This is a genomic window from Pseudarthrobacter sp. BRE9 (assembly GCF_031844305.1).
Classification (GTDB): Bacteria; Actinomycetota; Actinomycetes; order Actinomycetales; family Micrococcaceae; genus Arthrobacter.
Genome location: NZ_JAUZUY010000008.1, coordinates 1 through 115343, shown reverse-complemented (window position 1 = coordinate 115343; position 115343 = coordinate 1). Strand labels below are relative to the sequence as shown.

Annotated in this window: 101 protein-coding genes, 3 tRNA genes and 1 pseudogene (1 of these 105 running past the window's edge); 46 read left to right on the top strand and 59 right to left on the bottom strand. The window is 64.7% G+C overall.

What is annotated here, in order from left to right:
• Nucleotides 1–1635 carry the 3' portion of a heavy metal translocating P-type ATPase gene (locus Q9R31_RS15010; protein ID WP_311263506.1) on the top strand. The gene continues 798 nt to the left of window position 1, outside the view, so the window shows 1635 of its 2433 coding nt (coding positions 799–2433); its start codon lies beyond the left edge, outside the window; the stop codon is at nt 1633–1635.
• Nucleotides 1636–1692: 57 nt separating this feature from the next.
• Here Q9R31_RS15010 and Q9R31_RS15005 read toward each other — a convergent pair.
• Nucleotides 1693–1963 (bottom strand): annotated as a pseudogene (locus Q9R31_RS15005) (DUF2277 domain-containing protein).
• A 211-nt stretch (nt 1964–2174) separates the two neighbouring features.
• Between Q9R31_RS15005 and Q9R31_RS15000 the strand changes: the two are divergent.
• Entirely contained in the window at nt 2175–2438 is a 264-nt protein-coding gene (locus Q9R31_RS15000) for a WXG100 family type VII secretion target (RefSeq protein ID WP_311263505.1), read from the top strand.
• Nucleotides 2439–2537: 99 nt separating this feature from the next.
• On the opposite strand, the gene Q9R31_RS14995 is transcribed toward Q9R31_RS15000, so the two are convergent.
• Nucleotides 2538–3584, bottom strand: coding sequence for an EamA family transporter (locus Q9R31_RS14995; RefSeq protein ID WP_311263504.1), 1047 nt, complete (start codon nt 3582–3584; stop codon nt 2538–2540).
• Between the two features lie 71 nt (nt 3585–3655).
• On the opposite strand from Q9R31_RS14995, the gene Q9R31_RS14990 reads away from it, so the two are divergent.
• The gene (locus Q9R31_RS14990) at nt 3656–4201 is read left to right on the top strand and encodes a CGNR zinc finger domain-containing protein (RefSeq protein WP_311263503.1); all 546 of its coding nucleotides are present in this window, start codon (nt 3656–3658) and stop codon (nt 4199–4201) included.
• Between the two features lie 42 nt (nt 4202–4243).
• Here Q9R31_RS14990 and Q9R31_RS14985 read toward each other — a convergent pair whose 3' ends face one another.
• From Q9R31_RS14985 to Q9R31_RS14975, 3 genes are all read right to left on the bottom strand, one after another.
• Nucleotides 4244–4621 carry a hypothetical protein gene (locus tag Q9R31_RS14985; protein WP_311263502.1) on the bottom strand — a complete coding sequence of 126 codons (378 nt, stop codon included), beginning with the start codon at nt 4619–4621 and terminating at the stop codon, nt 4244–4246.
• 99 nt (nt 4622–4720) lie between these two features.
• Nucleotides 4721–5311, bottom strand: a complete 591-nt coding sequence (locus Q9R31_RS14980; protein WP_311263501.1) for a hypothetical protein — start codon at nt 5309–5311, stop codon at nt 4721–4723.
• Between the two features lie 95 nt (nt 5312–5406).
• On the bottom strand, nt 5407–6732 hold the full coding sequence (locus tag Q9R31_RS14975; protein ID WP_311263603.1) for an MATE family efflux transporter: 1326 nt from the start codon (nt 6730–6732) through the stop codon (nt 5407–5409).
• 135 nt (nt 6733–6867) lie between these two features.
• On the opposite strand from Q9R31_RS14975, the gene Q9R31_RS14970 reads away from it, so the two are divergent.
• The 3 genes from Q9R31_RS14970 (at nt 6868) to Q9R31_RS14960 (ending at nt 13119) form a co-directional block, all read left to right on the top strand.
• A complete protein-coding gene (locus Q9R31_RS14970; protein WP_311263500.1) occupies nt 6868–7299 on the top strand; it encodes a DoxX family protein in 432 nt (143 codons plus the stop codon).
• A 357-nt stretch (nt 7300–7656) separates the two neighbouring features.
• The gene (locus Q9R31_RS14965; RefSeq protein WP_311263498.1) at nt 7657–12048 is read left to right on the top strand and encodes a fibronectin type III domain-containing protein; all 4392 of its coding nucleotides are present in this window, start codon (nt 7657–7659) and stop codon (nt 12046–12048) included.
• 99 nt (nt 12049–12147) lie between these two features.
• Complete coding sequence (locus Q9R31_RS14960; protein WP_311263497.1) at nt 12148–13119, top strand: hotdog domain-containing protein; 972 nt, start codon at nt 12148–12150, stop codon at nt 13117–13119.
• A 1-nt stretch (nt 13120) separates the two neighbouring features.
• Here the strand turns inward: Q9R31_RS14960 and dnaB are convergent, their stop codons facing one another.
• Nucleotides 13121–14503, bottom strand: a complete 1383-nt coding sequence (gene dnaB, locus Q9R31_RS14955; RefSeq protein WP_142029535.1) for a replicative DNA helicase — start codon at nt 14501–14503, stop codon at nt 13121–13123.
• 642 nt (nt 14504–15145) lie between these two features.
• Between dnaB and Q9R31_RS14950 the strand changes: the two genes are divergently transcribed.
• Nucleotides 15146–15418 carry a hypothetical protein gene (locus Q9R31_RS14950; protein ID WP_311263496.1) on the top strand — a complete coding sequence of 91 codons (273 nt, stop codon included), beginning with the start codon at nt 15146–15148 and terminating at the stop codon, nt 15416–15418.
• Between the two features lie 2 nt (nt 15419–15420).
• Nucleotides 15421–15990, top strand: coding sequence for a hypothetical protein (locus Q9R31_RS14945; protein WP_311263495.1), 570 nt, complete (start codon nt 15421–15423; stop codon nt 15988–15990).
• Between the two features lie 141 nt (nt 15991–16131).
• On the opposite strand, the gene Q9R31_RS14940 is transcribed toward Q9R31_RS14945, so the two are convergent.
• The 7 genes from Q9R31_RS14940 to rpsF form a co-directional block, all read right to left on the bottom strand.
• A complete protein-coding gene (locus Q9R31_RS14940; protein ID WP_311263494.1) occupies nt 16132–17433 on the bottom strand; it encodes a hypothetical protein in 1302 nt (433 codons plus the stop codon).
• A 303-nt stretch (nt 17434–17736) separates the two neighbouring features.
• Nucleotides 17737–18363 carry an FMN reductase gene (locus Q9R31_RS14935; protein ID WP_311263493.1) on the bottom strand — a complete coding sequence of 209 codons (627 nt, stop codon included), beginning with the start codon at nt 18361–18363 and terminating at the stop codon, nt 17737–17739.
• A 106-nt stretch (nt 18364–18469) separates the two neighbouring features.
• Entirely contained in the window at nt 18470–19318 is an 849-nt protein-coding gene (locus Q9R31_RS14930; RefSeq protein ID WP_311263492.1) for a PhzF family phenazine biosynthesis protein, read from the bottom strand.
• A gap of 79 nt (nt 19319–19397) precedes the next feature.
• Nucleotides 19398–19850 (bottom strand): 50S ribosomal protein L9, encoded by a 453-nt coding sequence (gene rplI, locus Q9R31_RS14925; RefSeq protein ID WP_018769834.1) that lies wholly within the window; start codon nt 19848–19850, stop codon nt 19398–19400.
• Nucleotides 19851–19867: 17 nt separating this feature from the next.
• Complete coding sequence (rpsR, locus tag Q9R31_RS14920) at nt 19868–20107, bottom strand: 30S ribosomal protein S18 (RefSeq protein ID WP_003800144.1); 240 nt, start codon at nt 20105–20107, stop codon at nt 19868–19870.
• Between the two features lie 125 nt (nt 20108–20232).
• Nucleotides 20233–20808: a single-stranded DNA-binding protein gene (locus tag Q9R31_RS14915; protein WP_056335900.1), complete on the bottom strand. Its 576-nt coding sequence runs from the start codon at nt 20806–20808 to the stop codon at nt 20233–20235.
• A 73-nt stretch (nt 20809–20881) separates the two neighbouring features.
• Complete coding sequence (gene rpsF, locus Q9R31_RS14910) at nt 20882–21187, bottom strand: 30S ribosomal protein S6 (protein WP_015939036.1); 306 nt, start codon at nt 21185–21187, stop codon at nt 20882–20884.
• A gap of 312 nt (nt 21188–21499) precedes the next feature.
• On the opposite strand from rpsF, the gene Q9R31_RS14905 reads away from it, so the two are divergent.
• From Q9R31_RS14905 to Q9R31_RS14870, 8 genes are all read left to right on the top strand, one after another.
• Entirely contained in the window at nt 21500–22159 is a 660-nt protein-coding gene (locus Q9R31_RS14905; RefSeq protein WP_311263491.1) for a glycoside hydrolase family 16 protein, read from the top strand.
• A gap of 273 nt (nt 22160–22432) precedes the next feature.
• Nucleotides 22433–23524: a hypothetical protein gene (locus Q9R31_RS14900; RefSeq protein WP_311263490.1), complete on the top strand. Its 1092-nt coding sequence runs from the start codon at nt 22433–22435 to the stop codon at nt 23522–23524.
• 11 nt (nt 23525–23535) lie between these two features.
• On the top strand, nt 23536–24354 hold the full coding sequence (locus tag Q9R31_RS14895; RefSeq protein ID WP_311263489.1) for a glycosyltransferase: 819 nt from the start codon (nt 23536–23538) through the stop codon (nt 24352–24354).
• A complete protein-coding gene (locus Q9R31_RS14890; RefSeq protein ID WP_311263488.1) occupies nt 24344–25630 on the top strand; it encodes a polysaccharide biosynthesis protein in 1287 nt (428 codons plus the stop codon). Before Q9R31_RS14895 ends, Q9R31_RS14890 begins: the two co-directional genes overlap by 11 nt.
• Nucleotides 25627–27405 carry a glycosyltransferase gene (locus tag Q9R31_RS14885; protein WP_311263487.1) on the top strand — a complete coding sequence of 593 codons (1779 nt, stop codon included), beginning with the start codon at nt 25627–25629 and terminating at the stop codon, nt 27403–27405. Before Q9R31_RS14890 ends, Q9R31_RS14885 begins: the two co-directional genes overlap by 4 nt.
• Nucleotides 27402–27743: a hypothetical protein gene (locus Q9R31_RS14880; protein WP_311263486.1), complete on the top strand. Its 342-nt coding sequence runs from the start codon at nt 27402–27404 to the stop codon at nt 27741–27743. The genes Q9R31_RS14885 and Q9R31_RS14880 overlap by 4 nt, the downstream gene beginning before the upstream one ends.
• The gene (locus Q9R31_RS14875; RefSeq protein ID WP_311263485.1) at nt 27740–27982 is read left to right on the top strand and encodes a hypothetical protein; all 243 of its coding nucleotides are present in this window, start codon (nt 27740–27742) and stop codon (nt 27980–27982) included. Before Q9R31_RS14880 ends, Q9R31_RS14875 begins: the two co-directional genes overlap by 4 nt.
• The gene (locus Q9R31_RS14870; RefSeq protein WP_311263484.1) at nt 27979–29040 is read left to right on the top strand and encodes a hypothetical protein; all 1062 of its coding nucleotides are present in this window, start codon (nt 27979–27981) and stop codon (nt 29038–29040) included. Before Q9R31_RS14875 ends, Q9R31_RS14870 begins: the two co-directional genes overlap by 4 nt.
• A 165-nt stretch (nt 29041–29205) precedes the next feature.
• On the opposite strand, the gene Q9R31_RS14865 is transcribed toward Q9R31_RS14870, so the two are convergent.
• Both Q9R31_RS14865 and Q9R31_RS14860 read right to left on the bottom strand, forming a co-directional pair.
• Nucleotides 29206–30177 (bottom strand): glycosyltransferase family 2 protein, encoded by a 972-nt coding sequence (locus Q9R31_RS14865; RefSeq protein WP_311263483.1) that lies wholly within the window; start codon nt 30175–30177, stop codon nt 29206–29208.
• 29 nt (nt 30178–30206) lie between these two features.
• Nucleotides 30207–31058 carry a glycosyltransferase family 2 protein gene (locus Q9R31_RS14860; RefSeq protein ID WP_311263482.1) on the bottom strand — a complete coding sequence of 284 codons (852 nt, stop codon included), beginning with the start codon at nt 31056–31058 and terminating at the stop codon, nt 30207–30209.
• A gap of 580 nt (nt 31059–31638) precedes the next feature.
• Between Q9R31_RS14860 and Q9R31_RS14855 the strand changes: the two genes are divergently transcribed.
• Together Q9R31_RS14855 and Q9R31_RS14850 are read left to right on the top strand one after the other, a co-directional pair.
• Complete coding sequence (locus Q9R31_RS14855; RefSeq protein WP_311263481.1) at nt 31639–34326, top strand: LuxR C-terminal-related transcriptional regulator; 2688 nt, start codon at nt 31639–31641, stop codon at nt 34324–34326.
• A 189-nt stretch (nt 34327–34515) separates the two neighbouring features.
• Nucleotides 34516–35175, top strand: a complete 660-nt coding sequence (locus Q9R31_RS14850) for a NeuD/PglB/VioB family sugar acetyltransferase (RefSeq protein WP_311263480.1) — start codon at nt 34516–34518, stop codon at nt 35173–35175.
• Here the strand turns inward: Q9R31_RS14850 and Q9R31_RS14845 are convergent.
• The 15 genes from Q9R31_RS14845 to Q9R31_RS14775 form a co-directional block, all read right to left on the bottom strand.
• Nucleotides 35172–36479, bottom strand: a complete 1308-nt coding sequence (locus tag Q9R31_RS14845; protein WP_311263479.1) for a M18 family aminopeptidase — start codon at nt 36477–36479, stop codon at nt 35172–35174. The two genes, Q9R31_RS14850 and Q9R31_RS14845, sit on opposite strands and share 4 nt — an antisense overlap.
• A 22-nt stretch (nt 36480–36501) precedes the next feature.
• Nucleotides 36502–37908 carry an amino acid permease gene (locus Q9R31_RS14840; RefSeq protein ID WP_311263478.1) on the bottom strand — a complete coding sequence of 469 codons (1407 nt, stop codon included), beginning with the start codon at nt 37906–37908 and terminating at the stop codon, nt 36502–36504.
• 271 nt (nt 37909–38179) lie between these two features.
• On the bottom strand, nt 38180–39073 hold the full coding sequence (locus Q9R31_RS14835) for an ABC transporter permease (protein ID WP_311263477.1): 894 nt from the start codon (nt 39071–39073) through the stop codon (nt 38180–38182).
• Nucleotides 39073–39996: an ABC transporter ATP-binding protein gene (locus Q9R31_RS14830; protein WP_311263476.1), complete on the bottom strand. Its 924-nt coding sequence runs from the start codon at nt 39994–39996 to the stop codon at nt 39073–39075. The genes Q9R31_RS14835 and Q9R31_RS14830 overlap by 1 nt, the downstream gene beginning before the upstream one ends.
• A gap of 148 nt (nt 39997–40144) precedes the next feature.
• Nucleotides 40145–41641 (bottom strand): phosphatase PAP2 family protein, encoded by a 1497-nt coding sequence (locus Q9R31_RS14825; RefSeq protein ID WP_311263475.1) that lies wholly within the window; start codon nt 41639–41641, stop codon nt 40145–40147.
• Between the two features lie 22 nt (nt 41642–41663).
• Nucleotides 41664–42878 carry an MFS transporter gene (locus Q9R31_RS14820; protein ID WP_311263474.1) on the bottom strand — a complete coding sequence of 405 codons (1215 nt, stop codon included), beginning with the start codon at nt 42876–42878 and terminating at the stop codon, nt 41664–41666.
• Nucleotides 42875–43648: a DeoR/GlpR family DNA-binding transcription regulator gene (locus Q9R31_RS14815; RefSeq protein WP_311263473.1), complete on the bottom strand. Its 774-nt coding sequence runs from the start codon at nt 43646–43648 to the stop codon at nt 42875–42877. Before Q9R31_RS14815 ends, Q9R31_RS14820 begins: the two co-directional genes overlap by 4 nt.
• A 64-nt stretch (nt 43649–43712) precedes the next feature.
• Nucleotides 43713–45395, bottom strand: a complete 1683-nt coding sequence (locus tag Q9R31_RS14810; RefSeq protein ID WP_311263472.1) for an ATP-binding cassette domain-containing protein — start codon at nt 45393–45395, stop codon at nt 43713–43715.
• A gap of 25 nt (nt 45396–45420) precedes the next feature.
• Nucleotides 45421–47409, bottom strand: a complete 1989-nt coding sequence (locus tag Q9R31_RS14805; RefSeq protein WP_311263471.1) for a penicillin-binding transpeptidase domain-containing protein — start codon at nt 47407–47409, stop codon at nt 45421–45423.
• A gap of 69 nt (nt 47410–47478) precedes the next feature.
• The gene (locus Q9R31_RS14800) at nt 47479–48921 is read right to left on the bottom strand and encodes an NAD(P)/FAD-dependent oxidoreductase (RefSeq protein WP_311263470.1); all 1443 of its coding nucleotides are present in this window, start codon (nt 48919–48921) and stop codon (nt 47479–47481) included.
• Nucleotides 48914–50374, bottom strand: coding sequence for a glycosyltransferase 87 family protein (locus Q9R31_RS14795; RefSeq protein WP_311263469.1), 1461 nt, complete (start codon nt 50372–50374; stop codon nt 48914–48916). Before Q9R31_RS14795 ends, Q9R31_RS14800 begins: the two co-directional genes overlap by 8 nt.
• Before the next feature lie 48 nt (nt 50375–50422).
• Entirely contained in the window at nt 50423–50551 is a 129-nt protein-coding gene (locus tag Q9R31_RS14790) for a hypothetical protein (RefSeq protein WP_311263468.1), read from the bottom strand.
• 380 nt (nt 50552–50931) lie between these two features.
• Complete coding sequence (locus Q9R31_RS14785) at nt 50932–51066, bottom strand: hypothetical protein (protein WP_311263467.1); 135 nt, start codon at nt 51064–51066, stop codon at nt 50932–50934.
• A 156-nt stretch (nt 51067–51222) separates the two neighbouring features.
• Entirely contained in the window at nt 51223–51807 is a 585-nt protein-coding gene (locus Q9R31_RS14780) for a histidine phosphatase family protein (protein WP_311263466.1), read from the bottom strand.
• Entirely contained in the window at nt 51804–53312 is a 1509-nt protein-coding gene (locus Q9R31_RS14775; protein WP_311263465.1) for a CCA tRNA nucleotidyltransferase, read from the bottom strand. The genes Q9R31_RS14780 and Q9R31_RS14775 overlap by 4 nt, the downstream gene beginning before the upstream one ends.
• 208 nt (nt 53313–53520) lie before the next feature.
• Here Q9R31_RS14775 and Q9R31_RS14770 point away from each other — a divergent pair, with 208 nt between their 5' ends.
• The 5 genes from Q9R31_RS14770 (at nt 53521) to trxA (ending at nt 59653) form a co-directional block, all read left to right on the top strand.
• Nucleotides 53521–54021, top strand: a complete 501-nt coding sequence (locus Q9R31_RS14770; protein ID WP_311263602.1) for an NUDIX hydrolase — start codon at nt 53521–53523, stop codon at nt 54019–54021.
• A gap of 60 nt (nt 54022–54081) precedes the next feature.
• Entirely contained in the window at nt 54082–56223 is a 2142-nt protein-coding gene (gene murJ, locus Q9R31_RS14765; RefSeq protein ID WP_311263464.1) for a murein biosynthesis integral membrane protein MurJ, read from the top strand.
• Between the two features lie 161 nt (nt 56224–56384).
• Nucleotides 56385–58058 (top strand): ABC transporter substrate-binding protein, encoded by a 1674-nt coding sequence (locus Q9R31_RS14760; RefSeq protein WP_311263463.1) that lies wholly within the window; start codon nt 56385–56387, stop codon nt 58056–58058.
• A 274-nt stretch (nt 58059–58332) separates the two neighbouring features.
• Nucleotides 58333–59289: a thioredoxin-disulfide reductase gene (gene trxB / locus Q9R31_RS14755; RefSeq protein ID WP_311263462.1), complete on the top strand. Its 957-nt coding sequence runs from the start codon at nt 58333–58335 to the stop codon at nt 59287–59289.
• Nucleotides 59290–59326: 37 nt separating this feature from the next.
• Nucleotides 59327–59653 (top strand): thioredoxin, encoded by a 327-nt coding sequence (gene trxA / locus Q9R31_RS14750; RefSeq protein WP_311263461.1) that lies wholly within the window; start codon nt 59327–59329, stop codon nt 59651–59653.
• A gap of 4143 nt (nt 59654–63796) precedes the next feature.
• Here the strand turns inward: trxA and Q9R31_RS14745 are convergent.
• From Q9R31_RS14745 to rpmH, 8 genes are all read right to left on the bottom strand, one after another.
• Nucleotides 63797–65104: a ParB/RepB/Spo0J family partition protein gene (locus Q9R31_RS14745; RefSeq protein WP_311263460.1), complete on the bottom strand. Its 1308-nt coding sequence runs from the start codon at nt 65102–65104 to the stop codon at nt 63797–63799.
• A 66-nt stretch (nt 65105–65170) separates the two neighbouring features.
• On the bottom strand, nt 65171–66253 hold the full coding sequence (locus tag Q9R31_RS14740; RefSeq protein ID WP_311263459.1) for a ParA family protein: 1083 nt from the start codon (nt 66251–66253) through the stop codon (nt 65171–65173).
• 89 nt (nt 66254–66342) lie between these two features.
• Nucleotides 66343–66993: a 16S rRNA (guanine(527)-N(7))-methyltransferase RsmG gene (rsmG, locus tag Q9R31_RS14735; RefSeq protein ID WP_311263458.1), complete on the bottom strand. Its 651-nt coding sequence runs from the start codon at nt 66991–66993 to the stop codon at nt 66343–66345.
• A 20-nt stretch (nt 66994–67013) separates the two neighbouring features.
• The gene (locus tag Q9R31_RS14730; RefSeq protein ID WP_311263457.1) at nt 67014–67580 is read right to left on the bottom strand and encodes a R3H domain-containing nucleic acid-binding protein; all 567 of its coding nucleotides are present in this window, start codon (nt 67578–67580) and stop codon (nt 67014–67016) included.
• Complete coding sequence (gene yidC / locus Q9R31_RS14725; RefSeq protein ID WP_311263456.1) at nt 67580–68551, bottom strand: membrane protein insertase YidC; 972 nt, start codon at nt 68549–68551, stop codon at nt 67580–67582. Before yidC ends, Q9R31_RS14730 begins: the two co-directional genes overlap by 1 nt.
• Before the next feature lie 15 nt (nt 68552–68566).
• Complete coding sequence (gene yidD / locus Q9R31_RS14720) at nt 68567–68959, bottom strand: membrane protein insertion efficiency factor YidD (RefSeq protein WP_311263455.1); 393 nt, start codon at nt 68957–68959, stop codon at nt 68567–68569.
• On the bottom strand, nt 68952–69362 hold the full coding sequence (rnpA, locus tag Q9R31_RS14715; protein ID WP_311263454.1) for a ribonuclease P protein component: 411 nt from the start codon (nt 69360–69362) through the stop codon (nt 68952–68954). Before rnpA ends, yidD begins: the two co-directional genes overlap by 8 nt.
• Nucleotides 69363–69402: 40 nt before the next feature.
• Entirely contained in the window at nt 69403–69540 is a 138-nt protein-coding gene (gene rpmH / locus Q9R31_RS14710) for a 50S ribosomal protein L34 (protein ID WP_003800212.1), read from the bottom strand.
• Nucleotides 69541–70008: 468 nt separating this feature from the next.
• Between rpmH and dnaA the strand changes: the two genes are divergently transcribed.
• From dnaA to Q9R31_RS14650, 12 genes are all read left to right on the top strand, one after another.
• Nucleotides 70009–71430: a chromosomal replication initiator protein DnaA gene (gene dnaA / locus Q9R31_RS14705; protein ID WP_311263453.1), complete on the top strand. Its 1422-nt coding sequence runs from the start codon at nt 70009–70011 to the stop codon at nt 71428–71430.
• Nucleotides 71431–71968: 538 nt separating this feature from the next.
• Nucleotides 71969–73093, top strand: a complete 1125-nt coding sequence (gene dnaN, locus Q9R31_RS14700) for a DNA polymerase III subunit beta (RefSeq protein ID WP_311263452.1) — start codon at nt 71969–71971, stop codon at nt 73091–73093.
• Nucleotides 73094–73160: 67 nt separating this feature from the next.
• Complete coding sequence (gene gnd, locus Q9R31_RS14695) at nt 73161–74102, top strand: phosphogluconate dehydrogenase (NAD(+)-dependent, decarboxylating) (protein WP_397428254.1); 942 nt, start codon at nt 73161–73163, stop codon at nt 74100–74102.
• A 45-nt stretch (nt 74103–74147) separates the two neighbouring features.
• Complete coding sequence (recF, locus tag Q9R31_RS14690) at nt 74148–75353, top strand: DNA replication/repair protein RecF (protein ID WP_311263450.1); 1206 nt, start codon at nt 74148–74150, stop codon at nt 75351–75353.
• Nucleotides 75343–75897, top strand: a complete 555-nt coding sequence (locus Q9R31_RS14685; protein WP_311263449.1) for a DciA family protein — start codon at nt 75343–75345, stop codon at nt 75895–75897. The genes recF and Q9R31_RS14685 overlap by 11 nt, the downstream gene beginning before the upstream one ends.
• Before the next feature lie 379 nt (nt 75898–76276).
• The gene (gyrB, locus tag Q9R31_RS14680) at nt 76277–78361 is read left to right on the top strand and encodes a DNA topoisomerase (ATP-hydrolyzing) subunit B (RefSeq protein ID WP_311263448.1); all 2085 of its coding nucleotides are present in this window, start codon (nt 76277–76279) and stop codon (nt 78359–78361) included.
• Between the two features lie 54 nt (nt 78362–78415).
• Nucleotides 78416–81094 carry a DNA gyrase subunit A gene (gene gyrA, locus Q9R31_RS14675; RefSeq protein ID WP_311263447.1) on the top strand — a complete coding sequence of 893 codons (2679 nt, stop codon included), beginning with the start codon at nt 78416–78418 and terminating at the stop codon, nt 81092–81094.
• Nucleotides 81087–81824 (top strand): DUF3566 domain-containing protein, encoded by a 738-nt coding sequence (locus Q9R31_RS14670; protein WP_311263446.1) that lies wholly within the window; start codon nt 81087–81089, stop codon nt 81822–81824. The genes gyrA and Q9R31_RS14670 overlap by 8 nt, the downstream gene beginning before the upstream one ends.
• A gap of 97 nt (nt 81825–81921) precedes the next feature.
• Nucleotides 81922–81995 (top strand) — tRNA-Ile (locus Q9R31_RS14665).
• Nucleotides 81996–82003: 8 nt separating this feature from the next.
• The gene (locus Q9R31_RS14660) at nt 82004–82183 is read left to right on the top strand and encodes a DLW-39 family protein (RefSeq protein ID WP_397428253.1); all 180 of its coding nucleotides are present in this window, start codon (nt 82004–82006) and stop codon (nt 82181–82183) included.
• A 72-nt stretch (nt 82184–82255) separates the two neighbouring features.
• A tRNA-Ala gene (locus Q9R31_RS14655) sits at nt 82256–82331 on the top strand.
• Nucleotides 82332–82412: 81 nt separating this feature from the next.
• Nucleotides 82413–83345 carry a DMT family transporter gene (locus tag Q9R31_RS14650; RefSeq protein WP_311263445.1) on the top strand — a complete coding sequence of 311 codons (933 nt, stop codon included), beginning with the start codon at nt 82413–82415 and terminating at the stop codon, nt 83343–83345.
• Between the two features lie 2 nt (nt 83346–83347).
• On the opposite strand, the gene Q9R31_RS14645 is transcribed toward Q9R31_RS14650, so the two are convergent.
• Both Q9R31_RS14645 and Q9R31_RS14640 read right to left on the bottom strand, forming a co-directional pair.
• Entirely contained in the window at nt 83348–84223 is an 876-nt protein-coding gene (locus Q9R31_RS14645) for a glycosyltransferase family 2 protein (RefSeq protein WP_311263444.1), read from the bottom strand.
• 78 nt (nt 84224–84301) lie between these two features.
• Complete coding sequence (locus Q9R31_RS14640; RefSeq protein ID WP_311263443.1) at nt 84302–85264, bottom strand: hypothetical protein; 963 nt, start codon at nt 85262–85264, stop codon at nt 84302–84304.
• A gap of 155 nt (nt 85265–85419) precedes the next feature.
• On the opposite strand from Q9R31_RS14640, the gene Q9R31_RS14635 reads away from it, so the two are divergent.
• The 3 genes from Q9R31_RS14635 (at nt 85420) to Q9R31_RS14625 (ending at nt 87857) form a co-directional block, all read left to right on the top strand.
• Nucleotides 85420–85965, top strand: coding sequence for a peptidylprolyl isomerase (locus tag Q9R31_RS14635; protein WP_255173843.1), 546 nt, complete (start codon nt 85420–85422; stop codon nt 85963–85965).
• Between the two features lie 9 nt (nt 85966–85974).
• Complete coding sequence (locus Q9R31_RS14630; RefSeq protein WP_311263442.1) at nt 85975–86853, top strand: rhomboid family intramembrane serine protease; 879 nt, start codon at nt 85975–85977, stop codon at nt 86851–86853.
• A gap of 536 nt (nt 86854–87389) precedes the next feature.
• Nucleotides 87390–87857, top strand: coding sequence for a carboxymuconolactone decarboxylase family protein (locus Q9R31_RS14625; protein ID WP_311263441.1), 468 nt, complete (start codon nt 87390–87392; stop codon nt 87855–87857).
• A 200-nt stretch (nt 87858–88057) separates the two neighbouring features.
• Here the strand turns inward: Q9R31_RS14625 and Q9R31_RS14620 are convergent, their stop codons facing one another.
• Together Q9R31_RS14620 and Q9R31_RS14615 are read right to left on the bottom strand one after the other, a co-directional pair.
• A complete protein-coding gene (locus Q9R31_RS14620; protein ID WP_397428252.1) occupies nt 88058–88660 on the bottom strand; it encodes a DNA-3-methyladenine glycosylase I in 603 nt (200 codons plus the stop codon).
• A gap of 54 nt (nt 88661–88714) precedes the next feature.
• Nucleotides 88715–88966, bottom strand: coding sequence for a cell division protein CrgA (locus tag Q9R31_RS14615; RefSeq protein ID WP_306629321.1), 252 nt, complete (start codon nt 88964–88966; stop codon nt 88715–88717).
• Nucleotides 88967–89139: 173 nt separating this feature from the next.
• Here Q9R31_RS14615 and Q9R31_RS14610 point away from each other — a divergent pair, with 173 nt between their 5' ends.
• From Q9R31_RS14610 to Q9R31_RS14600, 3 genes are read left to right on the top strand one after another with little or no spacing between them, the layout of a single operon-like run.
• A complete protein-coding gene (locus tag Q9R31_RS14610) occupies nt 89140–89928 on the top strand; it encodes a class E sortase (RefSeq protein ID WP_311263440.1) in 789 nt (262 codons plus the stop codon).
• Nucleotides 89929–89930: 2 nt separating this feature from the next.
• Nucleotides 89931–90101, top strand: coding sequence for a hypothetical protein (locus Q9R31_RS14605; protein WP_311263439.1), 171 nt, complete (start codon nt 89931–89933; stop codon nt 90099–90101).
• On the top strand, nt 90098–90739 hold the full coding sequence (locus Q9R31_RS14600; RefSeq protein ID WP_056336041.1) for an aminodeoxychorismate/anthranilate synthase component II: 642 nt from the start codon (nt 90098–90100) through the stop codon (nt 90737–90739). Before Q9R31_RS14605 ends, Q9R31_RS14600 begins: the two co-directional genes overlap by 4 nt.
• Nucleotides 90740–90787: 48 nt before the next feature.
• Here Q9R31_RS14600 and pknB read toward each other — a convergent pair whose 3' ends face one another.
• The 7 genes from pknB to Q9R31_RS14565 are packed head-to-tail and all read right to left on the bottom strand — an operon-like array spanning nt 90788 to nt 100322.
• Entirely contained in the window at nt 90788–92782 is a 1995-nt protein-coding gene (gene pknB, locus Q9R31_RS14595) for a Stk1 family PASTA domain-containing Ser/Thr kinase (protein ID WP_397428251.1), read from the bottom strand.
• Nucleotides 92783–92800: 18 nt separating this feature from the next.
• A complete protein-coding gene (locus Q9R31_RS14590; RefSeq protein WP_311263437.1) occupies nt 92801–94534 on the bottom strand; it encodes a protein kinase domain-containing protein in 1734 nt (577 codons plus the stop codon).
• Nucleotides 94531–95991: a penicillin-binding transpeptidase domain-containing protein gene (locus tag Q9R31_RS14585; RefSeq protein WP_311263436.1), complete on the bottom strand. Its 1461-nt coding sequence runs from the start codon at nt 95989–95991 to the stop codon at nt 94531–94533. The genes Q9R31_RS14590 and Q9R31_RS14585 overlap by 4 nt, the downstream gene beginning before the upstream one ends.
• Entirely contained in the window at nt 95988–97376 is a 1389-nt protein-coding gene (locus Q9R31_RS14580; RefSeq protein WP_311263435.1) for an FtsW/RodA/SpoVE family cell cycle protein, read from the bottom strand. The genes Q9R31_RS14585 and Q9R31_RS14580 overlap by 4 nt, the downstream gene beginning before the upstream one ends.
• A complete protein-coding gene (locus Q9R31_RS14575) occupies nt 97373–99106 on the bottom strand; it encodes a PP2C family protein-serine/threonine phosphatase (protein ID WP_397428250.1) in 1734 nt (577 codons plus the stop codon). The genes Q9R31_RS14580 and Q9R31_RS14575 overlap by 4 nt, the downstream gene beginning before the upstream one ends.
• A 2-nt stretch (nt 99107–99108) precedes the next feature.
• The gene (locus Q9R31_RS14570; protein WP_311263434.1) at nt 99109–99588 is read right to left on the bottom strand and encodes an FHA domain-containing protein; all 480 of its coding nucleotides are present in this window, start codon (nt 99586–99588) and stop codon (nt 99109–99111) included.
• A complete protein-coding gene (locus Q9R31_RS14565; protein WP_311263433.1) occupies nt 99585–100322 on the bottom strand; it encodes a DUF3662 and FHA domain-containing protein in 738 nt (245 codons plus the stop codon). Before Q9R31_RS14565 ends, Q9R31_RS14570 begins: the two co-directional genes overlap by 4 nt.
• Nucleotides 100323–100718: 396 nt before the next feature.
• On the opposite strand from Q9R31_RS14565, the gene Q9R31_RS14560 reads away from it, so the two are divergent.
• Nucleotides 100719–100801, top strand: a tRNA-Leu gene (locus tag Q9R31_RS14560).
• A gap of 149 nt (nt 100802–100950) precedes the next feature.
• Here the strand turns inward: Q9R31_RS14560 and Q9R31_RS14555 are convergent.
• From Q9R31_RS14555 to Q9R31_RS14525, 7 genes are all read right to left on the bottom strand, one after another.
• Nucleotides 100951–101649, bottom strand: coding sequence for an FCD domain-containing protein (locus Q9R31_RS14555; protein ID WP_311263432.1), 699 nt, complete (start codon nt 101647–101649; stop codon nt 100951–100953).
• Between the two features lie 24 nt (nt 101650–101673).
• On the bottom strand, nt 101674–102801 hold the full coding sequence (locus Q9R31_RS14550) for an L-talarate/galactarate dehydratase (protein ID WP_311263431.1): 1128 nt from the start codon (nt 102799–102801) through the stop codon (nt 101674–101676).
• A 222-nt stretch (nt 102802–103023) separates the two neighbouring features.
• Nucleotides 103024–104397: an MFS transporter gene (locus Q9R31_RS14545; protein ID WP_311263430.1), complete on the bottom strand. Its 1374-nt coding sequence runs from the start codon at nt 104395–104397 to the stop codon at nt 103024–103026.
• 39 nt (nt 104398–104436) lie between these two features.
• Nucleotides 104437–105912 (bottom strand): NAD-dependent succinate-semialdehyde dehydrogenase, encoded by a 1476-nt coding sequence (locus Q9R31_RS14540; protein ID WP_311263429.1) that lies wholly within the window; start codon nt 105910–105912, stop codon nt 104437–104439.
• Nucleotides 105913–105931: 19 nt separating this feature from the next.
• On the bottom strand, nt 105932–107182 hold the full coding sequence (locus Q9R31_RS14535; protein WP_311263428.1) for an iron-containing alcohol dehydrogenase: 1251 nt from the start codon (nt 107180–107182) through the stop codon (nt 105932–105934).
• 169 nt (nt 107183–107351) lie between these two features.
• Nucleotides 107352–109247, bottom strand: a complete 1896-nt coding sequence (locus Q9R31_RS14530; RefSeq protein WP_311263427.1) for a GAF domain-containing protein — start codon at nt 109245–109247, stop codon at nt 107352–107354.
• Between the two features lie 101 nt (nt 109248–109348).
• Entirely contained in the window at nt 109349–110041 is a 693-nt protein-coding gene (locus Q9R31_RS14525) for a TetR/AcrR family transcriptional regulator (RefSeq protein ID WP_311263426.1), read from the bottom strand.
• Nucleotides 110042–110122: 81 nt separating this feature from the next.
• On the opposite strand from Q9R31_RS14525, the gene Q9R31_RS14520 reads away from it, so the two are divergent.
• Together Q9R31_RS14520 and Q9R31_RS14515 are read left to right on the top strand one after the other, a co-directional pair.
• Entirely contained in the window at nt 110123–111562 is a 1440-nt protein-coding gene (locus Q9R31_RS14520) for an NAD(P)/FAD-dependent oxidoreductase (protein WP_311263425.1), read from the top strand.
• A gap of 106 nt (nt 111563–111668) precedes the next feature.
• Entirely contained in the window at nt 111669–112151 is a 483-nt protein-coding gene (locus tag Q9R31_RS14515; protein ID WP_311263424.1) for a pyridoxamine 5'-phosphate oxidase family protein, read from the top strand.
• Between the two features lie 46 nt (nt 112152–112197).
• On the opposite strand, the gene Q9R31_RS14510 is transcribed toward Q9R31_RS14515, so the two are convergent.
• Together Q9R31_RS14510 and Q9R31_RS14505 are read right to left on the bottom strand one after the other, a co-directional pair.
• Complete coding sequence (locus Q9R31_RS14510; protein WP_311263423.1) at nt 112198–112806, bottom strand: DUF6919 domain-containing protein; 609 nt, start codon at nt 112804–112806, stop codon at nt 112198–112200.
• Between the two features lie 60 nt (nt 112807–112866).
• Entirely contained in the window at nt 112867–113493 is a 627-nt protein-coding gene (locus Q9R31_RS14505) for a hypothetical protein (protein ID WP_311263422.1), read from the bottom strand.
• Nucleotides 113494–113639: 146 nt separating this feature from the next.
• Here Q9R31_RS14505 and Q9R31_RS14500 point away from each other — a divergent pair, with 146 nt between their 5' ends.
• Complete coding sequence (locus tag Q9R31_RS14500) at nt 113640–114020, top strand: VOC family protein (protein ID WP_311263421.1); 381 nt, start codon at nt 113640–113642, stop codon at nt 114018–114020.
• A gap of 3 nt (nt 114021–114023) precedes the next feature.
• On the opposite strand, the gene Q9R31_RS14495 is transcribed toward Q9R31_RS14500, so the two are convergent.
• Entirely contained in the window at nt 114024–114428 is a 405-nt protein-coding gene (locus Q9R31_RS14495; protein ID WP_311263420.1) for a DUF5997 family protein, read from the bottom strand.
• Here Q9R31_RS14495 and Q9R31_RS14490 point away from each other — a divergent pair.
• Nucleotides 114391–115212, top strand: coding sequence for a LysR family substrate-binding domain-containing protein (locus tag Q9R31_RS14490; RefSeq protein ID WP_311263419.1), 822 nt, complete (start codon nt 114391–114393; stop codon nt 115210–115212). The two genes, Q9R31_RS14495 and Q9R31_RS14490, sit on opposite strands and share 38 nt — an antisense overlap.
• The last annotated feature ends 131 nt before the right edge of the window (nt 115213–115343 follow it).

Below are 115343 nucleotides of genomic sequence, written 5' to 3'. Positions count from 1 at the left end.
CTGAACCTGGGCGCCAAGGATGCCACCGTCCTGCGCGGCGGCCTGGAGGAGAAGATCCCTGCCGACCGGCTGCAGGTGGGCGACGTCCTGGTGGTCCGGCCGGGTGAGAAGATCGCCACCGACGGGGTGGTGGTGGACGGTGCCTCCGCCGTGGATGCCTCCCTGGTCACGGGTGAGTCCGTCCCGGTCGAGGTGGGGCCCGACAGCCGCGTCACGGGTGCAACCATCAATACCTCCGGCCGCCTGCTGGTCAGGGCAACCCGGGTTGGTGCCGAGACCACCCTGGCGCAGATGGCACGCTTGGTATCGCTGGCGCAGACCGGCAAGGCGCCCATCGCCCGGCTCGCCGACCGCATCAGCTCCGTTTTCGTCCCCGTGGTCCTGGCCATTGCCGCCCTGACGTTCGTGCTCTGGCTCCTCTTCGCCGGCCCCGGAACCGACGGCAGCGACCTGCGGCAGGCCTTCACCGCCGCCGTCGCGGTGCTGGTGATCGCCTGCCCGTGTGCGCTTGGCTTGGCCACCCCGGTTGGCCTGCTGACAGGCACCGGCCGCGGTGCCCAGCTGGGCATCCTGATCAAGGGCCCCCAGGTCCTGGAAGATACCCGCACCGTGGACACCATCCTGCTGGACAAGACCGGGACCGTCACCACCGGTGTCCTGTCAGTGGATGCCACGCAAGCGTTCCCCGGTTTCCAGGATGGGGACATCCTCCGCCTCGCCGGAGCCGTAGAGGCGGCCAGCGAGCACCCGGTGGCCCGCGCCATCGCGGCAGCAGCAGTTTCCGCTGCACGTTCGGCCCACGCAGTGCACGACGGCGGCGCCTTGCCGTCCGTGCATGGAACGCCAGTTCACTTGCTGCCAGGTCACTTGCCGCCAGTTCAGGGGTTCAATTCCGCCCCGGGCGGTGGAGTGTCGGGAACCGTCGAGGGCAGGCAAGTGATGGCTGGGCGGAGCGGCTGGCTGGAGCAGAACGGAATTGCGCTGGACGCCGGCCAGCGGGCGCAGCTGGCGGCTGCGGAGGAGGGCGGCGTCACCGCCATCTGCGTCGCAGTGGATGGCACGCCGGCCGGAATCATCAGCCTCAGGGACACCGTCAAGGACGGGTCCGCCGCCGCCGTCGCCCGGCTGAAGGCGCTGGGCCTGCGGCCCATCCTGCTGACTGGGGACAACGCCGCCGTCGCCGCCCGCGTGGCTGCCGCCGTCGGCATCGCTCCGGATGACGTCCATGCCGGCATCCTGCCGGAAGGGAAGGTCGAGGCAGTGCGGAAGCTGCAGGCGGCGGGTGCCACGGTGGCCATGGCCGGCGACGGCGTCAACGATGCCGCCGCACTGGCGCAGGCGGACCTCGGAATCGCGATGGGCTCGGGGACGGACGTGGCCATCGAAGCCGCGGACCTGACGGTAATGGGCAATGACCTCGCCCAGGTGGCCCAGGCCATTGAACTGTCGCGGAAGACCCTGGGCACCATCAAGACCAACCTGTTCTGGGCATTCTTCTACAACGCGGTGGGGATTCCGGTGGCGGCCCTGGGGCTGCTCAACCCAATGATCGCCGGCGCGGCCATGGCCGCCAGCTCCGTCCTGGTGGTGGCCAACTCGCTGCGGCTGCGCAGCTTCGGGAAGTCCCAGCGCTGAACTGCAGCGGGCTGCAGCGCTGGGCTGAAGCACTGGGCGCGGGGCCAGGGCGAGGGGTCAGGCGGCGCCGTAGCGGACCGCGGCGCGCCCTGGCCTTGGCCGCTTCGGCCTCCCGGTCCTTCGGCGCCGCCTGTGTCACCAGGGATTCCAGCAGGTGCTCCGTGATGTGGGCTATCTGGTGCACGGCCTCGTCAAAGGCCTCCTGGTTGGCCTTGGACGGCTTGGTGCTGCCGCTGACCTTGCGGACGTACTGCAGTGCAGCCGCATGCACCTCCTCGGACGTGGCGTGCGGCTCGAAGTTGTGAAGGGTTCGGATATTTCGGCACATAACGCCATGCTAGGCTCTTCCAACGCCTGGGATCGACCCCCTTTTCAGGGTCTCCTCCCGGCGTCCATGGGGAGCCCGGCATGGGCAGGGCTGCCCATCGACACTGTTTGGGGGCCGGGATAGGTTTTAGGCAATGGATCTTCCGGATGAGCCGGGGGGCCGCTGGGGATGCCGATCTGGTTCGGATCCACGACCTAACAAGGAGACACTGATGGCTATTTGGGGTGCAGACGTTGAGCAGCTTCGCCAGCTCGGCAGCAAGCTTCAGGCAGGGGCGTCCGAGATCGAGACGCAGAAGTCCACTCTCACCAAGGTCCTGAGCAGCACCAACTGGGAAGGCCCGGACGCCACCAAGTTCCGCAACGAGTGGTCCGGCACCCACACGGCCATGCTGACCAAGGTTGCCGAGGCACTGAAGGAAGCCGGCACGCAGGCCAAGCGCAACGCCGAGCAGCAGAGCCAGGCATCGAACTAGGCTTTATCGCCATATTGGCGGGGGCAGGGACACGGGATGGTGTCCCTGCCCCATTTTTTGGCGCCCGACGGCGGCGCCTGGCTTGGCGGACCTTCGAACCTACGGGACGGGCTCTACGTCGTTCGCGTGATCCAGCGGTGATGCCGACATGTGGGTGCCCCTTTTGCCACCCGGGGGATCAGTGGTGGCAGGCGAACGCAGCTCGTCGAGGCGGACCAGGACGACTCCGCCGACGATCAGTATGCCGCCCAGGAGTTGGATGGCACCGGGAAGCTCCCCGAGCAGCAGCCACGCCCAGACCACGGCGAACAGCACCTCGGTGAGCGACACGAAGGACGCCACTTTGGAACCGAGCGCCCGGGCCGCCATGACGCCGGAAACGTACGCCAGCACGGTGGCCAGCACCACCAGCCCGGCAAGCGAAACCCACCACGGCACGGTCCATGGGCCCAGGCTGGTGTCCGCAGCGCTGAAGGCCATGGGCAGCAGGCCTGTGGCGGCAGCGAGCCACATGACTGCGGCACCCACCATGAGGCCGCCGGAGGCCAGAACGATGGGCGGCAGGGTGTCATTTTCCTTCGCGGTAATGAAGAAGTAGATGGCCAGGCAGACCGCGGCCGCCATGCCCCACAGGACCCCCACCAGGTCAACCTTCACGGCTCCGGTAAGGTCCAGGACCAGAACCAGCCCGGCCAGGGACAGCAGCGTTCCGCCGGCCGTCAGCACGCGTGGGCGACGGCGGCTTGCGGCCCAGAGCCACAGGACGATGATCACCGGGGCCAGGTACTCCAGCAGGAGCGCGACGCCCACGGAGAGCCGGGCCACGGCGTTGAAGTAGAACAACTGGCATGCCGCCACCCCAATGAGCCCGAACAGCACGATGGTGAGCCAGTTGTCCTTCAACTGGTTCCAGCGGCCCTTAAGCGCCCATGCCGCGGGCAGGGCAAGGATCAGGGCAGCTGCAGTCAGTCGGGCGGTTACGGCCGCCCCGGGGGTCCAGCCGGTTTCCAGCAGCGACTTGGCGAAGGATCCGGACAAGCCAAAGACGGCGGAGGAGAACAGTGCGATGCCGAGCCCGGAGGCCTGGAAGCCGGCATGCCTGATAGGCACTTCCCGGGCGGGGTTGTGGTTTTGGGCGGCAGGCACCGGCGCCTCCTGTCAGGAGTAAAGTGGGGTAATGCTCATGACACTACGCTTGGGTGCTGTAAGGAGTCAACATGGTTTTCGCCCCTGACACTGAGGTGGCGCTGCGGACGGTGGTGAACCTCGTGAACACGGCCGCGAACGGCAGGGAAGGGTTGGCCTCCGTTGCGGACCTGGACAGCTTTCTGGCTGCGGAGCAGTTTTCCGGCTCCCGGAACCGGGACGCCGGGGAACTGGAAAGCGTGCGGCAGTTGCGCCGGGAACTGGCCGCAGTGTGGACAGCGGATGAAGACGCTGCCGTGGACACGGTCAACCGGTTGCTGCGGGACGCGAACGCGCTGCCGCAGCTGGTGAAGCACGATGGATGGGACTGGCATCTTCATGCCACGGCGCCCGAGGCACCCCTTGCCGACCGGATGAGCACCGAGGCGGCCATGGCCCTGGCCGATGTGATCCGCGGCAAGGAGATGGACAGGCTGCGGGTGTGCGAATCAGAGGACTGCGATGCCGCCGTGCTGGACCTGAGCCGCAACCGTTCCAAGCGGTACTGCGATACCGGCAACTGTGCCAACCGGGCGCATGTTGCGGCCTACCGGGCCCGGCAGGCCGCCGCGGGGTAGCGCTCTTGGTGCGGGTTGCGTAGTGGCATCCTGCAGCCGCAGCTAGCGCTGGGGAGTTCCGTCAGTGTCCTCGCCGGATGCCGGCGGGTTCTGGCTTCCGGAAGCACCAAAGCCGTGGCCTGGCCCTGCCTGGGATGCCCTTTTCGGTGCCGAACTCAGATTCACCCCTGATCCCTTGCCCAGGTGTTCGGCGTTCTCCTTGTAGCTCATGGACAGCATTGCGGCGATCACGAGGGTGGCGATGAAGGCGATGCCGGCGGCGGTGAAGGCGAGGTCAAAGCGGGGTGCGCGGGCGCTTCCCCCGGAGGCGAAGATCAACACCGCAACGAAGGCGACGACGGCCCAGAATGCCGAAAACATCAGCGGCCCCTTCACCGAGGTCCGCAGCTTGCGCGGTTTTCCTTGATGCTGGTCAGCCACAGTGGTTCCTCCCTGCAGGCGGCGTACGGCCGGCCTGGTGTATGAATTGCGGTGTCGCACCGGATTTTCTACAGAAAGTAGAAGGGCGCTCCTCCTAGTTTACGGCTTCCCCGCGCCGGCATGGGCATCATGCCGCAGCGTCAGGCCGGAAAGTACCCACAGGACACCGGAAATAATGGCGCCTCCGCCCGCCACGCCCAGCAGGGCATGGGCACCGAGGTTGATGAAGAAGGGCAACAGCAGTGCGGTTCCGATCCCGATGATCCCGGACGCAATCCAGTCGCGTGCAAGAACATGGCGGCCCCTGTGCTGCAGGCCGCAGGCAAGCTCGAGGATGCCGGCCACGCCCAGGCCAAGGGCTGCGATCACGCCGAACAGCAGGTCACTGTGCAGGAGGAGCACGGCAAAGCCGGCACCTGCCAGGACCGCTCCGCCGGCCGACAACAGCTTGCCCGGAGCCGAATTCTGCGCGAAGCCGGCCGCGGGGACGGTCCGCAGGGCGACCACACCGGCAGCCAGGAGATAGAGACCCCCGGCCCAGCCCATGACCTCCACGGACGGTGACGTCCAGAAGACCGTTACGGCGCCAAACACCAGGGCAGCGGCCGCACGGAGCAGGACGGGCTTCCAGAGGTCGTTACGGGCGGTGGTTCCGGGAGCAGCGCCCGCGGGGGTGGTTGGTTGCGTCACCGGTCCAGTTTAGTGGCGGCAGCTGGAAGATCTAACCGGTCTGCCCGCCCCGCCGGGATTGTCAGGCCGCCGTATTCCCAGGCAGAACTCAACTGTCAGACGGCGCCCAGCACCATCCAGCGGTCCGACCGGGCGCGCAGGCCGAGGGTCACGGCACGCGCCGCCATGTACCCCAGCGCGAAGGCCACCCAAAGCCAGCCAAGCCCGGAGGCGCCGGTGGCACGTGACAGCGCAACCGCTGCCAGCAGCGGCACGTAGACGGCAAGGTTCACCAGCCCCGCCAGGGCGAGGTACCGTGCGTCCCCCGCGCCGATCAGCACACCATCCAGGACAAACACGTAGCCGGCGATCGGCTGCCCGGCCGCCAGGACCCAGAGGGCAATGGTGAGCACCTGCTGCACCTGGGGATCCGCGGTGAACAGCAACCCCGCCCAGGGGGCGGCCGCGGCGAGCAGCAGACCCGTCACCACACCGAATCCGGCACCCCAGCGGATCATCGTTCGGGTCAGCAGCCGGGCCTTGGCCGCGTTGGACGCGCCGAGTTCCTTCCCAATGAGGGCCTGCGCCGCGATGGCCAGGGCATCCAGGGCGAACGCCAGGAAGGAAAAGATGGTCATGGCCAGCTGGTGGGCGGCAAGGTTGACCTCGCCCTGGGCCGTCACCACCAGCACCGTGGCCAGGATGGCGGCGCGCAGGCTGAGCGTGCGGAGCATCAGCCAGGATCCAACCCGCGTCATGCTGCGGACACCCTTCCAGCTGGGAAGCAGGCTGACGCCATGGCGTACGGCGCTGCGGCGTACCATCACCACATAGACAGCCGCCATGGCCCACTGGGCAAGGCTGGTGCCCACTGCGGAACCGACGACGGACATGCCCAGGCCGTACACAAGCCACAGGTTCAGGACAATGTTGACGCCGAATCCGGCCGTGGCCACTGCCAGCGGTGTGCGGGTATCCTGCAGTCCGCGGAGCACGCCGGTGCCGGCAAAGATCAACAGCATTGCCACCAGACCGGGCATGGACCACCGAAAGTAGTCGATGGCAAACGTCCGGACGCTTCCCGCGGCGCCCATCAGGTCGATCAGCGGCCCAGCCGCCGCGAAGCCTGCCACGGCAAGGAGCACGCCGAGAAGCAACGCCAGCCAGACGCCGTCGCGCCCTGCCGCGAGGGCCTTGCCCAACTGCCCGTCGCCAATGGCGCGGGCTACGGCGGGCGTCGTCGAATAGGCAAGGAAGACCATGAGTCCGACGGCGGTCTGCAGCACCGCCGATGCCAGCCCCACACCCGCCAGCTGCGCGACACCGAGATGCCCGACGATGGCGGAGTCCGCCAGCAGGAAGAGGGGTTCGGCCACGAGCGCGCCGAAAGCCGGGACTGCAAGGCGGAGGATCTCCCGGGCATGGCCCTGGGTGCCGGTCACGGCGGAAGGAGCGGGTTGTTGGGGCACGCTGCCAGCTTAACCGTGACCGCCGACAAGAAGAGCCCGGCATGAGAAAGCACACAGTACGTCACATTTAGTTGACTGTTCAACCAATCGTCCGGAAGAGTGGTACCCATGAACCAGTCACGACTCACCACCACCGCCCTCGCCGCCCTGCGCATCATCCTTGGCTTCCTCTTCGCAGCCCACGGGTGGCAGAAGTTCAACGAATGGACCATCGCCGGCACCCAGGCATCCTTCGCCAAAATGGGCGTTCCGGCAGCCGAGGTCATGGCACCCGCCATCGCCGTGCTGGAACTGGCGGGCGGCGTTGCCCTGGTCCTGGGGATCCTCACCCGCGTGGTGGCCGCCCTCCTTGCCCTGGATATGCTGGGTGCCCTCTTCCTGGTGCACGCTCCCGCCGGCATCTTTGCCGCAAACGGCGGCTACGAACTCGTCCTGCTCCTGGCCGCGGCGGCATTCGCACTGGCACTTACCGGAGCCGGCCGGCTTTCCCTGGACCGTGCCCTCTTCGGCGGCAACTCCCGGCTGGCCGTGCTGGCCTAGGAACACCTGCCCCAACCTCCCGGCGGCGGCTGGACACCCAGGGTGCCCGGCCGCCGTCGCGCGTTAAAGGCCGGTTCCCACGGCCGGCCGGCTTTCCGGCCCATCCTCGACAGCACAACGTCCTGCCCTGCTTCGGAAAGTTGGGAAAACGCTTGCCAAGGCGGCGTGGGGGCTGGTAGACCAGAAACTGTTGCAGTGAGAGCTGCATCACCCGCACCCAGGTCTCAGTTATCCACAACGGGTATTTCCCGGAACGTCATTCGCCGCGCCCTGATCCACACGGAATGCCGACGTGCTTTTGAATCGTTCCAATACCGCTCCTGGGAACCGCTTTGCCGCTCATCGAAGGAGATGTCAGTGAACAAACCCCCGCAAGCGATCCCCCGGCCCCCGGAAGGGCCGCCCTTCCGTAGGCGCCGCACCGCCTACACCGTGCGTGCGCTGACGGCGGCAGCCGCCGCCGCCGCCATGGCCTTCACAGGCCTTCCCGCCGTCCACGCGGAGACTGCGCTGCCCCCCGTGGGAAGCGGATTCAAGTTCGACTTTGGACCAGGCGCAACCGCCGATGGCTACACGGCCGTCGGTGCGGGCACGCAGTATTCGGCGGCAGCCAAATTCGGCTTTACCGACACCACCGTCACCTCCGGGGCTGACCGCGGCACGGGGGATGCCCTCCGGTCCGACTTCGTCCAGGCCCAGGGCAGCACCTTCCTGGTTGACCTGCCCAACGGCGACTACACGGTCAAGCTCATTGCCGGCGACGCAACGGAAGCGACCAACATCGCCATTACCGCCGAGAAGATGGCCAAAGTCCAGGCCACGGACAAGCCGGCGGGCCAATACCTGGAGATGGAATTCCCCATCTCTTTGGTGGACGGACAGCTGAACCTTGATTTCAGCGGCACCGCCGCCAAGATCAACTCGCTGGTCATCGCTGCACGGGCCCCCCGCACGGCCACCACTGACCCGGGCGTCTACCTTGCCGGAGATTCCACTGTCCAGACTTACGACGCCGGGTACGTTCCGCAGGCGGGCTGGGGACAGATGATTGACCGGTACTTCGACAGCTCGGTGACGTTCCGGAACCACGCCATTGGTGGCCGGAGCTCCAAGAACTTCATCAGCCAGGGCAGGCTGGACGAGATCCTTCGCGTCATCAACCCCGGGGACTACCTGATGGTGCAGTTCGGCCACAACGACGCCACCATCGGCGTGGACGACCGCTACGCGTCCCCCGCCGACTACAAGGAATACCTGCGGACCTACGTCCACGGGGCACGCCAGCGCGGCGCCGTTCCCATCCTCGTCACCCCTGTCGGCCGGCGTGATTACGACGAGGCCACGGGCAAGTTCAATGTCAGCTTTCCGGAGTACGTCGCCAAGATGCAGGAACTGGCAGCGGAAGAGAGCGTGGCCCTGGTGGACCTGTCCGCCTCAAGCCGCGCCTACTATGACGCCATTGGACCAGAGGACACAAAATCCGTGTTCCTTCACGTGGACGCCGGCATCTACCCCAACCGGCCCACCGGAACCGTGGACGACACGCACTTCCAGGAGTACGGCGCCATCCAGATCGCACGACTGGTGGCCAACGGGGTAAAGCAGCTCAATCTTCCTCTGGCCGCGCGTGCCAAGGAGATCGCGCCGCCGTCGTCCGTTCCCGCACAGCCGCAGGGCCTGGTGGCAGGCAGCATCTCCAACGCCGGGACGCTCCTCAAGTGGCAGCCGGTTGAGGGCGCAGACATCTACAAGGTGTACCGGAAGCTCGCCACCGAGCCGGACAGCGAATACAGACTCACCACCACGGCGACGGTGGCCACCGCCAACCTCGCAGGCCTTACGGAGGGCACGGCCTACAGCATCCGTGTGGCCGCCATGAACGGCAAAGGCCTCTCCGAGCCCAGCGCTCCGCTGGCAGTGACCACAAAGCTGGCCAAGTACAAGTTCGACTTCGGCCCGGCCGGAGCGCCCGTGGAGCCAGGCTACACCGAGGTCAACCGGACCATGCCCTACACGCCCGGCCGTGGATTCGGCTTCAAGGATGTCTCCGGCCTCAGCGACCGGGACCGGGGCGCCGTGACCAGCAACCTCCTGCGCGACTTCGTGCTCAGCGGGTCCAGCTTCGAATTCCAGCTTGACGTGCCCAACGGCACCTACGCGCTCAAGACCTACCACAGCGACTGGATCGGCTCCACCAGGACAGACGTGGCCGCCGAAGGCACCCCGTTCGGACAGGTGACCTCCAGCAAATCTTCCTCCGCAACGAAGATCATCAACCAGGTCCTGGTCACTGACGGCCAGCTGAACCTCACCATCAGCGGCTCGGGCCAGCGGTTGAACGGGCTGGAGGTGACCCCGCTGCTCGTAGGGCCCACCAACCTGCACACCACCGCTGTCAATGCGGCAGCTGAACCGCCGGCCGTGGACCTGGCATGGGACGCGGTGCCTGACGCGGCTTCCTACAAGGTCTTCCGGCAGGCATCCTTTGAGGCCGAACCCCAGCTCATCGCCTCCGACGTGAAGGGCGCAACGTATCAGGACACCACCGCATTCGCGGGGCTGAAATACAAGTACTTCGTTACCGCCGTCGACGGCACCGGCCTGGAATCGGTTCCCTCCAACACGCTGGAAGCCGCCCTGGTGGATCCTGCCACCCCGCCACCCGCAGCCCCGGGCAAGGTTGACGTCAAAGCCGTGGAAAAGACGAGCGTCACCCTGAAATGGCAAAGAGTCAAGGATGCGGCTGCCTACCAGGTGTACCGCTCCACTTCCCCGGACGGCCCCTTTGACTACGCAGGCCGCGCCACCGAGGTGAATTTCACGGACTTCACCGTCCTGACCACCATTCGCTACTACTACCGGGTCACGGCGGTGAATAAGGGCGGCGAGTCGGCGCCCTCCCCCGTCGCGGGCACGGAGAAGGTCACCGTGGTGAACCGCCAAATGGAGAACCTGGACCGTGCACCGGTAGCCCTGCTCACCAACGACGGGGTACGGCTGGGCTGGCGCATGCTGGGCCTGGACCCGGAGCAGGTGGGCTTCCACGTCATCCGGGACGGCGTCCAGCTCACCGACGAGCCAATCAGGAACAGCACCACGTTCCTGGACACGGCAGGAACAGCCTCCTCCAAGTACGTCATCAAAGCCGTGGGCAACGGCGGGGACCAGTTGACCGCCGAGTTCCAGCCGATGTCCCGGAACTACCTGGCCGTTCCACTCGATAAGCCGGCCGACGACTACACCAAGGACGGGCAGCCGTACACCTACTCCGCGGGGGACGCCAGCGTGGCGGACCTGGACGGCGACGGGGCATACGAGATACTCCAGATGTGGTCCCCGTCCAATTCCAAGGACAACTCACAGTCCGGTTACACCGGAACCGTGTACGTAGATGCCTACAAGATGGACGGCACCAAGCTCTGGCGCATCAACATGGGCCCGAACATCCGCGCGGGCGCCCACTACACGCAGCTGCTCGCCTACGACTTCGACGGCGACGGCAAGGCCGAGGTGGCCATGAAGACGGCCGACGGCACCCGGGACGCGGCCGGAACGGTGATCGGAAACGCCGGCGCTGACTACCGCAACAGCAGTGGCTACGTCCTCAGCGGACCCGAGTTCCTCACCGTATTCCACGGAGCCACCGGTACCATCATGGACACCGTGGCCTACGATCCTCCGCGCGGAGACGTCGGTGCATGGGGTGACACCTACGGGAACCGGGTGGACCGGTTCCTCGCGGCCGTTGCATACCTCGATGGCGAGCACCCGTCCATGATGTTCAGCCGCGGCTACTACACCCGGGCGGTGCTGGCTACCTACGACCTGGTGGGTGGCAAGATCAGCAAGCGCTGGACGTTCGATTCGGATGTCGCCGGTACCCAGTACCGTGGCCAGGGCAATCACAACATGTCCGTCCTCGACGTGGATGCTGACGGCAAGGACGAATTCGTCTTTGGTTCCATGACCATCGACGACAACGGCAAGCCCCTTTACAGCACGGGCCTGGGCCACGGCGACGCCATCCACACGAGCGACTTCGATCCATCAAGGCCGGGGCTGGAGACCTTCGCGGTGCACGAGGAAATGGGTGCAAGCGGGAACCTCGGAGCCACCTTCCGGGATTCGAGGACCGGCGAGGTGCTCTGGAGCATTCCCGCCGTCAAGGACACCGGCCGCGGAGCGATGGATGACATCGATCCCCGCTTCCCCGGCGCCGAAGGCTGGGCCATCGGCGGCGACGCTGCCTGGAATTCCCCCACGGGGCAGCTCCGCTCCGTCAAGGGTGAGCTGATTTCGGAAAAGATTCCGGCGGCCAACTTCCTGGCCTGGTGGGACGGTGACCTGCTGCGCGAAATCGTCGACCACGACTGGGACGCAGCAGCCAACAGCGGAACACCCAGCATCGCCAAGTGGAACTGGGAAACCCAGTCCAGTGACCGGCTGCTTACGGCCACCGGCGCCAAATCCAACAACGGCACCAAGGGAACGCCTGCCATCCAGGCCGATCTCCTTGGGGATTGGCGGGAGGAGATTGCCTGGCCCTCCGCGGACAGCACAGAACTCCGGATCTACACCACGGACGCCGCCACGGACACCCGCCTCCGGACCCTGATGCACGATCCGGTGTACCGGCAGTCGGTGGCCCGCGAAAACGTGGCCTACAACCAGCCGCCGCACCCGGGCTTCTATATCGGGGTGGGCATGGAGTTGCCGGCCCAACCGGATATCGTTTACACCCGCCGTTAGGGTAACGAACCACAACTGCCCCGTCCGCCGCCTGGCGGGCGGGGCAGTTTGTTTCAGGCCCGACCCGCCGGTAACCGGGGGCCTCAGTAAGATCGCAGCATGACTGAGACCGGCCGCCCCAACTCCGTGACCCTCCGATTCCTCGCCGCCCCCACCGACGTCGGGCACAGCGGCTCGGTAGATGCGGGCACGGTGCTTGAATGGGTGGACAAGGCCGCCTATGCCGCGGCGGTGGGCTGGGCCAAGTCCTACTGCGTTACCGCCTATGTGGGAAACATCCACTTCGCCAATCCCGTGAACAGTGGCGACATGGTGGAGGTGGAAGCAACCATCGTCTACACCGGCCGGTCCTCAATGCACATCCACACCGTGGTTTCGTCGGGAGACCCGAAAGGCGGCCCTGCCACCATGCGCAGCCAGTGCATGGTGATTTTCGTGGCCGTCGGCGAGGACGGCAAGCCCATCCCGGTCCAGCAGTTCGAACCGGGCACTCCTGCTGAGATCGAGCAGCGGAACCACGCGCTGGCCAGGATCAAGGTCCGGGAACAGATCGTGGAAGCCATGAACCGGCAGGAATATACCGGCGCCGGTACCGCCGAACGGGTGACGCTGAGGTTCATGGCCGCTCCAACGGACGTCAACTGGGGCGGCAAGGTCCACGGCGGCATTGTCATGAAGTGGATTGATGAGGCCGCGTATGTGTGCGCGTCACGCTACTGCGGCATGGATACCGTGGCGGTCTTCTCCGGTGGTGTGCGCTTCTACCGCCCGCTGCTCATTGGCCACGTGGTGGAGGTGGAGGCCCGGCTGGTTTACACCGGGACCAAGGGTATGCACATCGCCGTCCACGTCCGTTCGGGCGACCCGAAAGGCCGTGAACTGGCCCTCACCACGTACTGCCTTACCGTGATGGTGGCGCGGGACGACGAGGGCAACTCAGTACCTGTCCCGGCCTGGGTGCCGGTCACCGAGGAGGACAAGCGGCTTCACGCCCATGCGCGCGAACTCCTGGAGATCCGGGGTACCGCGCCGGGCAACCGCCTGCCGAACCACCTGCTCACGCAGGGCTGACCTAGAAGCCGCCGCCCCCGGTGTCACCGGCCATGTTGGCGAAGCGGGAGTAGTGGCCCTGGAAGGCCACCACAATGTCCTTGGTGGGACCGTTACGGTGCTTGGCCACCAGGATGTCCGCTTCCCCGGCACGGGGTGATTCCTTGTCATAGACGTCCTCGCGGTGAAGCAGGATGACCATGTCGGCGTCCTGCTCGATGGAGCCGGACTCGCGGAGGTCGGACACCATGGGCCGCTTGTCCTGCCGCTGTTCCGATCCACGGTTCAGCTGTGACAGGGCAATCACGGGGACCTGGAGTTCCTTGGCCAGCAGCTTGAGGGCACGCGAAAATTCGGAGACTTCCTGCTGGCGGGACTCCACTTTCTTTCCGGAGCTCATGAGCTGCAGGTAGTCCAGGATGACCAGCTTAAGATCGTGCTGCTGCTTCAGGCGGCGGCACTTGGCGCGGATTTCCATCAGTGACATGTTGGGGCTGTCGTCGATGAACAATGGGGCATCATTCATCCGGCCCATGGTGGTGGCGATCTTGGACCACTGTTCGTCCTTGATGGTTCCCTTGCGCAGGTCCTGGAGGCCAATGGTGGCTTCGGCGGACAGCAGGCGCATGGCGATCTCGTTGCGGCCCATTTCCAGGGAGAACATGACTGTGGAGAGGTTGTTCTTAATGGCGGCAGAGCGGGCGAAGTCCAGGGCGAACGTCGACTTACCAACGGCGGGGCGGGCCGCGATGACGATCATCTGGCCCGGGTGGAGCCCGTGGGTGAGCTCGTCGAGTTCGTAGAACCCGGTGGGGACACCCGTCATGCCCTCTCCGCGGTGGCCGGACGCCTCGATTTCGTCCACGGTGGACTCCATGACGTCCTTCAGCACCACGTAGTCCTCCGCGGTGCGGCGCTCCGCGACGGCGTAAACCTCCGCCTGCGCCTGGTTGACCAGGTCCTCCACCTCGCCGTCCGAGCCATAGCCCAGCTGGACGATCTTGGTTCCGGCATTCACCAGCCGGCGAAGTACCGCCCGTTCCGCCACGATCTCGGCGTAGTAGCCGGCGTTGGCTGCGGTGGGCACGGTCTGGATCAGTTCGTGCAGGTAGGCAGGGCCGCCGATCCTGTTGATCTCCGCGCGCTTGGTCAGCTCATCGGACACGGTGACGGCATCCGCGGGCTCACCGCGGCCGTAGAGGTCGATGATGGCCTCATAGATGGTCTCGTGCGCCGGCCGGTAGAAGTCCTGTCCGCGGAGAATCTCAACCACGTCCGCGATGGCGTCCTTGGACAGCATCATGCCGCCCAGAACCGACTGTTCGGCCGCGATGTCCTGGGGAGGCTTCCGGCTTGCGTCCGATCCACGGGTTGTCTCGACAGGGTCCAGATGCGCGATTGACAAAGCTGCCGTCCTCCATTTGTGCCGGGCCTGCCGGCCCGGCGATCCATCCTGTTCGCGGCAGCCGATAACCGGCTCCGCCACCTGTCCAGGTCTACCCGCAGGCCCTGACATTGAAGCTCCAGTGAAATCCACGCGCCGGCTCCAACCGGAGTTATCCCCACTGTCCACAGCTTTTCCACAGAGACACATGGGAGGCGGTTCACCGGGCTCCAAACCCCAGCAGGCACGCTCTGTTTGGGTCGTGGAGAACAGGTACCCCGCTACGCTAACTGCCGTGGCCCCAGCCGCAAAGCCAGCATGCCGCACCTGCTGTGGATAACCTGTGCAGTACGGGGCATACCTTGTGCACAGTCTGTGGGGAAGTCTGTGGATATCAAATTTTTTTGAGGGCTATACCGCCTGTGACCTGCGGAAACACTCCGACAAGCATGTGGAGTAAATATTTCTTCCGAGGAATTTCATCCACAGGTCCTGGGGGAGAGTACCGGCAGGAAGCAGGCTGACGGCGCAGCAGGGAAGGTCTGGACAAGGAAGTGGCGCTCCTCATATTCCTGGCGGGACGTCTGACCGGCGCCCGTCAGCACTGTATGCGAAGCAGTGAATATTGCTGTGGATAACCGCGATCTGGATTAGGCTCTATGTATGGGCGATCTACTGCTGGTGCTGTTGCCGGCGATAGTCTTGGTGGCGGTCATGTGGGGCATTGCCACTGCCCTGCGGCCGCGCGATGCGGGGACGTCGGAGGCCGAAAAGTACCAGCGGGAACTCGCCGAGCGCTCCGCCCGGCACTACGCAGCCCAGGTTGAGGCGGCCACGGCCGCACGCGCCCAGCTCGAGCGGAGCACCAGACCCAGCCAGAACGCCCAGGCATCATCGGACCTGGCTGCTGCCAGGAAGAATATAGAACGGCGTTAGACATGGAACCCCTTGTGGCCCCGGCCCTTATCCTCCTCGCAGTGGTAGCCGGAGTAACACTGGCCATCCGCGCCATCGGCAGGCGGAAGGCAGCCCGCATCGCCGAACCGGCCCGGCCCGCCCCCACTCCCGCGGAATTGGCTCGGACGGCCGCCGCCAAGCTTTCGGAAGAGGAACATCGCAGGCTTTATGCCTTGATTGCCCAGGGGCAGGCAATGGCTGCGATCAAGCTGTACTACGAGGTTTCGGGAGAAGGTCTGCGGGCGTCCCGTGATGCAGTGGGTGCGCTGGCGGCCCACCCCCAGCCCTACCGGACTCCGGCGGCCGACCCGGCGGCCCCTGATGATGACGACGACGAACCGCAGCGTTTCCCTTACCGCTACCGGGCGATCGCTAGCAAGGGCGATGTGACCCGGGAAGTCAGCAGCAACATGCTCAACGACGAAATCTACGGCAGGATCCGTACGCTGGCGCGCAGTGGGGACACGGAAGCCGCGGCCAATGCATTGACGAGGCACTCGGACATTACCCTGAAGCAGGCGCGGGAGTTCATCGAGCTGCTGGACGATTGATATCCGGCACTTGGCCCTGAGCGTGTCCGGTAAACATGAGGTACGGCCGGGACCATCCTTGCGGATGCAAGTCCCGGCCGTACCTGTCCTGTTCCTGCCGTAACCTGGGTCAGGGCAAAGACGGGCTGGGGGGGCGCTGCCCTACCCGGCACCGCCCGTGGAATCGTAATAGGACCAGTACCGGTTTGTGGTGTTCACATCAGCGAGCACCAGTAGACCGCTGTTGGCCGTGCCCCGCGCCGAGCTGTTGACATTTTGCTTCGTCGACGTCACGTTGTGGACATACTGGTCGGCGTCCACGATCCGGGCCGTCTTCGTCGTGGTGAATTTAATGTCGTTCAGCGGTGTGGATTTCTCGTAGATCGCACCCCCCGAACTGGTGCAGACACCCGCGTTCGTCGTGCCGCCCGGCTTCGGATAGGTCGCGAAGGTACGCACCTTTTGCGCGGCCTCGTCGATCATGACGATCACCCGGTTTGGGCACTCAGCCACGGTTGCGATCGTGCTCGCAGACCAGGTCGAAGTCGATGTGTTCAAGGACAGCAGCTGGATCAGCGGCTGGGATGGCGACGTGTACGAGGTTTTGATTGCAGCAAAAACCTTATCCGACGAAGCATCCAGCCACTTCAGGTTCATGTGGTCGTCACCGCTCCGCTGCCCCTTCACCGCCGCAACTGGAGTGGACCAGGTGGTTTTGGACGCTCCGTCCACATGGTAGCTCCAGTACATGCCGTCAGTGGAGTCCCCCACCTGCCTGCTCCACATCACGCCGATCTTGTTACCGCCATAGGCGATTACCGCCGAGTTATCGTCCACAGACACATTACTCAACGACGCCGGATGGGCGAACGGGGTTCCCCATGTGGCGCCATCCGTGCCAGTGACGTTCATGTAAATCCGGTTCCCCTGCTGCCACGTGGCCCAGACGCGGCCTGACGGCTCCTTATCTATGGAGATGGTCTCGATCTTTTGGTTGTTGATCTGGCTCGATCCCAGGCTTGTGTACGTCTTGGTGCTCGAGTTGTAGCTGTACCGCCGCATGGTGGTGGGGAAGTTCGGTTCGGCCGGCAGGCCGTCGTTGACGAATCGGAAGCTCGCGACATACAAGGTCTTCCCGTCCCACAGCACGTCATGATGGGTATTCGCCCGGGACTCCGTCACTACACCCGTGCTCGTCCACGACTTTGTCGAGGCATTGAACCGGAAAATGCGGAAACTGGAACTGCCCGCGTCCCACAGGTTCCCCCACCAGATCCCGTCGTTGAACCACAATGAATTCGTTTGCCGCTTGGTACCAGTCGGCGTCCCCGTCCCTGAGTGCGACGGGCCTTCCGTTCCCACGTCACCGGTAGCCGCGGAGGCGGCCACGGGCGCCACCAGCCCGGCAAGCACAACCAGCAGCGCCGTCAGCAGTGCGGGAAACCCCAGGCGCGACCGACGCATCCGGGGGCCCTCAGGGCAGGCAGGCCCCCATCTAAAAAAAGGCCAGGTACTCCTGGGACCCCGATCATGCACATCCATTTTGGATGTTGAATGGTCCATCAACTTCACTCCCCGGTGTTGAATTATCAGTCAACCCCCAGATTGCTCAGTGTTGGCGGTGGAGGCATCAAAAACAATCCCAGACCGCCCCCTAAACCCCGCGGCCGCGAGCCCCTAACCCCCGAAGCCACAGGGTCTGGCAGCACCTCCATGCCGCCCGCACCGCCGCCAGGGCGCCGGCCTGGACACGGCGTCGTCCGCCTGTCAGCGGTTCCCGGATATGCCTGCCAGCAGCTGCTCGAACGGAAGGGACTCCAGCGGGGCCGACTTCCGGCCCGGTTGTGGCCCCTCAAGCAGCCGGGTGAGCTCGCCGGCAGCGCGCTCGATGCGGTCAGCAAGTGACGTCCCGCCTTCTTCGGCGGTTCCCCAGTCCTGGGGTCCAGCGAAGACACCGGTTGCAGCGATACGGGTGCGCAGGTAGCTGAACAGCGGCCGCAGCGCGTAGTCCAGGACCATCTGGTGCCGGTCCGTGCCACCGGTGGCACCGAGCAGGACCGCCTTCCCATCCAGTGACTTGGGGTCCAGGACGTCGATGAAGGATTTGAAGAGCCCGCTGTACGAGGCGCTGAAGACCGGAGTCACGGCAATAATGCCGTCCGAGGCGTCTACGCCGGCTATGACCTCCGCCAGCCGTGGTCCGGCATATCCGGTGACGAAGTTGTTGGCGATATCCACGGCCAGGTCCCGGAGTTCGACGACGTCCACGGTCACCTCGTAGCCGCTTGCCCTGAGCTGCTGCTCGGCCGCTGCCGAGAGCTGGTCGGCCAGCAGGCGGCTGGATGAGGGTACGCCCAGCCCTGCGGATAGGACGGTGATACGGCGGCTTTCCATGGCATTCTCCTGGTGCTCGGTTCATCGGCATACATGCATTTGCATCTATACCTCTGAACTGCTGCCGGTCCGGAAGTATTCCCACACCCGGCTCCAGGCTGCTGGATCAGAGCAGGACGGTTCCCTGGATGCAGGTCGTGGAGTGACCGCCAACCCAGATGTCCCCGCCATCGGCACTGACGTGGATGCGCCCGTCCCGGCCCAGGACAATTCCCTGCGAGGCCACGTACTCCCCCGGCGCCCTGCCGCTTCCAATGAGCCACTGGGCGGCGCCGGCGTTGAAGCTGCCAGTGACCGGATCTTCCGCCATAGCATCGCCGGGCAGGAACGTGCGAACCTCGAAGTCCGAGCCAGCACCCGGCGCGTGGGGTCCGATGACGCCGATCTTCAGGTCACCCATCGCCTCCTGGTCCGGTTGGAGAGCCAGCACCTGCGCAGCCGATTCCAGCAGGACACCGATCCATTCAGGGCCGTTCACCAGCCAGGACGCATCAACAATGTCGGAAGCAGGCAACCGAAGCGCCGCGGCCAGTTGCCGGCGCACAGCCGGATCCACCGGGCCGAAGCGCGTCAGGGGCGGTGCGGCGAAAGCCAGCATCCCGCCGTCGCGCTTTACGCGGACCAGCCCCGCAGCGCACTCCTGCACCACCTGGCCGTCAGACTGGGGCACTCCCCCGGCCTGCAGCCAGGCATGGGCCGAGCCCAGCGTGGGATGGCCTGCGAACGGAAACTCCTCGATGCCGGTGAAGATTCGGACCCGGTAATCGGCGCGGGGATCCTCAGGGGGCAGGAGAAATGTGGTTTCGGAGAGGTTGGTCCAGTTGGCGAAGTGCTGCATCGTTGCCGTATCCAGTCCCTGGGCATCAAGCACGACGGCGAGCGGGTTCCCGCGGTAGGCCTGGCTGGCGAAAACATCCACTTGGTGGAAGGGGCGGCTGCGCGGTGTTGGGTTCACCGGAGCAGGCTACCACCGGACAACGAAAGACCCCCGCCGCCGGAATCCGGCAACGGGGGTCTCCTGATGCAGTTGAGGATTACTTACCTGCAACCACGTCGAGTTCGATCACGGCAGCAACGTCAGCGTGGAGGCGGACGTTGGCCTGGTAGGAACCAACCGACTTGATGTGGGCGGGCAGTTCAACCTTGCGCTTGTCGATCTTGCCAAGGCCGGCGGCCTCAACAGCGTCGGCAACGTCGCCCTGCTTGACGGTGCCGAACAGACGGCCGGACTCGCCGGCCTTCACGACCAGCTTGACCGGCTTGGCGGACAGTGCAGCGGCCTGCTTCTGAGCATCTTCCAGGGAAGCGTGCTCGCGGGCAGCGCGGGCAGCCTTGATGGACTCAACCTGCTTCTCGCCACCCTTCGACCAGGTCAGGGCGAAGTTGCGGGGGAGCAGGTAGTTACGTGCGTAACCGTCCTTGACCTCGACAACATCGCCAGCAGCACCGAGACCGGTTACTTCGTGGGTCAGAATGAGCTTTGCCATGTTAGTTAATCCCTTCCTTAGCCGCGGCCAGCGCCGGAGTAAGGCAGCAGAGCAACTTCGCGGGCGTTCTTGATTGCCTGGGCGATCTTGCGCTGTTCCTGCACCGTAACGCCAGTGACGCGACGGGCGCGGATCTTTCCGCGGTCGGAGATGAACTTGCGCAGCAATGCTACGTCCTTGTAGTCGATGACAGTGATGTCAGCGGCCTTCAAGGGGTTGGACTTTGGTTTGGGCTTACGGAGTTCAGCCTTAGCCATCGTGGAGCTCCTATTCTAGGGAGCCCGTGGATATTGATCCACGGGATGGTGGTGGTCCGACGGCGGCAGCACCTTGGGTGCCTTTCGGCACCCCGGCAGCACCGCGCCGGGCCGTTGTTTGGGTTTTAGAAGGGAGGTTCGGAATCGGGGCCATTGCCCCAGCCGCCTGCGTTGGACACGCCGGGCGTAGCCCAGGGATCGTCCTGTGCAGCCTGCTGGTTGCCGCCGCCCCAGCCTCCACCGGCGTTGCCGCCCTGGTTTCCACCAGAGTTGCCGCCGCCGAAGCCACCGCCGCTGTTGCCGCCGCCGAAGCCGCCGCCGCCCTGTCCGCCGGAGCGCTGGGTGCGGTTGACCTTGGCGTTGGCGTAGCGCAGGCTGGGGCCGATTTCGTCGACCTCAAGCTCGATAACGGTGCGCTTTTCGCCTTCTTTGGTTTCGTAGGAACGGCTCTTCAGGCGGCCGGTAACGATGACGCGCATACCCTTGGTCAGGGACTCGGCAACGTTTTCGGCTGCTTCACGCCAGACAGCGGCGCGGAGGAACAGGGTCTCCCCGTCCTTCCACTCGTTTGACTGGCGATCAAAGGTGCGGGGGGTGGAAGCGATGGTGAAGTTCGCTACTGCCGAACCGGACGGTGTGAACCGCAATTCCGGGTCATTGGTGAGGTTACCGATGACCGTAATGGTGGTCTCGCCTGCCATCTACTGCCTCCTTGTTCGATCCTGGGTGAAGAGTTCGTGTCCTGCGGGGTAAAGAATGAAGAGGGGTGCTGAATTACTCAGCAACAACCTTCTGCTCTTCGGGGCGGGTGATCTTGGTGCGCATGATGGTCTCGTTAAGAGACAGCTGGCGATCAAGTTCCTTGGCGGTTTCCGGCTTGGCGGTGAAGTTCACCACGGCGTAGATACCTTCGGACTTCTTCTTGATGTCGTAAGCCAGACGGCGACGGCCCCAGATGTCAACCTTTTCGATGGTTCCACCATCGTTGGTGATGACGTTCAGGAACTTCTGAAGCGACGGCTCAACGGTACGCTCTTCGACCTCGGGGTCGATGATTACCATCAATTCGTAAGGACGCATATGTGAACCCACCTCCTTTGGGCTAAGCGGTTACGGCATTTCCGTAACAGGAGGTTCATTTGCGATGCCATGCAATGCCCTTGCCCCGGAACGGAGGCAGGACGCAGCACAGACTTCAATATCCTAGTGCATTTGGACCCGATAGGCGATTCGCGCTTGACTCAAGGCTAGTGGCGTGGTGCAGCCCGGGCAGTCCATTCATGGGCTATGTGGAAAACCCGGCCTATCATCTGTCATATGCGTCGACCCTTGATGGCCTGCGGGATGGCGGCCCTGTTCTTGTCCGGCTGTTCGCCTACTTCAGCCCAGCCGATGACAGACTCTGCCGCGGCAAAGCTGAACTGGGGCACGCCGATCGCCGGCGACGAGTTCGACTATACGGGCGCACCGGACGCCGCCAAGTGGTCCGTGTATGACGGTGACGGGCACGCAGGAAATGGCATCCGCAGTCCCGGTCAAGTCATTGTGGATGGTTCCAAAATGGTCATCACCGGAACCTCGGACGGGACAACCGCCGGAATGAGCGCCAGGTTCGGGCTCCAGCAGTACGGCCGCTGGGAGGTCCGCGCAGCCGGTTCCGGGGACGATGAATACCACCTGGTATCCATCCTGTGGCCCGACAGTGGTGACTGGCCCTGTGATGGTGAGGTCGATTACGCGGAGACGAGCGGTGACTGGAACCGGGCCGGTTTCTTCCACCACTATGGCTGTTCGAACTCAAAGACGTCTGTATCCAAGCCCGTGGACGTTACGCAGTTCCACAACTATGCCGTTGACTGGTCTCCCCGCGGGATCGTCGGCTACATCGATGGGGTGCAGTGGTTTGAGGACAATGATCCCGCCCACCAGCCTCCGGGTTCAATGCACCAGACGCTGCAACTGGACTGGTTTCCGGACAGCAGTCCCAACGGCGCCGGCGAGATGCGGGTGGACTGGATTCGCGTCTATGCCCAAGGTACCCCCTCTACCTGACGGGCTGAACGCGATAAACCCCCAACGTACTTAACGCGGCACTCAGGTCTGCCCCTCCACCCCCAGCCCTGCCGAAAGCCCGTCATTCCCCACGTAGGAGGCGGTATAAAAGGCGAGTACTCACTACCGGTGTTTACCTGGCCGCCCTCACCTACGCTCGAATCTGCCGGCGGAGTTTCACGGCCGGGGGTTTCGAATCCGTCTACGGGCACTGGGTGGATTGGCCCGGGCCGGAGCTGTATTCGGCCGACACCAATCAGACAGGGGAGGACTATGAGCACCAGGCGGGCGAAGGCACTGCACTTCGACATTCACGGCCGCGTCACGATCAGCGTCGACGCGATGGCCCCCACAGCAAGGCAGCTTCAGAGCATGTTGGCCTGTTTCGCTTCCGACACTGAACGGCAGCCAGACATTATCGTCGATGACCGGCCGGAACCGATGCCGGATGCCGGTTTGGTCGAGCACGAGTTGGCGTACACCGACAACAGCGTGCGCTTCCAGGCTGACCGGGTCCAGGTTGTCCGGGATGCGGATCAGTGGCGCGTTCACGGGCCGGGAGAGCTGTTGACTTCCGTGGTACCGGTTCTGGATGCCGCGATGATCGGTAAGGGAGCGGCTATGATCCACGCCGCAACGATGGCCTACCGAGGCCACGCGATCGCTCTCCCGGCCGCCGGCGGGACCGGCAAGACGAGCACTGCCGCCAAGTTGATGCGGCGTGAAGGGTGGTCGTTCATGGGCGACGACTGGGCATTCCTCTCCGAGGATGCCACGCTGCTCGGTTACGCGAAGCCCATGTTCATCAAGCCGCACCACCGCGCAATCTACCCGCACCTGTTCGAAGGAGCACGCAAACCGCTTGTCCCTTCACGGTTCTCGGGGAGCATCGGACGCCTCACCACCGTGGTGCATCCATTCGTTATCCGCTATCCACGCTTGGCGGACTTCTCCCGCCGGTGGTCGCCGGAGCACCGGATGGTCACCCCGGAGGCCGCGTTCCCAGGGCGGAAAGTGACCACCTCGGCGCCGCTTGCCGCCTCCATCTACGTCGAACGCTACGAGGGCGCACGCTCCCGGGTTGTCGAGAAGTCGACCGACTGGATGGTCGACCGCATGATCGGCAACTTCCACATCGAGATGGCCGGCTTCTCGCAGCGGGTCGTGACCGGCCTGGCCGCCACGTCCGTCGTTCCCTGGCGTGAACACTTCGCAGCCAAGGGGCTGGTTCTGAGCAAAGCCCTTGACGGACGCCCCTGCCACTTGTTCCAAATCCCATCGGCCTATTCTGCAGACCAGGCCTCGGACGATATTGTCCGGCACCTGGACGAGCTGCTGCCGTCGATCCTCGACGAACAAGCCTGAAGGAGGACACCGTGGGCTACAGCACAGCAGACGTCACCGCGGTCGTTCCGGCCCGCAACGCGGAGCAACTGCTTCCGCGCTGCCTGGAAGCCCTGCGTCAGTCCGGTGTCGCCGAAATCATCCTGGTGGATGGGTTGTCCACCGACCGCACTGTCGAAATTGCCCGTGCGGCCGGCGCCCGGGTCCTCAGTGACGAGGGTCGCGGCCTGCCCTGGGCCCGCACGCTCGGTGTCCAAAGCAGCAGCACCCGTTGGGTACTGCTCGTGGATGCCGACGTGGTCTTCGGCGCCACGGGGGTCGCGGACCTTCTCATTGAGTTCGTGGAGGACGGGTACGATGCCCTCCAGGCAGGCCTGGAGAGCGTCGCCGGACCAGGGTACTGGGGGCAGGCTCTGGCGCATCACCATCGCACCGGCCGCAGCCGCAACTGGTTCGGACTCGTCGCGACGCTCGTCGACCGGGACCTGATGCTGGGCCTTGGCTTCGACGACGCATTCAAGTCCGGCGAGGACATCGAACTGCGTTGGCGGATGCGGCAGTCAGGGATGAAGACGGGAGTGTCGCAGCGGGTCATGGTCGAACACAGGTTCGCCGCAGACGACTTCGACTTCGCACTCGACCAGTTCCTCATGGACGGCACAGGACTGGGACGGATGGTCCGTAAGCACGGCTGGGGCGGTGCTCGGCTGGCACTCCTGCCCGCTGCCGCGGCAGTCCGCGGCAGCGCGTTGAGCATCGCTGCCGGCCAGCCTAAATGGCTGCGTTATTACATCGCCTTCTGCTGGTACAACTATGCGGGTATGGCGAGGGGTTTAGGTCGTGACGGCTGAACGTGAGCTCGCTCCAACGGAGGCCTCACCCGTCGTCCGGCACTCCCCCCTGCGCAGCTCGCTCGGACTCGTCCTGGCAAAAGCCGCCCAGACGGGCACGGGTTTCGCCTTTTGGGTCGTAGCCGCGCACGCGACGTTCGACCGTGAGGTCGGGCTCACCACTGCTGCAGTTTCGGCGGTGATGATCTGCACCCAACTGGCGGTACTGGGCACCGGGTCCGCGGTAATCGTCTCCGTGGGGCGGGGCGAGCCGCCCGCCCGCGTGCTGGACGCGGCATTCGGCATCGTTGGCGTGGCGGGGACCGTGCTGGCCTTGGGCTACCTCGTGCTGGAGCTGTTCGTCGCGCCGGACACGGCCTCGATGTCGGTCCTCTTTTGGCTGACGTTCGTGATAGCCGCCGTCACAGGAACGATGTGTACCGTCCTGGACCAGGCGCTCGTAGCCTTGGGACGCGGCAGCAGCGCGACACTGAGGTACACGCTGGGCGGTGTTGTCTCGCTTGGGGCCACAGCGTTGGTGGCGTGGCAGGCGCACGGCGCTTCGGCCGATGTGCTGATGGCCTGCTGGACCCTCGGCTCGGCCGTCACATGCATGACCGGCGGTATCCAATTGAGGAAACTGGTCGGCTACCGGCCCCGACCGTCCCTGCACCCTGCGCGCGGACGCCTATTGCTGAAGATGGGAATTCCAAACCAACTCCTCACCCTCACCGAACGCGCCCCCGGACTGGTCCTGCCACTCCTTCTTGCGCACATGGTGTCACCGGAGGTGGCGGCTTACTGGTACCCCGCATGGATGATGGCCTGGGCTGCCTACACCGCACCCATGCTGATAGGCATCGTCCAATTCTCCGAGGGTGTCCGTGAACCGGGCCGCCTGGCGGCAACTACCTGGGCGAGTTTCCGTTGGTCCCTCGTTTTCGGCGGCCTCGCTGCCATGGTCCTCATCGTCCTCGCCCACCCGCTGCTCCATCTGCTCGGCGACAGGTACGCCAATACCTCCACCAACACCCTGCGGTTGTTGGCCGCCGGAGTGGTGGCATATGCAGTGCTTCAGGCCTACAACTCGGTTTGCCGGGTCCTCGGCCGCTACACAGAATCGATTGCGGTCGGGGTGACCCTCGGAGCTGCCCTCTGTGTCTCAGCGCTCTTGGCCGCCGGCAATGGCTCCAGCGCCATGGCCCTTGCGTGGCTGGTGGTGCTGTCCCTCGGGGCCGTCATCATCGGACTCCGGCTTATAGCTATTCTCCGCCGCACCAAAAAGGAGGCATCATGACCAGCACGCTCAAGGAGACCATCCGCCCCCAGGCGCGCTGGAAGCCCCGCGACGTCTGGTGTGCCGTGGCAGGTGCCGCCTCGCTCGCTCTTGCAGCGTGGGCCGCCTCCACGGTGGCGCTGCCCGTGAACAGCGACGTGGGGCTCACCGGCGTGCTGCCCTTCCCGTTCTGGGCAGGGATTATCATTCTCAACGTCGCCTTCGTCATGGCGCTGAGGGGGGACGCCGCAGGCCCCGCACGCAGCCCGGTCATGGTGTGGCTCCTCGTGGTATTGGTGCTCGTTCTCTTCGGCGCCGCAGTCTTCGTGACGGACGTGCCACGCGGTGAAGTCGCATTCCGCCACCTCGGCATCGCGGACGCCATGTCCCGCAATGTGGCGATCGACCCCAACATCGACGCGTACTTCAACTGGCCGGGTTTCTTCGCCCTCCTGGCAACCGTGCTCGGGGCAGCCGGGCTTGACCCCGTAACCGTTGCACTCTGGGCACCCGTATTCAACGTGGGTCTGTGGCTCGTGGGCGTGGCCGTGGTGACCCGCTCCCTGACGAGCGATCCGCGGCGGCGCTGGCTGGTGCTTTGGCTTTTCTGCCTCGGCAACTGGCAGGACCAGGACTACCTGTCCCCCCAGGCCTTCGGCTTCTTCCTGTACCTGGTGGTGGTGGCGCTGGCCCTCGGCCCGTTGGCCGCGAACGCCCCTGCCTTCCGCGGATTCCGGCGCGCCGACCTGGCAACGTGGTGGCATGGCCGGTACCCCAGAGAGGCCCGGCCCGGCCACCGGGTGGGTGCCCTGGCGGTAACGGTCCTGCTCATCGTCGTCATTTCCGCGAGCCACCAGCTCACGCCGTTCATGGTACTTATCGCCCTGACCGCCCTGACCCTGAGCGGACGTCTCTGGCCCAGCAGGCTGCCCCTGATCGCCGGCGTCGTCCTTATGCTCTGGCTCGTCTTTCCGGCAAGCGCGTACCTCGCAGGCCATCCGCCCCTGGCGGACGCAGGATTGCAGACCGCCATCGAGACGAACGTCGTCGACCGCACGACCGGGTCCGCCGGACACGTATTCGTGGTGCAGGTCAGGATGGGCCTCACCTTCCTGCTATGGGCCCTCGCCGTTGTGGGAACGGTGCGTGACTGGCGCAGGCGGCGCCTTGACATCCGCGTGCTCCTCCTCGCCGTCACCCCGATACTGCTCTTCCCCGCGCAGTCCTATGGAGGCGAAATGCTCATCCGCATATCGCTGTTCGCGCTCCCCTTCGTTGCGCTGCAGGCGTCTTCGGTCCTGCTTCCCGCGAACACCGGATACCGGCCTTCTACCCGTGTTGCGGGAGGCCTTGTACTCACCTGCCTGGTGTTTGCCGGGATGACCGTGACAGGACGCTTTGGCAATGCGCAGTATGACGTCTTCACCGACGACGAGATAGCCGCCACCGCCACCGTGGACACCATGGCGCCCCCTGGTTCGGCCATCATCTCTGCTGCCCATCCAACGCCATGGCGCAACAAGGACTACCTCGAACACCGGTACCGGACCATTGAGGACCTCTGTCCATCCGACCTTTCCGCCGCAACCTGCGGCCCACTCGTCTACAACTACGCCAAGCACAATCCTGCCGGCAGCTACCTGCTTCTCATGAGTTCGGCGGAGTCGAGCCTGGTAGTCCAGGGCCAGATCACCACAGGCGGATTCGACGAGCTGGAGGACTGGCTCGATGCCCAGGACGGTGTGGAGCTCGCGTACAGCAACAACCACGCACGCGTATACCGGGTGGGGCCATGAACCGCCGAGATGTGAGCCGGCCTACGCTGGCACTGGGTATTGCGGCCGTGGCGCTGTCCGTGGTCACGTTGGTCGGGCTGCCGACACCGCTGCAGGCGGTCGCCGCGATCGGCGTCCTCATCCTGCTCCCGGGCCAGGCACTGGCCCGGCTCGTACCGATTACCGACGCCGCGCTTGGCGCGCTGCTCGTCCTCGGACTCGGCCTGGCCACACTCACCGCAGTGTCCACGGCCATGTTCTACCTCACCGTATGGTCGTGGCAGGCGTGCATTGTGACAATGGCCGTCATTACTGTCCTCGCATGCGCGGCGCGGGCACGGCAGGAGGTCGCATCATGATGGATCTGGCAGGAGTGCTTGCGGCCGCCGTGCTGCTCGTCACCCTCGTAACCCTCGAAGTCCGGCGGCTCGGACCAGACACCGGGCCAACCACGGGAACAACCACTGGTGTAAACACCGGCCAGCCCACGGGCCCCAGGCTCGAGAACCGGGCAAGGAACACCAGGATCGTCGTCGGCGTCATGTGGGCGGCTTTCCTGCTCCTCCTCCTGCCGCGCGTCCTCGGACTGCTTACGTGACATACGTGAGCGGCGCGGCGCGATGGTTGCTCGTCAGCGACCTCCATCTGGACGTGTCCGACGACGACCCCCGCCACCCAGGCAGGGTGCTGCCCGGGTTCATCCGCCGCGAGGTGCCCGCCGCCGCGGGTCCGCAGCAGCACGTCGTCTTCGTTGGGGACACCTTTGAACTAGCAGGGTTAACCGAGGGCGAAAGCCTGGCCCGGCTTGAAGCCGTCCTTGCGCGGCACCCCGAAACGTTCCAGGCGTTGAAGGCCTGCGCGACGCGCGGGGTGCAGCTGCACTTCGTATGCGGGAACCATGACGTGGAGTTGGCCCGGCCCTCTGTGGCCACGCGGCTATCGGCCCTGCTGGCGCCCGACGATCCCACGCGGGTCCAGGTGCACCCATGGCTCCTGTACGTCCCCTCCGTCCTCGTGGCCGAGCATGGGCACCTGCACCACGCCCTGCACCGGATACCCGAGGTGCTCCGCACCGCGGTCAACGGCACGGACGAGCTGGACCTGCCGCCCCTCGCCGCCTGGCATGCCCATCCGGCAAGGTCGCGCCTCAGCCGTGCCGGCGCCGTCGCCCGGGCGTGCCTGGCGTCGGAGCGGGCCGAACGCCGCGTCCGCAGGCCCGCCTATGACAAGTTGCTGCAGAGCGAGTCGCAGCGCCTCACGCTCAGCGGGACGGCAGTGCGGGAGCTTGCGCGCCTGTCCCGGTTCCGGACGGTGTCAGCGCTCCCGCTCACCGCGACCCGCATGGTGATTACGGCCACCGGACGCAGAGCCAGTGGCGGCCAAGCCCCTGCCGCAGCAGCCCGGGTCGCGGACATTCTTGAAACCCACGGCTCCACGGTTGCCTGGTACATCTCCGCACACACCCACCGGGCCCTCGAAGCTCCGCTGGAAGCGTCTGACACCCGGTACATCAACACTGGGACCTGGTCATCGGACATCCGCGGCCAGGGCCCGGACCAACTGGACCGCCTGGCCTTCCCCTATGCGTTGATCGATGTCGCCGACGACGGGGCCATCAGCGGTGGCCTGCGGTACTGGCACCCCGACGCCGGCTGAGCGCAACTCCTGCAACGCTTGGGCCAGCGCACGTACCCAGGCAGCGCATGTACGCAGCTGATGACACCTCCATACATAGGAAAGGGAAGGCCTCTTAGGTTGGTAGCCACCAACCTAAGAGGCCTTCCCTGTTGACGGGTGAAACACCTGGCTAGGCGTTTACCCTCATTGGACTTCCCGCCAGACTGCACCCAGCGGGGTTGTGCTGGTCAGCTGGGTTGTGGAGGAGTGGGCCAGCCGGCGGCCGCGCAGGTAGCCGGCTGAAGTGAAGGCCAATACCGCCAGGACCGATCCTGCACGCCCCAGCCCCAGGGGATTATCGCCCCGGCTCCAATCGCGGATTCCCGAGAACACGGCCCGCGGAAGGGTGCTGCGGACGTACCGCCGCTCGGGACCGAGGGCCCGCTTGTGCCCCACGATGTGGCTGACCTGTGCTTTGGAGAGGCCCTCAGACCAGGACCTCGAGAGCATGTAGCGCACCGTCCCCCGCTCCTCCGGCACATGATGCCGGACCAAGGCCGCGGGTTCATAAACGATTCTGGAGCCGGGCGAGCCCATTGTGGAGCGGATACAGATCTCGGTCTCCTCGCAGCCGAGAGGCAAATTGCCTTGCCGGCCAAGGGCAATGTTGAAACCGCCAACCTGTCGGAGGACGTCGAGCCGGAAGGACATGTTGGCCCCGATGAGGTTCCGGACTTCGGAGGCAACCGTCGGCATTCCCCGATGGCTGCATCCAACGATCCAGTCCAGTTCCTCGCCGAAGTAGCCCGGACGACCGCGGTCCCATACAGGCTCGACGCGGCCGCCAACAGCGAGCACATCCGGATCGTCATAGAGGACGAGCAGGCGTTCCAGCCAGTTGGGCATCGCCACGGCATCATCGTCGAGGAATGCCACGATGTCCCCCTCTGCCAGGCCGACCCCCGTATTGCGGGCGCCTGAAAGCCCTGGAGGGCCTCCGCTCTCCACCACTGTCACGTCGTCCACAATCTCGAGGAGCCGCTGGTAGAGGTCCTCATTGTGGTCAACGACCACCAGGATCTCCTGGGGGGCGACAGTCTGGGCGCGGACAGACTCGATGACGTCCAGTAAAAGGTCCCAACGGCGTTCGGTGTAGGCGCAAATCACAATCGACACGCTCGGACGGACAACTCGATCCAACATCGTTAAACCCCCTGAACCAAGGAAAGAATGCTCTGCGGGTCGGTTGGTGTCCGTGGAACGCTGACGTTGGCATAGGCGTACTTGACCCGGCGGAGGGCTTCGGGCCGGGCACCCGCCGTCGGCGCCTCCCACATGACGCATTCGTGGGCCAGCTTCCTCAGGACCCGCCATCCATCCCGGAATGTCTGCAGGTTGGAGGCTCCCGAGATCCGGTCCAGTTCGATGCTGGGAACTTCCGCAATCCGAAGGCCGGCCCGCGCTGCCCGGACGATCAGCTCAGTCTCAATCTCGAATCCATCTGATTCCAGCTGCAGGATCTCGAGGCATTCGCGTCGAAAGGCGATGTATCCGTAGCAAAGATCGGAGTAATTGCTGTGCAGCACGGCGTTGGCCAACGTGGTCAGCGCCTGGTTGCCCGCTTTCCGCAGCCGGGTGAGGTCTTCGGAGCCACCGCCGGTGACATGCCGCGAACCCTTGACGAAGTCGTAGTCATGTTGGAGCGGGGAAACGAACCAACCGATCTCTTGCGGGTCCATGCTGCCGTCGGCGTCAAGCATGACAATGATGTCACCTGAGGCTGCGGCAAACCCTGAGCGAAGGGCCACGCCTTTCCCCTTGCGTGGCTCATTGACGATGACAAGATTGTCCCGGATTGCCTGGGCTACTCCGACGGTGTTGTCCGTGGACCGGCCGTCCACGATGATTACCTCATCGACGTAGGACGGCATCCTGCGAAGGACCCACGGAATGTTCCTGGCTTCGTTCAAAGTTGGGATGACGACGCTGACGGAAGCCTTACCGGGCTCCGCGCCCTGCATCGCCAGAGTAATTGGGAGCTGGATGGAAATGGACAAATACCTCACCACTTCATGACGTGTGCGGATAGTTACAATGAACCCGCCCGCTTGGAAGCCGAGCGCGACTTTGACGCTTTATCCGGTCATGGGTCTGGTCTCGGGCCCCAGCTCTCGTTAGCCTTTGACTCTGGCCGTGACGAAAGCCTATTTGTCCCCCATTCGAGTGTCACCAGTAGCGAGTACTCAGTTTCTGCAATCAGATTCCCTGCAATAAGGCAAGTACAGGGTTTATGGGGGGATGCGGATATTAGGTATAGGGGTTATTACCTTCGCCGGGTTCCCAAGTAGGGGGTTGGTCATCCCGCGCTTGGGGATTCACCCTGAACAGGTGGTCGGATGCTGCTGCCGGCGCCGCAGTCCATGGGCGCCAGGACCCGTCTACAGCGGGCCGGGACCGGGTTTCGGGCAGGAACCGGAGCCTTGAGCAATTGTGCACCTAATCTTGATGCAATCCAGCGGCAATTTGCGTGGTGTCCGGTTTATATTCGCATGTATCGGCCTGCGCGTTGGGGTGCGTGCAGGAATTTAATCGGGCACTGCAGGAATTCGGTCTCCTTCTTCCAAGATTGGGGACGCTATGCCGCTTGTGGGCCGGAACAAAGAAATTGACCGGATCTTTTCCGCGATCCGAGGACCCAAGGAAACGGCCTTGGCCGTAGTTGGCGGCCGCGGCATGGGCAAGTCGGCCCTGCTGTGCGGGATACGCGCTCTCTCCGATTACCGCACCGTGTTCCTGTCCCCCGGTGCCGCTGAGTCGGGCTGGCCGCTGTCCGGGCTGACCGCTCTCCTGAACGAGATCGACGATCCGGTCCTCAACCGGACCGCCGACGAGCTCCGGCGGGACAAGGCGGCGGCCTTAACCGTGCCCGCCGTGTCCGGCATGCTGCTCAGCGGCCTGCACCAGCGCTCAGCAGCGCGGACCATCATCGTGATCGACGACGCCGACAAACTGGATACGGCCAGCCAGTCAGTCATCGGGTTCCTGGCAAAGCGGCTGGCCGGCACCGAGATCGTCCTGTTTGCCGGCGTGCAGGCGCAGGTTCCGGAAAGTCCGTTCGCCGGCCTTCCCGCGCTCCCCCTGCGGCCTCTGAGCCGCGGCGACACCGTGCGGATGCTGGAAGGCATCCAGACTGGCCGAACCATGACGGCGGCGGCACACACAGTTGCCGCCGCCACCGGCGGCAACCCGCTTGCCGCCGTCGAACTCCATACCCGGCTGCTGGAAAGCTGCGCCGACGGCAAGTACGCCCTCCCCGTCCCGCTGTCCATCCGCAGCAGCTTTGATGCAGACTATGCGTCAGTGATCGCCGCGCTGAGCCCCGGCGCACGCGGGGTGCTGGACCTGCTTGCCCTCGCCATCCGTTGCGACATCTCCACTATCGGGAAGATCCACCCTGAGGCATGGACCAGCGCTGATGAACTACTGGCTGCCGGCCTGGTGAAGAGATCGGGGCAGCACGTCTGGATCGCGGACCAGCTGCTGCGGGGCCATGTCTACGCGGCCATGCCGCATGACGTTCGGAGCGCCAACCACCATGCCATGGCGGAAGCCGCACGGGACACGGATCACCATGCCCGCAGCTGGCACTTGAGCTATACCGCTGTGCAACGCCAGACCCCGTTCCAGCTTCTCCGCCACGCGGTGGACCTGGTCCGGGGAGGCGAAGTGCCTTCCGCCGTGGAGTTCATAGAGCGGGCTCTCACCATCAGCCCCCGGGAAGCGGAAACGGCTGAACGCCTGGCCGGCCTGGCCCGACTGCTCTTCAGCCGTGGTGAGCTGGTGTATGCGCAGCGTTACGTGGAATGGGCGCAGGGGGTCACGCGCAACCCTGCCTTGATCCTGCGGCTGGCCGGCTTGTCCTTCGAAATCCAGTTCGTCCAGGGTGCTGCAGTGCGGTGCAGCATGGTGCAGCGGCTCGTGACGGAATTTGGCCGGCACGATCCGGGGTATTCAGCGGGCCTGCTGGCCATCGGCGCCCTTTACTATGCCGAGCGATGGGAATTGAAAGAAGCCGCTGAGCTTCTGCGCCAGGGCGGCTCGTTCCGGGGCTCGGCGTCCGCCCAGTGCCTGGTCATTGCCGACCATGCCAAACTGCTGGTCGAATCCATCAGCGGTGGAAGGTCGAACCCCATGCGCAGGCACGGGCAGCCCGGGAGCGCCCGGCCAGCCGGCTTCCTGCTGCGCGGCCGGGCCCTCACCTATGCAGAGCAGCACGAAAGCGCCCGTGAAGCCTTCGCGATGCTGCACGGCTCCACCACACCGGACCACGCCAATTGGCGGCAAACCGCGGCCATGATGGCAGTTGATAATGAGATCCGCGCCGGAAATGTCGGAGCGGCAGTCAAGTTGATCGACGACATTGAGCACCGCGAACCAGAGATGAAGTACCACCGCGGAACGCGTCACCTGTTCCGGGTTTGGCGTGCCTACTCCTTGGGGGATGACGAGCTGGCGCACGTACAGGCCGGCGAGGCCCAACGGTATGTGCGGTCGGGAAACCACCCTGCCCTCACGGCACAGCTGGCGGCTTGCCACGGCCTGTTCGCCCTCCTGCGCGGTGACCTGGCGGAGTCCGTTGCCCAGCTGTCCAGGGCGGCCGAGATTGGCATGGGATTGGGCAATCCCACCCTGCTTCGCTGTGAGGCCGACCTGGTGGAGGTACTGGTCCGCCTCGGCCGGCACCGCGAAGCCACCCAGGCCCTGCAACGACTGGAAAGCCGCTCGGCGGGGCTGCGCTCTCCGTGGGTGCTGATGGTTGTTGCAAGGAGCCGCGCCATGCTGGCGGACGGTGAGCAGTCCCTGCAGCTCTTCAACCACGCGCTTGAGGACAGGACCGGGCACAGGCTTGAGCGGGGCAGGACCCTGATGTGCTACGCGGAACGGCTGCATGCCTTCGGCCGGCTGCGCCACGCACGGGAGGCGTTGCTCCGCGCCAAGGTGATGTTTGACGAGGCCGGGGCCGACGCCTGGACCCAGCACGTGGACGCCCTCCTGCTGGATGAACGGTGGGAGCCCGCCCGCCCGCAGGGAAATTCTTCGATGTTGTTGCTCGCAGACCATGAGAGGTCGTTGGCGATGATGGTGGCACGGGGAATGCGCAACAAGGAGATTGCGGCCACGTTGTATGTTTCCGTCCGAACGGTCGAAGTACGCCTCACGGCGATCTACCGCAAGCTCGGGGTTGAATCCCGCGCACAGCTGACTGCCCTCGCTGCAGGCAAGGGAACCACGGCTACGGAGCCGTATGTCCTTCCTGTCCTGTAACGGCGCAGGTACCGCAGTTTCCACATGGTCCCGCGTCGAAGCCACAAACCTTCGCCGGCCGGGCGGAAAGTGTGGCGCGGGCGAATACCCTTGTGCCATGTTCTGGGGACGTAGGGCACAGCCGGAAAGGTACAGCATGGATCGGATCCCAGTAACGAAACCCCGGCAGGCTGCTGCCGGCGCGATCACGTGAGCGAACTGATCCTGATAAGTGCCAGCGGCCTGGCGCGTGAAGTGCTGGCCATGGTACGCGGCAGCGGCCAGTATGACGTGGTTGGACTGCTCGACGACGACAGGGAAATGGCCGGTGTCACCGTCGACGGCGCCCCCGTCCTCGGCAGCATTGACGACGCCGTGAACTACACGCACGCGTTCCTCCTGGTGTGCATCGCATCCAGCAGGGAACGCGAAGCGGTGGTGCTGCACCTGGCCTCCCTCGGGATCGGCGAGTCGAGGTACGCCACTGCCGTCGATCCTTCAGTCCAGTACCCGGAAGGCTGCCGTGTGGGCCGTGGCAGCATCCTCCTGCGAAACGTCACCCTCACTGCCGCGGTCAGTTTGGGTTCCCATGTGGTGGCCATGCCATCCGTCACGTTTTCCTACGACGTTGACGTGTCCGACTTTGCGACCTTCGCCGCCGGCGTTTCCCTGGGCGGCGGCGTCAGGATAGGAAAGGGTGCCTATCTCGGCTTGAATGCGAGCGTCCGGGAAAGAACGTCGGTGGGAGACTACGCGACGATCGGCGTGGGCGCGGGCGTCCTCAGCAACGTTCCCGACGGCGAAACGTGGGTGGGCGTGCCTGCCCGGGAAATTGACCACGGGACGTTCAGCTACGGCAGGAGCCGCTAGCCCTGTGCCGAGGTCCGGAAGAACAGCTCCGTCACGGCGGCGAGGCGGCGCGGATCCTCGACCCCGCACAGCTCGCGCGCGGAGTGCATGGACAGCAACGGTACCCCGACGTCCACGGTCCGGATTCCCAGCCGGGTAGCGGTGAGCGGCCCGATGGTGGAGCCGCAGGGCACCACGTTGTTGGACACGAATTCCTGGTACGGAACACCCGCTTCGCCGCAGAGCCGCGCCCAGAAGGCGGCTCCAAACGCGTCCGTGGCGTAGCGCTGGTTTGCGTTGATCTTCAGCAGCGGGCCGCCGTTCAGCACGGGGTGGTTTGCGGGGTCGTGGCGTTCCGGATAGTTGGGGTGGACTGCGTGCCCGGCATCGGCGGAGAGGCAGAACGACGCCGACAAGGCCTGCCGCCGCTGGCTCACCGTTGCGCCCAGGCCGTCGGAGATGCGGACCAGGACGTCCTCGAGGATGGGCCCGCACGCCCCCGAACGGGAGTTGGAGCCGATTTCCTCGTGGTCGAAGGCGGCAAGAACAGCAATCGGGCCGCCTTCAGCTGCGGTCCCGGCATGGGCGGTCAGCGCTGCCAGTCCGGCGTGTGTGGCTGACAGGTTGTCCAGCCGCCCTGAAGCGAAGAACTCCCCCTTGCCCCCGAAAACCGCAGGGACCTGTGTGTCCGCAATGACGACGTCGTACCCGCCAATCCGGCCCGGATCAACCGAGGCGCCCGCAACCGACGCCGCCAGCACACCCAGCAGGTCAGATTCCGTTGGATTCCCCAGCCCCCACACGGGGTTCATGTGGCGCTGTTTGTCCAGGGTCAGCCCCTCGTTCACGGCGCGGTCCAGGTGGATGGCCAGCTGTGGGAAGCGGAGCAGCGGCCCGGTGGCCGTCAGGTGTTCGGTGCCATCGAGCATCACCAGCCGGCCCGCGAGCCGCAGCTCGCGGTCCAGCCAGGAGTTCAGCAGGGGGCCGCCGTAGATCTCCACCCCGGCCTGGAGCCAGCCGTGGGCACCGGTGGTGGGCTTGGGTTTGAGCTTGAACGACGGCGAATCGGTGTGCGCGCCCAGGATGTTGAACCCCGTGGCTGGTCCCGCACCCTCGGGGACCACCCACGCAATCAGGGCTCCGTCCCGGATGATGAAGAAGGAACCGGGACCGCCCTCCCACGGCTGCAGCTCATCCAGGCGCGTGAACCCTGCTTCCTCCAGCCGCCGGCCCCCCTCATGCGCCGCGTGGAAGCTCGACGGCGATGCGCTGACATAGGCGCCAAGGTCCTGGATGTGGTCTGCGGCAGAGGAAGGCAAAGGCATGGTCCCGAGTCTAGCGCCGCGCCTACTCGGCAGGCGCTGCCGCAGCCTCGGCTGCCACGGCCGGCTGTGCGGCGGTGTCAGGCCCCTTCCGCCGGTAGCGCAGCACGCCCAGCGCAACCACTACGGCGGCCAGCGCAAGCGAGAGCAGCAGGGACTCCCGGGTGGACTCCACAATCACCATGCCGATCAGCAGGGCCACGATGCTGATGATCGCTGCCCAGGTGAGGTACGGGAAAAGCCACATCTTCAGCTGCAGGTCCTTCGCTGCCGCTCCCATGCGCCGGCGGAGGACCAGCTGGGAAGCGGAGATGACCAGCCACACGAACAGTGCGATGGCACCTGAGGTGTTGACCAGGAAGAGGAACACCGTGTCCGGGGCAATGTAGTTCAGCCCCACCGTAACGAAGCCCACCACGGTGGATGCCAGGACGGCGGCAGCGGGGACGCCGCGGCGGGAGATGCGGGTCCACGCGCGCGGCGCGTCACCGCGGGTGGAGAGGGAGAACAGCATGCGGCTTGCGGTGTAGAGGCCGGAGTTCAGGCAGGAGAGCACGGAGGTCAGCACCACGACGTCCATGATGGTTCCGGCGCCCGGGATGCCGAACAGTTCGATGACCGCTACGTAGGGGCTCTTGGCCACGGAGGCCGAGTTCCACGGAAGCAGGGTGACCACCACCGCGATGGAACCGATGTAGAAGACCAGGATGCGCCATACGGTGGACTTCACGGCCTTCTTCACGGCGTCCACGGGGTTTTCGGATTCGCCGGCGGCAATGGTGGCGATCTCGGCGCCGAAGAAGGAGAAGACCACCACGAGGATTCCGGCCAGGACAGCGCCCGGACCGTTGGGCATGAACCCGCCGTTGTTGATCAGATTGCTCAGGCCGGGGGCCGGGACGCCGGGGATGAGGCCCAGGATGGCGGCTGCGCCGAAGACCAGGAAGAGGACGATCGCCGCCACCTTGATGGACGCGAACCAAAACTCGAACTCGCCGTAGGACTTCACCGAACCAAGGTTGGTGAGGGTCAGCAGCACCATGAGCACCAACGCCCAGACCCACTGGTCGATGCCCGGAACCCACCGGTGCATGATGGCCGCGCCTGCGGTGGCCTCGATGCCCAGGACGATGATCCAGAACCACGCGTAGAGCCAGCCGATGCTGAACCCGGCCCAGCGGCCCAGTGCCTTGTCCGCGTAGGTGGAGAAGGAGCCGGTTTCCGGGTTTGCCGCGGCCATCTCGCCCAGCATGCGCATCACCAGGATGACCACCAGGCCGGCGGCAGCGTAGGCGACGAGGATGCCGGGGCCCGCCTGCTGGATGGCGGCGCCCGAGCCGACGAAGAGGCCCGCACCGATGACGCCGGCGATGGCGATCATTGACAGGTGCCTGGGTTTCAGGGACTTTGAGAGTTGCTGGTCAGCATGCATTGAAGCGCCGTCCTGTTGGGTAATAGCAGAGGTTGAGCGACGTGCCTTGGTGGACCACCGGGGACCGTGTGATGCACCACATCGTCGTCTCACCCTAGGTCCGCCATTATGCGCCCTGCTTTGTGCACTCCAACAGACCTCGCGCCACCCAACAGGACGTGCCTCCAAACAGGAACCATGTAGGGCAAACAATGTTTCCTCTCAGGCACTTTTGTAATGTGCCGGAAACCACGTACCGTCCGTCCCCACGGGCGGCACCAGACGTTGCGGCCTACACGTCCCGCCGTCTCAGCAGGACCGCAGCGAGCAGGACGGGGATGACCACCCAGGCGCCAAGGACCAGTGCCGCCTGCCAGGCCTCCAAGGTATCCGGAACGTGCTGGGCGGCCGTCAGCGGCTCAACGGTGTTGCCCGGCAGGTATTTACGGGCCTCCTCGAAGAAGTCCCCGGGGATGAGCTGGAAAGCGATGGGTGCCACGAAAAAGATGCCCACCAGGCTCATGATGCCGCCGGCGGAATTCCTGATGAGCGTCCCCAGGGCCATGCCGATGGCGGCGACAGCTGCCACGTAGATGCTGTTGACCAGCAGGAGCTTCACCGACTGGGAACTGCCGGTGTCCAGCTTGAGGCCGTAGTTGTCCAGGATGGGCACGGCCGCCAGTCCCGCCACCCACGTGGATACGGCGGTGACCACGAACGATGTCACCATGACCACCACGAGCTTTGCGGCGAACGCTGGAAGCCGCCTGGGCACGGCTGCGAAGGTGGACCGCGCCATCCCGGTGGTGAATTCCGAACTCATCAGGAGCACGCCCAGGGACCCCAGGATCAGCTGGGCGAAGGCGATGCCGGAGGTGGGCACACTGACGGCAAGGTCGCCGCCCTGGGATGCCATCCGGGCCGCCGCCTGCGGATCCCGCGTGGCGGCGTCGGCGAACTGGCCTGTCCCCCACGCGGACAGGGCGCCGAACCCGACCATGACCACGACGGTGGAAGCGAGCAGGATCAGTGTGGAAAGGAGGCTGCGGAACTTGATGACTTCAGAGTTGAGCACCCTGAGGAACGTAGGACCGGCCAGGGACGGGGCCCCGTGACGGATGTTGCGGCCTCCGGCGGATGCCGCAGGTTCAGGCGAGGACGTGGATTCAGTGGCCATTGCGCTCATTATTTGCTGACCTCCGCAGCGGGCAGGGAGTGGTATTCGACGTCGTCCTTGGTCAGTTCCATGTACGCCTCCTCAAGGCTGGCGACGAGCGGAGTGAGTTCGTAGATCATGACCTGGTTTTCCAGTGCCGCCGCCGCGATGGTTCTGGGCTCCAGGCCCGTCACTTCAAACAGTTCCCGCTCCGGGACGTCGATGGACGCTCCCCTTTCGGCAAGCAGCTGGTAGAGCCGGTCCGGTTCATTGCTGCGGACGCGGACCCGTGACTGGCCCTTGCCGGCGATGATGTCATGGATGGGTGCATCGGCAATCACGCGGCCGCGCCCAATGACGATCAGGTGGTCAGCGGTCTGCGCCATCTCACTCATCAGGTGGCTGGAAAGGAACACAGTGCGCCCCTGACCCGCGAGGTAGCGGACCAGGTTCCGCACCCACACCACACCTTCCGGGTCCAGGCCGTTGACGGGTTCATCCAAAATGAGGGTCTGCGGGTCCCCCAGCAAGGCCGCCGCAATGCCCAGCCGCTGGCCCATCCCCAGGGAGAAGCCTCCGGCCTTCTTGCGGGCCACCGCGTCCAGCCCCGTCATTTCAATGACTTCGTGCACCCGGGATTTGGGGATGCTGTGCGTGGCGGCCATGGCCAGCAGGTGGTTGTAGGCACTGCGGCTGGTGTGCACTGCCTTGGCGTCCAGCAGTGCACCCACTTCGCGCAGGGGTGCCTTGTGCCGGACATACGGCAGGCCGTTCACGGTGACTGATCCCGACGTCGGCCGGTCCAGTCCCATGATCATTCGCATGGTGGTGGACTTTCCTGCCCCGTTGGGGCCCAGGAAGCCGGTCACTTGCCCTGCCCTGACGGTAAAGCTGACACCGGCCACGGCGGTTTTGGCGCCATAGACCTTGGTCAGCCCGTTTGCCTCGATCATGGAGAATCCTTTGCACGGCAGCGTTGGGGCTGCGGACGACGTTGGGTGGGTGTTCATGCCCTACGCTACCGACGCCCGGGCAGCTTTTCGCCGGAATCAGGGATGATTCAGGGGAGAATCAGGGTCGGCCCCTGCCTGGTCCGTGTTTTCAGCGGCGGGGGGAGTAATACGTCAGCGCCCTCGGCTGGATTCTGTAGGCGACGCTGCGGACTCCGGCCAGCGCTTCGCCATCCACTGCCAGCGCCATGGGCGCACCCCCGGCGTCGATCCTCACCTCCGTGGCCTCCCGCAGGTGGGTGATGCTGGAGCTTGCCACCGTTCCCGTCAGCACGGACCACAGCAGCCGCACCCGCGCGAATGACTCATCGGCGGTAATCATCCGCACGTCCAACACCCCGTCATCCATGACCGGCCGGAACAGGGGCGCATGGTCCCGGGGGTAGTACCGGCCCCGGCCCAGATAGGCAATCCACACCTTATGCACTACGCCGTCCACGGCCAGGGTGGTGGGAGTCCCCGCCGCAAAGGTCCTGAACATCGCCACGACGCCGGCCAAGGGCTTTCCGAGCGCCGGTTGCAGGTGCTCGCGCCGGCGCACAAAGTTCGGGTAAAGGCCGACGCTCGATGTGTTCAGCATGACCATTTCGGAGATCTCCGGGCTCCCCGCCAGGCCCCGTTCGGCTGTCACCAGCCCGATGTCAGCCAAGGCGGCCTCACCTTTGCTTGCCGCTTCCACGGCATCCTTCAGGCTTCCCGTCCCCGCGTCGCGCGCAAAGTGGTTCAGCGTTCCCCCTGGCAGCACCAGCAGGGGAATGGAACGTACGACGGCGGCAGCAGCCGCCGCACCCACGGTTCCGTCCCCACCCCACACGCCCAGGGCGCGGGTACCAGGGAAATCCGCGGTGGCGGCGATCCGCTGCACCAGGTCCTCATCTGGCTGCACGGTATTTATATGCGCTTTGGGAAATACTTCTTTGAGCGCTGACGCGGTTTCCTCCTTAAAGGATCCGCCCAAGGTGTTAACCACGATGCTCAAACCCTCGCCGTCCGGCAATGTGGGCGCACTGGTCCATGCCCTCGTCGTCTGCGGGATCGGCGGGCGGACCGGCCACCAATGCCGGGTCACCAGGGCCGCGCCGGCACCCAGCGCTGAACCGAAGAGGACGTCCGAGGGCCAGTGGGCACCGGTGTGCACCCTGGAATACGCAACTCCCACGGCAGCTGGAGCCAGGGCGGCACCCACCGCGGGGCGAACAAGGCCGGCGCCGACCGCAAAAGCTATGGCCGAGGCTGAGTGCCCTGACGGCATGGAGGAGCTCGTGGGCTGAGGATGCACGAACCGGAAGACCGGCAGATGTTCGGGGAGCGGCCGGGTGCGGGGGAGCAGCGTCTTGAACACCACGTTGGTAACCGCGGAGGCAACCGCCTGGGCGATCAGGCCGTGCAGTGCCGCCCGCCGGGTCCTGCCGGGAAAGAGCGACAGGACTGCCGCCGCTCCCATCCAGAGCTTCCCCTGGTTGGCTGAGGCAGAAAGCCGACGGAAGAACACGTCGTGGTTACCACCCGGCAGGTTGGATACATGCTTCAAAAGGTATTTATCGAGGCGGCTGATCCAACTCCGCCCACGCGGCCTGGCGCTTTGCATGTGATCACCCTAACCCCAACAGCTAGTCCCGCTCGGCGGCTTCCTCCTCAACCTGCAGCGGCTTGGCGGCTCCCGCAAGAAGCAGGGCGACCAGGATGGGTGCCATAATCGCCAGCAGGGCGGTGTGGATGCCGGTGAGGTCACCAAGGTAGCCCAGCAGCGGCGGTCCCGCCAGGAACGATATATAACCCAAGGTGGATACAACGGAAACGCGGGCCGCTGAGTGCTGCGGATCGTCGGAGGCCGCGGACATGCCCATCGGGAAGGCCAGGGCGGCGCCAACGCCCCAAAGGGCCGCACCGATGCCGGCGAGCCAGATATTCGACGCCAGCACGAAGAGGCCCAGTCCCGCGGCTGCTGCGGCCATGCTGGCCCGCAGCACGGTAACGCGTCCGTATTTGTCGATGACCCGGCCGCCGACGAACCGCATTGCCGTCATGGCCAGGACGAAGAGGGCGAACATCAGGGCGCCGGTTGATTCGGAGGCCGCGAGTCCGTCCACGGAGGCCTTGGCGATCCAGTCGTTGCCGGCACCTTCGGTGAGGGTGGCACCCAGGACCACCACGCCGATCAGCAGCGTCCTGCTGTCCCGCCACGCGGACGGTCCCTTGGTGGGTTTCGGTTCCCCTTGGGCGGTGGCCGAAGAGACGTGGGGGAGGAAGTAGCGTGGAACGGCCAGGGCTACCAGCACCACAACGGCTGCAATCACCAGGAGGTGCAGCGGGAGGTCCACGCCCAGGGTGGAAAGCCCTGCACCCACGAGGGCCCCAACAAATGCGCCGCCACTGAAGGCCGCGTGGAACTGGGGCATGATGGTGCGGCGGAGCTTGTGCTCCACGTCCGCCCCTTCGATGTTTTGTGCCACGTCCCAGAGTCCGATGCCAATGCCAAAGAAGAACAGTGACACCGCGGTTCCGGGAATGGACGTGGCGGAGAGCGACATGGCGATACCCACGCCTGCCGCCGCTGCCAGCAGGCCGGCAAAGCGGACCGTGTTGGCGGTGCCAATCCTGCCAACCACCAGGCCGGCAGTGGGAAGTGCCAGCAGTGAGCCTACGGCCGTGCACAGCAGCAGCGTACCCATTTGGCCGGACGTGATGTTCAACGTTTGTGTGACGGCAGGAATCCTGGCCGCCCAGCTGGCGAAGACAAGCCCATTGATGCCGAAGACCACGAATGTGGCTGCGGCGGCGGCCCTCAGGCCGGCCTGCTGTTCGGTACCGGTGTTGGTGCTCATACGCTCACTACTTCCACAGAGTATTTTTCGAGTTCGGCATTGTCCTGGGCGTTGAATTGCCGGTCCGTCACGATGACATCCACCCGGTCCAGGCCGGCGACGAGCACCCGGGCATTGGCCTGCCACTTTGCTGCTGAGGCGGCTACCACCACGCGTGCAGCCGACTCCAGGCCGGCCTTTTTCACCGCTGCGTCGTCGAGGTCATGCGCCAGCAGGCCGTCTTGGAAGTCCACGGCGCAGGGCGTGACCACCGCGGTGTCAAAACGCAGGGACCTGATGTTGGACTCGGCCAGCGGCCCGCGGAAACAGAGTTCGCCGGGCAGCACGCTTCCGCCCGGCAGCAGCAGTGCCGGTCGGGATCCTGCGGCAGTGTCCCCGCCTGCTGCTGCGTTGAGGGCCTGCAGGGACATGGGCATCAGGGTCAGTTCCCGGCCGGCGGCTGCCCGCGCCACCTCAGTTGCTGTGCTGCCGCTGTCCAGCCAGACGTGTTCGCCTTCGGCGAGCAGGCCGGCCACGGCAGCTGCGATGCGTTTCTTGGCATCCCGGTCCTCCAGTTCACGCTGGCCGTAGCCCGGGTTCTGTCCGTGGCCTATGAGGCTCCTGGCGCCGCCGTGGACCCTGCGCAGGACGCCGTGGCCGGCCAGTACCTCAAGGTCCCGGCGAATGGTTGCACCGGAGGCGGCGCAGGCCTGCATCAGGTCTTCGACGCTCACCTCTGGCTGCCGCCGGAGGATTTCGGCAATGGTTCGATGCCGCTCGTCGGTTTTCATGAGCAAATGCTATCAACTTATGATCATTTGCTCATTAATTGGCCACGGTTGTACCGCGCGGTAGTTAGCGGACGCGTTCCACCCGCTGTTCATCCCACACCGGCTCCGCCGATTCGTACACTTTTCCATCGGAGCCGAACACCAGGAACCTGTCGAAGGTCCTCGCGAACCAGCGGTCATGGGTGACGGCCAGGACGGTTCCCTCGAAATGGTCAATGGCGCGTTCCAGCGCTTCAGCGGAGTGCAGGTCCAGGTTGTCCGTCGGCTCGTCCAGCAGGAGCAGGGTGGCGCCGCTGAGCTGCAGCAGGAGGATCTGGAACCTTGCCTGCTGCCCGCCGGAGAGGGATTCGTATTTCTGCTCCGACTGCCCGGCCAGGCCATACCCGTCCAGGGCACCGGCGGCCGCCTCCCGGCCCAGGCCGGAACGGTGTTCGTCGCCGCGGTGCAGTATTTCCAGGAGCGTCTTGCCCAGCAGGTCCGGCCGCACATGGGTCTGGGCAAAGAATCCAGGCCGGATCCTGGCACCAAGCTTCACGGTGCCCTCGTGCGGCACCTCGGCAATATCGACATCGGACACGGGCAGGTGCTCGCGTTCGGGGTCGGTGCCGCCGGTGGCCAGAAGCCGCAGGAAGTGGGATTTGCCGGAGCCGTTGGAGCCCAGCACACCCACACGGTCGCCGAACCAGACCTCGGTGGAGAATGGCTTCATCAAGCCGGTCAGCTCCAGCCGCTCCGCCACGATGGCACGTTTGGCGGTGCGCCCGCCCTTGAGCCGCATCTGCACGTTCTGCTCGATGGGCAGCGCCTCCGGCGGCCCAACTTCAAGGAACTTGGCCAGCCGGGTCTGGGCCGCGTGGTACCGGTTGGCCATGTCGGAGCGGAACGCTGCCTTGTTCTTGTACATGTTGACGAGTTCCTTGAGCTTGATGTGCTCCTCGTCCCAGCGCTTCCGTAATTCCTCGAACCGGGCGTTCCGGTCTGCGCGGGCCTCCACATAGGACCCGAACCCGCCGCCGTGGATCCACGCGGCGGCGCCGTTGATCCCGGGCTCCAGGGTGACAATGCGCCCGGCCGCGTTGTTCAGCAGTTCCCGGTCGTGGCTGATAAAGAAGACAGTCTTCTTTGAGTCATTCAGCTTCTCCTCGAGCCAGCGTTTGCCGGGCACGTCAAGGTAGTTGTCCGGCTCGTCGAGGAGGAGGAGGTCGTCCGGGCCGGCGAACAGGGCTTCCAGCACCAGCCGCTTCTGCTCGCCGCCGGAAAGGGTCGACGCCGGGCGGTGCTGTGCGCGGTCAAAGGGCAGTCCCAGCGCGGCCATGCAGACCTCGTCCCAGACGGTCTCGACGTCGTAGCCACCGGCATCCCCCCAGTCCACGATCGCCTGGGCGTAGCGCATCTGGGTGGGTTCGTCGTCGTGCTCCATCATGGCCAGTTCGGCATCATCAACCTCGCGGGCAGCGGCAGCCAGGGCCGGGGGAGCGGCGGAGACCAGGAGGTCCCGGACGGTGGAGCCGTCCCGCACCTGCCCCACGAACTGGCGCATGATGCCCATGTTCCCGGAGCGCCCGATCACTCCCTCATCCGGAACCAGGTCTCCGGCGATGATCCGGAACAGCGTGGTTTTACCCGTGCCGTTGGGCCCGATCAGGGCGGTCTTGGTGCCGTCCGGAACCTTGAAGGTCACCCCATTCAGGAGCTGGGTGCCGTCGGAGAGGAAGTAGTCGATGCCGGAAACGTCAATATGGGCCACACCGTCAATCCTCCCACGGCCGCCCCTAGCCGGCGGCGGTGAGGAACTGCTTCAGCAGCGGGCCGGAGGTGGTGGCGCCCAGGCCGCCGTCCTCCACGAACACGGCCACGGCCAGGTCGCCGTGGACGGCGACGATCCAGGCGTGGGTCTTTGGCGGATTCTCTGTGCCGAATTCGGCGGTGCCGGTCTTCGCCCCTACAGGTGCCCCGGGGACGCTGGAGAGGAAGCCTGCGTGACCGGAGGTGACCACGGCGCGCATCATGTCTGCCAGCGATGCCGCCTCCGCGGCCGTAATCGGCTTGTCAGAGGCGGTGGAGGGTGCCTCGGCTGTGGCAGTCGCGGACGGTTCGGCGGCAGGAGCGGTGGAGCCTGCCGTCGTTCCGGCAGCCGGCGCTCCGGCGTCGGGGTTGAGGACCAGCTGCGCGGAGACGGGGCCGCCCTTGGCAACGGACCCGGCCATGATCGCAGCGGCCAGCGGGGAGAGCAGTACCTTGCCCTGGCCAATCATGGAGGCCGCGTGCTCGGTGCCCTGCGCCTGCCCGGGAACAGAACCCAGGAATGCCTCGGCACCAAGTTTCGGCGCCTCGACCGCCACACCCATGGACGTGGCAGCGGCTTCAAGCTGGCCCTGCGATACGGAGTCACGCTGCGAAATGAAGGCTGTGTTGCAGGAGTGGGCAAAGGCATCCCGCAGCGTCACCGTACCCAAGGAGGTCTCGGGGTAGCCTTCGGAGTTTTTGAAGGTCCGCCCGTCCACGGTGAGCGTGGGGGTGCACTGGACGGTGGAGTCCGGCGTCATCCCGTTGCGGAACATGGCCAGGGAATCCACCATCTTGAAGATGGAGCCCGGTGCGTACTGTCCCAGCATTGCCGTGTTGTAGCCGTTGCTGCCCGGCCCGGAAGCCGCTGCCAGCACCGCGCCGCTTGAGGGTCGAAGGGCAACGATGGCTGACGCCGGCCCAACTGCCTCCAGGGTGCTCTCCGCCAGCGTCTGCAGCCGCGGATCGAGGGTGGTCTTCAGCGGCGTCCCGGGCTTGGGCTCCACCTGGAAGAGGACGCGGCGGGGGTCGGTGCCGGCGGATTGGATTTGTTCCCGGGTGAGGTCGGCCCGTTGCGCGCGGATGACGACGGCGTCCGATCCGCGGAGCTGTTCGTCGTACTGCTGCTGGAGCCCGCCGATGCCGGTCACGTCCCCGGCGGCCAGGGCGCCGTTCGACGCCTCGATCTGTTCGGCCGTGGCTGCACCCACCGAGCCCAGCACGGCACGGCCAAACGTCCTGCTTGGGGCCAGGGGGATCGATGCGGGGATGCCGCGGGCGCCCGGGATGGCCCGGATCTGCTCATCGGAGATGGTCCGGCCTTCCTCACGGAGGGTGATGGCGGGAACGAATGCCTGGGCGCCGGCTGCCTTGACCTGCTGTACGTAGGCGGCAGGGTCCACCCCTACCAGTGCAGCCAGTTTTCCGGCGGAATCGGCCGGGTCTGCGCCGCCCAGCTGGGGTTTGTCGATGCCCACATTCACCACGGGGCGGTAAGTCACCAGCGGGACGTCTCCGGCGCCAAGGATGTCGGCGCGCTGGGGGGACTGGGATCCCTTGGTCACGATTTCGCTCTCCCCGAGGCCGGGTGCCAGGATGGCCGGATCCCAGACGGTGAGCCATTTGTCGCCGGATTTTTTGAAGTTCGCTGCGATGGTGTACTTCCATTCCGCGTCGCCGAACTTCCACGAGTAGTTCAAGGGTGCCGAGGCCTTGTCGCCGTCCAGCGTGAGTCCTCCAGCCTGGACCTGGGGCTTTTGCGGATCCAGGGCCGCGAAGACCTGGTGCAGCTGGTCGTTGGCCGCGGCGGCGTCCTTGCCGTCGAAGGCCACGGACCCTACATCGAGCGCCGAGACTGCGCTGGCCAGCTGTTGTGCCGCGGCTTCGGCCCCGGACTTTCCGTCATCGCAGGCCACGAGCGAGGTTCCCAGGATGAGCGCAGTTATGGCAAGCGAAAGTTTTGTTGATTTCCCCATCGCGCCATTATCCCCCGGACCGGCTGCCATCAGCGCCACCCCTGTGCAATCGTGGCCGGCCTGCGAGCCCTATGAGAGGCCCAGATCCGGGACCGGCAGTTTGAAGACGTCCTTCAAGGCGTACTTTGCCGCGTGCATCCCGGGCATGCCGGTTACCCCGGGACCGGGCGGCGTCGACGACGAACACAGGTAGACCCCCAGCAGCGGCGTCCGCCACGGAACGGGGGACACCACCGGTTTCTGGACCAGGCCCCGGACGTCCATGATGCCGGCGCTGAAATCGCCCCCGATGTAGTTGCGGTTGTACTCAGCCAGCTCCGCTGCCGTGAAGGCGTGAGAGTCCACCACCAGGTCACGGAAGCCCGGGGCGAACCGTTCCAGCTGCGCCGCGATCCGGCTGGTCATGTCCACTGTCGAGCCGGAAGGAACATGGCAGTACGTCCAGAGTGTGTGCCGGCCTGCGGGAGCGCGGCCGGGATCGAAGCGGGACGGCTGGGCCACCAGCACGTAGGGCCGTTCGGGGTGGCGTCCGGCACTGACCTCGTTCTCCGAGCGCGCCAGCTCGGCCCGCGTGCCGCCTACGTGCACCGTGCCGGCGTCGGACAGTCCGCTGGCCTGCCACGGCACCGGCCCGGACAGGATGAAGTCCACCTTGCACGAGCCGTTGCCGTAGCGGAAACGCTCCAGGGCCCGCCGATAGTGCCCGGGCAGTGATTCCCCTGCCATGCCCAGCAATCCCCGCGGAGCCACGTCCAGCAGTGTGGCACGGGTGGCGGGCAGCTGCTCCAACCGGTCTATCGGGGTTCCGGTGTGGATGACGCCTCCGTGGGCGCGGATGTCGTCCGCGAGTGCTGCCGCGATGGCTGCGGAACCGCCGCGCGGGATGGGCCAGCCGCCGGCATGTCCCAGGGCACCAAGCATCAGCCCGGCTCCGGACGCTGCGAGGGAGGGCAAATGGGAGACGGCATGGGCGGCCACTCCGCTGAGGAGGGCCGGCGCCAGCTCCTCCCGGAATCGGAGGTTCCACAGCCCGGTCCCCTGCTCCAGGGTCCGCAGTCCGTAGACGCCGGCCACCAAGGGGTTCCGGGGGATCCGGAGGAGCTGGTTTTGGGTGAAGTCCATGACGTCGTGGATGCGGTGCACCAGCGGTTCCATGAGCCGCCGGTAGGCGGGGCCGTCCTGGCCCAGTCCTTCGACGGTTCGGTCCATCGATTTATAGGCCAGGGCTGCCCGGCCGCCTTCCAGCGGTGAACCGAAGGACACGTCCGGGGTGATGAGGTCCACCCGGCGGGGCAGCTCGAAAGCGCGGAAGAAAGGGGACGCCACAGCCATTGGATGCACTGCCGAGCAGACATCATGGAAGTGCCCGGGCTGCATGAGCTCCGTGGTCCGCGTTCCGCCGCCAATCGTTGCTGCTGCCTCGAAGACCTCCACTGACAGCCCGGCCCGCGCCATCACCGCTGCCGCCGAGAGTCCGTTGGGGCCGGAGCCCACTACCGCCACGTCAGGCATGGGACCCCTCCTTTGAAGGGCGGAACGAAGCCGGACGCATTGGCGTCAGCCGGATCCGGTCCGGCGCATTGGCGAACGGACCCGCGTGCGGATCGTCGACGTGGTGGCGGCGGATGGGGTCATACGTGGGGTCGTAGATGTCCCAGACGACGCGTGCCATCAGGTAGGCCACCGCGGCCATGTGCGCGGCAACAGCCAGGACGTAGTAGGGCATGTCCAGGTTGTGCTGGGAGGAACCTGCGCTGGTCACCTGTCCAAGGTACATCCAGATCGCAGCCCAATGCAGGGCTTCGATGCCCTGCCAAACCAGGAAGTCGCGCCACCGCGGCCTGGCCAGCGCCAGCAGCGGAATGAGCCACACCACGTATTGGGGCGAGTAGACCTTGCTGGTGAGGATGAAGGCCGCGACGATCAGGAATGCGAGCTGCGCCAGTCGGGGGCGGCGGGGGGCGGTTAAGGCAACAGCGGCGATGCCTGCACAGGCCACCGTAAAGAACCCGGCGGACAGGGTGCTGACGGCGCCGGGGCCAAGCCCGGACCAGCCCAGCCTGTCCGCCACCAGGTTGTAGGCGAACCATGCTGAACTGTAGCCGGCGCCCCGGTCGGCGCTGTACTGGAAGAAGTAGGCCCACCCCGAGGGGTTGGCGGCCGCGAATGGCAGGTTGATGGCTATCCAGGTGGCGGCCGCGCTGCCAGCGGTCACCAGCAGCGGGCGCCACCTTCCCGTGCGTACAGCAAGCAGCAGGATGGCGCCCAGCACCAGCAGCGGATACAGCTTGGTGGCAGTGGCGAGGCCAATCAGGACCCCGGCCGGAGCAAGCCGCTGCCGTGCAAAAAAGTACATTCCCAGAGCAAGCAGGCACGCAGCCCACAGGTCCCAGTTGATGGTTCCAGCCAGCACGATCCCCGGGGCCAGGGAGACCATGGCAGCATCCCAGGGCCGGCGGCCGGGCATGCGGGCAATTACCAGCACGGTGATCATGGCCACCGCCGCGAGCAGCACGGCGTTGATGTCAAAGTAGGCCAGGGCACGGGCGCTGGCATCTCCGCCGGGCACCAGCCAGGCCGTTACCCCCGCGATCAACCCGAGCAGCACCGGGTATTCGAACTGGCTGCCGCTGCCCAGGATGGGAAAGATTCCGGCGGACAGGCCGCGGTTCCGGAACAGTTCGGGGAAATCCGAGTAGCAGGTGGCATAGAACTGCGTGGGCGTCTCCCAGCCGTTAACCCTGCAGTAGCCTTTCAGCAGGATCCCCACCAAGGCTGCAAGCGCCGTGAGGACAACGAGGACCCGCTCCACGGAATAGATGCCGGGGGAGGCCACGCCGGGTTCTGACCTCTTCCCCAGCGGGCCGCCGACCACCTCGGTGAATTTCCGCAGCAGGGCGTCGCTGCGGCTGGGCACCACGATTCGGGGCCGTCGTCCACCGTCCGGCGCCTGGGTCTCGTGCATGGCATCGAGCTTACAGCCGGCCCCATCCCGCGGGATCGGGGCCAGCCGTCAGCGCAGGCCGCCCAGCTGCTGGTGCATGAGCACGAATACGTCGTTCTTATGCTGCTCCAGCAGTGCGGTGTTCAGGGAACTGCGGCGCTGCAGGGGGCGGGACAGGAGTCCCAATATTTTTTGCATCAAGGGAGCCACCTCCTTTCTTTGGCAATTGCGCACGGAAAATTGCACGATGCATTAATGGCTCTTTTCGGCGCCCAAATGGCCCGAAATTAGGGCGCGGGGAATCCACAGATGGGAATTAGCGGGAATTGTACAAAGTGCACAATTACGGGGCGGGACAGCCGGGAGCCAAGGGCGAAGCGCTGCCAGGCACGCGACGGAGCTTAGACGAATACGGGATTGCGCGGCTGCGAAGAGGGTGCCGGGGTAACAGCGGTTCCGCCGAAGTCAGCGCGGAAGCACAGCCGGCCAATTCGGACGCCCCGCCTCAACGGATGCCCGGCATCAACGGTGCCCGGACTAAGCCTTGGCGGCGCTGGCGCCCGGCAAGCTGGCGCCGGTTAGCGGCGTCGCAGCAGGCCCGGGAGGGCCGCCGCCCGGCGGTAACCGGAGTTGACCGAAGCAACGCATGCGCCATCAGCAAAGGCCGGGAATGCATTGATGGAGGCATTCCATTCGCCAGTCAAAGTCATCATTATCCCAACCTCCTTTTCTGCTGTCCGCTGCGTGGATTGCAATGCGGTCCATGACCCGGGCAGATCACCGTGGGGTCAGGAATAAAGGTACCCCAGGGATCCGGAGAAGACCAGCAATTTCCGGGGAAAAGAAGAAAACTTTTTGAATAAGGAGATTTAAAGGCCCCAGCGCACAATAGCGGGAGTCTTTTTATCCCAGCCAAGCGTGCAGACTTTCGCCGTGCCAAGAATGAAGTGCCGGCCTTCTGCGGGCGGCAATTCGAGCCAGCGCGCGGTGAGGATACGGGAGAAGTGTCCGTGCGCCACGATCAGCACGTTATCCATCCCGGACTCCAGGATCCGGCCGATGATCTTGTCCGCCCTCGCGGCAACCTCGTCGAGCGTCTCGCCGTTGGGCACGCCGTGCGTCCAAATCAGGTAGTCGGGGTTGTCCTTGCGGATCAGGTCCGAACTGATGCCCTCGTAGTCGCCGTAGTTCCATTCGACGGCGAGTGGTTCATGCCGGGCATCGGGGAATCCGGCGAGTTCGGCTGTCCGCCGCGCCCGCCGCAGCGGGGAGGTCAGCACCAGGTCGAAGTCGACGCCGTCCAATACCTTTCGGGCCTCCACGGCCTGCTGCTCGCCTTCCACCGTCAGGGGGAGGTCCGTGAGGCCGGTGTACTGTCCGCTTTTGGACCATTCGGTTTCGCCGTGGCGGAGGATCCAGAGCTGGGGGCGCGGGGCAAAGGCGGGGTTGGTCACTTGGACTCCTCAACGGGTGAAGGTTCGACGACGGCGGGAGGGGCTTCGGGGCCGGGTCCGGCAGGTGCTGATTCAGGCTGTTCGGCCCACCAATGCAGGAGCCGCGCCTCAGCATCTTCGGTGGGCAGTGGTCCGTGTTCCATCCGTTCATTCAGGAGGAACTTGTAGGCGCGCCCCACCACAGGCCCCGGCTTGAGCCCCAGCAGGGCCATGATCCGGGCACCGTCAAGGTCCGGGCGCACTGCGTCCAGGGACTCCTGTTCGCGGAGTGCGGCGATGCGGGATTCGAGGTCGTCGTAGGCGAAGGCCAGGCGCTCGGCCTTGCGCTGGTTCCGGGTGGTGACGTCGGAGCGGGTCAGGCGGTGCAGCCGCTCCAGCAGCGGACCGGCATCCGTCACATACCGGCGGACGGCCGAGTCGCTCCAGCCGGCGTCGCCGTAGCCATAGAAGCGCATGTGAAGCTCCACCAGCCGGGCAACGGCCTTGATGGACTCATTGTCGAACCGCAGTGCCTTCATCCTCTTGGTGGTGAGCTTGGCACCCACCATGTCGTGGTGGCGGAAGCTCACCGCGCCGCCCGGTTCGAAGCGGCGCGTCGCCGGCTTCCCGACGTCGTGCATCAATGCTGCGAAACGCAGCACGAAATCCGGGCCGGGCACGGGCCCCTCCGCGCCGGTTTCTAGCTCTGCTGCCTGTTCCAGGACCTGGAGGGAGTGCTGGTAGACGTCCTTGTGCCGGTGGTGCTCGTCGGATTCAAGGCGGAGGGCGGAGACCTCCGGCAGCACATGCTCGGCCAGCCCGGTGTCCACCAGCAGGTCAATGCCTGTCCTGGGCCGGGCTCCGCAGATCAGCTTGACCAGTTCGTCACGAACGCGCTCCGCCGAGATGATCCTGATCCGGTCCGCCATGCCCGTCATTGCTTCCCGCACGTCGTCGGAGACCGAGACGCCCAGCTGCGCGGCGAACCGGGCGGCGCGCATCATCCGGAGGGGGTCATCGGAGAATGACGCTTCCGGCGCGCCGGGGGTGGCCAGCACGGAGGCGTGGAGGTCGCGGACGCCACCGAAGGGGTCCACCAGCTCCATGGAGGGCAGCTTCAACGCCATGGCGTTGATGGTGAAGTCGCGGCGCAGCAGGTCATCGGTCAGGGACGAACCGAACGCCACCACGGGCTTGCGGGAATCCGGATCGTACGCCTCGGCCCGGTACGTGGTGACCTCGATCTGGAACCCCGCCTTGCGCATCCCGATGGTGCCGAAGGCCCGGCCGATCTCCCAGAAGTTGTCCGCCCACTTCTTGATCAGAGCCACGGTCTGGTCCGGGGTGGCGTCGGTGGTGAAGTCCAGGTCGGGGGAGGTCCGCCCAAGGAACAGGTCGCGCACCGGACCGCCCACCAGGGACAATTCGTGGCCGGCGTCCACGAAGCGCTGCCCGAGCTCCAGGACCACCGGGTCCACCTTGAAGTCGACAGTGTGGGAATCAATCTTGTGATGTGCGTGCGACATAGTTCCTTAAGCTTGGCAGAAACCAGCGCCGCGGCAGTCCAAAAAAGGGTCACGATCCGCGCCGATTGACGTCCCCTGCCGGAAAGTGCGTCATATCCCGTCCATGTTGGTGTCATGTTCCGGTCATCACGGGAGGGCAACAGTCGTTAGAGTGGACTCCATGGCCCATCCAGTACCGAGCGCTCCAGGCAGGAGGACGAACGCACCATTGCCGTCGGCAATCGGGGCGCACGTTGCCCCTGCCCAGCAATCGGCACCGGCGTCGCTGCCTACGGTGGAGGAAGTCTCCGCCGGCGGCGTTGTGGTGGATACGTCCGACGCCGAATTGAGGGTTGCGATCATCGCCCGCCTTAACCGGGGCGGACGCCTCGAGTGGTGCCTGCCCAAGGGGCATCCGGAGGGCAAGGAAAACAACGAAGAGGCAGCGGTCCGGGAAATTGCCGAGGAAACCGGCATCGAGGGACGCATCCTGGCCCCGCTTGGCAGCATCGACTACTGGTTCACCGTCAGCGGCCACCGGGTCCACAAGACGGTGCACCACTACCTCCTGCGCGCCACGGGCGGCGAACTCACCATCGAGAACGATCCGGACCAGGAAGCCGTGGATGTGGCATGGGTACCCATCCAGGAACTCGCCCGGAAGCTGTCGTTTCCCAACGAACGCCGCATCGCCGACCTCGCCCGCGAGGTCCTGCCCGGACACCTTTAGGCCCGGACGCCGCCGTCGCCATTGCGGTGTTAAGGGCCGGTGGGTGAGACGATGAAGTCGATGTCAGCTACCAACTTTCCTTCCGACCGGTCCGGCCGGCCCGATGACGCGGCACCCGACGGCGTGCCGCCGGAGCCGGCGGCTCCGGACATTGCCCAGCCCGCAGGGGCGGGCGCCAGCGAGACCCGCTCCAGCGCCATTATGGCTGCCGGGACACTGGTGTCGCGTTTCCTGGGCTTCGGCAAGACCTGGATGCTCGGTACTGCTTTGGGCCTGGGCTCAACGGTCAATGACACATTCATCAACGCCAACAACCTGCCCAACCTGATCTTCCTCCTGGTGGCCGGCGGTGTGTTCAACGCCGTACTGGTCCCGCAGATCATCAAGGCCAGCAAGGCCCCGGACAGGGGAGCAGACTACATCAGCCGGTTGCTGACCCTGGCTGTCCTGCTCCTGTTCGGCCTGACCGCCCTGGTCACCCTGGCGGCACCCGGCGTTATCGAGCTGACCACGCAGGGCTACTCTCCGCAGCAGAAGGCGCTGGCGGTGGCCTTTGCGTTCTGGTGCCTGCCGCAGATCTTCTTCTACGGCCTCTATGCCCTGCTCACCCAGGTCCTCAACGCCAACGGCGCGTTTGGCCCCGCCATGTGGGCCCCCATCCTCAACAATCTGGTGGCCATCGCCGGCCTGGGTATGTTCATCTGGATCTTCGGGACCAACGAGTTGAACCCGCACACGCTGGACAACTGGGGGGCCACGCAAACGCTCCTGGTAGCCGGCTTCTCCACCATCGGTGTGCTGTCCCAGACCGCCATCCTGCTGGTCCCGGTCTTCCGGCTGAAACTCGGCCTCCGTCCCCGGTTCGGGTGGCGGGGCGTGGGACTGGGCCACGCAGCCAGGCTGAGCGTATGGACGCTCCTGACGGCCGCCGTCGGGCAGCTCGCCTTCCTGTACGTTATGCGCATCGCCACCATTCCCGGCGCGGAGCGCATCCGGCTGCAGCAGGCGGGGGACCCTTCGGCATACACCCTTCCCGGCAACGCGGTCCTTGAGGTGGCCAGCCAGCTGTACCTGCTGCCGCACTCGATCATTGCCCTGTCCCTGGCTACCGTGCTCTTCAACCGCATGACCCGGGCGTCGCAGGACGGCAACCGCGCGGAACTGCGCGATGCCCTCTCGCATGGGCTCAGGACCATGGCCGTGGCCACCGTGTTCGGTGCCCTGGCGCTGTTTGCCCTGGCCGGGCCGCTGGGCATGTTCTTCTCCGGCGGACTGCGGCAGGACGGCGTCATGCTGGCCCAGACGCTCACCATCCTGGCCCTCAGCACCCCCTTCATGAGTGCCAACTTCATGATGTCCCGCGTGTTCTACGCGAACGAGGACGCCCGCACGCCGTTCTACGTGCAGCTGCTGCTGGCCGTGGTGTATGTGGCGGGGGCGTTTGCCATCCAGTTCCTGCCGGTCGGCCAGATCATCTACGCCATTGCCGTCCTCTACATGGTGGGCAACATCCTGTCAGTGGTGATCAGCGCGTTCTTCCTGCGGCGCATGCTGGGCCATCTGGACGGCGCACGGATCGCCAACTCGTACATCCGGATGGGCTACGCGGCCCTCGGTTCGGCAATCGCCGGTGCGGGCGCCCTCTGGCTTATGGGCAGCTACAACCCGGACGGTTTCGCGTGGCAGAACCGGCTCACTGCGCTGGTGACCGTCGTTGTGGTGGGCCCCGTCATGCTGGTGGTGTACTTCTTCCTGCTTAAGCTGTTCCGGGTCTCAGAGCTCAGCGACATGCTCCGGCCCCTGTTGGGCAGGCTGGGCCGTGGCGGCCGGGGCGCTGCTCCGGACGCCGGGGACACGCCGTCGTCCCCTCCTGCTGAAGGTGTGGACGGGGAACACAGCCACCGTCCCGAGCGGGCCACCACCTCCGTTGACACCGGCCTTATCCCCAGGATCTCGGGGGAATTCGACGCCGTCTCCTTCCGGGCCGGCCCGGATCCGGAACGCGGTGCGCACCGTCCGGACACGTACGACGGCGGCGCAGCGCAGGGTGCCGACCGCGCCTACCTGCCGGACGAGGACCAGCCCGGCACCGCCCGGGGAGGCCTGCTCCGGGAGCAGATCCCCCTTCCCGGCCGCCGTACCTACCAGGGGAAGGCCGGCGAGAACCCGTATTTCAAGACCCGGCGCAAGCGGAAAAAGTGAGTCCCGTCCGGTCTGGCGCACGTCTTCTCCGCGGCCGTTTGGGGCGGATCGGCTAGGATCGAACAGGTACAGGGGTAGTTGCATTCAGGGTTTGCCGTGCGCGGACCCGAACGGCGGTTGCGTCATGAGACCGGCAATCCCGGACAGTCTAGGAGGAACACGTGTCCAACCCGATCGATGTCGGATCAGTACTGGGCGGCCGCTACAAGGTCACCGCCACAGTGTTGGCCTCGCACGACCACGATCTGGTGCTGGACGGTGTGGACCAGGTCCTCAACCGCCCCGTCAGTATCCTGGTTGCCGGGCCGGAGAACACCGAACAGGTTGCGCAGAGTGCCCGTGAAGTCGCCACCGGCGAACGTCCCGGCACCGTTCAGGTCCTCGACCTTGGCGTCACCGAGGCTGCCACCTACCTCATCACCAACCACACGTCCGCCGCCGACCTGCTGGACCTGGTCGTGGCGTCCAACCCGCCCTATGTGGAACCGTTCTTCACGGACACGCTGGGCAGTGAAATCTTTGGCCAGCCGCGGTCGCACGAGCCCGAGCCGTACGACGAGGAAGACCACGTCGACGCCGGATACATCAACTACCCCGATTCGCACCCCAGCCAGGTTGATCCTTACCGTTCAGCTCCGGCAGTACCGCCCAGGCCTCCTGTCCGTCCCGCTGCCCAGCAGCCGGCCGCGCCTGGCCGCGCAGGTGCTGGTGCTGGCACTGGTGCCGCCGCGGCCGCTGGTGCCGGCGCTGGTGCGGCTGCCGGCGCGGCCGCTGGTGCCGGCGCTGGTGCGGCTGCTTGGAAGTCGGGAACCGGGGCTTCCCGGATCGATCCTGATGCTACGGCCGCGCAGCCCGTGGCACCTGGCGCCCAATCCCAGCCCGGCCGCGCAGGCTCTGCCGAGGCTGATACCGGCCCCAACGATACGACCGATCCAAACACCCGCCAGCCGCAGGTCCAGCCGCCGGCAGAGGACCGCACGCCGAAGGTTTCCCTGTGGTCCGATGACGACTACGCGCAGGCAGGGGACCAGGACCACTACGAGGAAACTCACGAAGAACCGCAGGAATCGCGTCCAGCCGCGGGCAAGTCGGCCCTCTTTGCGCGTGCGGCAGCACCCGCGGCCGCCGGTGTGGCGTTCGCCGACCGTGCCGATGACGCTGACGACGATGACCGTGATGAGTCCGAAACCCAGCCCCGTTCCATGCGTTGGTTGGTTGGCGGCCTCCTGGCCGTCGTGCTGATCGCGGGCCTGATCTTTGCCGTGACCAATCTGGGCAGCCTCTTTACGTCGGCCCCCCAGGCCAAGCCGACGGCGGCCCCAGCCACCACCAACTCCCAGGCCTCAGCACCTGCAACCCAGGCGGCACCATCCGCGCCGCCCGCTGTTCCGCCGGCCATTGAGAGCGTCAGCCGGCAGGGGAACTTCGACTTCGCCGCCACCTTCGATCGCGATCTGATCAAGGCCTATGACGGTAACGCTGCCAGCTACTGGTCTGACATGGAGTTCGCCACGGAAAACTGGGGTGGTTTGGCCCCGCAGGGTGTTCCCCTCGTCGTGAAACTGAAGAGCACTTCCACTGTCTCTTCCATCACGCTCTCCCAGCTCGGGGGATCGGGTGGCAACATCACTGTCTACACCAATGACCAGCCTTCCATCGACGGCGCCAAGGCCGTGGGAACCACCAGCTTCACGTCCACGGACCTGAACATGCCCCTCCCGGAACCGGTGCAGGCGCAGTACGTGATTGTCTCCATCAATTCACTCCCCAAGCTGGCAGCGCCCAAGACCCGTTACGGCTACGGTCTGCGACTGGCTGAAATCAAGGTCCAGTAGCAACCAGGGCCCAGTAGCTGGCAAGGTCCGGTAGCAAGCGAGTCCCGCAGGCGCCTTTTAGGCTGCGGATATTACTGTTCCTGTTACTGCTGCCGTCCGGGCAGCCGCAGCGGGAATGTACTCTGGAAAGAGCGCCCTGTGACGGCTGGTCTCCCGTCTTCCCCGATGGTTCACCTTGCCCGGGCGCTGGAATATTCAGCACGCGGACACAGTTGTGCCATGTGGCCGGCCTCCACCGGGAGGCGAGTCGAACAAGGAAGAGGTTCACGGTCCAGTGACCATCGAAGAGAAGACGGCGTCCGACGTTCGCGACGTCATCATTGTGGGCTCAGGCCCGGCGGGCTATACGGCAGCCGTCTACACAGCCAGGGCGAACCTCAAGCCTCTGTTGCTGGCTGGGTCTGTGACCGCCGGCGGCGAGTTGATGAACACCACCGATGTGGAAAACTACCCCGGTTTTCCCGACGGGATCATGGGGCCCGACCTGATGGAGAACTTCGAGAAACAGGCGGCACGCTTCGGGACCGAGATCCAGTTCGAGGACGTCACCGCCCTTGAGCTTGAAGGACCCGTCAAGACGGTAACCATCGGCACGGGGGAGACCTTCAAGGCAAAGGCAGTCATCCTATCCACCGGTTCCGCTTACAGGGAACTGGGTCTGCCCAATGAAAAGCGTCTATCCGGCCACGGTGTCAGCTGGTGTGCAACCTGTGATGGTTTCTTTTTCAAGGACCAGGACATTGCCGTTATCGGCGGAGGCGATTCAGCCATGGAAGAGGCTTTGTTCCTCACCAAGTTCGCGAAATCAGTAACGGTTGTCCACCGCCGCGATTCTCTGAAGGCCTCCAAGATCATGGCAGACCGCGCACTCGCCCACGACAAGATCACTTTTGTCTGGAACAGCACCGTGGATGATGTACTGGGCACCGATCAAGTGACCGGGCTCCGGCTAAAGAACCTGCAGGACGGCTCCCTGTCGGAGCTTGCAGTCACCGGCGTCTTTGTCGCTATCGGCAATGATCCCCGTACTGACCTCGTCAAGGACGTCCTCGCGCTGACGCCGGAGGGAACCATTGCCGTGGAGGGCCGCAGTTCAAGGACCAGCCTTCCCGGTGTTTTCGCGGCCGGCGACGTTGTTGACCCCACCTACCGCCAGGCCATCACGGCCTCCGGCTCCGGTTGCGTGGCAGCCATCGACGTCGAACACTACTTGGCCGACCTGCCGGCATAGTCCGCGCCCACTGTTATCCGAAGAGAAAGATAAGGTTATGAGCAACGCCAAAGAAGTAACTGACGCAAGTTTCGGCACCGATGTTCTGTCTGCCGAAAAGCCGGTAATCGTGGACTTCTGGGCCGAATGGTGCGGTCCCTGCCGCAAGCTTGGCCCCATCCTGGATGAAATCTCCGTGGAATACAGCGAAAAGGTGGACGTCGTCAAGGTCAACGTTGACGACAACCCCTCCATTGCCGCTGAATACGGCATCACCTCCATCCCCGCCGTATACCTTTTCCAGGGTGGCGAAGTGAAGAGCACTGTCATTGGCGCCAAGCCGAAGCAATTCTTCGAGAAGGAATTCGCTGACGTTCTCTCGTAGCTGCTGGCCCTGGTAACAAGCAGGGGAGACATTCACGCGAAAATGGCCACCGCCTTAGGCGGTGGCCATTTTCGTCTTCCTGCCTCAGGCGCAGGTGCCCGCTACGTTGTTTCACGTGAAACTTCCCGCGGTGCGCGGTCGGCGCAGGCTAGCCACTGCTTCCACAACCTTTGTCCGACGATGGCATGCATAGACCCACGGCTGGGCCGTGTCTAAGCAGAGGATATGCAATGAGGCTAATAAAACAGGCTCTCGGAATAGCGTCTACTCTTTGCGGCGCAAACCGCGAAGACTGAGGACGACCTCCCTGGATTTTGCGATCGGCCACTATTGCCGCTATGCGTCACTACAACCATTCCAGGGACTTGGCACTCCGCAACGCTGCACCCTAACTCCTCATCATGCTCAAGCAAGGATCACGCGCACCGCAATGTTTCACGTGAAACAACTGACCAGTAGGCCGACAGTGCCCATGGCCCTCTCTGAGCGATCAACTAGTACCGCTCAGTCCTTGCGAAAGTAGTCTAAGCCGTCCCAGGAGTGGCACTACGGACCAGCACGGGGCCCCTTGGGCAATTCATAAACGCGTGCCGTAGTTATCCTCCGGTGCGGAATAACCCAGATCATGATCTTTAGGCCGTACGGGCACTCATTTGCTTCCATAGCCAAAGTCACAGGGGCAAAGCCGACGATGCACGGCCTGCGCGCAGGCCGACGGGACTGGAAACTCCAACACACCGTGTCGATAGCACTTATACAACGGCCAACGCAGATACAGATGGCATAGCCAGAAGAACTAGTAGAACTTCCAGCTATTCCGCAGGCCAGCGTCAGTCAGGCATCTGCTGATATAGCCTTCCGACTCTCACGGGGCTGAGCATGGTAGCCCACGCCAGTACGAGTGCAACTAGCCTCACTGCAGCCCAGTAGCGATAACAAAACTGCTCGATCGCTGTGACCGCTGCAGAAATTTTGTTCGCCTATATCACGGACGACCGACACCGACAGATACGTACTCTCGCTCATGTTCAGAAGCGGGAGAACGACAGATGCACGATCAGCGGGACGCTCCAGGGGCGCATGCCGGCCGGGTGAAAGCGATGAGGAGCACCGCCAACAGTATTGCGGTAGCTCATTCGACTCGTCCCCCTCAAGGCCCCTCCTAGAGTCATGGCGAACGATAGGGTAGAGCGGACGTTTCACGTGAAACATCGCTGCGCTGTTGATGATAGTTCGTTTCACGTGAAACTAGAGGCGCCGGCACTACGGAGCAGTGTTGCTTCCGATATGCGGAGCGGCGCATCGTAAATCTACGCGATCCGAGCTCCTACCTGCTGATCCCCGTCAGCGGTGTGAGCGAAACAAGTCCTCCGTGCACGTCCTGGTTTGGCGGCGGAGACACTCGCAGCCGCAGTCACACTCGCACTCGCACTCGCACTCGCACTCGCACTCGCACTCGCCGCCGAATATACGGCGTGCGTCCCGACAGTGATGGACACTCGGGGGGCTGTAGCGGCCGGTCTGCCCCTCAGGCACAGGTGGAAGCAGTGCCTGCATCACCACGACCCGGAGCACCGGCCCAACCACTGGATCAACCGCGGCGGTGCCACTCACCACAATGAACCTACATAGGTCAGCCAGGTCCTCCGCGCTGGCCAAGTCCGGTGCGCTGCTCCTGGCAATCCTGAGCCTCACGCATGGTGGTCAGCGCCAGCACACGGACCTTGGCCACGACGAAAAGAGCCTACCCAATCACGTCCTCGGTCAGCGGCCCTTGTCTTGTCCACATGGTTATCCACAGCAAGGACACTACGATATCCCCATACTTATCCACAGGTCACAAGGATGGACACCGCGGTCTACGACGTCGGAGGCGGTTCTCCAAGGGGCTGACTTCTCAAGGCCTGATGTGGAAGGATGCCGGGGAAAAGGACAAGAGCAAGAGCGGACTGCCACTTGGCGCCTCCCTCAGAGGACTTAGCAGCCATTAGTGGTTGTTGCCGAGATCAGGGGCGCTGCTCGTATGCAGCCTAGAGGTGTTTCACGTGAAACAAGAGCAGCCACAGTCAAGGCAAGCAGCTGGTTCTGGTGAGCGCGCGTCCCCCTTGTAGAGCAGCAGCACTCACAGCGGAGACCAACGGCCGCTCAGCGGATCATCCTTTATCCACACACTTATCCACAGCAATATCCACCGTCCAACTGCTCACACCCCGCCCCCTCTCAAGGACCAACCGTCGGTGGTGCGGCAGGTCGCGAGGCCGGATAACTAACTCCCGCGGCAACTATTGAGGCATGCCTGTATGCGCATACTGACTCCGCTGGTCAGGAGCCCAGCCCGTACAGCGACAACCGGCTGCCGAGCCGGGCAGTGCTCGTTCTATTTCTCGACTGGCTGACCTCAGCACCTCGAGTATCCATTGGCCAGTGCTGTCTGGATGCTTACGCTGTGACGGCGTCAGCAGCACAGTGACCAACCACGGCTTTCAGTACTTGGCCTGAGATACAGGGAAGATCGCCTACTAATGCGCGTGGCCGTGAACGGGCACGATGGCAATTATCGTCGCTAGGATCATCGACCTACGGCTCTTCATGGGACTGGATACACTTTCCTCTGCATATTTATCGTCAGCGCATTAAGAATAGAACCTGGCACGAACTCATCTGCCGAGTAGCCGCCGAGACCGTCACGGCAAAAACGCAATCGGGGGAGGAGGGGTCAACGTACTGCGCGTATGAGAATCTGGTCGGCAAGCGATCAGACGCGAGGCCTAGAGTCGTCGGCCGAAGCAAACATCGGCGGTGAAACAACTGGAGGAGCGTGCTGTCTTGGTCCCTCCGACAACACAGGATGTCTGGCACAGGACCCCGAGTAGAACTGTTTCACGTGAAACAAAACGCACTGCTGCCTCAGCCCGCGGCTAGATATGGTGGGGGACTTGCACCCCGCCACAGCAAGACCTTCAGGTACAGGGGACCAGCAACAGCCACCGGGTCAGCTCAAGGCCTTCCTCGCTGAAAACGATGTTCCCTGTACGACTCGGCCAGCGGTTTCACGTGAAACAACGCCGAGCCCCTACGAAGCCTGGGGAGACGCGCGGCGCTTCAGAAGGAAGAAGCGGCGCGGATGCATTCAGAAGACAGGCCACCATAGCGTCGCAGACGCGACAAGATGGCATCGCTCCGGCATGCGCCAGCATGAGCGCACTGCCGTCGGGCGGCCCGCGGTAGCGCCAAGGACATCGGCTAAAAGAGCCGGAGTCTGGCCTAATCGTCGAGCACTAATGAACCAATCGAATACGGTGAAGGCAGGCAAGGCCTCGCCGGCGCGGGCAACACGAGTGTCGGACTTGCGCGCCTGAAAACAGCTCATGATTTCGCACCTAGGACCGAAGGGGCCTGTGCAGGTGCCAACGTGCTTGGTCGTGTCCCAGCGGCCGACCGGGAAAATCAGGTCTTGCTGCCGAAATGACACCGGCCCAACACGATGAAGACTTGTTTGAAGCTGAGAGGTGCATGGCGGCCAAGTCGTGGAGCCCCGATAATGCCTTTAGCGTTCCCGGTCGCCGTATGACTCGTCTGGAATCCCGACGGACCTCCCTCCTGCCCTGAGTGCATGTGCTCCAGAACAGCAGGCCGAAGACGGGCGACTAATCCGCAACCCGGTCCAACCGCCCAGCAGGACATCGTGTTCACGTTTCACGTGAAACCTAACCACCGCGTGAACAGGGCAGCATTGGTCACCCGCAACGAGCTGCCAGCAATGCATGGATCAACACCCTGACCCCCTGCTGCGGCCCGGCCGCTACGGTCCTCCTGAGGAACATAGGGGTGCGCTATGCTGATCCGCTGTTGCTTTGCCCCCGCCACGGCGTTCCGCCGCAGCTGGCGAAACTGAAGGCCACTACATGCCTTCCGGCCGCAGGTCCAATGCCGCGGGGCATAGTAGGTACGGCCGGGACTGCAAATGACACCCGCTAAGAAGGAAATCGGGGAAGAGGGGGGACTCGGGGTGTGAAAACTGGAGGTGCCGAGTCAGGGTATTACGAATATTGGATGCACATTTCGTGCAAGAGCAGAAAAATCGCAAGCCGCAGATAGAGAAAAAGACCCGATTCGCGATGAATCGGGCCTTTCGCTGCTGAATCAGTTGGTGGAACCAGGGGCCAGGACATCCATGATTCTGTTCAGATCCTCGACACTGGCAAACTCGATACTGACTTTGCCCTTCCTGACCCCAAGCGAGATCTTAACGTTGGTATCAAGGCGGTCAGAGAGCGACGACGCGAGGTAGTCCAGACGCTCATGCCGTGCTCCGGGGCGCGGAATGTTGTTCTTGGCAGGCTTTGCAGGATCCTGGTAAAGGGTAACTGCCTCTTCCGTGGCGCGGACAGACATTCCCTCGGCAACAATCCTCTGCGCCAGGCGCTCCATGGCGGCAGCATCAGGAAGGGAGAGAAGTGCCCGCGCATGGCCGGCGGACAGCACACCAGCAGCAACACGCCGCTGTACCAGCGGCGGGAGCTTCAACAGGCGAAGAGTGTTCGAGACCTGGGGACGGGAGCGCCCGATGCGGTCCGCCAGCTGCTCGTGGGTGGTACCGAAGTCCTCGAGGAGCTGCTGGTACGCAGCGGCCTCTTCCAGTGGGTTCAGCTGGCTGCGGTGGAGGTTCTCCAGCAGTGCATCCCGGAGGAGGTCGTCGTCGGTTGTATCCCGGATAATGGCGGGGATGGTGTCCAGACCCGCTGCCTGCACAGCGCGCCACCGACGTTCACCCATAACAAGCTCATACGGCTCGCTATCTTTTTCGGTTGAAGAACGCACCACAATGGGCTGGAGGACGCCAATCTCGCGCACGGAATGCACCAGCTCAGCCATGTCGTCTTCATCGAAGACATTGCGCGGCTGCTTGCGGTTCGGATGGATGTCGGAAACGGGGATTTCCGCAAAGCGTGCCCCGGGAACTTCCACCAACTCAACACCGGAATCCGCCCGGATATCGGCACTGGCAGCAGCAACCGGAGCCACGCTGTCTGCAGCCGGGCTCTCCGTAACCGCGGCAGCGGTCGTAGCTTCCGCAGCAGGTGAGGGTTCGGGCGCCGCCTTGGGACTGGCCGCCGGAGTCTTCCTGGCAGGAGCCTTCTTCGCCCGAGCCGGAGCCGCAGCGTCACCGGCAGGAGCCGACTTTCTGTCATCGCTGCCGTTATCGGAAGCCGACTTGGCAGCAGTTGCCCGAGCTGCAGATGGGAGTGGGTCAGGCACAGTGGCTTCTTGTGTCCTGGCTTCGGCATCCGCCGCAGGGTGTTCCACTGGTTCGGTCTTTTTCCGGCCTTCAGGAAAGAACAGATCCACAGGCCGGGATACCGCACTACCATTGCCGGACCCATTGGTTGCGGCGGAACTCGGAATCAGCGCGCCAAGACCGCGGCCTAGGCCCCGTCGCTTCTCGCTCATGGGTAAATCCCTCCAGTGGTAGAGCCGCGGACCAGCCTGGCTCCGTGCGTTGCGGTATTGAAGATTTTAGCGTTCCGCTATTTCGGCAGCGGCTTCCAGGTAGGACAATGCACCACTCGAAGACGGATCGTATGTCATGACCGTCTGCTGGTAGCTGGGAGCCTCGGAAATCCGCACCGACCGCGGAACGACGGCCGAGAGCACCTGCTCGGGGAAGTGCTGCCGCACCTCCGCGGCGACCTGCGCCGCGAGGTTGGTGCGGCCGTCATACATCGTCAGAAGGATGGTTGAAACAACGAGGTCCGCATTGAGGTGCTTCTGGATCATCTCGATGTTCTTGAGCAGCTGGCTCAGCCCTTCCAACGCGTAGTACTCGCACTGGATGGGGATCAGCACCTCGCTGGCAGCACAAAAGGCATTGACCGTCAGCAGACCCAGGCTGGGCGGGCAGTCAATGAACACGTAGTCCAGGCGCTCTTCGCCGTTCTTCTCGCGGGTCTTCGCGTAGACATCGATAGCGCGCCGCAACCGCTGTTCACGGGCAACGAGCGATACCAGTTCAATCTCGGCACCCGCAAGGTGGATGGTGGCCGGGGCACAAATCAGTTTTCCAATGTCCGGGCACGGGGCAACAACATCGGCCAGCGGGACGTCATTGATCAGTACGTCGTAGATGCTGTCCACATCGGCATGGTGTTCAATCCCCAGCGCGGTGGAGGCATTGCCCTGCGGGTCGATATCGATGACCAGGACGTTCAGTCCGGCCGCCGCCAGGGCCGCCGCAATGTTCACCGTGGTGGTCGTCTTGCCCACCCCGCCCTTTTGATTGGAAACGGTGAAGATGCGGGTCTTTTCGGGCCGCCGGAGCTGGCGTCCCATCAAACGCTCACGGCGCTTGGTTTCGTGGGCCAGTTCGCGTGCAATGGGGCTGGAATCATCAATGGCGTCAATGACGTTCGAACGACCGCCAGAGGTTGTTTCACGTGAAACTGCGGCACCAGCAGCGGCAACCCCAACCGATTTGGGGTGATTGCCACCCCTTCCGGGCGCCATGGCGATGCCCGCGGGCCCCGATCCAGCGACAGAACGTGCCGACCCCAAGGACACAAACGGCGGGATCCGTTGTGCGGAGGCTTCACTACTGGTCACTGGGGCACACTCACTCTCGTTCAGCCAATTTTGCTGCCGTTGTCTAGCCTAACTGCTCCAACCTGCTGACAGCCGTCAGCAGGTCCGCATTAGGACTTCTTTTGGGACTTGTTCACCACGATGCGGACCACGGTGGTGGGCTCCTCCAGGAGGTTGTCGCCGACGGTCAGCACGGAGGTCTTGACACCACCCAGTTTGCGTATGGTCTTAGCCGCCTTCTCGATCTCCTCGCCGGCGCTGCGGCCCTTGATGGCCACCACTTCACCGTGCCCACCAAGAAGCGGGATGGTGAGTCCGGCAAGGTTGGTAAGTGCGGATACTGCACGGGCCGTCACGACATCAGCCTCCACGTGCCCCACCGCGAGCTCGGCGCGTGTGCGCATCACAGTGACATTGTCCAGGCCGAGGTCATCGACCACTTCCTGGAGCCAGATCACGCGGCGTTCCAGCGGTTCTATGAGCGTCAGCTCAAGGTCCGGACGGGCAATGGCAAGGCAGAGGCCCGGCAGCCCGGCGCCGCTTCCGACGTCGGCAACGTGGCTTCCGTGGGCGATCTCGCTTTCGATGACAGCACAATTGAGCACGTGCCGGCTCCACAGTCTGGGAACCTCCCGCGGCCCAATCAAGCCCCTCTCCGTACCGGAAGTGGCAAGGTGCTCCACGTAGCGCTTTGCCAGTTCCAGGCGGTCGCCGAAGATCTTCTCAGCAGCGCGAAGCTCTGCTGCCGTGATGTCAACCATGGTTATCGGGCCAGCATTCTCTAGTCTGCGGAAACAACAATATGGCGTCCGGCGCCTTCACCCTCGGACTCGCTGACCAGGCCCAGATCGGCCACAGCGTCGTGCACGATCTTGCGTTCGTAGGCACTCATCGGTTCCAGCGCAACGGACTTGCCGGTCTCCTTGACGGAGGCTGCCGCGTCTTCGGCGATCTTCTGCAGATGGCCGGTGCGTTCCTGCCGGTAGCCGTTGATGTCCAGGACAAGCCGGGAACGGTTCTCGGTGGCGGACAAGACCGCCAGCCGGGTGAGCTCCTGGAGGGCTTCGAGGACCTCGCCGTCTTCCCCAACCAGGCCTTCAAGCCCTTCGGCTTCCTCTTCGGCAACGATGGAAATGTATGTCCGGCCGTTGCGGACCTCGATGTCGATGTCGCCGTCGATGTCGGCGATGTCCAGCAGTTCCTCGAGGTAATCGGCTGCGACGTCGCCTTCTTCCTCCAGGCGGCTCGCGGAAGAAGCCTTGGGGGAAGAACTGTCCTGGTCCACGGACTCGTCCTGCTCGTCAATCGTCTCTTCAGAAAGGGTCTGTTCGGTGCTCTCGGCTGACATTACTTCCTCTTCCTGTTCTTGCGCTGGGGCTGGACGCGCTGTCCCTTGATCTCAACTGCGGCAGCCGCGGCGGCGTCGGCTGCTTCATCCCGTTTGCCGGTGAGGACGGACAGGGCCGGCAGGCCCTTGGCGGCACGGCGTTCGGCGAGTGCCTTGGCTGCGGGGGATCCCGGCGTCGGCATGCGTCGGATGACGAAGAACTGCTGGCCCATGGTCCAAAGGTTGGTGGTGGTCCAGTAGATAAGGACACCGATGGGGAAGTTGATTCCGCCCACACCGAAGACGATGGGCAGGATGTAGAGCATCATCTTCTGCTGGCGCATAAAGGGGCTGGCCATGGCTTCTTCAGACATGTTCTTGGCCATGATCTGCTTCTGGGTGATGAACTGTGAGGCCGTCATGGCAAGGATCATCACGATAGAAAGGACCCATACAGCAACTTGGTTGCCGCCACCTCCGCCGTGCAGCAGCGAGGCCGACAATGGGGCACCGAAAATGCTTGACGCGTCGAATTCGACAACCTGCTCATGGCTCATGGCCCCGATGCCGGCGCCCTGGTCCTTGGCGGCGGAGATGCCGGAGAGGACCTGGAACAGTGCGAAGAAGAACGGCATCTGGATCAGCATGGGCAGGCAGGCCGAGAACGGGTTGGTCCCGTGCTTCTTGTACATGGCCATCTGTTCCTGGGCCATGGCCTGGCGGGACAGCTGGTCGGTCTTGCCCTTGTACTTGTCCTGGAGTTTCTTCAGGTCGGGCTGAAGCAGCTGCATGCCGCGCTGGGCCTTGATCTGCTTGACGAATACCGGAATCAGGGCGGCACGGATCACCAGCACGAGTCCGATGATGGACAAAGTCCAGGTCCAGCCATTCGCGGCAGGCATCCCGATGGCACTCAAGCCATCGTGGAATCCGATCATGATGATGGAAACCAGCCACTTGAACGGGGCCATGATTGTTCCAAAGAAGTCCATACTTATCCCTATTCGTCAGGCCGCACTGCGGCCTTCTTCATCAGTCCGAGCAACCAGGTACTTGTCCGGATTGTTCAGCACAACAATTGTGGGGGTCTGGCCTGCAGGCCATTCCCTGCGGCCGGCGGGGACGTGGTCCACTCCGCCGGCGTTCCATGGATGGCAGTGGCCAAGGCGCCGGAGCGCGAGCCAGCTCCCCTTGACGGCGCCATGGACGGTGACCGCTTCAAGGGCATAAGCCGAGCATGAAGGGAAGAATCGGCAGACCGGCCCGTACAAGGGAGAAACCACTTTGCGGTAGGCCATCAGCAGAAGGATGAGGATATTCCGGGGCAGGTTCCAGAGGAACTTCCCGACGGCGGCAGGCACGTTGCGGGAATGGGCGACGACGGCGGTGGCGTTAGGCACGCGTTGTCCCCTCCTGTGTTGTACCGGCCGAACCTGTCGCGGCAGCCCGTAAAGGGCGGCCAGCCAGCCGGTTCAGCGTAGATTCCAGTGCAGCGTTGTAGTCCGACAGCAGCTGGTCCCAGCTGGCGGACGCGGACGCCGGAAGCGCCCGCACCACGATAGCCAGTCCTGTACCGTGCTCGCGCAACGAGGCAGCAGCTGCTTCTCTCAGTCTCCTCTTAACGAGGTTCCTGACCACAGCGTTCCCTACACTCTTGGAAACAATGAACCCGATCCGGCTGGGTTCGTCGGCAGCAATGGCTGCCGCATATAACACTACGTTCCGGCGCCCATTGCGGACACCGGAACGTACAGTTGTTGAAAAATCGGTTGAGGTCCTCAAGCGGTTGCGGGCGGCCAGCACCTTAAACTCGCAAAGGGATGTCTACCGACGAGCCAGTTATTTAGGCCGACAGTTCGGTGCGGCCCTTGCCACGACGGGCTGCCAGGATGGCACGGCCGGCACGGGTACGCATACGAAGGCGGAAGCCGTGCTTCTTGGCTCGACGGCGGTTATTCGGCTGAAAAGTCCGCTTGCTCACGTTAGTTACTCCAGTGGATCAAAGGTGCGCCCACCCGATCAGTATGGGGAAGAACTGGCCGACGCTAAGTTTTGTATATGCACGCTTCCCCCGGCTGTCCGGACGCACTGCGTCTGGAGAGTTCAGATGGGGCCAAAAAGCGGACACAAAGGACTTCACAACGTTAGGGCAATCCGCGGCCCAGAGTCAAACCGGAAGGGGCCCCGCCGGCTGTCCCCAGCTGTGCCTAAGTATCCCCAACAGCCTGTGGATGAAGTGGCTCACAGGGGCGGTTTGAGAACCACAGCCGTGTAATTATCCACAGCCGGATAGCCAGCTATCTTCTAGGCTTTTCATCCCCTAGAGTGTCCCAGTAGCCGATTATCCACGGACTGTGCATAACCCTGTGGATTAAGTGGGGCCAGCACCCTGGTTCCGGACTTGGGCTGCAGGCAATGCAGGCAAAGCAAGTTTTGAGGGAACCGATTGATGACAGTAGACGAAGCCAACCACGCCAATACTGTCGGAAGTTCCTGGCGCCGGGTTGTCAGCCTGCTGGAACAGGACCACCGCGTATCACCGCGCCAGAGGGGCTTTGTCATCCTCGCCCAGGCGCAGGGCCTCATCGGTTCCACCCTCCTGGTGGCGGTACCCAACGAACTCACCAGGGAAGTGCTGCAGACCCAGGTCAAGGACGCCCTGGACGATGCCCTCCACAACGTCTTCTCCGAGGACATCCGGTGCGCCATCGACGTCGACACCGATCTGGTTCCCATCCATAAGGAGCCCGAGCCCGTCGTCGAACCCGCTTACGCACCCGACCAGCTGATCGAGCAGAAGCCGCAGCCCATGCTGCCCAGCACTTCGCATGAATTCGGCAGGCTGAATCCGAAGTACGTCTTCGATACCTTCGTGATCGGTTCCTCGAACCGCTTCGCCCACGCCGCCGCCGTCGCTGTCGCCGAAGCTCCGGCCAAGGCGTACAACCCGCTCTTCATCTACGGTGACTCCGGACTGGGCAAGACCCACCTCCTGCATGCCATCGGCCACTACGCCCGGCGGCTCTACAGCGGAATCCGTGTCCGCTACGTCAATTCCGAAGAGTTCACCAACGACTTCATCAACTCCATCCGTGACGATGAGGGCGCCAGCTTCAAGACCACGTACCGGAATGTGGACGTGCTGCTCATTGATGACATCCAGTTCCTGGCCGGCAAGGACCGGACACTGGAGGAGTTCTTCCACACGTTCAATTCGCTGCACAACAACAACAAGCAGGTGGTCATCACCTCGGACCAGCCGCCCAAGCTGCTGGCAGGGTTCGAGGACCGCATGAAGTCCCGGTTCGAGTGGGGCCTGCTGACGGACATCCAGCCGCCGGAACTCGAGACGCGTATCGCCATCCTCCGCAAAAAGGCACTCAGCGAGGGCCTGTCGGCGCCGGATGATGCCCTGGAATACATCGCTTCCAAGATTTCCAGCAACATCCGCGAGCTTGAAGGCGCACTGATCCGGGTAACGGCCTTCGCAAGCCTGAACCGCCAGCCCGTGGATGTCGCCCTTGCCGAAATGGTCCTCAAGGACCTGATCACCGACGACGGCGCGCAGGAGATCACATCCGCCCAGATCCTCCAGCAGACAGCGGACTACTTCAAGCTCAGCATGGAAGAACTGTGCAGCAAGTCCCGGACCCGGACCCTGGTCACCGCCCGTCAGATCGCCATGTACCTCTGCCGGGAGCTGACTGACATGTCGCTTCCCAAGATCGGGCAGGAACTTGGCGGCCGCGACCACACCACGGTGATCCATGCCGACCGGAAGATCCGTGAACTGATGGCCGAGCGCCGTGTGATCTACAACCAGGTGACCGAGCTGACCAACCGAATCAAGCAGCAACAGCGCGACTCCTGAATGCACACCGCCCCCGGTTCTCTATACCTTATTAACAGGGGCATGTGGATAAGCCTGTGGATACTTAAGGGGACAAGCGCGGTTAATGGGCTTAAAACCCTTAAGCCGCCTGTGGATCGTTAAAAACCGGCCTTCGCGTTGTCCCCATCCACACCCTGTTTAAAACCCAGTTAACGCACAGTCCGTGAACAGGGCTTAACCGCGGAACGGTGGGGCAGGACGGGGTTATCCACAGTTTCCACAGCAGTTATTAACACTACGAATCCCAAAAAATTGAAATCCCTCAAACAACAAGATCGATCCGGGCGTTCCAGCGGGCGGGCCAGCCGGCCCAAAATGGACGGGGCCGGACCACGGGGGATGGGTTAATCCAGGATCTTCCGGCTAAGCTGTCAGCAGCGCTCCCATCCCTGGGTTTTTGTGTGGTTTCGGTCTGGACGGACCATGCACCAGCCAGGGTGCGCCCAACTTCTTCCGGAGTTTCCCTGCGAAATTCCCGGGTTCACATGGCAGCAGCAATGAAAGGCGGCACCCTTCCGTGAAGTTCAGAGTCGATCGGGACGTCCTGGCAGAAGCCGTCACCTGGACAGCCCGGTCGTTGTCTCCGCGGCCTCCGGTACCTGTCCTCTCCGGGCTGCTGTTGAAGGCTGAAGCAGGAACCGTCAGCCTCTCCAGCTTCGACTACGAGACCTCCGCAAGGCTTGAAATCACGGCAGACATCAGGGACGAAGGAACCATCCTGGTTTCCGGCCGGCTGCTCGCCGACATCTGCCGCAGCCTGCCCTCCGCGCCGGTCGACGTCGAAACGGACGGCAACAAAGTCACGCTTACCTGCCGCCGAAGCAGCTTCCACCTGGCCACCATGCCGGAAGCTGAGTACCCCCCGCTGCCTGCCCTCCCGGCCATCAGCGGAACAGTCCCGGGCGATGCCTTTGCCCAGGCCGTTTCCCAGGTCATCATCGCCGCCAGCAAGGACGACACCCTCCCCATCCTCACCGGCGTGCGGATGGAGATCGAAGACGACCTGATCACCCTTCTGGCCACGGACCGCTACCGTCTCGCCATGCGTGAAGTACCGTGGAAGCCGGTTACTCCCGGTATCTCCACCAGTGCCCTGGTCAAGGCCAAAACCCTGAACGAAGTAGCCAAGACGCTCGGCAACAGCGGTGACATCAACCTGGCCCTGGCCGACGACGACAGCCGGCTGATCGGATTCGAAAGCGGAGGCCGCACCACCACGTCACTGCTCGTGGACGGCGACTACCCGAAGATCCGTTCCTTGTTTCCGGAGTCCACCCCCATCCATGCCACCGTCCAGACCCAGGAACTCGTGGAAGCTGTCCGGCGCGTCTCGCTCGTGGCTGAACGCAACACCCCGGTCCGGCTCGCCTTCACGTCAGGCCTGCTGAACCTGGATGCAGGCACCGGTGAAGATGCCCAGGCTTCGGAAGAGCTTGAAGCCCAACTGTCGGGTGATGACATCACGGTTGCCTTCAACCCGCATTACCTGATCGAGGGCCTTAGCGTCATCGAGACCAAGTTCGTCCGCTTCTCCTTTACCACGGCACCCAAGCCCGCCATGATCACGGCCCAGGCAGAGGCTGACGGCGAGGACCAGGATGACTACCGCTACCTGGTAATGCCGGTCCGCCTTCCCAACTAATCCCCACCGCCACCCTCGCCTCGCAAGCTCGGCCAGGGAACCCTGGCGGCGTGGGCCCAGACAGTTGTTGTCGTTCTGGGCCCCAAAACGACAACCGACACCCAGCGCAGAAAGAAGTTCCACCATGCACATTGGACTGATCGGCCTTGGCAAAATGGGGTTCAACATGCGCGAACGGCTGCGTAAGGGCGGTGTGGAGGTCACCGGCTATGACCGGAATCCCGACGTCACGGACGCCGCCAGCGTCGATGACCTGATCGCTGCTGTTCCGGCGCCCAGGATTATTTGGGTCATGGTCCCGTCGGGGGCCATCACGGACGCCGTGATCACCGAACTCAGCGAAAAACTGGATCAGGGCGACCTGGTGATCGATGGCGGCAATTCCCGGTTCACCGAAGACCAGAAACACGGCGAGCTGCTGGCCGCCAAGGGGATCCGCTTCGCGGACTGCGGGGTATCGGGCGGAGTCTGGGGCCTGCAGAACGGTTATGGGCTGATGGCCGGCGGGGACGCCGCCGACATTGAACGCGCCCTGCCGGTCTTTGACGCGCTTCGTCCCGAAGGCGAACGGGCGGACAGTTTCGTCCACGTGGGCGGCGTCGGTGCAGGCCACTACGCCAAGATGGTCCACAACGGGATCGAATATGGCCTGATGCAGGCGTATGCCGAAGGCTACGAACTGCTCGCCGCCAAGGACATCGTCACCGATCTTCCCGGCACGTTCCGGGCCTGGCAAAAGGGGACGGTGGTCCGCTCGTGGCTGCTGGACCTCATGGTCAAGGCCCTTGATGAGGACCCGGGACTGTCATCGATCGACGATTATGTGGAGGACTCGGGCGAGGGCCGCTGGACGGTGGAGGAGGCCATTGCCAACGCAGTCCCGGCTCCGGCCATCACCGCCGCGCTGTTCGCCCGGTTCGCATCCCGCGAAGACACATCCCCTGCCATGAAGATGGTTTCTGCGCTGCGCCACCAGTTCGGCGGGCACGCAACCCGTCCCGCCAAGTAGCACCCACCGGGAACCGACAGGGTTCCCAGAATTGCCGAAAACCGCGTGTATCTGGAACACCTTTCACTGACCGACTTCCGCAGTTACGCCCAGGTTGATCTCGCACTGGGCCCGGGCGTGACCGTGCTGGTGGGATACAACGGCATCGGCAAGACCAACCTGATGGAGGCCATCGGCTACCTGGCCACGCTCAGCTCGCACCGGGTGAGTTCCGATGCGCCGCTGCTGAGGTTCGGCACGGAGCGGGCCCTGGTGCGTGCCCGGCTGGTCCGCGGTACGCAGGTCACAGTCCTGGAATTGGAAATCAACGCCGGCCGCGCCAACCGTGGCCGGATCAACCGGAGCAACCCGGTCCGCGCCCGTGATCTGCTTGGCATCTGCCAGACCGTCCTTTTCGCGCCGGAGGACCTGGCCTTGGTCAAGGGCGATCCGTCCAACCGGCGCCGCTTCCTGGATGAACTGCTGGCAAGCCTTATCCCTCACCATGCAGCTACCCGCAGTGACTACGACCGTGTCCTGAAACAGCGCAATGCCCTGCTGAAGTCGGCGCGCGCCGGAAAGTTCACCGCCGCCCACGAATCGACCCTTGACGTGTGGGACCAGCACATGGCGCGGGCCGGAGCGGAGCTCTTGCACGCCCGGCTCGAGCTGGTGGAACGGCTTCGTCCGCATCTTGCCCGGGCCTACGCCCAGCTCACTGACGCAACCAAGCCCGCTGACGCCACCTACCGTTCAACGCTCCAGAACCAGATGGACGACGACGGCGTCCCGGCCGGCGGCGTTCAGGGCGCCGTAGCCGGAGGTACTTTGGACGGGCAGGATGACCTGCGCGTCCTCTCGGTGGAACAACTCACGGAACGGTATGTCCAGGCCTTTGCCGAATCGCGGAAGAAGGAACTGGAACGGGGCATATCCTTGGTCGGCCCCCACCGTGACGAACTGGAGCTGATGTTGGGCCAGGCACCGGCCAAAGGGTATGCCTCGCATGGGGAAACGTGGTCCATGTGCCTGTCCCTCCGGCTGGCCTCGTACTATGTGATGCTGGACGATGCCAGGACCGGCGGTTCGGCTCCCATCCTTATCCTGGACGACGTGTTCGCTGAACTGGATGTCCAGCGGCGGCGTAAACTTGCCGCAATAGTCTCCGGCGCGGAACAGGTCCTGGTGACCGCCGCCGTCGACGCCGATATTCCGGAAGAACTGTCCGGGCGGCGGGTGAAGGTCATCCCGGGAGGTATCGATGAGCAGTGACCAGGGCGGTGGGCCGCAGCCCGGCCGCGAGCCCGACAACATCGATGCACCGCAGGCCGCGCTGAACCGGATGCGCGAAGCCGCGGCCGCACGGGGCGAAGTCCGGCGGAGGGTGGCACGGGCGGGTTCGCAAAAGGCCAAGGGCGGCATCCGTGATACCCGCGGCTTCAGCCAGTTCCACGCCACCGGCCGCGACCCCCTGGGCCTGGGAAAGGTTGTTGGCCGGCTGGTGGCTGAGCGCGGCTGGACTTCACCAGTGGCCGTCGGCTCTGTCATGGCGGAGTGGGCCACCCTGGTGGGACCGGAAATCTCAGCCCACTGCACGCCCGAAAGCTTTACGGACACGACGCTTCATGTGCGCTGTGATTCCACTGCCTGGGCCACACAACTTCGGCTTCTGAGCAGCAGCCTCCTCGAGAAATTCCGCCGCGAACTGGGCGACGGCGTGGTGACCAGCATCCAGGTGCTGGGTCCCTCGGCGCCGAGTTGGCGCAAGGGTGGACGCAGCGTCAACGGCCGCGGGCCACGGGACACGTACGGCTAGCCGGGGTGGCGGCTCTTGAAACTGCGCCCGGGGGCGTGTAGGGCGCTGTAAGGACCGAAGCGTGTATAGGCACCCGGAGGGCGTACCGCTGGGCCGCCCTAGGCGGGGCGCAGCGCCTCGCAGAGCCATATTCAGCCGGCGGCGAAGGCCCCGGAATGCGGGGATATGGACCTGTTCGCGGTAGAATTGGTGCAGATAACTGGGCGCGGATGAAACGTTGACATCAGTCCGTTCTCCGCGCGCTTTCCGCGTGCGGAGCGTGGAGCACCAACCGTCAGCAAGTCACCGGCGCCATAAGTTTGTGCCTGTTGGCGGTGGCTTTTCCCTGGGGAAGAGAAACCGGCCGGCCATCATCGAGAACAGAGGAGTCGCAGCGCCTGTGGCTAACGACAATACAGATATTCTGGCAGCGGATACAGCAGTCGAGGATGGCCCCACCCCTGATACCCCGGTGGCGCCAAGCACTCAACGGGAATACGGCGCCAGCGATATCACTGTGCTTGAAGGCCTGGAAGCTGTCCGCAAGCGTCCCGGCATGTACATCGGTTCCACGGGGCCCCGTGGCCTGCACCACCTGGTCTATGAGGTGGTGGACAACTCGGTGGATGAGGCGCTGGCCGGCTACTGCAGCCATATCGAGGTGGTCCTGCAGGCTGACGGCGGCGTGAAGGTTGTGGACGACGGCCGCGGCATTCCCGTGGACATGCACCCCACCGAACACAAGCCCACCGTCGAGGTGGTCATGACCATCCTGCACGCCGGCGGTAAGTTCGGCGGCGGCGGATACGCCGTCTCCGGTGGGCTGCACGGTGTGGGTATCTCCGTGGTCAACGCCCTCTCCAGCCGCGTGGACACCGAAGTGCGGCGCCAGGGGCACGTATGGCGGATGTCGTTCGCCGACGGCGGCAAGCCCCAGGGCAGCCTGGTCCAGGGCGAAGAAACGGACACTACCGGCACCACCCAGACCTTTTACCCGGATCCGGCGATCTTCGAAACCACCGAGTTCGATTTCGAGACGTTGCGCGCCCGTTTCCAGCAGATGGCCTTCCTGAACAAGGGCCTGCGCATCACCCTGACGGATGAGCGCACGGCGGCCGACGACACGGACGGCGATCTGGACCTTGACGACCTCAGCACCGAGGGCGAGGTCAGCGCGGAGCACCGCACCGTGGTGTACCAGTACAACGACGGGCTGCTGGACTACGTCAAGCACCTGAACTCGGGCAAGAAGGTGGAGGTTGTCCACGAGGACGTCATTGCCTTCGAAACCGAGGACACGGAACGCCGCATCGCCCTGGAAATGGCCATGCAGTGGACCAGCGCGTACTCCGAGAGCGTGCACACCTACGCCAACACCATCAACACCCACGAGGGCGGCACCCACGAAGAAGGTTTCCGCGCCGCCCTGACATCCCTCATCAACCGGTACGCCCGGGAAAAGGGCATCATCAAGGAGAAGGACGACAACCTCACGGGTGATGACATCCGCGAGGGCCTCACCGCCGTCATCTCGGTCAAACTGGCTGAGCCCCAGTTCGAAGGCCAGACCAAGACCAAGCTCGGCAATTCCGAGGTCAAGGGTTTCGTCCAGCGCGTTGTCACCGACGGCCTGGGCGACTGGCTGGAGCGCAATCCCGGCCCCGCCCGCGATGTCATCCGCAAGGCCATCTCCGCTGCCCAGGCCAGGATGGCAGCGCGGAAGGCCCGGGACAACGCCCGGCGCAAGAGCCCGCTGGAATCCTTCGGCATGCCGGGCAAGCTTTCCGACTGCTCCTCCAAGGACCCGGAAAAGTGCGAGGTTTACATCGTGGAGGGTGACTCCGCCGGTGGTTCCGCCAAACGCGGCCGCAACCCGGAGACCCAGGCCATCCTGCCGCTGCGCGGCAAGATCCTGAACGTGGAGCGTGCCCGCCTGGACAAGGCCCTGGGCAACGCGGAAGTCCAGTCCATGATCACCGCTTTCGGCACCGGCATTGGCGAGGACTTCGACCTCGCCAAGCTGCGGTATCACAAGATTGTCCTCATGGCAGATGCCGACGTGGATGGCCAGCACATCACCACCCTGCTGATGACCCTGCTGTTCCGCTACATGCGCCCCCTGATCGAGAACGGCTACGTCTACCTGGCGCAGCCGCCGCTGTACCGGATCAAGTGGTCCAACGCGCCGCATGACTACGTCTACAGCGATCGCGAACGCGACGCCAAGCTGGTGGCGGGACAGGCTGCCGGGCGCCGCATCCCCAAGGACAACGGCATCCAGCGCTACAAGGGCCTGGGCGAGATGGACTACACCGAACTGTGGGACACCACCATGGATCCCGATCACCGCACCCTGCTGCAGGTGACCATGGACGACGCCCTTGCCGCCGACCAGATCTTCTCCGTCCTCATGGGCGAAGACGTGGAATCACGCCGCAACTTCATCCAGCAGAACGCCAAGGACGTCAGGTTCCTGGACATCTAAGGACCCCTCCAAAGAATTCAGAACCAGACATATACCTGAAACGGAAAATAAAGAATGAGCGACGAAACCCCCGAGATTCCCGGCCCCGAAGCCGGAACCCCGGACACCGTTCTTGAAGGCGACGTGCTGATCGACCGTGTGGAACAGGTGGACCTGCAGACGGAAATGCAGCGTTCCTACCTGGACTACGCCATGGCCGTCATCGTGGGCCGCGCCCTTCCGGACGTCCGCGACGGCCTCAAGCCCGTGCACCGCCGGGTGCTGTACGCAATGTTCGACGGCGGTTACCGGCCCGACCGGTCCTTCAACAAGTGCGCCCGCGTGGTGGGCGAGGTCATGGGCCAGTACCATCCGCACGGCGACACCGCCATCTACGACGCCCTGGTGCGCCTCATCCAGGACTGGACCATGCGTTACCCGCTGGCGTTGGGCCAGGGAAACTTTGGTTCGCCCGGCAACGACGGCGCCGCCGCACCGCGGTACACCGAAACCAAGATGGCCCCGCTGGCTATGGAAATGGTCCGGGACATCGACGAGGAAACCGTCGACTTCCAGGACAACTACGACGGCAAGAACCAGGAACCCACAATCCTGCCGGCCAGGTTCCCCAACCTGCTGGTGAACGGCTCGTCCGGGATCGCCGTGGGCATGGCTACCAACATCCCGCCGCATAACCTCCGGGAAGTGGCCGACGGCGTGCAGTGGTACTTGGCCAACCCGGGCGCCACCCGTGAGGAACTCCTCGAGGAACTGCTGGTGCGGGTCAAGGGCCCCGACTTCCCGACCGGCGCAACCATCCTGGGCCACAAGGGCATCGAAGACGCCTACCGGACCGGCCGCGGTTCCGTCACCATGCGGGCAGTGGTTGCGGTTGAGGAACTGCAGGGCCGCACGTGCCTGGTGGTCACGGAGCTTCCGTACCAGGCCAACCCGGACAACCTGGCCATCAAGATCGCCGAACTGGTCAAGGACGGCAAGATCTCCGGCATCGCCGACCTCCGGGACGAGACCTCCGGACGCACCGGCCAGCGCCTGGTCATTGTGCTGAAGCGTGACGCAGTGCCCAAGGTGGTGCTGAACAACCTGTACAAGCACACCGAACTGCAGAGCAACTTCTCCGCCAACATGCTGGCCATTGTTGACGGTGTGCCGCGGACCCTGAGCCTGGACGCCTTCATCCGGCACTGGGTGACGCACCAGATGGACGTCATCGCGCGCCGCACCCGGTACCGCTTGCGCAAGGCGGAGGAAGAAGCCCATATTCTCCGTGCCCTCCTGAAGGCACTGGATATGCTCGACGAGGTCATCGCCCTCATCCGTGCTTCCAACACCACCGAAGCGGCTCGCGACGGTCTGATGGAACTGCTGGACATCGACGAGTTGCAGGCCCGGGCCATCCTGGACATGCAGCTGCGCCGCCTGGCGGCACTGGAACGCCAGAAGATCCAGGACCGGCATGCCGAACTCGAGGCCCTGATCGAGGAGTACAACGCGATCCTGGGTTCCGAGCAGCGCCAGCGCGAGATCATCAGCGTAGAGCTGGGCGAAATCGTGGACAAGCACGGTGACGACCGGCGCACCAGGATCCTCATGGGCTACGACGGCGACATGTCCATGGAGGACCTGATCCCCGAAGAGGAAATGGTGGTCACCATCACCCGCGGCGGCTACGTCAAGCGGACCCGCAGCGACAACTACCGGTCGCAGCAGCGAGGCGGCAAGGGCATCAAGGGCGCCCAGCTTCGTGGTGACGACGTGGTGGAACACTTCTTCGTGACCACCACCCACCACTGGCTGCTGTTCTTCACCAACCTGGGGCGCGTCTACCGTGCCAAGGCGTACGAACTCATGGAAGCAGGCCGGGACGCCAAGGGCCAGCATGTGGCCAACCTGTTGGCATTCCAGCCGGATGAACACATTGCCCAGGTCCTGGACCTGAAGGACTACCAGCAGGCGCCGTACCTGGTGCTGGCCACCAAGAGGGGCCTGGTGAAGAAAACCAGGCTGGAGGATTACGACACCAACCGTTCCGCAGGCGTGATCGCCATCAACCTGCGCGACGGCGACGAGCTGGTCTCTGCCCAGCTGGTCTCGGAAACCGACGACCTCTTCCTGGTGTCCCGCAAGGGCCAGTCGATCCGCTTCACCGCCACCGATGACGCGCTGCGCCCCATGGGACGTGCCACATCGGGTGTTACCGGCATGAAGTTCCGCGAGGATGATGAACTGCTGGCAGCCGACGTGGTCACTGACGGTTCGTTCGTGTTCGTCGTGACCGAGGGCGGCTATGCCAAGCGCACCGCGGTGGAGGAATACCGCCTCCAGGGCCGCGGCGGCCTGGGCATCAAGGTGGGCAAGTACCAGGAAGAACGCGGGCACCTGGTAGGGGCACTCATCGTTCAGGAGGAGGATGAAGTCCTGGTGGTGATGGAGGGCGGCAAAGTTGTCAGGTCCTCCGTTGCCGGTGTCCCGGCCAAGGGCCGTGACACCATGGGCGTCATCTTCGCCAAGCCGGACAAGAATGACCGGATCATTGAGGTGGCGCGTAACAGCGAACGCGGTCTTGAGGACGAGGAATCGCCCGGGGATGACGTAACGTTGGCAGAAGATGGCGGGACCGCTGGGGAATCCGCCGCGCCAGCAATGGCAGAAGAATCACCGGCCGTTGAGTCAGAGGACGCCTCGGGCGACGCTGAGCCGAACGAAGACAACACGGAGGTAACGAGTGAGTAATTCCGACTCATTTCCCAAGCCGAACAGTACTGTTCCCGACGGGAACCGGCCTTCAGGGGCGCCCCGCGTGAACGCCCCCGTTCGTCCGCAGCAGCGGCCGGCAGCTCCTGCCGGCGCTCCTGGCCAGCGCCCTGCCGCTCCGGGCCAGCGCCCGCAGCAGGGAGACCGTCCCGCCCAGCCGGGCCAGCGCCCGCAGCAGGGAGACCGTCCCGCCCAGCCGGGCCAGCGTCCCTTCCAGGGTCAGCAGGGCCAGCAGGGCCAGCAGGGCCAGCAGGGCCAGCGCCCGGCACCGGCCGGACAGCGTCCTGCCCAGGGCGCCCCGGGCCAGGGGGCACCCGGCTTGGTCAAGCCCGCGCCAAAGGCGAAGGTCCGCCGGGCACGGCTGCTGATCAGCAAGGTGGACCCGTGGTCCGTCCTGAAGATGGCATTCCTGCTCTCCGTTGCCCTGGGAATCGTTACCGTGGTGGCGGCCATTGTCCTCTGGACTGTCCTGGACCTGACCGGGATCTTCGACCAGGTGGACAGCCTGCTCGGTACGCTCGCCGGCTCTGAAAGCGGCGGCTTTGAACTGAAGAAGGTGGCCTCACTGGGACAGGTGGCCTCGTTCGCCACCATCATTGCCGTGGTCAACGTTGTCCTGTTGACGGCGCTGTCCATGCTGTCCGCGGTCCTGTACAACATTTCCGCCACCCTGGTGGGCGGCATCGGCGTTACCCTCACCGACGATTAGGAAGCCATTCCCACCGGCCCAAAACCGGCGGAAAGACCCGATTTGAGATCGGGCCGGGATGTGCTGTAAAGTCATGTCTCGGCCCGATGAGGCATCGGGGCGTATAGCTCAGGCGGTTAGAGCGCTTCGCTGATAACGAAGAGGTCCCAGGTTCAAGTCCTGGTACGCCCACGGAACCTGTGCAGGTTTCAAACAAAGGCCTGGTCCGGATTTCCCCGGAACCGGGCTGGAACGGGGAGCATGTGAAGAAGTTGCTTGTACTGGCAGCGGCAATCGCAGGCGTCCTGGTCTACCGGAAAGCACAGGAATCCGAAGCCCGGAAAACAGTCTGGAGCAAGTCAACCGACACGGTGGACTAGCCCGGACACCCACTCCGGGAGCCTGTCAGAGGCTCTCCGGTTCTAGGGTATGATGGACGGGTTGCTTCTTATGGGGGCATGGCGCAATTGGTAGCGCACCTGCTTTGCAAGCAGGGGGTTCGGGGTTCGAGTCCCCGTGCCTCCACCATAAGGAAGTCCCGGTCAGCGAAATGCTGACCGGGACTTTTCGCTTTCCGCCACGTCAGGGACCGAGCTTCAGGGGTGTGCCATGAACTTCTTCTTCGCCGCCCTGGGTGTCCTGGGCGTCGCCTCATCCGGCCCCTTGATTGCGGCCACCCTTGGCGCCACCAGCGTCAGCGCCCTGGCCATTGCCTTCTGGCGCAACGCCATCGGAGCAGCGGTCATGGCCACCCCCACCGTGGTCCGTGAGCCCCGCCAGTTCGGCCGGATTACCCGCCGTGAGTTCCGCTGGTCCTCCCTGGCCGCCGTCGCCCTTGCGCTGCACTTCGCCTGCTTCATCACCTCCCTGCAGCTCACCTCCGTAGCCGCCGCCACAGCCCTGGTGTGCCTGCAGTCAGCCTGGATCGCTGTCTTCCAGCTCTTCCGCGGAACCCGCCACCGCTGGCAGGTCCTCGCAGGACTGGGCATCGCCTTCGGCGGAGTCGTGGCGATCACCGGGTTCGACATGGGAAGCTCACCGCAGGCCCTGGTCGGAGACCTGCTGGCAATGGCCGGCGGCGCACTGGCAGGCCTCTACACACTGGCCGGCGGCAAGGCGCGGCAAAGCATGACCACCGGAACCTACACCACGCTGTGCTACGGGATGTGCGCCGCCCTCGTGGCCGTACTGGCCCTGCTCACCGGACAGCCCCTGACCGGGTTCGAGCCCGCAGGATGGCTGGGCATCGCAGCGATCACCGTGTGTGCCCAACTGGTGGGCCACACCGCGTTCAACCATCTGTTGGCCACCATGAGCCCGCTCATCGTCTCGATGATCATCCTCCTGGAGATCCCGGGGGCAGCGCTGCTCGCCGCTGTGTTCCTGCACGAGACCCTGCCGGCCGGCACCTACGCGGGGCTCGGCCTGATCCTGGCGGGACTCGCCGTCGTGGTCCTCGGCCAGCGTCACGCCGGCAGGCGCGGAAGGGCACCGCGGGATGAACCGCCGTCGGAACGCCTCGCCGAGCTCGGGGCCGACTGAAGCTACTGTCCGCCGCGGCGTATGGGCTGGGCGGTATTGACCGTGTGGATGGCCCTGAGGAGCTTGGCCGGGAAATACACCGAGAAGAAGACCACCATGGGGGCCTTCAAGGCCATCTTCCTGACGTTGTGGGCCTTATAGGTCCGGTCGAAACGGGTGACGTAGTAGCGGTAATCCCGGGGTGAATCCTCCAGCCGCCGTGCGGACATCCCCGACACCATCTGCGGCCAGTAGCGCACCGGAAGCTCATGGTCCGCCAGATGCAGGGACAAATCGATGTCCTCGTGCATCTCGTCCTTCTCGTCCCGGCAGGTCTCAGAGCGAATGGTCTCCCAGGCGCTGGCGCGCAGGGCCATGTTGGAGCCGAACAGGAAATGGTACTGGTGCTTGGCCAGCTTGAGCATGAGCTGGCGCATTTTGTCATCGGCCTTGAGCCCAAAGCGGCGCATCGGCATGTCGTAGTACACCACAGGACCGGTGGCGGCCTGGACTGACGGGTCCGCGAAGGCCTTCTGCACCTGCTCCACCCAGTCGGGTTCGACGATGGAGTCTGCGTCAATGCGGCCCAGGATGTCTCCGCTGGCACTGTCCAGCCCGAAGTTACGGGTGGGGATCAGCCCCTGCTCCCGGTCCTGGCTCAGCAGGATGATGGGGCTTTCCGGATACTCGAGCTGCATTTGGCGGACAATGTCAGCGGTCCGGTCTTTGGAAAGGTTGTCCACCACGATGATCTCGTGCGCGGGAACAGACTGGTAGATGGCAGCTATGAGGCACTGCCTGATCACGCTCTCCTCGTTGTATGCCGGGATGACGATGGACACGCGGAGCTGGACGGCTGCGTCATTCACGGCATCCCCAGAGGATTGATTGGCTGGCATCAGTACAAATCTAGCACCCGGGCTGACACGCAAAAGGGGCCCCGTCGTGAAACGGAGCCCCTTGGTGTAGTGCGCGAACTAGGCCTCGCTGCTGCCCTTGGCGTCCTCGGTGGCCGTCTTGGCGTCATCGGCGGCGTTCTTTGCACCCTCAGCGGCATCGGCGGCCACGTGCTTGGCCTTGTCAGCGGCGTCCACGGACTTTTCCTTGACCGCATCCGCTGCGTCGCCGGCCTTGTCTGCAGCGGCAGCTGCGGCGGATCCGGCAGCAGAAGCAGCGCTGCCGGCGGTGTCTGCGGTGCTGTCCTTGACATCACTGACGGTAGTGGCGGGAACCGGAGCAGGAGTGGGCGTGACCGGCGAGGGAGTCTTCCAAGGGTCTTCCACAGGCTTGGATGCCTTCCACGCGGCGACGCCCGCGGCCACGGCAGCAGCAACAACACCGAAGACCAGCCAGCCGCGCTTCCTGGGCTTCTCAGGCTGGGCCAGCTGCACGTCTACCGCCCGGCTGGCTCCTGCTGCCGCGGCCTTGAACTGGGTGCCGGTTGCCTGCGCCTGTTCCTGGAGGGCGTGGATGATTCCTACATCGCCCAGCTTCTGCGCGACGGCATCCACCCTTGCCGGAGTGTTTTCCAGGGTGCGGTGAACTGCACCGGATGCCACGCCGATCTGGTCCGAAAGCCTGGGCAGGTATTCCACCACTACCCGGTCGCGGGCGTTCAGGACGACCGGGGTGGCCCTGTCCAGCGCTTCGTGCAGCTTGGGTGAGGCGCCTTCGACGGCGTCATTGATTTTGGGGGCCAACTGGGCCAGGCCGTCCTGGATCCGGGGAGTCACGGTGGCAACACCGTCGGCCAGGGTGTGTGCTGCCGTCTTCAGGCCCTCCTGGATCCTGGGAGATGCGGTATCCAGGCCCTGCTGGAGGCGGGGAACAGCCCAGTCCACGGCTGCTTCCACCCGGGGGGCCGCCCAATCCTTGGCGTTTTCCACCGCAGTGGTGACCGACTGCTCAAGGTCACGGGCAATACGATCCGATTTCTTCACAACTACCTCCCGATTAATGTGACGGTTCTGTCGTTAGCCTACGTGCCCAGATCACCCCGGGCTATTCACTCGGCGGATTTTAGGGCGATTTCACCCAGCGCGGAACTGGGCCCGCAGCCGTGGCCGCCCATAGCCGTCATGGGAGAATGGGGCCTATGACTGCCATCGCAACTGCAAAAGCAACCATCCACACCAGCCTCGGCGACATCGTGGTTAACCTCTTCGGCAACCACGCGCCCAAGACGGTCAAGAACTTCGTGGGCCTTGCCACCGGCGAACAGGCGTGGACCCACCCGGAAACCGGCGAGGACAAGACCGGCACCCCCCTCTACAACGGCACCATCTTCCACCGCATCATCAAGGATTTCATGATCCAGGCGGGCGACCCCCTGGGCCGTGGAACCGGTGGCCCCGGCTACCGCTTCGATGACGAAATCCACCCGGAACTGAGCTTCAACCAGCCCTACAAGCTCGCCATGGCCAACGCGGGCATCCAGATGGGCAAGGGCACCAACGGTTCACAGTTCTTCATCACCACCATCCCTACCGACTGGCTGCAGGGCAAGCACACCATCTTCGGTGAAGTGGCTGACGAGGAATCGAAGAAGGTCGTCGACGCTATCGAGGGCGTGCGCACAGGCATGGGCGACCGCCCGGTCGAAGACGTCACCATCAACAGCATCGACATCGAACAGCTGTAACGCTCCACCATGAGTTACGGAATTCCGTCGGCTGAGCCGTCCGCCCAGGTTCCGGTCTGCCCCCGGCACCCGGACCGGCCGTCCTACGTGCGCTGCCAGCGCTGCGGGCGCCCGGCATGCCCCGACTGCCAGCGGGCGGCCGCCGTCGGATTCCAATGCATTGACTGCGTCAATGAAACAAAACGTTCGACGCCGGAGGTACGGACCGTCTATGGCGGCGCCGTTGCCACCGGCAAGCCATTGGTGACGTTCGGCATCATCGCCGCCTGCGTTGTTGTCTATGCGCTCCAGATGCTCATTCCAGGCGACTTTGTGTACAAGCAGTTCGCCTACAACAACGTCTTTGCTGCTCCGCAGTACGGTGCCTTTGAGCCCTGGCGGATGCTGACATCAGCCTTCCTCCATTCCCCGGATTCACTGCTGCACATCCTGTTGAACATGTACACGCTCTGGATTTTCGGCCAGGCCCTTGAGCCCATTCTCGGCCGTATCCGGTTCCTGGCGCTGTACCTGGTTTCAGCGATCGGTGGTTCTGTCGGATATTTGCTGGTCAACCCCCTGCTGGTGCCCGGGCAGGGCCTCGTAGGGCTGGTAGGTGCCTCCGGAGCCATCTTCGGCCTCTTCGGCGCCATGCTGCTGGTTCAGCGGCGGCGCGGAGGTGATACCCGCCAACTGTGGGTCCTGATCGCGATCAACGGCGTCATTGGTTTCCTGATCCCCCACATCGCCTGGCAGGCACACCTGGGCGGCCTCATCACTGGCGGCCTGTGCGCCGCAGTCCTCGCCTACACACCGCGCGGACGCCGGCAGGGTCTTGTCCAGGCCATGGGCCTGGCCGCTGTACTGGCACTGCTCATTGCGGTGAGCTGGGTTCGGGTGACGCTGTAGCCCCCACGCCTCCGTAGTTGCCGCTATGCCCCCGACACCATGGTGCCGGGGGCATAGCTGTTTTCCACAGCCGTTATCCACAGTGTTGGTAACTTACATGGCTGTAGTTCAGGTGCCCTTCCCTGCGTTCCCGGCCTGCAGGGGCTTCCTGATCGGGATCCTTTCCTGTTTCTCCACAACTGTGGATAACCTGTGGGGATATTGGTGTGCGTAAGTGGACAACCAGGGGAATTCCCCCCATTTTGTGGATAACTACACCCCAATGGCGCCGTGATGGCCCTTTCGCAGGGTTCATCGCTACGTTATTGACACCCTTATACACAGTGTTAATAACTGACAGAGATGTAGTTCCGGCGCCGGAAAATCCGCAGGACTAGGCTGCAGGGCATTTGGGGGAAGGATTTCCACTGCGTTACCCACAGTTGTGGATAACTTGTGGGCATTGTGATGTTGGTAAGTGGATAAGCGGGACGGGCGGCCCACCGCTCCTGCCTATGATGGTTGCCTGCCAAGCCGTTCTACCGACAAGGATCACTGTGGGCGTCACCGAGCACCTGTACCTGGACAAACAGCATCCGGCCCTTTGGAAGGCGATCAGCGGCCTGGGCCTCAAGGTACAGGAAGCGGCAGAAGAGGCCGGAATCGGGCGGGGCCTGCAGGAGCTCCTCAATGTCCGGATCTCACAGATCAACGGCTGCGCCTACTGCCTGGACCTCCACGTGCGAAAGGCGGGTGAGGCAGGGGAAAGTCCGCAGCGGCTGGCGGTACTGCCGGCGTGGCGGGACACCGCACTGTTCACCGGCAAGGAGCGGGCGGCCCTGGCACTGGTGGAGAGCATCACCGGGCTGCCGGACCAGGGGACACGGGAGCACGCCGAGGCATCCGCCCGGGAGTGCCTTACGGCAGAGGAGTTTTCGGCAGTAAGTTGGGTTGCGGTGGCCATGAACGCGTTCAACCGGGTCTCCATTACCAGCCACCATCCCGTGAAGCGCGACCGCCTGTAGCCTGCCGAACTGCCGTAGAGGGGTGGCGTCAGGTCCAGGCCCGACTTTTATCCACAGGTATTCCACACTGTTAATAACGGCTTCTGTCCGGCAGGTTCGACCAGATCGGCATTGACCCGGGACGCAAAGGGTCCACCTGGAGCTGCCTGCGGACCTTTTCCACAGTGTGGATAACTTTCCCAACAGCTGGGGATAACCGGCTACGTGCCTGGACAGTCCCAGCCTGGCCAGATGCCGGAGGATCCCCGCCGGTGGCTGGCCAGGAGGTGGGTATCGACCATTCCCACAGCCTCCATCAGGGCGAACATGGTGGTCGGCCCCACAAAGGAAAAGCCGCGTTTCCTAAGCGCCTTGGACAAGGCAACCGACTCCGCGGACTGGGTGGGGATCTCGGCCGGTACCCGGGGCCGGGGAGTGCTGTCCGGGCGGAAACCCCAAACAAAGTCCACCAGTCCGCCGTCGTTCCGGAGTTCCAGGGTGGCCTGGGCGTTTTTGACCGTGGCAAGGATCTTCAGGCGGTTCCTGATGATGCCCGGATCCTGCATCAGCCGCTCTACGTCGGCGCTGTTGTAGCGTGCCACAGCCTCCGGATCGAACCCGGCAAAGGCGGCACGGAACGCAGGACGTTTGCGCAGGATGGTGGCCCACGAAAGTCCTGCCTGGAAGCCCTCCAGGCAGATGCGCTCGTACAGGCCCTGCTCGTCAGTGACGGGCAGGCCCCACTCGTGGTCGTAGTAGTTCCGCATGAGGGGATCCGTGGCAGCCCAGGCCGGCCGGGCCAGGCCGTCTTCGCCAATAACCAATCCGGTGGAATCGGGAGCCAGTGCAGTCCTCCTCGGAACAGTCCCGCGGAGCCGCTAGGAGCGCCAGCGGGTGGTCATCAGGAAGCCGACGATGGCGATGCCAAAGCCGGCAACGATGTTCCACGACTGCCAGGCCTGCACCGGGAAGCGTCCCTCGCTGATGTAGAACGTGATGATCCAGAAGAGGCCGATAATCATCAGCCCAAACATGACGGGCTTGAACCACACGGGATTGGGCTTGTAGGCCTCGGGGGAAGCCGGCTGTGCGGTGCTTGCGGTCTTCTTGCGCGGCTTTGACTCGGGCACTGGCTCTCCTTGGCGGGCTGGGCAAGCTCGGCGGTCCGGGCTTGGTATCCTGCAAGAAGGAAATTGCCAGCGGCCTGCGCGATCTTGGTCAAATCTGGATTCTTACTAGCAGCCAATTCTAGCCGCAGTTGATGGGCAGCCTGAGCCCAGGGTAACCGTCCGGAGGAGAACGCGTGGTATTGCAGGAGAAGGCGGGGCCCGCCACTGCGCCCGCGCCCCGCCGTGCCCTGCTGCGCGGCACCATCCAGGTGCTGGGTGAGCTGTTGATAACCGCCGGCGTCATCCTCCTTCTCTTTGTGGCGTGGCAGCTGTGGTGGACCAACGTCGAGTCAGACGCGAAGCAGAGCCAGGTCATCAAGGAATTTGCCCAGGACCTCGGCAGCGCCGCTCCCGCAGCAACGGCCCCCTCCGTGCCGCCGGCCGCAGCTGAAGATTTCGGCAAGCCGGTTGTGGGTACCGCCCCCGGCCACGCGGGAACGATCGGCATCATGTACATCCCCCGGTTCGGTGCCGGCTACACGCGCCCCATCGTCCAGGGCACCAGCCAGGACGTCCTGGACACCCTTGGCCTCGGACACTACAGCAACACCGCCATGCCCGGAGCGGTGGGCAACTTCGCCGTGGCAGGCCACCGGCAGACGCACGGCGCGGTACTGGACAACATCCACACCCTGGTGCCCGGTGACAGGATCTACGTCCAGACCAAGGACGGTTACTACGTCTACGTCTTCCGGAACAACCAGATCGTGATGCCTTCCCGCACGGACGTCCTGGAGCCGGTACCAGCCCAACCCGGCGCCATGCCCACCGAAAGCTACCTCACCATGACCAGCTGCAACCCCCGCTTCGGCGCGGAAGAACGCATCATCGCCTACGCCCTCCTGGACGGCTGGCGTCCGGCTGCAGCCGGGCCGCCCCCCGAGATCGCGGCGCAGGTTGCCGCCGCCACCGGAAGGAATTGACCTTGTACGCCTGGATCTTCCGCCACCTTCCCGGACCGCTCTGGCTCAGGATCATCACCTCGCTGGTACTGGTCTTCGTTGCCCTGGTATTGATGGTCCAGTTCCTGTTCCCCTGGATGTCCCATTTCACCCAATTCACCGACTCGACGATTGGTTCCACAGACCAGCCATGACAACAACCAAGATCCTTGTAGTGGATAACTACGACAGCTTTGTCTACACCCTGGTGGGCTACCTCCAGGAGCTCGGCGCCGAAACCACAGTTGTCCGCAATGACGACGTCACCCTGGCGGAGGCGATTGAGCTCGCGGGTACCCGGGACGGTGTCCTTATCTCTCCGGGTCCCGGAAATCCTGCCGAAGCCGGTATCTGCATCGAGCTGATCAAGTGGTGCGGCGAAAACAGCGTCCCCATGTTTGGCGTCTGCCTGGGCCACCAGGCGCTGGCAGAGGCCTTCGGCGGCAAGGTGACCCACGCCCCTGAGCTCATGCATGGCAAGACCTCCCAGGTGGAGCACATCGGCACCAGCGTTTTCGCCGGGCTCCCCTCCCCCGTCACGGCCACCCGCTACCATTCGCTGGCTGCGGTCCGGGAATCCATCCCTGATGTCCTGGAAGTCACCGCGCAAACTGCGTCCGGCGTGGTGATGGGCCTGCAGCACCGGACGGCGCCGCTGTGCGGCGTGCAGTTCCATCCCGAATCAGTCCTTACCGAAGGCGGGTACCAGATGCTCGGCAACTGGCTGGAATCGCTGGGCATGAAAGGCGCAGCGGCGCGGGCAGCGAAACTGAGCCCCCTCATCCAGCACTAGCCGTTAGCAGAGGTGCCCGTGGGCCGCCGCGGCGGTCCCGGGAGGACGTCAGCCCTTCTTGGTGGGCTTCGGGGTCGGCGTCGGCGTGGGTGTGGCCGTTGGAGTCGCGGATTCGGTGGGAGACGGCGGTGGCGGCGGCGGAGCTTTGGCCACAACAATGGTGATGGTCTTTGCCTGGTCGACGGCGGCGTTGGCAGGATCGCTCTGGTCGGTGACCTTGCCCGGCTCCACCTGCGAGTTTTCCGCCTCAATCACCGAAGGCACCAGGCCAAGCTCCTTCAGGGCCGCCTCCGCCTCTTCCCGGGCTAGGCCGCGCAGCTCCGGGACAACCACTTTGCCCGTGGAAACTACCAACTCGACGCTGGTGCCCACGCCAACACTCTGCCCCGGTGCTGGGCTGGACGTGATGACGATTCCGGTCGGAACAGTCGCGCTGTTGGCCGTGCTGGTTGACGGGGCGCCAACAAGTCCCGCCTGGCGCAGGATGTCCCGCGCGGCTGCCTCAGTCTTGCCCGGGAGGCTGTCCGGGACCTTCACCGAACTGGGACCTTCGCTGACATTGAGGATGACCTCAGCCCCGGGATCCAGCGAACCGCCTGCCGCGGGATCAGTCCCGATGGCGGTTCCCTTGGGCACCGTATCGTTTGCCGCCCGCGCGATCCGGGGGCGCAGTCCTGCGTTGTACAGTGCCTGAAGCGCCGCGCTCTCCGTCATGGACGCCACGGCGGGTATTTCCACCTTGGGTGCGGCGGGAGCCGGCCGGTTGACCGTTTGGTAAAGCCACAGGCCGCCGCCCGCGAGAACCAGCAGGGTGAAGATCACCAGCGTGGCAATCCACGCACGACGACGGGACTTCTGCCGGCTGCTCGGCTCACGTTCCGGAGGGAAGCCAAGCGGGAGCGGCGAAGCCGGCCTGTGCTCATCCGGCCTGTATTGATCCGGCCCGCGCTCATCCGCAAGTTCCAGCGGAACCGCTGGTCCGCCGTCGCCGTGGAGGGTGGTGGCCGCCAGGCGGCCGGTGGGTGCGTCATCAAGGAAGCTTGCCCCCGTAGCAGCGAACGCCTCCGTGGGCGGTGACGCTTCGGGAACGTGGTCGTTGGGATCGGTCGGCGCCTCGGATGCCGGCACGGCAGGGACAGGTACCCCGGCCTTCGCGGCCCTCAGGGCACGCCGGAAGGCCGCCGCATCCTGGAACCTGTCATCCCGGTTCTTCTGCAGGGCCTTGGCCATGACGGTGTCCAGGGCCGGTGACACCTTGGGATTCAGGCTGCTGGGAGGCTCCGGGATTTCGCGCACGTGCTGGTATGCCACAGAGACCGGGCTGTCCCCGACGAACGGAGGACGGGACGTCAGCATTTCGTAGAGCAGGCAGGCAGCGGAATAGAGGTCGCTGCGGGCATCCACTGTTTCGCCGCGGGCCTGTTCCGGTGACAGATATTGCGCCGTTCCCACCACTGCCTGGGTCTGGGTCATGGTGGCGGAAGAATCGGCGATGGCGCGGGCTATGCCGAAGTCCATCACCTTTACCGAATTGGTGCCCGGGCAGTACATCACGTTGGCGGGCTTGATGTCCCGGTGGACGATCCCGGCCTTGTGGCTGTACTCGAGCGCGCCCAGGACACCCAGGCAGTAATCAATGGCTTGGTCGATGCCGACCTCGTTGGCGCGGATCAGATCGCGCAGGGTCTTGCCCTCGACGTATTCCATCACGATGTAGGGCACCCGGACGTCCTCCGCGGTGCCGTCGTGGACCAGGTGTTCTCCGGTGTCGAAAATGGCCACTATGGAGGGATGGTTCAGGGCGGCAACGGCCTGCGCCTCACGCTTGAACCGTGCTTGGAACTGCGGGTCGCGGGCCATGTCGGGCCGCAGCAGCTTGACGGCAACGGTCCTGCCGAGGCGGGTATCGGTTCCCCGGTACACATCCGCCATACCGCCCCGGCCAATGAGGCCGCCCAGCTCGTAGCGGCCGCTCAGGACGCGACGGTTATCCACCGGCAGGCTGTCCTCCCGGTGCAACGGTGTGCGTGGTGACTCATTCACAGGTGGTTGTCCCGACGTTTAGGGCGTGCAGGTTGCCGGCGTTCCGGGCGTCTGGCCGGCGGCGCAGGTTGCCAGGGGCGAGATGGGCGTGGGAGCCGCAACCGGTGACGACGACGTGGGAGCAGGCGTTGGTTTGGGTGCCGTCGTGGTGGGCGCAGGTGACGGAGCGGTTGCGTAGATAACGGTGATCAGCGAACCCTTGGGTACTGGCCCTGTGGGGTTCAGTTCCAGGACGGTACCGGGGGTGGCGGTCCGGCTCTCCTGCGGCAGGACCGTCACCTGGAGTCCCAGATTCGCGAGGGCAGTCTGGACCTGACGGTAATCCTTGCCCAGGTAGGCGGCCGGTATCACGTTGACCGTGTCCTCCGTGGGCTCCGGCGTGGGTGTGGGCGTCGGTGTGCTGCGTGTCTGCGTGGGTGTAGCTGACGGGGTCGGGGTGGGCGTTGCGGACGACGGCGGCGCGCTGCTGGTGGTGGTGCCCGACGTCGGATTGCCCGACGGCGAGAAGAGCCCCATCTGGTTCAGCAGAAAACCCACCAGGGCAAACAGGAGCAGCAGGATCAAGGCGATCAGGGGCCATGTCCATGGACTGCGTCCCTTGCGCCGGGGCTCGTCGGAGGGCCCGTCGTCGTACGTTTCCTCCTCCTGGTCCCAGTTCCGCTCCGCAGCCAATGCGTTGGCCCGGGCAAGCGTCCCCTTGGGCGCGTCCCCTTCAGCGGCGGAGGCGCCCGCGGCGCCCGCAGCCATCCCGGCGGCAGCACCCGCCGCGCCGGCTCCCAGTACCGGCAGGGCTGACGTGGCAGCAGGCGCGGTATCACGTTGGGTGCCAATGACTCCGGTGGGGGCGGTGGCCGTGTCAACGGGGGCAGTGATGGGCCCGGTGTCGGCGTCGAAAAGGAGCATTCCGGGCACGGCGGCGCGGGCTGCGCTGATATCACCGTTGCGGATCGCTTCGGCTGCTTCGGCCAGCTTGATGGCGTTCGCCGGGCGGTCCTTGGGGTCCTTGGCCAGCATGGACATCAGGAGGGCCCGCACCGGGGCCGGCAGGCTGTCCGAAAGCGGCGGCGGAGCGTCGTTCACCTGGGCCAAGGCGATGGCGATCTGCGATTCCCCGGAGAATGGACGGTGCCCGCTGAGGCACTCGTAGCCGATGACACCGAGCGAGTAGATGTCCGAGGATCCGGTGGCGGTCTGGCCGGTTGCCTGCTCCGGTGCGAGGTACTGCGCGGTTCCCATGACCTGCCCGGTCTGGGTGAGGGGCACCTGGTCGGCGAGGCGCGCGATGCCGAAGTCCGTGACCTTGACCCGGCCGTCGGGGGTGATCAGGAGGTTGCCGGGCTTGACGTCGCGGTGGACCAGGCCCTGGGCGTGGGCGACGGCCAGCGCGCGGGCGGTCTGCGCGATGATCGAGAGCGTACGGTCCGGCGACAGCACCTGTTCGTGCTCAATGATGCTGCTCAGCGGCTGGCCGGGGACCAGTTCCATGACCAGGTACGCCGATCCTTCTTCTTCGCCGTAGTCAAAGACGTTGGCTATCCCCACATGGTTCAGCAGGGCGGTGTGGCGGGCCTCCGCACGGAAGCGCTGGAGGAATCCGGGATCCCCCGTGTACTCCTCCTTCAGCACCTTGATGGCGACGATGCGGCCGAGGACGAGGTCTTTGGCTTTCCAGACTTCCCCCATGCCGCCGATCGCAATCCGCGTGGTCAGCTGGAATCTGCCGCCGAGGGTGATTCCGGTTGTAGGCCTCACTTATTCAACACCGCCTCAAAAATCTTCTTCGCGTTAGGACTGGTCAGCTGTGCGCCGGTGGTGATGTTCACGCCTTCCATGACGATCGTGACACTCACCTGCGGATTGTTTGCGGGGGCGAAGCCGGTGAACCAGGAGTTATTGGTTCCGTTCCCAAGCTCTGCGGTTCCGGTCTTGCCCGCAACCTGGATTCCGGGGACGGCCGCGCCCTTTGCGATGCCCTCGCTCACTGCGCTTGCCATCCACTCGGTGATCTGGCTGGCGATCTGCGGGGTGGTGGAGGTGCGCAGCTGCTGCGGCTGCGGTTCGTCGATGACGCGAAGGTCCGGGGAGCGCAGGGCTTTGATCAGGTTTGGCTGCATTTGCTTGCCGCCGTTGGCTATCGCTGAGGTCATCATGTTGATCTGCAGCGGAGTCGCCCGCACATCCTTCTGGCCGATGGCTGACTGGGCAAGGCCAGGGCCGTCGAGGTTCTCGGGGAACCCGTTGCCCAGCGCGTGGCCCAGCTTCAGCTGGTCCCCGACATCCTCGCCGAAGCCGAACTTCCTGGCCTGCTCGGCGATGGCGTCGCGGCCAAGATCCAATGCAATGCTCGCAAAGGGAGTGTTGCAGGACTGCTGCAGGGCGAAAGCGAAGCTGGCGGTGTTCCTGGTGTAGCAGTTGCCGCCAGCGTAGTTGGGCAGCTTGTATTGGATGCCCGGGAAGGGCATTTCGGCGGGGTTGGGGAGTTCGCTGTCCTTGTTGTACTTCCCCGAGGCAAGCGCGGCGGCCGTGTCCACGAGCTTGAAGACCGAGCCTGGTGCAAGCTGTTCCCCGGTGGGGCCGCTGACGTTCTGGTTCAGGTTAATGCCCGGAATCTTGACCAGCTCGTTGATGTTGGTCCGTTCCGCAGCGGCATCCTGCGTGGCCACCAGGTTTGGGTTGTAGGACGGCTTGGAGGCCAGGGCCAGGATGGCACCGGTCTTGGGATTGGTGACCACAATGGACCCGCGCTGGCCGTCAGGGATCAGGTTGTACGCCAGCTGCTGGATCTGGGGATCGATAGTGAGTTCCACTGACGCGCCCTTGGGCTGGTTGCCGAGGAAGAGTTGGCCTACCCGGTCCAGGAAGAGCTGGTCGGAGTTGCCGGCGAGTTCGGCGCCCATGGACTGTTCAAGTCCGGTGGCACCGTAGTTCTTCGAGAAGTAGCCGGTGAGGCCGGCATAAAGCTCCGGCTGCGTGTAGGTGCGCTGGAACTTGCAGGTCTCCGAACCGGTTTCCACCGACTCCGCAATGGGGGTGCCGCCAACGATGATGGCCCCGCGGTCATTGCAGTAGTTCTGCAAAATGGCGCGCTGGTTCAGGGGGTTGGTTTTGAGGTCGTCGGCACCCACTACCTGCACATAGCTGATGGCCCCGAACAGCAGTGCAAACATGGCCACTGCGGCTACCCATGAGTGCCGGATTGCCTGGTTCATGCCTGCTTCACCGCCTCAGTTGGAGTGTCAATGCCTGTTGCCGCTGCCGTCCCGGCCGGCGGGAGCGGTGTGGTGTCCACTGGGCCGCGGGCTGCGTGGGAAATCATCAGGAGCAGCCCCACGATGATCCAGTTGGCCAGAAGGGAGGATCCGCCGGCTGCGAGGAACGGCGTGGTGAGCCCGGTCAGTGGAATGAGCCGGGTGACACCGCCGATGACGACGAAGCACTGCAGGGCCACCGCGAAGGACAAACCGCAGGCGAGCAGCTTGCCGAACGCGTCGCGCGTGCCCAGCGCGGCACGGAATCCGCGGGTGATCAGCAGCAGGTACAGCAGGACGAGGGCGAAGAGGCCGATAAGGCCCAGTTCCTCGCCCAACGAAGCAATAATCATGTCGCTGTTGGCGAAGGGAACCAGGTCGGGGCGGCCCTGGCCAAGGCCGGTGCCCACCAGGCCGCCGTTCGCCATGCCGAACAGGCCCTCGATGACCTGCCGGCTGCCGTTCTCGTAGACGTCGGGGGAGAAAGCGTTGAGCCAGCCGTAGACGCGCTGCTGCACGTGGGAAAAAACCTGGGCTGCAACGAAACCGCCCCCAATGATCAGGGCCAGGCCGATCACTACCCAGCTGATCCGGCTGGTGGCCACGTAGATCATGACGATGAACAGCCCGAAGAACAGCAGGGAGGAACCAAGGTCGCGCTGGAAGATCAGGACGCCGATGCTGACCAGCCACGCGGTGATCATGGGGCCCATGTCCTTGAACCGGGGAAACTGCAGGGGTCCGATCTTGCGGCCGGCCAGCAGGATGAGGTCCCGGTTGGAGGAAAGATACCCGGCGAAGAATATGGCAAGGGTAATCTTGGCTACTTCACCCGGCTGGAACGTCATGGGGCCAAACCTGATCCACACCCGTGCGCCAAGGATTTCACCGGCGCTGATTCCCGGGACAAGGGGCAGGATCAGCAAAAAGGCGGACGCAGCCAGGGAAATGAAGGTAAACCGCCGCAGGACGCGGTGGTCCTTGAGGAAGAACACGACGGCGATGGCGACGGCCATGGCGATGAGGGTCCACCGGAGCTGGTTGTTCCCCGTATCTTCGCCCGGAGCATCGAGGCGGTGGATCATCGCGAGTCCCAGGCCGTTCAAGGCCACCACGATCGGAAGTATTACTGGATCGGCATACTTGGCGCGGAAGCGCAGGACACCATGGAACACCAGGGCCGCGACCGCGAGCAGGCTGGACTGGAACCAGAAATCGGAATCGAAGGCCTTCTCCTGGTCCACGCCCACCAGCATGTTGGCGCCGATGCCGACGCCAAGTGCCAGCAGCAGGAGCGCGAGTTCAACATTGCGGCGAGGCTTGGGCAACGTGCTTACCTGGCTCATTTGGCCGCCTCGCAGGTGATCGTCGGAGTGGGTGAGGGACTGGCCGCCGATGGTGCCGGGGCGGGAGCAGGCGCATCCGGAGCGGGCGGCGGGGCGGCTGCGCTGGCCGGAGGTGCCGGGCTGGCCGGGGGTACTGTGCTTCCCGACGGTTGCGGGCTGGCGGAGGCCGAGGGCTTGGGGCACTCCTCCTCCGGCGAGGTTGTTCCCGTGAGCTCCAGGTTCTTGACGATCCGCTGCGCGTCGTAGAGGTCATTGGCAGGGACCGTCTGGCGGACCCGCTGCTGCGAGAACGGCGGGAGCGAGTCCATGCGGATATCCGTCACGGCTTCCAGGGAGGACAGTTGGATCGGCCCAAGCCTCTGGGACACGCCGTTGTAAATGGCAACACGGGAGTCGAACTCGCCCACGTAGTAGCGGGTCTGCGTCCAGGCGTATCCAAGCCAGAGGCCAACGGCTACGACGACCAGCACGGCGGCTGCAACGGACCAGGCTACCCAGCGGCGCGGACGCAGCGCCGGCAGGGTGTCCTGTGGTTCGCCGGCCGGTTCTGCCTTGTGGGTGAGGAGAGTCGCTGCCCGCCGTGCGACGGTACGTCCGGCCACGGTTGGAATGGAACCGGATTCGGCGGCGGCAGCCGCTGCGCCCACGAGCTCATGCGGGCGGGAGGCGAGTTCTTCCCGGAGGACTTCAGCCGAAAGATGTTCGCCCAGATGGGGGTCGGTGCTGCCGGCGTCCAAGGTGCCGGCGTCCGCTTCGTTTGCGCCGCCGTCTGCCGGGTCCTTGTCAGGGGCCGTGTCTTGCTTGGCATCTTCCGCGTCCGAACCGGTTCTTGCCGGCTCTTGCCCGCCGCCCGGAACAGGGGATACGGCTGTGGCGCCGGGCCCGCCGGTTGCCGCGGCAGCGGGCTTGCTGCCCTGCACCGGCGGAACGATTTCGACGGCGGCCGTGCTGACGTCGTCGGGCGTTTCCTCAACAATGTCCACCACCACCACGGTGACGTTGTCCGGCGAACCGGCATCAAGGGTCAGTTCAACAAGGGTTTCGGCGCACTCGTGCAGGTTGTGTGTTTCCCGGACGGTCCGCTCCACGGCGTGCGCGGCGACGTAGTTCAGCCCGTCGGAGCACAGCAACCAGCGGTCGCCGGGCTGGGCGTCGAGGGTGTCCAAATCGAGTTCCGGGCTGGCGTCGACGTCGCCCAGGACGCGCATGAGCACATTCTTATGCGGGTGCGTTTCCGCTTCCTCCGGCCGGAGCCGGCCTTCGTCGATGAGCCGCTGGACAAAGGTGTGGTCCACGCTGATCTGTTTGAATTCACCGTCGCGTAGCCGGTAGGCGCGTGAATCGCCGATGTGCGCGAAGTGCAGTTTGCCGTCAGCCAGCAGGAGCGCGGTCACGGTGGTGCCCATCCCCGCCAGCTTGGGGTTGATGTGCACCAGCTCGGAGAGCAGCGAGTTGGCGGTCTGGATTTCATCGGCGAGGATCGTCCCCGCTTCGTCGCCTTGGTCCGGGCTGTCCAGGTGGATCATGTCCAGGACGGTTGCAGCTGAGGCAACATCACCGCCGGCGTGCCCGCCCATGCCGTCGGCAACGACGGCGAGGTGTCGTCCGGCGTAGGCGGAATCGTCGTTCTTGGAACGGATGCGGCCGACGTCGGACCGTGCCGCGAAGCGCATGATGAGGGGCCGCTGCGCCGGGCTGGAGCCGGTTGCGGGGTTTTCAGCCTCGGCCACGGTTACGGCCTCAATTCAATGACCGTCTTGCCGATTCTCACGGGTACCCCTGGCTCGACGGGCAGGGCACGGGTAAGTTGCTGGTCTCCCAGGTAGGTTCCGTTGGTGGAGCCAAGATCTTCGATGAACCAGCGGCTGCCCTGGGGGAAGAGCCGGGCGTGGCGGCCGGAGGCGTAGTCGTCTTCCAGGACCAGGGTGGCTTCTTGGGCGCGTCCCAGCAGGATGGGGCTTGCTGCCAGGGGCAGGGTCCTGCCCTTGAGCGGGCCTTCCACCACTACCAGTTGCCGTGCCTGCTGCTTGACGGGCTGCGGGGTTTCCGCCAATTCCGGGTTCCGGCGGACCTGGCGGGCGGTCGGGGCGCCGGCTGCGGCTTTCCGGCCCAACATGAGGTCCCTGCGCATGGCGGAGACGATACTGAAGATGAGCACCCAAAGGAGCAGCAGGAAGCCGAACCGCAGCGCGGTGATGGTCAGGTCGCTCATGCGTGGCCACCCGGGTTGGCAGGAAGCAGGCGGAAGATGATCTTTGTCCGTCCCATCGTGATGGTGGAGCCGTCCGTGAGTTCGGTGCTTCCGGAGACCCTCTGGCCGTTGACGTAGCTGCCGTTGGTCGATCCCAGGTCCACGGCGCTGGTGACGCCGTTGGCCGTGCGGATTTCCAGGTGGCGCCGGGATACGCCCGTATCGTCAATGTGGATATCTGCCTCGGATGAGCGGCCCAGGACGATGGACGGTGCGTTCAGCGAATAACGCTGGCCCTCGATGTCCAATACAGGCTGCAGCCTCACGGGGGGCCGGCTGGGCGCTGCCGGAACGTTGGGCCTGGGCGGGTTTCCGGAGCCCTGCGACTTTTCGGTGGCGGAAGCAATTTCGAAATCACCGGCGCGAAGTTCTGTATCCCGGCGGAAGGAGATCCGCACGGGTCCTTGGAGGATGTAGCCCTGGCTCCGGACGTGGTTGATGACCACGTCACAGAGTTCTTCGGCCAGCGGCGTGCCCCACTCCTGTGCGCGTCCGAAGTCGTCGTCACTGAGCTGGACGTCGAAGACGTTGGGCACGAGGGTCCGTCCGGCTGCAACGGTCATCGCTTTGTGGTCCACTTCGCGGCGGAGCCTGCTGGCGATCTCCACGGGTTCGACCTGCGCCTTGGAACCGGTGGAGAAGACACCGCGGACGGCCTTTTCAATGCCACGTTCAACCTTGTCCAGCAGTCCCATGGTTCTTCTCCTTTCCCCCCGGTTCCGGGGCAGTAGTTGTTGCTGACCAGCACCTGCAGGGCGGTCCGGCACTGCGCGGCGTGTCCGCCGGCAGCGGCCACTCCTACATCCGATACTACTGGCCACCCCTGCGAATGACCTTAATCCACAACGGCCGGGCGCCGGCAAAAGTTCAGATGCGTGAGCCGACCGGCCCCCCTCCGCGCGGGCCGGCGGCCGCTCCGGCCGTCCGTTTCCGGCTGGTATTGCCGCTCATTTCGAGCTGCATCCGTGGGCCTGTGGAAGGGGCGGCGGGAGCCAATTGGTAATTTGCGGCGTCTGTCCGTTATGCTTGATCTCGCTGCTTTTACGAGGCGCGGATGAGGGAAACCGGTCCGGCTGAGTGGAAGAAGTTGCGCGCGAGTGGCGGAACGGCAGACGCGCTGGCTTCAGGTGCCAGTGTCCGAAAGGGCGTGGGGGTTCAAATCCCCCCTCGCGCACGCAAATGAATGAGCCCCGGTCTTAGGACCGGGGCTCTTCTGTTTAACCTTCCGCCGCGGATCCTGGTCTTGTTCGCGAATCCTGGCCTTGAAGGTTCGGATTCGCGAACAAGCTTAGGTTTCGGTGCTAGGCCCCGGAGCGCCGCAGTTCAAGCGCGCGCTGAAGCCTTGAACCGGCGTCGTGAGTTGGCAAGGTGGCTGCGCATGGCGGCCGCCGCCGCAGCCTGGTCACCGTCCGCGATCGCGTCCAGGATGGAACGGTGCTCCAGCACCACCTGGTCGAAATGGTCCCGGGCATAGTGTTCGACGCCGGTCATCAGCCGGGTGCGCGGCATGGCAATCATGGTCTGGCCCAGGGCGGTGAGGCAGTCGGAGTAGTAGGGGTTGCCGGATGCCGCCGCCACGGCCCGGTGGAATTCGAAGTCGGACTTCATGGCATGGGCCGGATGGGCCGCGCTTTCGGTGAAGGCGTCCAGCGCCGCGCTGACGGCGCGCAACTGCCGTTCAGTGTGGTTGCGGGCGGCGAGGGCGGCCGCCTCGGTCTCCACGCCCATGCGGAACTCGAGCAGGTGGAGCCGGTCCTCCATGGAGGCCACCGGACGGGCCCCGGGTGCTGCCGAGGGCCCGTCGGACGGCGGGGTGAGGGCGAAGCTGCCGCGTCCCCGTTCGGTTTCCACAAGTCCCTCGGCCTGGAGCCGGGTCAGCGCGGCGCGGACCACGGTCCGGCTGACGCCGAAGTCGCTGATGAGGGTGTTTTCGCTGGGGAGCTTCTCGCCTGGCTGGATGACGCCGTCGACGATGCGGGTGCGAAGGTCGGCGGCGAGGTCCGCGGTGAGGTTCCGGCTCATGGCTTCAAGGTTACGGCTTCGGGGTTAGGCGCCGAACTCCACTGACTCGGTGGTCCAGGCGCGTGCCTGATCGCTGAGGGTGACGCCGAGGCCGGGGCGGTCCGGGACGATCATGCGGCCGTCCTTGGTTTCGAGGCGCTCGTTGAACAGCGGGTCCAGCCAGTCGAAGTGCTCCACCCAGGGTTCGCGGGGATAGGCCGCGGCGAGGTGGAGGTGGATTTCCATGGCGAAGTGCGGTGCCAGGCCCAGCCCGCGTTCGTCGGCGAGTGCGGCGAGGCGGAGGAACTGGGTGATGCCGCCGACGCGGGGTGCGTCCGGCTGGATGATGTCGCAGCCATTGGCGTTGATGAGGCCCTTGTGCTCGGCCACGGAGGCAAGCATCTCACCGGTGGCAATGGGCGTGTCCAGAACCTGCGCCAGGTGGGCATGGCCTTCGAAGTCATAGGCGTCCAAAGGCTCCTCGATCCAGACCAGGTCGAATTCCTCGAGGCGGCGTCCCATGCGCAGGGCGGTGGCGCGGTCCCACTGCTGGTTGGCGTCCACCATGAGCGGGACGTCCCAGCCGATGTGTTCGCGGATGCCGGCCACGCGGCGCAGGTCCTCTTTGCTGTCCGGCAGGCCCACCTTGATCTTGATGCCGCCAATGCCTTCCTCGATCGACTGGGTGGCGCGTGCCTTGACCTCGTCGAGGGTCGCGTTAAGGAAGCCGCCGGAGGTGTTGTACGTCCGCACCGAGTCGCGGTAGGAGCCGAGGAATTTCGCCAGCGGAAGCCCGGCACGTTTGGCCTTGAGATCGTACAAAGCGATGTCGACGGCGGCCAGGGCCTGGGTGGCGACACCGGAGCGCCCCACTGAGGCGCCCGCCCAAAGCAGCTTGGTGTAAATCTTCGCGATGTCATTGGGGTCCTCGCCGATGAGTCCTTCGGCGACCTCCTTGGCGTGGGCGTACTGTGCCGGGCCGCCTGCGCGCTTGGAGTAGCTGAAGCCGATGCCGGAGTGGCCCAGTTCGGTGGTGATCTCCGCGAACAGGAAGACTACCTCGGTCATGGGCTTCTGCCGGCCGGTGAAGACCTTGGCGTCGCTGATGGGAACGGCGAGGGGGAGGCGGGCGGTGGACAGCTTGACGTGCCGGATCAGATCGACGGGGCTCATGAATTCTCCTGGAAGCGGGGGCTGGGCTCCTTCGCCCACGCTCTTAGGATATAAGTACGCTACTTGTATTACAAGTGCCCTGGAGTAGTCGGGGAATGACAAGTAAGCCCCGGCTCATCGCCTAATCAACTGCACACCACGGAGCCCGCCCCCTTCCCGAGAGGAGGGGGCGGGCTCTGTTGTCCCTTTCGGCCGGGCGGAGCGGCCTCCGTGAAGGGTGAATCAGTTGGCGACAGCCCGGTCCTGCCGGCGATCCGAGTTTTTCGCGTCCAGTTCCTGGGCTGCGCTGATGCGCCGGTCCAGCTTGCTGAGGGTTTCCGGGGCGAGAAGCGTTGCCGCAACGGTGATGACGCCAATGATGCTGAAGTACAGGATGACCCAGCCAGGCTCACCGTTTCCGGCGTTCAGGAGTGCAACGGCCACCAGTGGCGCGATGCCGCCTGCAAGTACCGAGCCGAACTGGTAGCCCATCGAGGCGCCGCTGTAGCGCAGCTTGGTGGAGAACAGCTCAGCGAAGAAGGCAGCCTGGGGCCCGTACATTGAGTTGTGGAAGACTGCGAGCCCGATGATGATGGCCAGCGTTGCCAGCAGTGCGCTGCCGGTATCCGTCATGACGAAGTACAGCGGGAAGAACAGGAGTCCGCCAATGGAACCGAACAGGTACAGCGGCTTGCGGCCGATCTTGTCGGAGAGGATTGCCCACAGCGGGACGGCGAAGACGCCGATGGCGGAGGCAATCAGAACGGACATCGTGCCCTGGTTGGCGCGTTCAGCACCGAAGGTCTTCATGATGTAGACCACGGAGAAGGTGGTGTACAGGTAGAACGCGGAGTTCTCGGCTAGGCGCATCCCGACGACCAGCCAGATGCCCTTGGTTTCCTTCTTCATGGCCTCGCCCAGCGGCTTCTTCGCGGTCTCGTTGGCCGCCAGGAGTTCCTTGAAGTCATGGGAGTCTTCGAGCTTGTTGCGGACCACCATGCCGGTCACGATCAGGATGACGCTGAGCAGGAACGGGAGGCGCCAGGCCCAGGCGTCAAACTCGGCTGCCGGGACGGTTGCCTTGACGGCAAGGACGCTGGAGTTGGCCAGCAGCATGCCGGCCGGGACGCCCATCTGGGTGAAGCTGCCGAAGAATCCGCTGCGTCCGGCAGGGGCGTGTTCGATGGAAATGACAGCCGCGCCGGCCCACTCGGCTCCGGCGCCGAAGCCCTGCAGCAGGCGCAGGACGGTCAGCAGGATGGGAGCCCAGACACCGATTTGTGCGTAGGTGGGCAGCATTCCCATGGCCAGGGTGGCGAAACCCATGATGAGCAGGGAGAGCACCAGCATCGGCTTCCGGCCGATCTTGTCACCGAAGTGGCCGGCGAACATGCCGCCGAACGGACGGGCAACGAAGCCCACCGCGTAGGTCACAAAGGCCATCAGCAGGCCGGTGGCCGGATCCTGTTCCGGGAAGTACAGGCGGCTGAAGACGCCGGTCGCGGCGAGCAGGCCGAAGATGTAGTAGTCATACCACTCGATGGTGGTGCCGATGAAGCTGGCGAGGGGAACGCGCCACGGCGTCTTCGCCTTGGCTTTGGTGTTGGAGATCGTCATTAATCTTTTCTTTCGGATGAAAACAAAAGGGAGCGGGGGCTACCAGTCGAGGGCGATGTACTTGGTTTCGGTGAAGTCCAGCAGGCCCTGGTGGGCGCCTTCGCGGCCGAGGCCGCTTTGCTTGACGCCGCCGAACGGTGCTGCGGGGTCGGAAACGAGTCCGCGGTTGAGGGCCACCATGCCGCTTTCGACGCGTTCGGAGACCCGAAGTCCACGGCGGAGGTCCTCGGTGAACACGTACGCGGCGAGGCCGTACTCGGAGTCGTTTGCGGCTGCGATGACTTCCTCTTCGGTGTCGAAGGGGATGACCGAGGCCACCGGTCCGAAGATTTCCTCGCTCACCATTCGTGCCTGAAGCGGCACGTTGGTCACGACGGTGGGCGGGTAGTAGTACCCGGCGCCGTCGACGGCCTTGCCGCCGGCGAGGAGCCGTGCGCCCTGGCTGACCGCGTCGCGGACCAGCGAGTCGACTTTGCGGACGCTGGCCTCATCCACCAAAGGTCCAACTTCGGTGCCGGCGTCGGTGCCCGGGCCCACGCGCATGGCGCCCATCCGTTCGGCCAGCCGGCGGGCGAACTCGTCGTGGATACCGCGCTGGACGTAGATCCGGTTCGCCGCGGTGCAGGCCTGTCCGCCATTACGCATCTTGGCGACCATCGCGCCCTCAAGCGCCAAGTCCAGGTTTGCGTCATCGAACACCAGGAACGGGGCGTTGCCGCCGAGTTCCATGGAGCACTTGAGGACGTTGTCGGCGGCCTGGCGGAGCAGGTGGCGTCCGACGCTGGTGGAACCCGTGAAGGACAGCTTGCGGACCCGGGGGTCGGCGAGGATTGGCGTCATGACGTCGCTGGTCTTGCTCGTGGTGATGATGTTCACCACGCCTGCCGGGACACCGGCGTCGATCATCAGCTGGGCGATCGCCAGGGTGGTCAGCGGCGTAAGGGTGGCGGGTTTCAGCACGGCGGTGCAACCTGCAGCCAGCGCAGGCGCCAGCTTCCGGGTCGCCATGGCCGCCGGGAAGTTCCAGGGGGTGATCAGCACGCAGACGCCGATCGGCATGTGCTGGACGAGGATCCGGTTGGAGCCCGACGGCGAGACGGACACCTCGCCGATGATGCGGACGGCTTCTTCGGCGTACCAGCGGAAGAACTCGGCGGCGTATGCCACCTCTCCGCGGGCATCGCCCAGCGCCTTTCCGTTTTCAAGCGAAATCAGGTGTGCAATCTGCTCGCTGCGTTCGGTCATCAGCTCGAAGCAACGGCGCAGGATTTCGGCGCGGCGGCGCGGAGGTGTTGCGGCCCACTCGGGGAAAGCGGCTGCGGCGGCGTCGACGGCGGCAAGGCCGTCCTCGACGTCGGCGTCGGCGATGCCGGTGATGACGGAAGCGTCGGACGGGTTGATCACGTCGACGGTGTCACCGCCGCTGGCGTCCTGCCAGCTTCCGGCGATCAGCAGCTGGCGGGGTACCGCCAGGCCGTCGACGTCGAGGGGTTCAGAGGTTGAAAGGAGAGTCATCGGTGGTCCTTAGTACTGATCAGCGGATGGTGCGGTCGCCGGCGAAGGCGGCATTGACGATGGAGGTTACGGCGTCCAGATCCAGCGGCACGGGGTTGTTGTCGATGAGCCGCTTGGAGTTCAGCGACAGCTTGGCGATCTGGGCAAGGTCGCTTTCCTGCACGCCAAGATCTGCCAAGGTGGGGGGCAGTTCGATCGCGGCGATGACCTCGTCGATGGCCTCGACGCCTGCCACGGCGGCGGCCCGCTCGTCGAGCCCGCGGATATCGCGCCCCAGGGCTTCAGCGATCTGCGCCAGCTGCGGCTGGATTGCCGGGAAGTTGTAGCGGACGACGTACGGAAGGAGAAGACCGACGCCCACGCCGTGCGGGGTGTGGGTGAGGGCACCGACCGGGTACTGGATGGCGTGTGCCGCTGCCGTGCCGGCGTTGCTGAGCACCATCCCACCGTAAAGCGCCGCAAGCATCATCCCGCCGCGGGCCTCGGTGTTTTCCGGATCCTTGTAGGCGGTAACCAGGCTGCGGCCCACCAGCCCGATGCCGTTCAAGGCAATCGAGTCCGTCAGGATGTTCTTGCCCACGAAGACCCGTTCCGAGGCCAGGCTGGAGGTCGGTTCCCGGGTGATGGCAGTGAAGGACTCGACCAGGTGCACGAACGTGTCGGCGCCGGTTGCGGCGGTCAGGGACGGCGGGCAGGAGTAGGTGAGCTCGGGATCGCACACCGCAGCGAACGGGATGATGTGGGGGCTCGAGATGCCCATCTTCATGCCGAGGTCAGGATCGGAGACGACGGCGATTGCTGTTGCTTCGGAGCCTGTTCCCGCCGTGGTGGGCAGGGCAATGACCGGTTTGGCGGGGCCGGGAACGGCGAATTCGCCGTAGTAGTCGCTCGGCTGGCCGCCGTGCGTGAGCAGAACGGAGACGACCTTCGCCATGTCCATGCAGCTGCCACCGCCGAAACCGATGATGACATCGATCTCGTGGCCCTTGAGTTCCTCGACGCAGGCCACGATCCCGGGCACCGGCAGCTCTGCCTGGGTGTCGCCGTAAACCCGTACGGTCAGGTTCTTGTCCTCGAGGCTGCTGACCAGGGCCGCAAGGTCTTCCGAGGCGGCCAGCCGAGGATCGGTGCAGACGAGGACGTTGGTGCCGAATTCGGCTGCGATATTGGCGACGGCGAAGCGCTGCTGGGCGCCGACGACGACGCTCCGCGGCAGGCGGAGGACGCCGAAAGTTGCGGGACGGATACCCGCTGCATGCGCACACGACATTGTGAATAACTCCTAGGGATGGGATGGGCGGCTACTCGAAAGGTGCCGCAGATCTCAGCATTCCAGAGTGGAGTGACACCGACCATGTGGTTTTCTGCCACAGAGAATCGGTTTGGATGTGGGTCAGCGCCACCTTCCGGGAGTTGGTGCACCCAGCCGGTCGGTTTGCTCAGGAACCCGCGGAGCCGACGCCGGCTGTTTTCATACGCCACAGGCGCAGCGCCACTTGAACGTCCAGGCTCCTGGCTCCCCGGCGCCAGGAGGCTCCGATCACGGCATCGATCCGGTCCAGCCGTTGCCGCAGGGTGTTGGCGTGGATGTGAAGGGAGTCAGCCGTTTCCTGCATGGCACCGCCGTTTTCCTGGAACATCCAGGCGGTGAGGACCAGCTGCGTTCCCCGCCGCTTGTCGTACGCCAGCAGCGGCCCCAGCTGCGCCGTCAGCAGTTGTCCGGCGAAAGGGCTGTCCATCGCTCCGAGCAGCATTCCCGCAGTACCAAGGGCAGCCCTGTCTGCTGCTTCGCCGTCCCGCGAGAGGGCCTGCAGTGCTCGGAGGACGGCGTGGGCTTCGGTGTGGGCCGTTGAGAGCCGGGAGAAACCCGTCACTGGTTCCGATGACCCGACGGTAGCCGTGATGCGGTGCCGTTTCAGCTCGTCAACGGTCGAGTTGCCGGTGCGGCCTGCGCTTCCGGCATCGTCGGCGCCGTTATCGTGCCGTTCAACGGGTTCGATAAGGCACAGGTGTGATTCGTGCAGGGCAATAATCCCCGGGACCGCCTCGCGTTGCCGCCTGAGGACGGAGAGCGCGCGTTGGCGCTGGTCGTCACTGACCCCCACCACACGCACCACGAGCTGAACATGGTTTGCCAGGCCGAACTGCGCTGCCCTGCGGCTCAGCGCCGCGGCGTGTTCAGAGCGGGGATGAAGCAGGTCATCAATGAGCTCAAGCTGGAGCCGGTATTGGGCGTCCTGGTATGTGCGTTCAAACAGCAGCGACACGCTGAGTACCAGCGCGCTGCGTTCCAAAACCGCAAGCTGGGCCGGGCTGAGTTCCTCGGTGACGATGAGGGAGGCGAGATGCTGCTCGCCCGCTACGGCGGACATCGCCGTGTACTTTTTGTTCCTGACTTCGAATTGAATGGCCGAACTCTTGGCGGCAGATTCTTCGGCCGCACTCAGGGCAGCAAAGCTTCCGAAGTCCGGGTCCGCTGCCGTGCCTGCCAGTGGTTCACCCATGGGTGAGACCAGGAAAACAGGGGCGTTCAGTGACTCGGCCAGCAGATCGAGCAGGCGTGGAAGGCTGCCGGCTGAGGCTAAGGTCTCCATGAGTCGACGGTCCAGGGTTGCCAGCTCTTCAAGAGCCCGAACATGGGATAGGTTCTGCCGTTGGGCAAGGTCCAGCCGCGTCAGGGCATCAGCCATCTCTGTGAAGTAACGGGCGTTTTCCAGCGCGACAGCCGCATGTGTACCAATCGATTCCATGAGTGCCACGTCGTCGCTGCTGAAGTCGTGCGCGTGCCTGTCTGCAACGAGCAATGCGCCAATGACTTTCCCTTCCGCACGGAGGGGGACACCCATGATGGCCCGCACTCCCTCGGCTGCCACAGCAGCGTCGCTGGACTCCAGATGGGATTTGGTTTCGTCCAACAGGTAGTCTGCGCTCTGGGCCGGCGCTTCCCCGGTTGCGACGGCGCCGAGCACGCCTTCGCCCAAGGGCATGCGGATATTGCGGAAGGAAGCGGTGGTTGCGCCGTCGGTTACCCGGACGTACGACTCACCGGTTTCATAGTCGTTCAGGCTCAGGTAAGCGACGTCGCTGCCGATTAAAGACCGCGTGCGTCGGACGATGGCCTTGAGAACTGCCTCGACATCGCGGATGCCCGTCAAATCGGTGGCCGTATCGTAGAGGACCCGAAGCAGTCCCTCTCGGCGGCTGGCCTCCCATAACCGGGCATTCAACCGTCGCGCGGCCGCCGCGCTGGTCTGGTCGATGACGCCCCCGTCCAGCCAAACGGACAGTTTCGTCTCCAGTTCAGCCGGAGAAACACCACGATCAAGCATTGCCATTATGTGGCCGGCAGCCTTCGTAGCGTCTGACGGCCCCGCCCCGGTGTGCGCGGCGGAATTGTCATTGGCGCCCATGGAGCAGACTCTACTCCGCGTCCTGTTTAACTCCGCAGCGCCCCGAGCCCTGAGATCAGCGCATCAAGCCCCAGGCTGAAGGCGGTATCGGCAGGCCGGCCACGCTCCTGTCCGGCTGCCGAACTGCGCACCGCTGCGGAGAAGTTCGGCGTGGAACCGGCCATGGAGCCGGAATCGAAGATGTCTTCCGGAGCGGTGACGTCGTACGCGGACCCGAAGATAAAGGACTCCAGGGCCACGATGGCGGGGATGATGCGTTCCTGGGGGAATCCGGCGTCGAGGAATCCCTTGCTCACTGTTTCGTACATGGCAAGGGTCTGCGGCGCGTCCGTCACGGGCAGGACGGCGATCACGGGGATCAGCGGAGTGTGCTCGGCGAAGACATTCCGGTAGCTCCAGGCCCAGGCCCGGACGGCGTCCTCCCAGGTCCCGCTGCCGAAACCCGAGAGGTCCACCAGGGACATCAGGTGGTCCTCGACCAGGAGCAGCACGTCCTGCTTTGAGGCCACGTGGTTGTAAAGGGCGGAAGGCGCAACGTCCAGCACCTTGGCCAGGGCGGCCATGGTCAGCCCGTCGTAACCCTTGCGGCTGATCAGTTCCAGCGCGGCTGCGGTAATTCCGGCCTTGTCCAGCACCGCCGCAGAAGGCCGGCCTGCCCGCCTCCTCTGTGCTCCGCCGTTGCCGGTGGAACGTCCCTGTGCGGCTGATACTGCCGGCATTGCTGCCCTTTCGTCGATGTCCCCTGCATTATTCCATCCGCTACTTCCGCTCACGGCAGGCACCCGCTATAGTTCTCATAAATGAATGGCATTCATTTAGTGGTCCCCGTCACCAGGGGACGCAGAGAGGACATCATGCTGAACCTGAACCGCGACGTCGTGGTCGTTGGAGCCGGGCCGTCCGGACTCACCGCCGCCCGTGAACTGAAGAAAGCCGGCCTCACGGTCGCCATACTGGAGGCCCGCGACCGCGTAGGCGGCCGCACCTGGACCGACACCGTGGACGGTGCCATGCTCGAAATCGGCGGCCAGTGGGTCTCCCCGGACCAGACCGCCCTCCTGGGCCTGCTCAAGGAACTGAACCTGGAAACCTACCCGCGGTACCGCGACGGTGAGTCGATGTACATCGGCAAGGACGGCATCCCGGTCCGCTACACCGGCGACACCTTCCCGGTGGATCCCGACACCGAAGCCGAGATGAACAAGCTCATCGCCCTGCTGGACCGGCTCGCCGCCGAGATCGGCCCCACCGAACCCTGGGCGCACCCCAAGGCCCGTGAGCTGGACACCATCTCCTTCCACCACTGGCTGCGCCTGAACTCGGCCAACGAGGAAGCCTGCAACAACATCGGCCTCTTCATCGCCGGCGGCATGCTCACCAAGCCCGCCCACGCCTTCTCCGCACTCCAGGCGGTGCTGATGGCAGCGTCCGCAGGATCCTTCACGCACCTCACGGACGAGGACTTTATCCTGGACCGCCGCGTAGTGGGCGGCATGCAGCAGGTCTCGCTGCTGCAGGCGCAGGAGCTGGGTGACGACGTGATCCTTAGCTCCCCGGTGCGTACCGTCAACTGGGAGCCTGATTCGGGCGGCGGCCACCGCGTCACCGTTGTCTCGGACCGGGCCACCGTCAACGCCCGCTTCGTGATCATGGCCGTACCGCCCAACCTCTACTCCCGCGTCTCGTTCAACCCTCCGCTGCCACGCCGCCAGCACCAGATGCACCAGCACCAGTCCCTGGGCCTGGTCATCAAGGTCCACGCCGTCTACAGCCGGCCGTTCTGGCGGAATTCCGGCTTGTCCGGCACCTGCTTCGGCGCCGGATCCCTGGTCCAGGAGGTCTACGACAACACCAACTTCGGCGATACCCGCGGCACGCTGGTGGGCTTTATCTCCGATGAAAAGGCCGACGCCGTCTTCGAGTTAAGTGCCGACGAACGCAAGCGCGCGGTCCTGGAGTCCATCGCAGGCTTCCTCGGCGCCGAGGCACTGGAACCCGAGGTCTACTACGAGTCCGACTGGGGCTCCGAGGAATGGACCCGCGGCGCTTACGCTTCCAGCTACGACCTCGGCGGCCTCCACCGCTACGGCAAAGACCAGCACGCACCCGTGGGCCCCATCTACTGGTCCTCCTCGGACCTCGCAGCCGAAGGCTACCAGCACGTGGACGGCGCCATCCGGATGGGCCAGCGCACGGCGGCCAGCATCCTCGAAGCAGCGAAGGTGGCGGTTCCCGCCTAACCGTCCCGGTCTAAAGCAGGGGAGTCCGCCGGGTAGATTCTAAGCATGCTTACCAATAGGCTGGGCGATGGGGAGCGTCCCCGCAAGCAGACGAACGAGGTGAGACATGACTGACACCGGGAGCATCAGCAAGGTTACTGACATCATCAACCATTCCCACATCGGAATGTTGACCACCATCAATGAAGAAGGCGCGCTCGTCAGCCGTCCGCTGGCCGTCCAGGATGTCAAGGACGACGGCGATATGTGGTTCTTCACCGGCCTGGGCACCTCGCAGGTGGCCCATGTCCGGGCCGACCCGCGCGTGAACGTGTCCTTCGGGAAAAACACCGAGTGGGTCTCGGTGGCCGGCACCGCCGAAGTGGTGACTGATCGGGAAAAGATCCGTGAAATGTGGAACCAGGCGGTTGAGGCCTGGTTCCCTGACGGCCCGGACACTCCGGAGGTGTGCCTGCTGCACGTCGATTCAGACTCTGCCGAGTACTGGACCAGCCCCGGCGGCACGGCAGCTACGGTGTTGCAGTGGGTGAAGGCAAAGGTCACCAACAGCCGGATGAGTGTTGGCGAAAGCGGCACCGTGGAGTTGTAATGCCCGGGTTGTAGCGCCGGATATCGAACGGGGCGGGGCGGGGCGGCTAAGGCTGCCCTGCCCCCTTGAGTACCGCGAGTACTGCCGGCAGCAGCACGTCATTGCGCCCCCACACCGGATCCAGGATTTCCACGTACCAGGAATCCGCGAGCAGCAGGGCCAGGGCATCATTGGTCTCATCCGCCCAGTCCCGGATCTGATCCTCCTCCACCGGATTCTCGCTGGAGCCGAGCACCGTAGTGATCTCCGGTCCGGCCAACGTCACGGGAATGGCGGCGCTGCTTGCCTCGCCTGGCGCGTGGGCCACGGTGACCAGTTCCGTGCGGGTGGACAGCGCCAGCAGGCTGCCTGCGGTGGCCGCGCTGCAGAAACCCGTGACGTACTGCCGCTGTGCGGCACCGCCGGCACGTATTCCCGGCTGGGATTCCTTCGTGAACAGTCCATTCCGGTTCAGCTCCGCCAGGGCCGCGGCGATGGGATTCGTCTCGTCGTCGAAGCCGGCGGCAAAGTGCCCCGGCTGGTACGAACTCCCGCCTTCCAGCCACCGGGCCGTCAGTTCACCGGCGGCCTCCAGGGTGGTGGCCTGGCGCCAGACCCCGCGGTCCTCCAGCAGCCGGCCGTACTGATCGTGAACAGGCACTTCCTCAGGCTTCATCTTCGGATGCTATCGCCGGGCCTCCACGCCGATCCAGCGCCCGCGACACAGCAGTTAACCTCAGCCGGCCTGCTCAACCGGTATCCCGGCCGGAATTCCCGCCGCCCGTTCCGCTGCCGCCAGTGATGCTGCCAGGGTTCCGACAGCGTCGGGGTAACCCTTGTGGGTGGCAGTCCGCAGCTGTTCCGCGGTCCGCATCGCCTTAATGAGCGCGGACGTTTCCGGCAGCCGGACGTCGGCCAGTGCGGGGTAGTCGATGCTGCACGCCGGGTCCAGTTCGTAGCGCTGCCATCGGCGCAGAAGTTCGTCGTGCTGGAGCGTGGCGGCCTGGTGGGCGGAAAACTGCTGCCGCTCTTCGCGGCGGCCGGCACGCCAGGCCAGGAACCTGGGGCTGCCACGGTAGGCGGCGATCCCTGACGCGGCAGCCGCCCCCGCCAGCACCAGTCCCGCCCAAGGCGAAACCAGAGCCGGGATCAACAGCGCAGGAACGGCCACGCAGGAACCCAGGAAGAGATCCCAAAACAGCTGGTCCGGTCCCAACGGTGCACTGCCTGCGGCAGCCAGGGCCCGGCGTCGGACAACAAAAACCGTGACGGCCACGCTGACCACCAGCACGGGGCCGCACAGCAGGACCGCCCACGCACCTTGAACCAGTCCCTGCATTACGGACTCGGCCACGACTGACATCCTGCACCTCCAGCGCCCAGCGGCCCCGGCCGGTAAGCCCGGGCTGGTCCTTCCATTGGAGCGTTTTCCGGGCACAGCGTCAATGGCGGGCAGAAAGGGGAAACAGGCAGTGCAACGGCCGCGCGGATGGACGGTAGCGTGAAGGCATGCGACTCAAAATGTGCAGCATCCACGTCCAGGATCCCGCCGCGGCCCATGCCTTCTACACGGGAACGCTCGGCTTTGACACGCTCATGGCGATGCCCGAGTACAACCTCTACATCATTAAGGACCCGGGAGCGGACGACAATTCAGTAGGCCTGCTCCTGGAGCCCAGCGATAACCCGATCGGCGCGAACTACATGAACGCCGTGCGCGAGGCGGGGCTTCCCGCGATCGTCTTCGGGGTTCCCGATGTGCAGGCGGAGTACGACCGGCTGATGGCCGCAGGGGTCAGCTTCAAGACTCCGCCCACCACGGATCCGTTCGGGACCAGCGCCGTGTTCGACGACGGCTGCGGCAATTATGTCCAGATCCACCAGGACTAACGGCTATTGAACCTGGGCCCGGTCCTTCTTGGCCTGCTTCTTCGCGGCCTCTTCCTTGACCCGCTGTGCCTCGGCCCGGACGGCCGCGTGCGTGGCGCGTTCGGTGACCAGCCACTGCGGCGGAGCCTGCAGCAGCGCGGTGATTTCCGCCGTCGTGAGCGCTTCCTCCACGCCGCCGCGGGCCAGGCCGCTGATGGACACGTTCAGCTTCTGCGCCACCACGGGGCGGGGGTGCGGGCCGTTGCGGCGGAGCTCCGCGAGCCATTCCGGCGGGTTGGCCTGGAGTTCGGCGAACTCCTCGCGGCTGATGGTTGAATCCTGGAACTCCTGCGGCGTGGCCGGGAGGTAGATGCCAAGTTTCTTGGCAACGGTGGCCGGCTTCATGGACTGGGAGTTTGCAGAGGTCATGCTTCAAGGGTATCCGGGCGGCGGGTACTGTGAAGACGTGCCCGCCGACAATACCCCCACGCCTGACGCCCACGCCGCCCCTGATGAGGCAGCGCCGCGGATGCTTCGTATCGCATACGTAGCCGGGGTGACGCCGGGCAAATGGATCCGCCGGTGGGAAGAGCGGATGCCGCACATTCCCCTTGAAGCATTTATGGTCGACGACGGCGCGCAGCTTGGGGCGCTGCGGGAGAGCAGGGCCGACATGGCCTTCGTCCGCCTTCCCATCGAGCGGGAAGGGCTCAACGCCATCCCGCTCTACGAGGAACAGCCGGTAGTGGTGGCACCCAAGGGCCACGAGATTTCGGTGTTCGAGGACGTGGCCCTTGCCGACCTGGCGCAGGAATCGTTCCTCGACGTTGCCGCCCTGGGCGGACCGGAAGCCGCGCTGCAGGTGGTTGCCGCCGGCGCAGGCCTGGTGATCCTGCCGATGTCGGTGGCCCGCCACTTCAACGTCAAGGACACCGTGGCGCGAAGGCTCAGCGGCGCGGAGGGAACCGAGATCGCGCTGGCCTGGCCGACCGAGGCAACGGATGAGGTGCTGGAGGAATTCATCGGCATCGTGCGTGGCCGCACCGCCCAAAGTTCACGCCAGCCGTCGGCGCAGCCTGAGAAGGTGAAGAAGGAACCCAAACCGGACCGACGGGGCACCGGTGCCAAGAAGGCGCCCAAGGTGGCCCAGCGCTACGCGCCCAACCCCGACAAGGGCCGTGGCCGTGGCTCACGCAAGAAGGGTAAACGCTAGCCGGGGGCTTTACGGGCGCCCACTTTAGGCCTGGCAGCAGCAAAGCCGGCCCGCAGGATGCGGAGCCGGCTTTGCTCTAGTCCGTGGTTACCCGGGCGGTCTAGGTGTTTTGGACGTTGGTTTTGGCGTCG

Coding starts and splice junctions, on each gene's coding strand:
- Q9R31_RS14495 (WP_311263420.1), bottom strand. CDS start 114,428: ATGACCTCTGCAAACTCCCAGTCCATGAAGCCGGCCACCGTTGCCAAG.
- Q9R31_RS14805 (WP_311263471.1), bottom strand. CDS start 47,409: ATGGGGAAATCAACAAAACTTTCGCTTGCCATAACTGCGCTCATCCTG.
- rsmG (WP_311263458.1), bottom strand. CDS start 66,993: ATGGTTGACATCACGGCAGCAGAGCTTCGCGCTGCTGAGAAGATCTTC.
- Q9R31_RS14800 (WP_311263470.1), bottom strand. CDS start 48,921: ATGCCTGACGTGGCGGTAGTGGGCTCCGGCCCCAACGGACTCTCGGCG.
- Q9R31_RS14570 (WP_311263434.1), bottom strand. CDS start 99,588: ATGAGCGACCTGACCATCACCGCGCTGCGGTTCGGCTTCCTGCTGCTC.
- Q9R31_RS14990 (WP_311263503.1), top strand. CDS start 3,656: ATGGTTTTCGCCCCTGACACTGAGGTGGCGCTGCGGACGGTGGTGAAC.
- Q9R31_RS14555 (WP_311263432.1), bottom strand. CDS start 101,649: ATGAGCCGGAACCTCACCGCGGACCTCGCCGCCGACCTTCGCACCCGC.
- Q9R31_RS14645 (WP_311263444.1), bottom strand. CDS start 84,223: ATGCCAGCCAATCAATCCTCTGGGGATGCCGTGAATGACGCAGCCGTC.
- Q9R31_RS14510 (WP_311263423.1), bottom strand. CDS start 112,806: ATGAAGCCTGAGGAAGTGCCTGTTCACGATCAGTACGGCCGGCTGCTG.
- Q9R31_RS14630 (WP_311263442.1), top strand. CDS start 85,975: ATGAGTTACGGAATTCCGTCGGCTGAGCCGTCCGCCCAGGTTCCGGTC.
- Q9R31_RS14650 (WP_311263445.1), top strand. CDS start 82,413: ATGAACTTCTTCTTCGCCGCCCTGGGTGTCCTGGGCGTCGCCTCATCC.
- Q9R31_RS15000 (WP_311263505.1), top strand. CDS start 2,175: ATGGCTATTTGGGGTGCAGACGTTGAGCAGCTTCGCCAGCTCGGCAGC.
- Q9R31_RS14840 (WP_311263478.1), bottom strand. CDS start 37,908: ATGCATGCTGACCAGCAACTCTCAAAGTCCCTGAAACCCAGGCACCTG.
- Q9R31_RS14520 (WP_311263425.1), top strand. CDS start 110,123: ATGAATGGCATTCATTTAGTGGTCCCCGTCACCAGGGGACGCAGAGAG.
- Q9R31_RS14900 (WP_311263490.1), top strand. CDS start 22,433: ATGAGCACCAGGCGGGCGAAGGCACTGCACTTCGACATTCACGGCCGC.
- Q9R31_RS14970 (WP_311263500.1), top strand. CDS start 6,868: ATGAACCAGTCACGACTCACCACCACCGCCCTCGCCGCCCTGCGCATC.
- Q9R31_RS14530 (WP_311263427.1), bottom strand. CDS start 109,247: ATGGCAATGCTTGATCGTGGTGTTTCTCCGGCTGAACTGGAGACGAAA.
- rplI (WP_018769834.1), bottom strand. CDS start 19,850: ATGGCAAAGCTCATTCTGACCCACGAAGTAACCGGTCTCGGTGCTGCT.
- Q9R31_RS14875 (WP_311263485.1), top strand. CDS start 27,740: ATGATGGATCTGGCAGGAGTGCTTGCGGCCGCCGTGCTGCTCGTCACC.
- Q9R31_RS14795 (WP_311263469.1), bottom strand. CDS start 50,374: ATGCACGAGACCCAGGCGCCGGACGGTGGACGACGGCCCCGAATCGTG.
- rpsR (WP_003800144.1), bottom strand. CDS start 20,107: ATGGCTAAGGCTGAACTCCGTAAGCCCAAACCAAAGTCCAACCCCTTG.
- Q9R31_RS14685 (WP_311263449.1), top strand. CDS start 75,343: ATGAGCAGTGACCAGGGCGGTGGGCCGCAGCCCGGCCGCGAGCCCGAC.
- Q9R31_RS14960 (WP_311263497.1), top strand. CDS start 12,148: ATGACTGAGACCGGCCGCCCCAACTCCGTGACCCTCCGATTCCTCGCC.
- Q9R31_RS14885 (WP_311263487.1), top strand. CDS start 25,627: ATGACCAGCACGCTCAAGGAGACCATCCGCCCCCAGGCGCGCTGGAAG.
- Q9R31_RS14730 (WP_311263457.1), bottom strand. CDS start 67,580: ATGTCAGCCGAGAGCACCGAACAGACCCTTTCTGAAGAGACGATTGAC.
- Q9R31_RS14945 (WP_311263495.1), top strand. CDS start 15,421: ATGGAACCCCTTGTGGCCCCGGCCCTTATCCTCCTCGCAGTGGTAGCC.
- Q9R31_RS14535 (WP_311263428.1), bottom strand. CDS start 107,182: ATGTCGTGTGCGCATGCAGCGGGTATCCGTCCCGCAACTTTCGGCGTC.
- Q9R31_RS14915 (WP_056335900.1), bottom strand. CDS start 20,808: ATGGCAGGCGAGACCACCATTACGGTCATCGGTAACCTCACCAATGAC.
- dnaA (WP_311263453.1), top strand. CDS start 70,009: ATGACAGTAGACGAAGCCAACCACGCCAATACTGTCGGAAGTTCCTGG.
- Q9R31_RS14830 (WP_311263476.1), bottom strand. CDS start 39,996: ATGATCGAGGCAAACGGGCTGACCAAGGTCTATGGCGCCAAAACCGCC.
- Q9R31_RS14825 (WP_311263475.1), bottom strand. CDS start 41,641: ATGCAAAGCGCCAGGCCGCGTGGGCGGAGTTGGATCAGCCGCCTCGAT.
- Q9R31_RS14790 (WP_311263468.1), bottom strand. CDS start 50,551: ATGCAAAAAATATTGGGACTCCTGTCCCGCCCCCTGCAGCGCCGCAGT.
- Q9R31_RS14580 (WP_311263435.1), bottom strand. CDS start 97,376: ATGAGCCAGGTAAGCACGTTGCCCAAGCCTCGCCGCAATGTTGAACTC.
- Q9R31_RS14565 (WP_311263433.1), bottom strand. CDS start 100,322: ATGGGACTGCTGGACAAGGTTGAACGTGGCATTGAAAAGGCCGTCCGC.
- Q9R31_RS14515 (WP_311263424.1), top strand. CDS start 111,669: ATGACTGACACCGGGAGCATCAGCAAGGTTACTGACATCATCAACCAT.
- trxA (WP_311263461.1), top strand. CDS start 59,327: ATGAGCAACGCCAAAGAAGTAACTGACGCAAGTTTCGGCACCGATGTT.
- Q9R31_RS14785 (WP_311263467.1), bottom strand. CDS start 51,066: ATGATGACTTTGACTGGCGAATGGAATGCCTCCATCAATGCATTCCCG.
- Q9R31_RS14500 (WP_311263421.1), top strand. CDS start 113,640: ATGCGACTCAAAATGTGCAGCATCCACGTCCAGGATCCCGCCGCGGCC.
- Q9R31_RS14815 (WP_311263473.1), bottom strand. CDS start 43,648: ATGAAAACCGACGAGCGGCATCGAACCATTGCCGAAATCCTCCGGCGG.
- Q9R31_RS14505 (WP_311263422.1), bottom strand. CDS start 113,493: ATGTCAGTCGTGGCCGAGTCCGTAATGCAGGGACTGGTTCAAGGTGCG.
- Q9R31_RS14935 (WP_311263493.1), bottom strand. CDS start 18,363: ATGGAAAGCCGCCGTATCACCGTCCTATCCGCAGGGCTGGGCGTACCC.
- Q9R31_RS14835 (WP_311263477.1), bottom strand. CDS start 39,073: ATGAGCGCAATGGCCACTGAATCCACGTCCTCGCCTGAACCTGCGGCA.
- Q9R31_RS14550 (WP_311263431.1), bottom strand. CDS start 102,801: ATGAGCCCCGTCGATCTGATCCGGCACGTCAAGCTGTCCACCGCCCGC.
- Q9R31_RS14880 (WP_311263486.1), top strand. CDS start 27,402: ATGAACCGCCGAGATGTGAGCCGGCCTACGCTGGCACTGGGTATTGCG.
- Q9R31_RS14950 (WP_311263496.1), top strand. CDS start 15,146: ATGGGCGATCTACTGCTGGTGCTGTTGCCGGCGATAGTCTTGGTGGCG.
- murJ (WP_311263464.1), top strand. CDS start 54,082: ATGTCAGCTACCAACTTTCCTTCCGACCGGTCCGGCCGGCCCGATGAC.
- gyrA (WP_311263447.1), top strand. CDS start 78,416: ATGAGCGACGAAACCCCCGAGATTCCCGGCCCCGAAGCCGGAACCCCG.
- Q9R31_RS14775 (WP_311263465.1), bottom strand. CDS start 53,312: ATGTCGCACGCACATCACAAGATTGATTCCCACACTGTCGACTTCAAG.
- Q9R31_RS14845 (WP_311263479.1), bottom strand. CDS start 36,479: ATGCCTTTGCCTTCCTCTGCCGCAGACCACATCCAGGACCTTGGCGCC.
- Q9R31_RS14600 (WP_056336041.1), top strand. CDS start 90,098: ATGACAACAACCAAGATCCTTGTAGTGGATAACTACGACAGCTTTGTC.
- yidC (WP_311263456.1), bottom strand. CDS start 68,551: ATGGACTTCTTTGGAACAATCATGGCCCCGTTCAAGTGGCTGGTTTCC.
- Q9R31_RS14540 (WP_311263429.1), bottom strand. CDS start 105,912: ATGACTCTCCTTTCAACCTCTGAACCCCTCGACGTCGACGGCCTGGCG.
- Q9R31_RS14820 (WP_311263474.1), bottom strand. CDS start 42,878: ATGAGCACCAACACCGGTACCGAACAGCAGGCCGGCCTGAGGGCCGCC.
- Q9R31_RS14855 (WP_311263481.1), top strand. CDS start 31,639: ATGCCGCTTGTGGGCCGGAACAAAGAAATTGACCGGATCTTTTCCGCG.
- Q9R31_RS14905 (WP_311263491.1), top strand. CDS start 21,500: ATGACAGACTCTGCCGCGGCAAAGCTGAACTGGGGCACGCCGATCGCC.
- Q9R31_RS14940 (WP_311263494.1), bottom strand. CDS start 17,433: ATGCGTCGGTCGCGCCTGGGGTTTCCCGCACTGCTGACGGCGCTGCTG.
- Q9R31_RS14585 (WP_311263436.1), bottom strand. CDS start 95,991: ATGAACCAGGCAATCCGGCACTCATGGGTAGCCGCAGTGGCCATGTTT.
- Q9R31_RS14745 (WP_311263460.1), bottom strand. CDS start 65,104: ATGAGCGAGAAGCGACGGGGCCTAGGCCGCGGTCTTGGCGCGCTGATT.
- Q9R31_RS14635 (WP_255173843.1), top strand. CDS start 85,420: ATGACTGCCATCGCAACTGCAAAAGCAACCATCCACACCAGCCTCGGC.
- Q9R31_RS14545 (WP_311263430.1), bottom strand. CDS start 104,397: ATGACGATCTCCAACACCAAAGCCAAGGCGAAGACGCCGTGGCGCGTT.
- Q9R31_RS14525 (WP_311263426.1), bottom strand. CDS start 110,041: ATGCCGGCAGTATCAGCCGCACAGGGACGTTCCACCGGCAACGGCGGA.
- rpsF (WP_015939036.1), bottom strand. CDS start 21,187: ATGCGTCCTTACGAATTGATGGTAATCATCGACCCCGAGGTCGAAGAG.